We start from the raw sequence: 113,130 nt of genomic DNA, 5'->3' as shown, positions 1-113,130 counted from the left end.
TCCCCTTACCCACGCCGAGGGTCTCGTTGAGCGCCGAGCCCGAGGACTCGTGGCACATGTTGGAGCAGTCGGGCAGGTTGTTCGTGCCGATCCCGCGCACCATCAGCTGGTACAGGAAGGCCGCCTCGTTGGAGGTGCGCCCGGAGGTGTAGAAGATCGCCTCGTCCGGGCTGTCCAGGGCCGCCAGTTCGTCGACGACGACCTGGTACGCCTCGTCCCAGGACACGGGCCGGTAATGCGTCCCGCCCTCGTCGAGCAGCATCGGGTGGGTCAGCCGGCCCTGCTGGCCGAGCCAGTAGTCGTCACGGTCCAGGAGGTCCCGGACGGCGTGTTCGGCGAAGAACGACGGCGGCACGGTCCTCCGCGTGGCCTCCTCGGCGACCGCCTTCGCCCCGTTCTCGCAGAACTCGGCGGTGTGGCGCTTGTCCCCTTCGGGCCATGCGCAGCCCATGCAGTCGAAACCCTTCACCTGGTTGACGGCGAGCAGTGTCTGCGCGCTCCGGACGGGTCCCATCTGGTCGATCGAGATCTTGAGCGAGTTGATGACGGCCGGGAGTCCCACGGCCGTCGTCTTCCGGGCGCCCACCGTCAGCCGGGTCTCGTCGATATTGTCCTTCGGTGCCTTCGTTGCCACGCTGTCCACATCCTCGTGTCGGAGTCGACGGGCCAGGGGATGTCCGGAGTCAACTAACCTCATCCTAGGGCCGAGGTAAGGAGTGCCGGATGAACCGGGTTATACAGCGACGTCGCATCACCAAATTTCGCATCGGGGCGCAGACGGGACGCCGTGAGGACGTCCTGGCGGGCGAGGAACCCCTGGAGATCCGGCTCGGGGGGAGCGCCTTCACTGTCACCATGCGGACACCGGGCGACGACTTCGACCTCGTGGCCGGGTTCCTCGTGTCGGAGGGTGTCGTCTGGGAACCGGGCCAGCTGCCCAGCCTCCGGTACTGCGCGGGCGTCGACGAGGACGGCCGGCAGACCTTCAACGTGGTCGAGGCGCAGCTGCGGCCCGGCGTCGAGCTCCCGGACACCGCGATGGAGCGCCACGTGTACACGTCGAGCTCGTGCGGCATCTGCGGCACGGCCTCGATCGACGCCGTCCGCAAGTCCTCACGGTTCGACCTCCGGGAGGACGCGGCGCGGATCGACCTCGGGGTCCTGGCCTCCCTGCCCGACCGGCTGCGGGAGAGCCAGAAGCTCTTCGACCGCACCGGAGGCGTCCACGCCGCCGGCCTGTTCACCGCGGAGGGGGAGCTCCTGTGCCTCCGGGAGGACGTGGGGCGGCACAATGCCGTGGACAAGGTGGTGGGCTGGGCACTGCGCGAGGGGATGCTGCCCCTGCGGGGGACCGTCCTCCAGGTCTCGGGGCGGGCGTCCTTCGAACTGGTACAGAAGGCGCAGCTCGCCGGGATCCCCGTACTCGCCGCCGTCAGCGCGCCGTCGTCGCTGGCCGCCGACCTGGCGGACGATGCCGGGCTCACGCTGGTGGGGTTCAGCCGCGGGACCTCACTGAACTGCTACTCGCACCCGGACCGCATCGCGGCCTGAGCCCGCCCTCTGAGGTGGACGGGTGCGGCGTCGTGCACGCGGTTCAGCGCAGGAGGGCGTGTCGACGCGCGACACGCCGATGTTCCGGCGACGCCGCCCCGAAAGCCGTGCACGACGCCGCAGGGTCAGAAGGGGTTGAGCAGGCGCTGGACGAAGCGGCGGGTCCGCTCCTCGCGGGGATTGCGCAGCACCTGGTCCGGATGGCCGTGCTCGACGACGACGCCGCCGTCCATGAAGACCACCTCGTCGGCGACCTCCCGGGCGAACGCGAGCTCGTGCGTCACGATCACCATGGTCCACTTCTCCTCGGCCAGCTCCTTGATCACCGTGAGGACCTCGCCCACCAGCTCCGGATCCAGCGCCGAGGTCGGCTCGTCGAACAGGAGGAGGTCGGGCTGGAGTGCCAGGGCACGGACGATACCGACCCGCTGCTGCTGCCCGCCCGAGAGGTTGAACGGGTAGTCGTCCCGCTTCGCGGCCAGGCCCACGCGTTCGAGCAGCCGTTCGGCATCCGCAACGGCATCCTTCCGGAGCCGCTTCTGAACCTGGACAGGACCCTCGATGATGTTCTCGAGCACCGTCCTGTGCGGGAACAGGTTGTAGTTCTGGAAGACCATGGCGCTGCGGTCGCGGAGGGCCAGCGCCTCCTTCTTCGTCACCCTCGCGCCGAAGTCCACCGACGGGCCGCCGCGGAAGGCGACCGTCCCGCCGTCGGGCGTCTCCAGGCCGTTGAGGCAGCGCAGCACCGTGGTCTTGCCGGACCCGGACGGGCCCACGAGCGCGACGACCTGGCCGCTGTCGATGTGGAGGTCGATCGAGGAGAGCACCCGGTTGGTCCCGAAGGACTTCTGCAGGGCCGTGACCTCCAGCAGGGGGCCCTCCGAAGTGTGCGGTCGCAGGGGATCAGTGGGCGACATAGCGGTCCAACCTCTTTTCGAGCGCGGACTGGCCGCTGGACAGGACCAGGCAGATCACCCAGTAGATCGCGGCGGCCTCGACGTAGACCAGCATGAATTCCTGCGAGAAGGCAGCGATCTGCTGGGCCTCCCGGAACAGCTCCGTGACGAGGATGACCGACGCGAGGGACGTGTCCTTGACGAGGCTGATGAAGGTGTTCGACAGCGGTGGCACGGATACGCGTGCCGCCTGCGGCAGGATGACCCGGCGCAGGGCGACCGCGCGGGACATGCCGATGGTGTGGCACGCCTCCCACTGGCCCTTCGGGACGGACAGGATCGCGGCCCGCAGGATCTCCGCCGCGTACCCACCGACGTTGAGGGAGAACGCGATGATCGCGCTCGGCCACGGGTCGATGGTGAGCCCGATCGAGGGCAGCCCGTAGAAGATCACGAACAGCTGCACCAGCAGGGGAGTGCCCCGGATGACGGAGACGTAGAAGCGGGCGATCCCCGCGAGGACGGGCTGTCCGCTGATGCGCAGCAGTGCGACGACGAGCGCCAGTGCGAGGCCGATGGCGAAGGACGCGAGCGAGAGCGGGATGGTTCCCACCACGCTGCCGGAGACCATGGGCCAGAACGAGGTGCGCGCCAGCTCCCAGTCCATCAGTCAGCTCCTCCGGGCCGGGCGCCGGGCGTGCACGGGCGCGGTCCGCCCCCTGCTGCCGGCATCACTCGCTGACGTCGGAGCCGAAGTACTTCTCCGAGATCTCCGCGAGGGTGCCGTCCGCGCGCAGTTCCCCGAGCGCCGTGTTGATGGCGTCCACGAGGTCGGTGCTGCCCTTGCGCACCGCGACGGCGCTCTCCGAGGTCTCGTCGGTGGTGACCGCGATCTTGATGCCTGCGTTGTTGCTGGTCTTCTGGTAGTCGAGGTAGGTCAGCTCGTCGTTGATGGTCGCGTCGACGCGGCCCTGCTCGAGGAGCGTGACGGACTGTGCCCAGCCCTCGACGGGCTCGACGTCGGCACCGGCCTCCTGCGCCAGCTCGTACCAGTTGCTGGTCAGCGACTGCGCGGTGGTCTTGCCGGAGAGGTCCTCGAAGGAGGTGATGTCGGTGTTGTCCGCCGTCGTGACGATCACGCCCGAGCTCACGGTGTACGGGTCGGAGAAGTCGTAGGTCTCCTTGCGCTCGTCCGTGATCGAGACCTGGTTCGCGATGACGTCGAAGCGGCCCGCCTCGAGACCCGCGAAGATCGCGTCCCACTGCGTCTCCTCGAACTCGGCCTCCACGCCCAGCTTCTCGGCGACCGCGGTGATGACCTCGACGTCGTACCCGGTCAGGTCGCCGCTGCCACCCTCGTGGTAGCTGAAGGGCTTGTACGTGCCCTCGGTCCCGACGGTGAGCACGCCCGCGTCCTGGATCTCCTGGAGCGACGTCGGGGCCGCGGACTCGGAGGCTCCACCGTTCCCTGCGGGCGTCGAGGATGAACCGCAGCCGGCGAGCGCCAGGGTGAGGGCTGCGGCGGCACCGAGGAGGGACAGGCGGTGGGTCATGGGACTTCCTTTGGTCTCGAGTGGACGGGCTCGGCGGGCGGGGAAATAGAAGGAGCCATGGTTGGCTTGAACCCTACGTACCTCCGCCCCTACCGGGACCGGAGTAGAACACTACTGAGGTGAACACCGGAGCATCCACTTATTGTTCCGAAGTATTGCGGCGGGGGTCCAGAAACCCGGGACCCGAGCCGGGACTGGCATCCGTGGAAGGAATCGCTATGAGCATGGAAGGCGCGGCCTGGAGCTCGCTGTACAAGATCTCGACGGCGAAGAACGGTGCGCACGGCTTCTCCCGGGAGTCGGTGCGCCGAATCCTCACGTTCGCCGTGCCGTACCGGTCGAAGCTGCTGCTGTTCATCCTGCTGTCCGTGGCCGGGGCGTTCCTCGCGGTCGCGACGCCGGTCCTGGCCGGGCAGGTCGTCGACGTGATCGTCGCCCGCGGCGAGGTGCGCACCGTCGTGTGGCTCGCCGTCGTCATCGCGCTCGTGGCCGTCGCGGATGCGGCGGTGTCCCTCGTGACGCGGTGGTACTCGGCGCGCATCGGTGAGGGCGTCATCCTCGACCTGCGGACCGCCGTGTTCAACCACGTGCAGAAGATGCCCATCGCCTTCTTCACGCGCACCCGCACCGGCGCGCTGGTGAGCCGCCTGAACAACGACGTGATCGGCGCCCAGCAGGCCTTCAGCGGCACGCTCTCCGGAGTGGTCACCAACCTCGTGGCGCTGGTCCTCACCCTCGCGGTCATGCTCAGCACCTCGTGGCTGGTCACGGTGCTCGCCGTCGTCATGCTGCCCGTCTTCCTGGTCCCGGCGCGCCGCATGGGGAGCCGCCTCGCGGCCCTCCGCCGCGAGGCGGCCGACCACAACTCGGCCATGAGCACCCAGATGACCGAGCGGTTCTCGGCACCCGGTGCCACCCTGGTGAAGCTCTTCGGGCGGCCCGACGAGGAGGCCGAGGAATTCCGTGTCCGCGCGGCGCGCGTGCGGGACATCGGGGTGCGGACGGCGATGCTGCAGTTCGTGTTCTTCACGGCGCTGATGCTCGTCTCGGCGCTGGCACTGGCCCTGGTGTACGGGCTCGGCGGTTTCCTCGCGCTCGCGGGACAGCTGGACACCGGCGAGGTGGTGACGCTCGCACTCCTGCTCACGCGCCTCTACGCACCCCTGACGAGCCTGGCGAACGCGAGGGTCGAGATCATGAGCGCGATCGTCAGCTTCGAGCGCGTGTTCGAGGTGCTCGACCTCGAGCCGCTCATCCAGGAGAAGCCCGACGCCGGGAGCGTGCCGGCGGGCCCGGTGGCCGTGGAGTTCGACGACGTCCGCTTCGCCTACCCGTCCGCGGACAAGGTCTCGCTCGCCTCGCTCGAGGAGGTCTCGACGCTGGACACCCGGGGCGGCGAGGAGGTGCTGCACGGGGTGTCCTTCCGGATCGAGCCCGGGCAGACGGTCGCACTGGTGGGCACCTCGGGTGCCGGGAAGTCGACCATCGCACAGCTCCTCGCGCGCCTGTACGACGTCGACAGCGGTGCGGTGCGGCTGTCCGGTGCGGACGTCCGCGACGTGACCTTCGCGTCGATGCGGCAGACACTGGGCATGGTGACGCAGGACGGCCACCTGTTCCACGAGACGATCCTCTCCAACCTGCGGCTCGCGCGGCCGGAGGCAACGGAGGACGAGGTGTGGGACGCCGTCCGGCGGGCGCGGCTCGAGCCGCTCGTGCGGTCGCTGCCGGACCAGCTGGACACGATGGTCGGTGAACGCGGCTACCGGCTGTCGGGTGGCGAACGCCAGCGCATGACGATCGCGCGCCTGCTGCTCGCGCATCCGCGGGTGGTCATTCTGGACGAGGCGACGGCGGCGCTCGACTCGACGTCGGAGGCGGCCGTGCAGGCCGCGCTGAGCGAGGCGCTCGAGGGCCGGACGGCGATGGTCATCGCGCACCGCCTGTCCACCATCCGCAGCGCCGACCTGATCCTCGTCGTCGAGGACGGGTCGATCGTGGAGCGGGGGACGCACGACGAACTGCTGGCGGTGGGGGGCCGCTATGAGGAGCTGCATCGCACGCAGTTCGCGGTGCAGAAGAACGTCGCGGTGGACGAGGAGCCCGAGGCGCTCACCGGCGTCTGACGTTCAGCCGCGCAGCGACAGCAGGGCGGGGATCACGTAGCCGGTCAGCAGCGGGGCGAGATCCGCGCGGTGCTGCGGCCCGTCGAGGGGGAGCCAGTCGATCTCCTCGATCTCGGCCGCAGGACGGGGCTCGGCGGTCAGCGGGCACAGGAAGACGGTGGCGACCAGGTGGGTGTCCGCCTCGTTCGCCGCCGGCCCCTCCCAGGTGCCCAGCAGGGTCAGGTCCTGCGGTGCGACGGTGAGGCCCAGCTCCTCGGACACCTCCCGGGCGCCGGCCTGCGCCGGCGACTCGCCCGGCTCCGGCTTGCCGCCGGGCTGCATGAACAGCGTCGTCCCGCGCTTGCGTACCAGCAGCAGGCGGCCGCGGTCGTCGATCAGGCACAGGGCGGTGACGGTGATGGTCGCCCGGTCGGTCATTCGGCTCGTCCGTTCCGGCATGGCGTCCAACCTACCGCCGGACGACGAAGGAGGATGGGCGCGGCTGCCCATCCTCCTTCGATGCCGTGTGCCCCTGGCCGGAATCGAACCGACGACCTTCCCTTTAGGAGAGGGACGCTCTATCCTACTGAGCTACAGAGGCTCGGATCCGTGGTGCTCCCGATCCGGCGGTCCTAGCTTACCCGTTCTTCGTCCCGGGGTCCGCGCTCCCGCGCAGGTCCGCGCAGGCGCCGCGGCAGGAACACGGCCACCGCTCCTGCGAGGAGGCTGACGGCGAGCAGCACCCAGCGCAGGACCGTCAGCGCCGAGGCGAGTGCCACCGTGCCGGGATCGGCGCCCGCGAGCGCCGTGTCGATCGCGATGTTCTCCCACAGGTCGGCGACGACGAAGAGGATCACCGGCGACCACAGCAGCCGGCGCAGCCAGCGGCGTCCGGCGTTGAGCTGGACCAGCAGGAGCCAGGCGAACGCGAAGATCAGCGGGAACAGAGTGCCGGCGGTCCGGTGCACGTAGCTCAACTGGCCGCGGGCGTCGTCGTCCATCGTCTCGCGCAGGCGCTGGACGTACCCGGCGTCGTATCCGCCGATCATCAGGTCCGGCATGGTCAGTCCTCCGGACAGCTGCGTCATCTGCCCCAGTGTCAGCAGGTGGAAGTACCAGAAGAGGAACAGGGCGGCGACGGCGGCCGCGATCAGGACGAGGTTGCCGTTGCCCTTCCGGCTCCCCGCCGAGGGCGGCGTGGAGGGTGCGGAGGGTGTCGCCGCCGGTACGCCGGCTGAATGCTTGCGTGCTATCTGCGCCCTCGTCTTCGCCACCCCTCCAGTATGGGCGACGCGGCGGCGGTCCCGGCATCGCCCCGACGGCGGCGCGCGGCGGGTGAGTGTCGGGGGTACCGCCTAGAATTGGAGCACCATGGACATGCTCTTCGATCCCTACGTCTCCCCGCCCACGCCCGCCGAGAAGAAGCGCGCGCGCGAGGCGGCGATGGCGGCGGAGCACTCCGATCCCGCCGCCGGACACGTGCCGTCGCGCGTCGGCGTGGACGAGCACAGGGCGCAGGAACTGCTGGTGGGACTGAACCCCCAGCAGGAGGAAGCCGTGAAGCACGGGGGGTCGCCCCTGCTGATCGTCGCCGGCGCGGGATCCGGCAAGACCCGTGTGCTCAGTCACCGCATCGCGTACCTGCTGGCCACCGGCCGTTCGCACCCCGGGCAGATCCTGGCCATCACGTTCACCAACAAGGCCGCCGCCGAGATGCGCGAGCGCATCGAGGGCCTCATCGGCGACGTCGCCAAGCGCATGTGGATCTCCACCTTCCACTCGTCCTGCGTGCGGATCCTCCGCCGCGAGGCGGCCTCCGTCGGGCTCAACTCGAACTTCTCCATCTACGACTCCGCCGACACGCTGCGCCTCATCACGCTCGTCGCCAAGGGCCTGGACCTCGATCCGAAGAAGTTCGCGCCCAAGGCGATCCAGCACAAGATCTCCGCGCTCAAGAACGAACTGATCGACGAGGAGACCTTCGCCTCCGAGGCAGGCCTCTCCGATCCCTTCGAGCAGGCCGTCGCCGAGGTGTACACGGGGTACGCCCAGCGCATGCGCCAGGCCAACGCCATGGACTTCGACGACCTGATCGCGCAGACCGTGTTCATGTTCCGGGCCTTCCCCGGCGTGGCCGACTACTACCGGCGCCGGTTCCGCCACGTCCTCGTCGACGAGTACCAGGACACCAACCACGCGCAGTACGCCCTCGTCCGGGAAATCGTCGGCGTCCCGGGGGAGTCCTCCGAGGACCCGGCGGAGCTGACCGTCGTCGGCGACTCCGACCAGTCCATCTACGCGTTCCGCGGCGCCGACGTCCGCAACATCGTCGAGTTCGAGAACGACTACCCGAGCGCGCGGACCATCCTGCTCGAACAGAACTACCGCTCCACCCAGAACATCCTCAGTGCCGCGAACGCCGTGATCTCCCGCAACCCGAACCGGCCGGAGAAGCGGCTGTGGACCGCCGAGGGCAGTGGCGAGAAGATCGTCGGCTATGTGGGCGAGAACGAGCACGAGGAGGCCCGTTTCATCGCCGAGGAGATCGACCGGCTCCAGGACGACGAGAACCTCCGCCCGGGTGATGTCGCCGTCTTCTACCGCACCAACGCCCAGTCACGGTCCATCGAGGAGATCCTGCTGCGCGTGGGCCTGCCCTACAAGGTGGTCGGCGGCACCAGGTTCTACGAGCGCAAGGAGATCAAGGACGCGCTCGCGTACCTGCGCGTCCTGGTGAACTCCGACGACGTCGTCAACCTGCGCCGTGTCCTCAACGAACCCAAGCGCGGCATCGGCGACCGTGCCGAGTACGCGATCGCGGCGCTCAGCGAGCGTGAGCGGATCAGCTTCATGCAGGCCCTCCGGCGGGCGGACCAGGCACCCGGGATGGCCACGCGCTCGGTCAACGCCGTGGCCGGATTCGTGAAGCTGATCGACGATCTCGCGGAGGTCGCCAGCGGGTCCGGCGCGTCCGCCGCCCTCGAGGCCGTGCTGGAGCAGACCGGCTACCTCGAGCAGCTGCGGACCAGCAACGATCCCCAGGACGAATCCCGCGTGGAGAACCTGGCCGAGCTCGTCGCCGTCGTCCGCGAATTCGAGCGCGACAACCCGGAGGGCACGCTCGGGGACTTCCTCGAGCAGGTGTCCCTCGTCGCGGACGCCGACTCCATCCCCGACGCCCCCGACGGCTCGGCGGCGGACGTGCAGCGCGCCGTCGAGGAGGCACGCCGCCAGGGCGTCGTGACCCTCATGACCCTGCACACCGCCAAGGGCCTCGAGTTCCCCGTGGTGTTCCTGACCGGCATGGAGCAGGGGATCTTCCCGCACCAGCGTTCGGCCACCGACCCGAAGGAGCTCGCCGAGGAACGGCGCCTGGCCTACGTGGGCCTGACCCGTGCCCGCCGGCGCCTCTACATCACCCGGTCCGAGGTCCGCAGCATGTGGGGCCAGAGCCAGTACAACCCCGCCAGCCAGTTCGTCAGCGAGATCCCCGAGGAGCTGATCTCCTGGAAGCGCGAGGGTGCGGCGAAGCCGGCGTGGACGTCCGGCGGGAGCATCAGCGGGCCGCGGTTCAGCGGGTCCTACTGGGGTGCGAGCGGTGGCGGCTTCACCGGCAGCGCCGCGGCTCCCTCGAAGAGCGTGGGACGCGTGCAGCCGCAGAAGGAAGTGGTGTCCGTCGCGGTCGGGGACCACGTCAACCACGCGAGCTTCGGCAACGGCACCGTCCTGTCCGTCGAGGGCGCCGGCGACAAGACCGTGGCCAAGGTGCGGTTCGACGTCGGCGAGAAGCGGCTGCTGCTGCGCTACGCACCCCTGACGAAGGTGGCCTGACGCCGTTCGCGGCATCATACCGGGAGGAAAAAACGTCAACGATCCCGGGCCGGATTTCTACACCGGATAGAACTGTGGCCTTACTCACTAAACCGATAGTCTGGGAAAGGCCTCCGGCCCGAGGGGCTAAAGTCCCTTGTGTAAACCTACTTCGACGTAGAAGGACTCTAGCCCGTGGACCTGTTTGAATATCAGGCGCGCGATCTCTTTGAGGCACACGGAGTTCCCGTGCTCGCCGGCATCGTGGCGCACACCCCAGAAGAAGCAAAGGCAGCAGCCGAGAAGATCGGCGGCGTCGTCGTCGTCAAGGCCCAGGTCAAGGTGGGCGGTCGTGGCAAGGCCGGCGGCGTGAAGGTCGCCAAGACCCCCGACGAGGCCTTCTCCTATGCTTCGGACATCCTCGGGATGGACATCAAGGGGCACACGGTCCACACGGTGATGATCGCGCAGGGCGCCGACATCGCCGAGGAGTACTACTTCTCCGTCCTGCTCGACCGGTCCAACCGCAACTACCTGGCCATGTGCTCGGTGGAGGGCGGCATGGAGATCGAGCAGCTCGCCGTCGAACGCCCCGAGGCGCTGGCACGCATCTCGGTGGACGCCGGCACCGGCATCGACCAGGCCAAGGCCGAGGAGATCGTCGACGCCGCGGGGTTCGCCCCCGAACTGCGCCAGGGTGTCGTCGCCACCATCCTCAAGCTGTGGGACGTCTTCGTGAAGGAGGACGCCACGCTCGTGGAGGTCAACCCCCTCGTGAAGACCGGTGCCGGTGACATCGTCGCCCTCGACGGCAAGGTCACCATCGACGAGAACGCCGGGTTTCGCCACGCGGACCACGCCGCCCTCGAGGACAAGGACGCGGCCGATCCGCTCGAGGCCAAGGCCAAGGAGAACGACCTCAACTACGTCAAGCTCGACGGCGAGGTCGGGATCATCGGCAACGGCGCCGGACTGGTCATGTCGACCCTCGACGTCGTCGCCTACGCCGGCGAGGCGCACGGCAACGTGAAGCCCGCCAACTTCCTCGACATCGGCGGTGGAGCGTCCGCCGAGGTCATGGCCGCAGGCCTCGACGTCATCCTCAACGACGCCCAGGTCAAGAGTGTCTTCGTGAACGTCTTCGGTGGCATCACCGCGTGCGACGCCGTGGCCAACGGCATCGTGAGCGCCCTCGAGATCCTCGGCGACGAGGCCAACAAGCCCCTCGTGGTGCGCCTGGACGGCAACAACGTCGAAGAGGGCCGCCGTATCCTCGCCGAGGCCAACCACCCGCTGGTGACCATCGCCGACACCATGGACGAAGGCGCCGACAAGGCCGCCGCGCTGGCCTACGGAAAGTAAAGGGTTCCCCACATGTCTATCTACCTCAACAAGGACTCGAAGGTCATCGTCCAGGGCATCACGGGCGGCGAGGGCACCAAGCACACCGCCCTCATGCTGAAGGCCGGGACCCAGGTCGTCGGCGGCGTCAACGCCCGCAAGGCCGGCACCACCGTGACTCACGGCGACGTCACGCTCCCCGTGTACGGCACCGTCCAGGAAGCCATGACGGAGACCGGCGCCGACGTGTCGATCGTCTTCGTCCCGCCGGCCTTCACCAAGGACGCCGTCGTGGAGGCGATCGAGGCCGGGATCGGCCTCGTCGTCGTCATCACCGAGGGTGTCCCCGTCCAGGACTCGGCCGGATTCTGGGCCCTCGCCCAGTCGAAGGTCGACGCCGACGGCAAGCAGGTCACCCGGATCATCGGCCCGAACTGCCCCGGCATCATCACGCCCGGCGAGTCGCTCGTGGGCATCACCCCCGCGAACATCACCGGCAAGGGCGGCGTGGGCCTCGTCTCGAAGTCCGGCACGCTGACCTACCAGATGATGTTCGAACTGCGCGACCTCGGCTTCTCCACGGCCATCGGCATCGGCGGCGACCCCGTCATCGGCACCACGCACATCGACGCCCTCGCGGCCTTCGAGGCGGACCCCGAGACCAAGGCCATCGTGATGATCGGCGAGATCGGCGGCGACGCGGAAGAGCGCGCTGCGGAGTTCATCAAGGCGAACGTCACCAAGCCGGTCGTCGGCTACGTGGCAGGCTTCACGGCGCCCGAGGGCAAGACCATGGGCCATGCCGGCGCCATCGTCTCCGGCTCGGCGGGAACCGCGCAGGCCAAGAAGGAGGCCCTCGAGGCCGCCGGGGTCAAGGTCGGCAAGACGCCCTCCGAGACCGCCAAGCTCCTCCGCGAGGTCTACGCGACCCTCTAGGCCGCGACGCACTCCACCGGACAGCCTCCTCCGCACGCTGCGGGGGAGGCTGTCCGCGTCGGTGGGCCCGGTGCACCGACGGCCCGTGTCCACCGGGGTCGGGGTGGGATCGCGCGCGGGACGCGGGCCCGGGACCGTAGCGTGGCAGGGACGGCCCGGACGGGAAGGAACGGACGAGCGGGAACGGACGGGGAATGAGCAGCGGAACGGGGAACAGCACGACCGGCCGGAGGGGCGACGCCGGCGACCGGCGGCAGCGCAGGTACCTGCGCCGGGCGACGTGGGTGGCGACCCTCGGCGGCCTGCTGTTCGGCTTCGACACCGGCGTCATCAACGGCGCCCTGCCGTTCATGGTGGAGGACCTGCGTCTCACCGCCGTCACCGAGGGACTCGTCGCGAGCTCACTGGTCTTCGGGGCGGCCTTCGGCGCCCTCACCGGGGGCAGGCTCGCCGACGCCCACGGCCGGAAGAGGATGATCCTCGTGCTCGCGGTCGTCTTCCTGGCCGGGACCCTGGGGACGTCCCTGGCCCCCGATGTGACCGTGATGGTCGTCTCGCGACTCGTCCTGGGACTGGCCGTGGGCGGCGCGTCCGTGATGGTGCCGATCTTCCTCGCCGAGCTGTCGCCGGCCGCCCGGCGCGGCCAGGTGGTGACACGCAATGAACTGATGATCGTGACAGGGCAGCTGATCGCCTTCAGCACCAGCGCCTTCCTGGGCACCGTGTTCGGGGACAGCTCCGGGATCTGGCGGTGGATGCTCGTCCTGGCGACCCTCCCGGCCATCGGCCTGTGGATCGGGATGCACTTCGTGCCGGAGAGCCCCCGCTGGCTCGCGGCTCACGGCGCCTTCGGCGTCGCGCTGCGCGTCCTGCAGCGGCTGCGGCCGGAGGAGGTCGCGCGCCAGGAGTACGAGGAGGTCAGGTCGACGGCCATCGAGGACCGCGGGCGCGAGACCGCGGGCCTCCGTGACCTGCGGACGCCCTGGCTCCGCAGGGTCTTCTTCGTGGGCCTCGGGCTGGCCGTCATCCAGCAGATCACCGGCGTCAACTCGATCATGTACTACGGGACGCAGATCCTCGTCGTCGCGGGGTTCGGCACGCAGGCAGCCCTGACCGCGAACATCGCGAACGGCATCATCTCGGTCGCGGCCACGTTCGTGGGGATCTGGCTGCTGGGCAGGGTGGGCCGCCGGCCCATGCTGCTGGTGGGCCAGATCGGGACGACGTCGGCCCTGCTCGCCATCGGGCTCGTCTCGCTGCTCGTGCCGGAGGGCACCGCACGCGGGTTCCTCGTCCTCGCCCTGACCGTCACGTTCCTGGCCTTCCAGCAGGGTGCCATCTCGCCGGTGACCTGGCTGATGCTCTCCGAGATCTTCCCCATGCGCCTGCGCGGACTCGGGATGGGGGCGGCCGTCTTCGTCCTCTGGATGGTCAACTTCGCCGTGAGCCTCAGCTTCCCGATCCTGATGGCCGCGATCACGATCTCCACCACGTTCTTCGTGTTCGTGGTCCTCGGCGTCGCAGCGATCCTCTTCGCGCGCCGCTACGTCCCGGAGACGAGGGGGAGGAGTCTCGAGGAACTCGAGCACGAGTTCAAGTCGGCCGCCGGCGGTCCTGTCCGGTAGGGCGACGGGCGCCTGCGCTTGTAGGGTGGCGAAGGGGACCATCGATCGCGTCCCGCGAGATTCTAGGAGATTCCATGCGCGCCACCATCATCCACGGACCAGGCGATATCCGCGTCGAGGACCGGGACTATCCGAGCATCGTCCGTCCCACGGACGCCGTCGTGCGGGTCACCGCCTCGTGCGTCTGCGGGTCGGACCTGTGGCCGTACCGCGGTGTCCGCCCGACCAAGGAGCCCAAGGCGATCGGCCACGAGTTCGTGGGCGTCGTCGAGTCCGTCGGCGACGACGTCCGGGACCTCGCGGTCGGCGATTTCGTGATCGCCCCCTTCGTGGACAGCTGCGGGACCTGCCCGCCGTGCCGGGACGGTGTCACGGTCGCCTGCGAGCATCTTGCGGGCTGGGGCAGCACGGACGAGCACGGGGACTTCGTGCAGGGCGGGCAGGGCGAGGCCGTGCGCGTCCCCCAGGCCGACGGGACGCTCCGCAAGGTCGAGGGCGTGTCGGAGCCCGATGCCGCCCTGACGGCGAGCCTCCTGACGCTCTCCGACGTCATGTCGACAGGCCACCACGCGGCCGTGTCCGCGAACGTCGGCCCGGGCAGCACCGTCGTCGTCGTGGGCGACGGCGCCGTGGGCCTCTGCGGTGTCCTCGCCGCCCGTCGCCTGGGTGCGGAGCGCATCATCGCGATGTCCCGCCACGAGGACCGCCAGGCGCTCGCACGCGAATTCGGCGCGACCGACATCGTCGCGGAGCGCGGCGACGCGGGCGTCGAGAAGGTGCGGGAGCTGCTCGGGGGAGTCCTCGCGGACTCGGTCCTCGAGTGCGTCGGCACCAAGGAGTCCATGGACCAGGCGCTGCGCAGCACCCGGCCGGGCGGACACCTCGGATTCGTCGGGGTCCCCGCGGGCGGACCCGAGCTGCCGATCAGCTACCTGTTCGCGAAGAACATCACGGTGGGCGGAGGCATGGCCCCCGCGCACACCTACATCCCCGAACTCCTGAAGGACGTCCTCGACGGGACGATCGACCCGGGCCGGGTGTTCGACGTCGAGATGCCGCTGGAGGACGTCGCCGAGGCGTACAAGGCGATGGACGAGCGCCGCGCCATCAAGGTGCTGCTCAAGCCCTGACCGCTCCACCACGACGCAGGGCCCCTCACACCGGAGGGGCCCTGCGTCGTCGTGCCACCGATGCGGCCGCCGGCGGGCAGAATGGAGGGCATGACGACCCCCGGCACGGACTCCGCCTACCTCATCACCCGCGAGCGGCTCATCGCGGCTCCCGCCGAGACCATCTTCGAGGTCCTCGCACGGCCCTCCCTCCACAGCGTGATCGACGGGTCCGGGACCGTGCGGGGCGAGCAGCCCCACGGTCCCGCGCGCCTGTCACCGGGAGCGCGGTTCGGCATGGAGATGAGGATCGGGGCCCCCTACAAGATCCTCAACCGCGTGGTGGAGTTCGAGGAGGGCCGCCGGATCGCCTGGCGCCACTTCTCGGCCCACGTCTGGCGCTACACGCTCGAACCCCGCGGGGAGTCCACGCTCGTACGCGAGCAGTGGGACGGCCGGGCCGTGCCGTGGCGGATCGTCTTCCGGCTCGCCGGGTTCACCCGCCGCCACCCGGCCAGCATCGAGGCGACGCTGGCCAAGCTCGAGGACTACGTGCTGCGGGTCCGCGGAGCCTAGGCCACCGAGGTGCCGAAGAGCAGCCCCAGGAGGTAGGTCGCGGCCGCAGCGCCGAGTCCGATCGCCAGTTGCCGCAGCGCCAGCCGCAGGGGGGATGCGCCGGACAGGAGGCCGACGACGGCGCCGGTCGCCAGCAGGGCGAGTCCCACCAGGACACAGGCGACGACGACGGCGGTGACGCCGTCGAGGCCTACCAGGTACGGGAGCACCGGGATGATCGCGCCGGAGGCGAAGAAGCAGAAGCTCGAGGCGGCGGCGCCCAGCCCGGTCCCGACGGTCTCGTGCTCGTCGACGGCGTCGTCCTCGTCGGGCTGGAGGGAGAAGCTCGGATCGCAGTCGCAGCTGTACAGGCCCAGCCGCTCGCCCGCGCGGTGTTCCGCGGCCGCCGGCGTCATGCCCCTCGCCCGGTAGACCAGCACCAGCTCGTTCGCGGCGATGTCCAGTTCCTTCGCCGCGGTCAGGGTGATCTGCGTGGGGCGCGTCGCGGACAGCAGCTCCCGCTGCGACCGCACGGAGACGTACTCGCCCGCGCCCATCGACAGGGCGCCGGCCAGCAGCCCGGCCAGTCCGCTGAACAGGATGAAGGACGTGGAGACGCCAGTGGCACCGATACCCATGATCAGTGCGAGGTTGCTGACCAGGCCGTCGTTCGCCCCGAACACCGCCGCCCGGAAGTTCCCGGACAACCGGTTGCGGCCGCGGGTTGCCAGGCCGCGCACCACCTCCTCGTGGATCTGCTCGTCGGCCACCATGGCGCTCGTCGCGGAGGGATCCGAGGCGTAGGGGGAGCGGCCTTCGGCACGCTGCGCGAGCGCGAGGACGAAGACGGATCCGAAGCGGCGCGCGAGCACCCCGAGGATCCTGTTGCGCACGGACGGGCGGAGGGGCCGTCCGACGTCGTTGCCGAGCAGGGCGAGCCAGTGCGCCTCATGGCGGCCCTCGGCCTCAGCGAGGCCGAGGAGGATCTCGCGCTCCTCGCCGGTCCGTCGGCGCGCCAGGTCGCGGTAGGTCGCGGCCTCGCCGCGCTCGTCGGCGAGATACTGGCGCCAGCGCTTGATGTCGTTCCGGGAAGGGGTCTGTTCAGGGGATGTCACGGGATGCTCCGGTTGGTCAGGTGCACGCGCTCTCCAGCCGAAGCGGGGGCTCCGGCCGGGGGTCGCGAATGCGTCGATTCGGCCGAAGGTCTCGCTCGCCGGTCGGACCGGTGGATTGCCGGGCACCATCGGTGCCAGTATGTCGACAGGCCGCACGTCCACGGACGCGGAGCTACTCCCCTTCGACCCACCATGCTACCGGACCCGCACCTGCACCCCGGGGCGGTGCGCCGGGAGCGGAGCCGGGTGCCGGAACCCTCCGGCCCGCGATACAGTCGAACGGATAACAGGAAGCAGGCTTATGGATCTGGCAGCCCGACCGTGGGTCGCGAGCTACGCGCCCGACGTGCCCCGCTCCTTCGACGTGCCCGACGGCACGCTCACCGACCTGCTCGACACCGCGGTGCGCGCCTACCGCAGGGCGCCGGCCCTGGAGTTCTTCGGGGCCGCGACGACGTACGGCGGGCTGGGTGATGCCGTGGCGCGCGCGGCGGAAGGACTGCGCTCGCTCGGTGTCGCCGCGGGTGACCGCGTGGCGCTCGTCCTGCCGAACTGCCCCCAGCACATCATCGCGTTCTACGCCGTCCTGCGTCTCGGCGCGATCGTCGTCGAACACAACCCGCTCTACACCGACCGCGAACTGCGGCACCAGTTCGAGGACCACGGGGCGACGGTGGCCATCGTGTGGGACCGCGTGGTGCCGCGCGTCCAGCGGCTGCCCGCGGACATCCCGGTCGCCGCGATCGTGTCGGTGGACCTCGTCGCCGCGATGCCGGCATCGCGGCGGCTGGCCCTGAAGCTCCCCGTGCGACGTGCCCGGGAGGCGAAAGGGGCGCTCACGACGACGGAGAAGCTCACGGGTCCGCGGAAGCTCGTGCCGTGGCAGGCCCTGCTCCGCCACCGTCCCCTGCCCGCGATGCATCCGCGCCCCGCCGCGGAGGACACGGCCGTCCTCCAGTACACCAGCGGGACCACCGGGGTGCCCAAGGGCGCCATCCTCTCGCACCGCAACCTGCTGGCCAATGCCGCGCAGGGCCGGGCCTGGGTGCCGGGCCTGCAGGCGGGACGGGAGACCGTCTATGCCGTCCTGCCCATGTTCCATGCCTACGGGCTGACCCTGTGCCTGACCTTCGCCATGAGCATCGGCGCGAGGCTCGTGCTCTTCCCCCGGTTCGACGTCGGCCTGGTGCTCGACGCCGCGCGGAGGAGCCCGCCCACCTTCCTGCCTGCCGTGCCGCCCATCTACGAGCGGCTGGCGGCCGGCGCGGCGGAGCGCGGGGCGGACCTCCGCAGCATCCGGTTCGCGATCTCCGGCGCCATGAATCTCCCGCAGTCCACGGTGGAGACCTGGGAAGCGGCGACGGGCGGCTACCTCATCGAGGGCTACGGGCTGACGGAGACGTCCCCGGTGGCGGCGGGCAACCCGATCGGTCCCACCCGGCGTCCCGGGACCGTCGGTGTGCCGTTCCCCGGTACCGACGTGCGGATCGTGGATCCGGAGGCCCCCGGCCGGGACCGCGCGCAGGGTGACGCCGGGGAGCTGCTCATCCGTGGACCGCAGGTGTTCCAGGGCTACTGGCGCAGGCCCGACGAGACCGGGGCGGTGCTGCTCGACGGCGGATGGTTCCGGACCGGGGACATCGTGCGGATGGACGACGACGGCTTCCTGACGATCGTCGACCGGATCAAGGAACTCATCATCACCGGCGGCTTCAACGTGGCGCCCTCCGAGGTGGAGGACGCCCTCCGTGCGCATCCGGGCGTAGCCGACGCGGCCGTCGTCGGGCTGCCCCGGGCGGGAGGCGGCGAGGACGTCGCGGCCGTCGTCGTCCTGGCCCCCGGCGCACGCCTCGACGTCGAGGCCCTCCGATCGCACTGCCGCGGCGCGCTCGCCGCCTACAAGGTCCCCCGCATCATCGTGCAGGCGGAGGACCTGCCCCGATCCCTGATCGGCAAGGTCCTCCGGCGCGAGGTGCGCACCCAACTGCTCAACGATGGCCTCCGTGCCGAAGGAAAAGGTGACAGCCGATGACATCCTCCCCATCAGCGCGGGCGGGAACACCCGCCCCGAACGGCCCCTGGCGTGACAGCCTCGGGAACGCCAGCATCCGTGCGGCGCAGGTGCTCCTGCTCCTGGTGCTGGCCGTGGTGGCCGTCTACGCACTGGTCCAGGTCCGCCTCGTGGTGATCCCGATGCTGCTGGCACTCATCCTGGCAGCCGCGATCGGTCCCTTCGTGAACTGGCTGCGGCGGAAGGGCTGGGGACCGACGGTCGCCACCACGGTCTCCTTCCTCCTGCTCCTGCTCGTCTTCGGCGGACTCATCACGGGCATCGTGTTCGCCGTGGTGGGACAGGCGGGCGAGCTCGCCTCCAGTGCCACCGAGGGATTCGACAAGCTCTACGAATTCGCGCAGAACGGTCCCATCCCGATCGACGACGGGCAGATTCAGCAGGCACGGGACTGGGCGGTCGACTTCGCGACGAGCAGCACCGTGGGCGCGGGCGCCATCTCCGGCCTCAGTGCGGCGGGCAACTTCACCGCCGGGGCGCTGCTCATGGTGGTCATCCTGTTCTTCTTCCTCAAGGACGGCGAGAAGATCTGGGCGTTCCTGCTGCGCGCGTTCAAGGGCAAGCGCCTCGTGAAGGCCCGCCGCGTCGGCTACAGCAGCATGGCCGTCCTGGGTGGCTACGTCCGCGGGACCGCGATCGTGGCCCTGGTCGACTCGGTCTTCATCGGTCTCGCCCTGTTCATCCTCGGCGTCCCGCTCGCCCTGCCGCTGGCGGCGATCGTCTTCATCGGCGCGTTCATCCCGTTGGTCGGGGCGACGCTCGCCGGTGTCCTCGCCGCCCTGATCGCCCTCGTGGCCAACGGCCCGTTCGTGGCACTGATGGTCATCATCGTCGTGATCGTGGTGAACCAGCTCGAGGGGAACTTCCTGCAGCCCGTGGTCATGGGCCGCACCCTGCAGGTCCACGCCCTCGTCATCCTGATCGCGCTGACGGCCGGCACCATCCTCGCCGGCATCATCGGCGCCATCCTGTCCGTTCCCGTGGCCGCCGTGGGGTGGGCGGCGATCAAGGCCTGGAACCAGGAGAAGGACGACGAGATCACGGAGGCCGAGGTCGACGCGGCCGAGAAGCAGACGGCCCTCGACGAGACGGGCCACGGCCTGAGCAGCACGCCCAAGGAGGAGCAGGGGGCCAAGGTGGCTGCCGCGGGCGTCGCCGCGGAGGAGGCCGAGGACCGGCCGGGCACGCAGGAGCGCAAGATCGACCCGTCCGCGGGCGGTTCGGCCGGTGGCTCCGACGGGGGCCGGGGCGGGTCCTCGACGGCGGGTCGCTGACCGCCCGTCCCCGTATCCCCCGGGGACGGCTGCGGCGCAGTCGTCCCCGGCACCCGCGCCTCCACGGAGGACGGCCGCACGACGCAGGAGGGCTCCCGGCAGATGCCGGGAGCCCTCCTGCGTTCCGGTCGCGGGGTGTCGCCCGCGTCACCGCGTCTGTGTGTCGCCCGGTCAGTGGGCGACGCCGACGGGGGCGTCGTCGGGCACCTGTCCGGCGACCCGGCGGTCCCAGGCCTCCATCACCTCGGGTGCGGTGGGGCGGGTGAGGAACGAGACGACGACGTACACCAGCGCCGACGCGGCCAGGCCGAAGTAGATCGGCTCGTTGGCGTAGATGCCGTCGTACTGGTTCTCGGCCGTGATCTCGAGGTAGGCCATGACGCCGAGGGTCACGAGGGTCCCCGCCGCCATGGAGGCGCCGGCCCCTATCCCGTTGCCCCGGCGCCAGACGAGGCCGCCCAGGATCGCGACGAGGAGTCCGCCGACGAGGATGTCGTACGCGATCGTCAGCGCTGCCACCACGTCCTGCACGATCACGGCCAGCGCGATCGTGACGATGCCGAGGCCGAGGACCCACCAGCGGCTCGAGCGGACATCGTGGTCCGACGTCGCACGCTCCTGGGTGTCCCTGCCGAACCACCCGGCGACGAACGGCACGACGTCGGTCCGGGCGACGGTGGCGGCCGCGATCAGCGCACCGGACGCCGTCGACATCATGGCGGCGACGGCAGCGGCGAGGACGAGTCCGCCGATGCCGACGGGCAGGACGTTCAGGGCGATGTCCGCGTAGACGTCGTCACGCGACTCGATCGCCGGCAGGATGACACTGGCACTCATGCCGATGACGGCTCCTGCGACGCCGTAGAGGATGCAGTAGATCCCTGCGGCGGAGCCGCCCCAGCGGGCGATCTCCGGCGTCCGCGACGTGAAGACGCGCTGCCAGATGTCCTGGCCGATCAGCAGTCCGAGGGTGTAGACCACGAAGTACGTGATGATGCTCTGGGCGCCGATGCCGGTGATGCTGAAGAACTCGTCCCCGGCGCGCTCGGCGATCCCGGAGAACCCGCCGGCAGCGGCCAGCGAGAACGGCAGCATCAGGGCGAAGACGCCGATCGTCTTGATGATGAACTGCGCCATGTCGGCCAGGGTGATCGACCACATGCCGCCGATCGTCGAGTAGATCAGTACGATCACGCCGCCGACGGCGATGGAGAGCGCCCGGTCCCACCCGAAGAGCACCACGAAGATGGTGGCGTAGGCGCCGGTCGACGTGGCACAGAGCATGAGGGTGTAGGCGAGCATCACGATGCCCGAGACCCGCGTGGCGCGGTGCCCGTAGCGCAGCGTGAGCATCTGCGAGACCGTGTAGATCTTCAGCTTCTGGATGGTGGGGGCGAACAGCAGGCTGAGCAGCAGGACCCCGGTGCCGATGGCCACCACGAGCCACATCCCGGAGATGCCGTACTGGTAGCCGAGGCCCACGCCTCCGACGGTGGATGCCCCGCCGAGCACCACGGCGGCCATGGTCCCGGTGTAGAGGAACGGTCCGAGGCGGCGTCCGGCCACGAGGTAGTCGCTCGCGTCGCGGGTGCGGGACTTCCCCCACCAGCCGAAGCCGAGCATCGCGACGAGGTAGGCCACCACGATGCCGATATTGAGTGCCTGCATGGGAAGTCCTTCGGTTGAGGTCCTGAGCGATGCCCTCTGGGCAACTATTGTTGACCTGTAAGCTACTCGTGACGGGTGTCACGGGTCAATCATGGCAAGCTCGTGGAACGTCCGGATTTCCGTACTGGATCGGACGGGTTTCCCTGATCGTCGGAGGAGAGGACGAGCATGAAGGCACTGCCTGTTGAGCCGACCAATGCGCCGGTCGCCATCGGCTCCCGCATCCGTGCAGCCCGCCAGGCGCAGCGCATGACGATCGAGCAGGTGGCGGCGTCCACCGGCCTGACCAAGGGATTCCTCAGCAGGGTCGAGCGGGACCTCACGTCGCCGTCCGTCGCATCGCTGGTCACCCTGTGCCAGGTGCTGTCCATCTCGATCGGCGACCTGTTCCTGGTCCCCGAGACGCACCTGACGCGGCTGGAGGAAGCGCCGCGGATCAGCCTCGGCGGGCAGGGCATCAACGAGCGCCTGCTGACGGCCCGCTCCGAGCGGAGGCTGCAGATGATCCGTGCCGTCGTCGAACCGCACGGCCGGGGCGAGGACGAGCTCTACTCCGTGGACTGCGAGGTCGAGACGCTGCACGTGGTGGAGGGCCGCTTCGTCCTGATCTTCCCGAACGACCGGTACGACCTGGAGGCGGGGGACACCGTCACCTTCCCCGGCCGCGAGCCGCACACCTGGCTCAATCCCGACGGCCGCGAGGCCGTGGTGCTGTGGACGCTCGTGCCCGCGGCGTCGGGGAAGTAGCCGGCCTCAGCCGACATGCACCCACGGGCGCCTCGTCACGTCCGGCTCCGCTGCACGCAGCACCTCGCGCGTCACGGGTGCGATCTCGCCCTCGCCCGTGACGAGGAACTTGAAGAGGTTCGCCACGGGATCGCCCTCCGTCCAGCGGAAGTACACGTGCGGCATGAGTCCCGTGATGTCGCGGATGTGCAGCATGACGGCGGCGATGGTGTTCGGCACGTTCGAGCTGTGCACCTCGAGGATGCGGTACCCGTGGCGGACCACGCCGCGCACGCGCAGTTCCGTCTCGAAGTCCGACGAGTCGTCGACCGTCACCTCGATGAAGAGGGGCTTCGCGGTGCTCGGGAAGTGGGAGACGGCGCACGCATGCTGGAGCTTGTGCCGGTAGGCGGAGCTGCTGAGCCGCTTGGGTTCGTGGGCGATCAGCAGGATGTCGCCGTCGTCCTGCGAGCCGACGAAGGACACCGCGGCCTCGTCCATCCGGATGCTCGTGGCCCGGAGCTCGAATGCGCGGCGTGACCGCGAGACGAACGAGATGACGATGATCCCGAGGATGAAGAACAGGGCGATCTTCAGGCCGTCGGGCCGCTCGATCATGTTGACGGCGGTCGTCAGCACGAAGACTCCCGTCGCGAGGCCGAAGCCGAGGGTCCGTCCGCGCTGGTGTCTGCGATGGGCCGACAGGGTGACCGCCACCGATGCGGAGGTGATGAGCGCCAGGACGCCCGTGGCGTAGGCGCCGCCCTGCGCCTCGACGTCGGCGCGGAAGAAGAACGTGACGACGATCGCGATGAGCGTGATCACCAGCACGAGCGGGCGGACGGCCTTGGCCCAGGCCGGTGCCATGCCGTAGCGCGGCAGGTAGCGCGGCACGAGGTTCAGCAGGCCCGTCATGGCGGAGGCGCCGGCGAACCAGAGGATGCTGATCGTCGAGATGTCGTAGACGGTGCCGAAGCCGTCGCCGAGGTAGAGGTGCGCGAGGTAGGCCAGGGCGCGACCGTTGGCCGGACCGCCCTCCTCGAAGGCCGCAGCCGGGATGAGCAGGGTCGTCACGAAGCTCGAGGCGATGAGGAATCCGCTCATGATGAGCGCCGCCGAGGTGAGGAGCTTGTGTGCACCGGCGATGCGGCCGGCCGGGTTCTCCTCCGTGTCGCCGGGCCTGCCGTCGATCTGCGGCATGACGACGACGCCGGTCTCGAAGCCCGAGAGGCCGAGGGCCAGGCGCGGGAAGATGAGGACGGCGAGGCCGACCATGATCAGCGGGTTGCCGTGCTGCGTGGTGAGCGCCGTCCACCAGTCGGTCACGATGCCGTCCTGCGCCATGATCTGCCCGACGGCGACGACGACGACCACCAGGTTGAGGACGAGGAAGACCGCCACGATGGCGACGGCGATCCCGATGGCCTCGCGGAAGCCGCGGAGGAACACCACGGAGAGGAGCGCGAGGAAGATGACGGTGATGAGGATCTCCTGGCCGTGCAGCCACGTGGGGGCGAACGGGTTCTCGACCAGGTGGGCGCTGGCATCGGCCGCGGAGAGCGTCATGGTGATCAGGAAGCTGGTCGCCGCGAAGCCCAGCAGCACGAGCACGAAGATCTTGCCCCGCCACTTGGGCAGCAGCTTCTCGAGCATCGCGATGGAGCCCTCGCCGCGGGGACTCTCCGAGGCGACGCGCTTGTAGACGGGCAGTGCGCCGAACAGGGTCACGGCCACGAGGATGAGGGTGGCGAGGGGGGAGAGGACGCCTGCCGCGGCCGCGGCGATGGCGGGCTGGTAGCCCAGGGTCGAGAAGTAGTCGACGCCGGTCAGGCACATCACCTTCCACCAGGGCTGGGTCCGTTCCGTCTCCGGCTGGTGTGCGGTGGGCCGGCTCGACTCGTCGAGGAGCCAGCGCTCGAGGCGCTTCCTGCTCTCGGGAAGGATCGGTGCCGACCGTCGGGTGCTCACAGTACTCACTGCTTCACCGTAGGACCGCAGGAGCAGGCATTCCCCGGTCTTAACGCTTCCTTAACGGGCCATCGGGACATCCGGGTCACCGCCGCTCTTGCCCTGGCGCACGGGGGGGAGGGGGAGGTGTGCGCCGGGTCCGCTGATGTCCTTGACCGGCGGAAAGAGCGCGAATAGCCTTATGCAAAACCTTTGATGCATATTGGGCAACTCCGCACGGTGGGGGCCCGGATCGGACGGAAGCTGTGGAAGAACTGCGCATCACCGGAGGCGGGCACCTCGGCCCCATCGACTCCTCCCGCATCCCCCGCTATGCAGGGGCGGCGACCTTCGCGCGCCTGCCCCGCCTCGACCAGGTGGAACGCGCCGACATCGCCGTCGTCGGCGTCCCCTTCGACTCCGGGGTGTCCTACCGTCCCGGCGCCCGTTTCGGCGGGAACCATGTCCGCGAGGCGTCGCGCCTCCTGCGGCCGTACAACCCGGCGCTCGACGTCTCACCGTTCGAGCGCGTGCAGGTGGCCGACGCGGGGGACATGGCCGTCAACCCGTTCAACATCCACGAAGCCATCGAGACCGTGCAGCAGGAGGCCCTCGACCTGACGGCCGGCGGGACCCGGCTGGTCACGCTCGGTGGCGACCACACCATCGCGCTGCCCCTGCTGCGCGCGGCCGCGGAGCGTGCCGGATCGCCGGTGGCCATGCTGCACTTCGACGCCCACCTGGACACCTGGGACACCTACTTCGGGGCCGAGTACACGCACGGCACCCCGTTCCGCAGGGCGGTGGAGGAGGGGATCCTCGACACCGAGGCCATCTCCCACGTGGGGACCCGCGGGCCGCTGTACGGGGTACGGGACCTCGAGGACGACCGCCGCTTCGGCTTCGGGATCGTCACGTCCTCCGACGTCTACCGCCAGGGCGTCGACGAGGTGGTCGACAAGCTGAGGGCGCGCATCGGCAACCGCCCGCTGTATGTCTCGGTGGACATCGACGTGCTCGACCCCGCGCATGCGCCCGGGACCGGGACGCCCGAGGCGGGCGGCATCACGAGCCGTGAACTGCTCGAGATCCTCCGCGGGCTCCGCGGCCTGAACCTCGTCGGTGCAGACGTCGTCGAGGTCGCCCCCGCCTACGACCACGCCGAGCTCACCGGGGTCGCGGCATCGCACGTGGCCTACGACCTCGTGACGCTGATGGCCGACACCCTCACGCCGTCCGACGCGCCGATCCGCGGGGACAAGTAGATGGACATCACCGCCGGCGCCGCCTCGGCGCCCCCCACCCCCGTCAGCGGCCAGCGCAACGGCGGCGACCTCGTCGTCGAGACGCTGTCCGCCCTCGGTGCGACGACGGTGTTCGGCATCCCCGGCCAGCACGCACTCGGGCTCTTCGACGCCCTGTCCCGCTCCAACCTCCGGTTCGTCTCCTCCCGGGTCGAGAACAACTCCGCCTTCGCCGCCGACGGCTTCTCCCGCGCGACCGGCGACGTCGGCGTCCTCTTCCTCTCCACCGGACCCGGAGCGCTGACCTCGCTCGCCGGCCTGCAGGAGGCCTATGCCACGGGCGTGCCCATGGTCGTCGTCGCCAGCCAGATCCCCCTCGAGGGACTCGGTGCCCGCCGCAAGGGCATGCTCCACCAGCTCGACGACCAGAAGGCGTCGGCTGCGAACGTCACGAAGAGCCAGCGCCTGATCCAGCACGCCTCCGGCATCCCCTCCGCCATCCAGGACGCCTGGACCGAGGCGGTCTCCTCGCCCCAGGGGCCCGTGTGGGTCGAGGTGCCGCAGAACGTGCTGCTGGACCCCGTGATGGTGCCCGAGGTCGAGGACGCGCTCGCGGAGCCCTTCGACAATCCGCCGCGGATCGAGCTGGTGCGCGAGGCCGTGGCATGGCTCAGGGACTCGAAGCGGCCGGCGATCGTCGCGGGCGGCGGCGCACGGCGCGGCCGGGCCGAGGCGTGGCTCCTGTCGATCGCCGAGAAGCTCGGCGCCCCCGTGGTCTGCTCGCCCGGCGGCAACGGCGCCTTCCCGTGGACGCACGAGCTGTCCCTGCAGTCGTGGGTGGAGGACCGGCACGTCACCGAGGTGCTCGAGGACGCCGATGTCCTCCTCGTCGTCGGGTCCTCGCTCGGCGAGGTCACCTCCAACTACTTCACGATGGAGCCCCGGGGCCGGATCATCCAGATCGACGCCGAGCCGCGTGTCCTGGAGTCCAACCGGCCGGCGCTCGGGATCCGGGCCGACGCGGGACAGGCCCTCGCGGCCCTCGACGAGGCGCTCCAGCCGCTCGACCGGGATCGCCAGCCCGGCTACGACGCCGCAGCCCTCGTGGCCGAGACGCTCGCCCGGGTGGGCGCGCGTCTCGACGCGCAGGATCTCGGCAAGGAGCGGGCATTTCTGCAGGACATCCGGGAGGCCGTCCCCGCCGGCATGCAGACCTTCTGGGACATGACCATCTCGGCCTACTGGGCCTGGAGCTGCTGGGATGCCCGCGAAGGCCAGTTCCACTCGGCGCAGGGCGCCGGAGGCCTCGGGTTCGGTTTCCCCGGCGCCATCGGAGGCGCCGTGGGCCTCGAGTCGCGCGGGCTGCCGGCCCGGGTCCTCGCGGTGTCGGGGGACGGTTCGGCGATGTACTCCATCGCGGAGCTGGCGACCGCTCGGCAGCACGACATCCCCGTCACCTGGCTGATCGTCGATGACGGCGGCTACGGCATCCTCCGCGAGTACATGGAGGGTGCCTTCGGGAAGGCGACGGCGACCGAACTGTCCCGCCCCGACTTCGTGGCCCTCGCCGAGTCCTTCGGGGTGCCGGCCCGCCGCGTGGCACCCGAGGACATCGGTCCCGCGCTCGGCGCGAGCCTCGCAGCCGAGGGTCCCAACGTCATCGTCGTGGAGACACTCCTGCGCCTCTTCGCCCCCACCCACCTCGATCAGTAGGCTTTCCTTTTCCCTCCCCGGGTGAGAGTGTCGGAAGCACTATCGCCTCGAGGAAGGAACACCATGGCATTCAGCAAGGGGGACGAGGTCACCTGGAACACCTCCCAGGGGACGACCGAGGGCAAGATCGTGGACAAGCACGAGAAGGAGTTCACCTTCGACGACCAGAAGTTCAACGCGTCCAAGGACGAGCCGTACTACACCGTGGAGAGCTCGAAGTCCGGGAAGAAGGCAGCGCACAAGGAAAGCGCGCTGTCCAAGAAGTAGCCGGCGCACGGAGAAGGGCGCCCCGCACCGTCGGGGCGCCCTTCCTTGCTCTCCGGGCGATCCGGGCGAACCGGGCGAACCGGGCCAACCGGGCGGAGCCCTATTTCAGGGGATCGTGGCCCCAGTTCATGAGCGAGTAGCGCCACTTCGAGGACTCCATGTCCTCCTTGGTGGGGCGCTGGGCCAGATGGCGGTGGACGTAGCCCACCACCTTGTGCATGTGCTCGACGTCGTCGTCCCCGAGGTCGTCCCGCTTCGTGGTCAGGATCTCGATGATGCGCCGGCCGGATCGATGGCCCACGGACTCGCCGCCGTCCTGCTCCTTCTGGCCGACCGACTGCGATTCCTCCGTGTCAAGCCATTTCTCGAGCTGGGACGCGCTCATGTTGACCGCGTCCTTCCACTGGGGCCAGACCTCGTCGAGATCGTTCGTTTCGTCCGCCATGTGCCTCGGGCCTTTCGTAGCAGTTCCGCGCGAAGGACTCCGCGCGTTTCCAAACTCGAGCTTGCGATAGCTTAATCCTAAGTAGGCTGATAAATGTAGAGGGTAGGTCGAACCAACGTCTAAGGAGCTCTACATCATGGCAGGAAACCTTTTGGCACGATCAGCCCACGACCTCGGCGCCGCAGCATGGTTCGGCGGCACCCTGATGGGCGCTGTCGGACTCAACGGTGCAACCGGCAAGGCGAAGGACCCCAAGGAGCGCACCCGGCTGTCCGCGCTCGGCTGGGCGAAGTGGACGCCGGTCCAGGTCGCCGCATTCGCCGTCCACGCGGTCGGCGGCATCGGCCTGATCCTCGGCAACAAGGGCCGCCTCGCGTCCCAGGACTCCGTGGGTTCGAACACCGTCTGGAAGTCCGTCGTCACGCTGGCGGGCATGGCGCTCTCGCTGTACTCGGGGATCCTCGGCAAGAAGGTCGGCGAGCTCGCGGAGCAGGGTGGAGAGGGCGCAACCGAACCGCGTCCCGGTGCCACCGACGAACTGGCCAAGGCGCAGTCGCAGCTGAAGACCACCCAGTGGCTCCTCCCGCTGATCAGCGGCATCGTCGTGGTGATGGGTGCGAAGCAGGGCGAGATGCAGCGTCCCACCAACGTCAAGAAGGGCCTGCTGAAGAAGTAGTCCTCCCGGCCCCCGGGTCAGCAGACCCCCGTACTGCCCTCCCGCAGGCGCCGATCCGGTGCCTGCGGCCGGGGGGTTACGGGGGTCCGGCTGTTAGGGGGCCGGTCTACTGCATGGTGAAGGCCCGGGCGACGCCGGCGTGGACGGTGTCATTGCGGATCAGCGCCCCGAGGATCCCGTTGCGGAGGCGCATCAGGGGCGTCGGCAGTGGCCGGCCCAGTGCCATGTTGATGTGCGCCTTCCGGCGCGCCAGGGCCGCCTGCGCCCTGCGCTCCTTCTCGTACGCCGCGAGCCTCGCGCCCACGTCCTGGCCGTCCCTCAGCGACGCCGTGATGATCGGCACCAGCCGGACGGCGTCGAGCCAGCCGAGGTTCATACCCTGTCCGCCGATCGGTGACACCTCGTGCGCGGCGTCGCCCACCAGCACCGTGCGTCCGGCGACGAAGCGCTCGGCGAGCCGGGACTGGACCTCGAAGGCGCTCAGCATCGAATTGGTGCCCGGGTCGACGTCGACGCCCGTCCGTTTCCGGATCAGCTGGGTGAGTGCGTCCGCCGTCGGGCGTTCCACGGGGCAGCCGACGCGGACCACCCACCGCCGGATCCCGGCGGGGAGGGGGAAGGACTCGACGATCCCGCCGTCCTCGAGGTACAGCACGGCATCGTCGCCGTCGCCCGTGGTGTCCTCGAAATCGCCCATGACGTAGCAGTCGGGGTACTTCCGTGCCGGTGCGCGGATGCCGGCGTCGCCCCGGAGCGAACTGCGTGCGCCGTCCGCCGCGATGACCAACCGCGTCTCCAGGACGGCGTCCTCGCCCCGGACGCGCGTGACGGTCCGGACGCGATCCCCGGAGTCGTGGGCGGCGACGACGGCGACCCCGCGTCGCAGGGTGCCGGGGAAGTCCTCCTCCAGCCGCCGCTCCAGGATCTCCTCGGTGACGGCCTGCGGTACGGCGAGGACGTACTGCTCTGCACCGGGCAGGGCGGCGAAGGACACCGTGCCCACGTGCCGTCCGCCGCTGCGGGCGATGCCGTCGCGGATCCGTACGCCGCGGCTCCGCAGCTCGTCGGCGATACCGCCGGCCTCGAGCGCCCGCAGCGCCGGCGGGTGGATGCCGATCGCGCGCGAATGGCTGCTGCGTTCCGTGCGGCGTTCGAGCACGACGGCGTCGAGGCCCGCCTGGCGCAGGAGCAGGGCCGTGTAGAGCCCGACGGGACCAGCGCCGACGACGACGACGTCACGCATCGCCGGCAGCCCCGCCCGACATCCGATCGAGCACGAGCAGATTGATGAAGGGGACGGCGGTGCGGACCCGCCACTGGTCCCTCCCGGCCACGGCCTCGCGCAGTTCGGTGGTCGTATAGCTGCGGCGGATGGAGGTGAGCCCGTCCTGTCGGATGTACGACCCGGGCAGCGGCAGCGTGCCCGCCGAGAACAGGGCGTACGCGAGGGGGTGGCGGGCGATATCGCTGTGCACTGCGACCCGACGGGCCAGCTGCTCCGTATCGTCGAGGAGACCGGCGAACTCGCCGGGGTCGAGGTGATGGAGCACATGGTTGGAGGTGACGGCGTCGAATCCGGCGCCCTCCCTGACGAGTTCGGTGCTGAGGGCCCGGCGGAAGGACAGCCCGGGCACGGCAGGCCGTGACGTCGCATAGGCATGGGCGCGCTCATCGGGGTCGATGGCGGTCACCTCGAGCCGGAAGCCGTCACGCCGCGCCCAGCGGGCGATGGCCCGCGGCACGTCCCCGCCGCCCGAACCGATGTCGAGGAGGGTGTTGGTGCGGTCCTGCGAGAAGGCCGGCCGGAGCAGCGAGGCGTACGTGCGGTGCCAGCCCGACACGACGGCATTGACCACGCCGAACTGCGCGTACGTGCGGTCGAGCTTCCGAGGGTCGCAGTCGGGCCGATCCATCTCCTCGACGGCGTCCGGGTCCCGCTGCGCGAGGAACCCTGCTCCGCTCATGCGCCGGCTTGGCTGAGGATGGGCTCGAGGTCCTCGGGCACGGCGGCGTCGGCGTCGTCGGACACGCCGGCGGCCCGGGCCTCGGGAACCGCGGCGGACGCTCCGATCCTGGTGAGGAGCGCGGTCTCGACCGTGAGTCCCGGACCGAAGGCCATGGAACAGATGCGGTTGTTCCCCTCGCTCGCGGGCTGGTCCAGGATGGCCTTCAGGACGAAGAGGACCGTAGCGCTGCTCATGTTCCCGTAGTTGCGCAGGGTCTCGCGCGCCGGCACCAGCTGCTCGGGGCTCAGTCCTAGTTTGGCCTCCACCTTGTCGAGGATGCTGCGCCCGCCCGGGTGGATGGCCCAGTGCTCGATCTCCGAGTAGTCCAGGCCCTTCAGCGACGCGTCGCGGGCGAGCAGGGGTTCGAGGGCCCCGACGATGTGCTCGTCGATGATGTGCGGGACGTACGTGCCGAGGACCATCTCGAAGCCCTCGTCCCCGATGTTCCAGGCCATCGCCTCCTCACCCACGGGCGTGAGCACCGTCTCGAAGTGGTCGAGGCTCAGCGCCGGACCGTCCAGCGGGATGTCCCGCGCGGAGACGATCGCTGCCGCAGCGCCGTCGGCGAACAGGGAGGACCCGACGATGGTGTCGGGGTTGTTCGAGGAGCGGACATGCAGCGAGCACAGCTCGGCGGCGATCACGAGCACGACGGCGTCCGGGTCCGCATCGCAGAAGGCCTTCGCCGACCGGAGTGCGGGGAAGGCCGCGTAGCACCCCATGAAGCCGAGGTGGTAGCGCTGGACCGACGGATCGAGGTCCAGGGCTCGCACCACCTTGTAGTCCGGCCCGGGGGCGAAGAATCCGGTGCAGGACGCCGTGACGACGTGCGTGATGTCCGCGGCCTCGATGCCCGGAGCCGCGTCCAGTGCCTTGCGGGCTGCCTCGATGAAGAGTTTGGTGCCCTCCTCGGCGTAGACCGCGTTGCGGGTCTTGGTGCTCGGCGTCAGGATCCGCAGTTCCTTCTGGTCGAAGAACACCGGATCGTCGGACGTCGCCTCGAGCGTGAGCTCCTTGACGGCGGTGTACCGGGTCTCGATCCCCGAGGAGTCGAAGGCCGCCCCGACGAGGCGCTGTGCCAGCCGCGTGAGGCCCGGCTGCGCAGCGAAGACGTCGCGCACCTGGGGCTGCACCATGATCGTGTCGGGTACAGCTGTTTCGAGGGATCTCAGGATCACTGTCATACGTCCATTACTAGAGGACTAACGCGACAAACACAATGACAGTAGGCTTAGTGTTCACCCCCGCAACCATCCCAGGAGCGCAATGGCCAACGAACCGTCAGGCACCCTCGACCAGGAGGACCCGCGCGGTCCCGCCGTCGACGCGTCCCCTGAACTGCAGGAGTATCCGGGCTTCACCGAGCGCATGGACCCGCGCCCCGACCACGGCGAGGACAGCTACACCGGACACGGTCGGCTGGCGGGGCGGCGGGCCTTCATCACGGGAGGAGACTCCGGCATCGGCCGGGCCGTGGCCCTCGCCTTCGCACGGGAGGGCGCGGACGTCGCCATCGGCTACCTCCCGGAGGAGGAGGAGGACGGCGCGAGCTGCCTCGAGCTGATCCGCGCCGAGGGCCGGACCGCACTGGCCGTGCCGGGCGATCTCCGGGACGAGTCGTATGCCGCCGCAGCCGTCCGGCAGGTCGTGGAGGGGCTCGGGGGCCTCGACATCCTCGTGAACAACGCGGGCTTCCACATCGCCCAGCCGAACGGCCTCCCCGACATCGATGCCGACCAGCTGCGCCGTACCTTCGAGACGAACGTGTTCGGCACGGTCTGGCTGACGCAGGCGGCGCTGCCCCACCTGGGGGAGGGGTCCTCGATCATCAACACCACCTCCGTGCAGGGCTACCACCCGTCGACGAGCCTCATGGACTACGCCGCGACCAAGGCGGCCCTGAACAACCTGACCTTCAGCCTCGCGGGACTGCTGGGCGAGCGTGGCATCCGGGTGAACGCCGTCGCCCCCGGACCCATCTGGACGCCGCTGCAGCCCGCCACGACGACATCCGAGAAGCTGGAGTCGTTCGGCGAGGGAACGCCCCTCGGACGGATGGGCCAGCCGGCCGAGCTCGCCGGAGCCTACGTCTTCCTCGCCTCGAACGATGCGCGCTACGTGTCCGGGGAGATCCTCGGGGTCACCGGCGGCAAACCCCTGGCCTGACGAGGTTCGGGTGCCGGCACGGTGGGGTGCTGAGCACCGGACCAAGCCGAACCGCGCTGTGGAACGAAGTGCAGGTATCAGCGCCGGCCTTCTCCTGTCCGGCCGACCGGAGGGCTGCTCGTGAAACTCCTGACCGCACTGCCGTCCCGGCGCCGCTCCGCGCTGGCTGCCGTAGTACTGACCGCCTCGCTGGCGCTCGCCGCCTGCGGCAGCGCCGAGGAGAACCCGCTCGGAGTCAATGCGGCCGGACGGGCCGGGACGGCCGAGGACGCCGCCCCCGCGAACGGCGGGCGGGCTGTGCCCGTCGGCGCCGATCTCGGCGAGGACCCGCTGAACGTGGGGGTCGACGGCGCGGAGCTCTGCGGTGTCCAGCCCGACGACAGCCGGCTGCGCTACACGGTGATGCTGCACAATCCGACGCTGGAGACCTTCACCCTGGGGAGGATGAGCCTGGGAGATCCGCAGGGCCTGGAAATCATCTCGTCGATGGTCCAGACGGCGAACCGCGAGGGGCACCACCACCCGGGAGCGGAGACAGACGCCCATGCGCAGCACTCGGCAGCACCGACGCCGTCGGCGTCACCGGAGCCCATCGGCCCTCCGGTCCCGGCCGAGGGCTACGAGTTCGAGCCCGACGCCCACGTGAACATCATCGTGACCGTCGAGCTCGCGCAGGGTGCCACGCACGGCAGCGCGGACAACATCCTCGTGGCATTCTCCTCGCCGGAGCGCGACTACGCGGTGGCGCACAACCTCAAGATCGACGTGGACGCGACGTCCTGCAGCTAGCGGCCGCAACCTCCGGAACGAACGAAACCCCCGCCTCGAGAGGCGGGGGTTTCGTTCGTTCCGGACACAGCAACCCGCGAACGCGGCAACCGGCCGGATGAGGCCTGTGGACTAGGCCGGGAGCTGCAGGACGGCACCCGTGAAGATGAGGTCCGCGTGGATCACGGTGTCGGCATTGGCGGCGAAGAGTGCCTGCCAGCCACCGTTGACGCCGAGCTTGCCGGCGATCGAGCTGAGGGTGTCACCCGACTGGATGGTGTAGGTCTCGCCGCTCAGTGCGACGGGAGCAACGGGGGCCTGGGCGACGGGAGCCTGGGCGACGACGGGTGCCTGGACCTGGACCGGTGCCTGGACCTGGACCGGAGCCTGGACCTGGACGGGTGCCTGGACCTGGACGGGGGCCTGGGCGACGGGAGCGACCGGTGCCGGAGCCTGCTGGAACTGCACGTCACCCGGGGCAGCGGTGCTGCTCAGCCCGAGCTGTGCCGAGCAGGAAGGCCATGCGCCCCAGCCCTGGCCGGCGAGGACGTTCTCGGCGACGGCGATCTGCTGCTCGCGGCTGGCGTTCTGGGGAGCGCCCTGGCCACCGAAGGCGGCCCAGGTGGAGGGGGTGAACTGCAGGCCACCGGAGAAGCCGTTCCCGGTGTTGATGCCCCAGTTTCCGCCGCTCTCGCACTGTGCCAGTGCATCCCAGTCGCTGGCGGGGGCGGCGTTGGCCGCTCCGGCCGCTGCGCCGAGGCCGAGGCCGGTGAGTGCTACTGCTGCGAGTCCGCGACGGGCGCTGGTGCTGAAGGAGTGTGTATTCATGGGGTTACGATGCTCCGAAAGGCCACCCGCACTAGGTCCGTCCCCGGACTTCTTCGCGCCGCTGCTCACCTTGACTTGAATAGAGGTCATGGTTCGGCAGCCGCCTGTTGAGCAACGAGCGGTGGAGGGCGGTGCCGGGCATTCATCGCTGCTCGTATGACGGCAGCTTTTTCGCTTCCCCGGACGGGGAACTACCTCCACCGTAAAGTAATTTCGTTTCGTTGCCAAACCGGTACGGCGCGGCGCTTGACATCGGGTCGAATCGAGGGAAGAAAATGTGGCCAAACTGAGGATCCTCTGCGACACTTGCGCACTGCGGGCCCCGGCAGGGAGCGCGGGAGCCCCATCGGCGCCGGAAAGGGCCCGGGCATAGCAGCCCGGACCCCTTCCCGTCCGTCCGGACGCGCCGGTCAGGCCGCTACGTACCCGTGCGGATCGAGCACGTACTTGGTCGCGGCTCCGGCGTCGAACTCCTCGTAGCCACGCGGTGCCTCCTCGAGTCCGATCGACTTGGCGTTGACGGCCTTCGCGATGGAGACGCGGTCGTGCAGGATGGCCATCATGAGGCTCCGGTTGTATTTCATGACCGGACACTGGCCCGTGGTGAAGGACAGTGACTTCGCCCACCCCGTGCCGAGGCTGAGGGACAGGGAGCCCACCTTCGCGGCGTCGTCGCCCGCTCCCGGGTCGCTGGTGACATACAGCCCCGGGATGCCCAGAGCGCCGCCGGCGGCCGTGATGTCCATGAGCGAGTTCAGGACCGTCGCCGGCGCCTCGGTCGCGGAACCGGAGCCGTGGCCCCGCGCCTCGAATCCGACGGCGTCCACGCCGCAGTCCACCTCGGGAACGCCGAGCAACTGCTCGACCTGGTCGCGGGGATCGCCCTTGGACACGTCCACCGTCTCGCAGCCGAAGCTCCGTGCCTGCGCCAGCCGCCCCTCGTTGAGGTCGCCCACGATGACGACGGCGGCGCCCAGGAGCTGCGCCGAGACGGCGGCGGCGAGGCCGACCGGACCGGCACCTGCGATGTAGACCGTGGAGCCGACCCCCACCCCGGCCGACACGGCGCCGTGGTAGCCCGTGGGGAAGATGTCCGAGAGCATCGTCAGATCCAGGATCTTCTCCAGGGCCTGGTCGCGGTCCGGGAACTTCAGCAGGTTCCAGTCGGCGTAGGGGACCAGGACGTACTCGGCCTGCCCGCCCACCCAGCCGCCCATGTCCACGTAGCCGTAGGCGCTGCCGGGCCGGTCCGGGTTGACGTTGAGGCAGATGCCGGTCTTGCGCTCCTTGCAGTTGCGGCACCGGCCGCACGCGATGTTGAAGGGGACGGAACAGATGTCCCCCTTCTTGATGAATTCGACGTCGCGTCCCACTTCCACGACCTCGCCGGTGATCTCGTGGCCGAGGACGAGGTCCGCCGGAGCCGAGGTGCGGCCCCGGACCATGTGCTGGTCCGATCCGCAGATATTGGTGGTGACGGTCTTGAGGATCACACCGTGGTGGACGGCCCGGCCCACATTGGCCGGGTTCACCCCCGGTCCGTCCTTGAGTTCGAAGGTGGGGTAGTCGATGTCGATGACCTCGACCTTCCCTGGTCCCTTGTACGCAACAGCTCTGTTACCGCTCATGGAACTTCCTCTCCTGCCTGCACTGGTGCGTCCGGTGTGCCCGGGCGCCGTCGCCGGCGCGCCCCGACGAAGGCGACGCGCTGGTAGCGCCGAACCTACAGTGCGGGGGGTCGCATCGACGTTGCATCTCCGCCTCCCCGCATGTTGCGGCCCGGGGCGCGGCGGGAGAGGGTGGCTGTATGACTGGGACCGTGCTCGTGACCGGCGCCACCTCCGGTATCGGAGCTGAATTCGCGCGACAGTTCGCGGCGCGCGGCTGCGACCTGGTGCTGGTCGCCCGGGCCGCCGGTCCGCTCGAGGAGACGGCGGCCGCGCTGCGGACCCGCTGGGGCGTGCAGGTCGAGACCCTCGCAGCAGACCTCCTCGACGAGGACGGCCTGGCCCGGGTGCTCGCCCGCCTCGACGGCGGGCACGACGCGGGCGATACCGGGTCCCCGGCAGCGGATCGGTCGCAGCCCGGCGTCCGGCCCGTGACCGTGCTGGTCAACAACGCCGGGTACGGGCTGGTCCGGCCGTTCGCGGACAATACGCTCGACGACGAGGTCCGGCACCTGCGCATCCACGTGGAGGTGCCGCTCACCCTCGCCCACGCCGCCCTGCAGTCCATGCGCCCCCGCCGCGAGGGGACGATCATCAACGTGGCGAGCGTCGCCGGCTTCACCCCGAGAGCGACCTACGGAGCGGCGAAGGCGGCGATGATCAGCTTCAGCCGCTGGGCGAACCTCACCTACGGGCCCGAGGGCATCCGGGTGACGGCGGTCTGCCCCGGCTTCGTGCACACCGAGTTCCACCAGCGCATGGGGGTCGACACATCGAGCGTGCCGGAGGTCCTGTGGCTCGACGCCGGCCTCGTCGTCCGTGAGGGGCTGAGGGACACGGCCGCGGGCCGGGCCGTGTCGATCCCGAGCCTGCGCTACAAGGCGCTCACGGCGCTGGCGCGTGTGGCGCCGTCGTCGATCGTGGCACGCTTCGCGACGCGCGGCCGCTGACCGGCGGCACTTCCGGCCCCTCCCACCGAGCGGCGGCGGACACGGGGCGCCCGAGGGACGCCTGCGCCGTCGTGCCCGTCGGCGGACCTCGTCAGGACGTCGCTCCTCCGCTGTCCCAGCTGTCCGGCTCGGCCGCCGCGTCCTCGGGGTGGCGATCCTCGTGCGGGTCCGCGGGTGTGCCCTCGCCGTTGAACGCCGCCGGCACGGCGCCTGCGGCATGGGTGTCCTGCTGGTCGCGGATCGTGGCGGCGGGCTGCCCGGCCGATCCCGCGGAAGGGTCCAGGACGTCGTTCCGGCGATCCCCGTCGGGATGGCCGTCGCCGTGCTGACCGCCGGTCGCGTCCGACGCCGGGTCGGCCGTCGCGGGGGCGCCCTCATTCCCGGAGCCCTGCTCGCTGCGCCGCGCTTCCTTTTCGGCAGGCGGGACCGGCACCGCGGGGCCGAGGGGATGATCGGCGGGAAGGGCTGCGCCGCCGGGGTTCCCTGCGCTGCTGCTTGACTCGGTCATCGTGCTCCTTCTGGTCGGTGCGTCGGGGCGGGCGTCGGCCGGCCCGAGCGGGGAGTGGCATCGCGAACACTACGTGAGGACCGTGGCCCCCTGCCGCCTGCCCGGCCGCTTGTCCAGACCCTGTCCTCTCCCGATGCCGGGACGGCGGGGAGAAGGTCGGTAAGTATGCTTATGATAAGGGACCAGAGGTGACGAAGGATGCCCCTTACAAGGAGGTAGGACGATGGCAGGTTACTTCAAACTGGTGGACGCTCACGATGACGGTTTCCGCGTGAAACTGACCGCTCCGGACGGAACGCTCGTGGCAGTATCCACCTTCTACGCTTCGAAGGAAGAGGCGATCGCCGGGATCGAACTCATCCGGGAGATCGCCGGGACCGGGCCCGTGGTGGACCACAGCCGGGCCGAATCGGTGGACCAGGACGAGCTCCTCCTGGGACTGCAGGAGACGCCCGAACGACATGCGAGGGTGCGGCACGACGCCTAGGGGTCCGCCCTCCTCGACGTACTGCAGGAGGGCCACCCGCGCGGTGTACGACTGTATACAATGACGCCGGACGTGGAATAGGATGGGGCTATTCCACAATCTCTCTGAAGGGAGCCAACGTCATGTCGACCGCGGACTCATTCGGCGCGAAGGGCGTACTCGACGTCGCCGGCGCCCACTACGAAATTTTCAGGCTGAGCGCCGTCGAGGGCGCCGAGAACCTCCCGTTCAGCCTCAAGGTGCTGCTGGAGAATCTGCTCCGCACCGAGGACGGCGCGAACATCACGGCCGACCACGTCCGCGCGCTCGCGCAGTGGGACGCGGCGGCCGAGCCCGACACGGAGATCCAGTTCACGCCCGCGCGCGTCATCATGCAGGACTTCACCGGCGTCCCGTGCGTCGTCGACCTCGCAACGATGCGTGAGGCCGTCGTCGACCTCGGTGGCGACCCCAAGCGTGTGAACCCGCTCGCCCCGGCAGAGATGGTCATCGACCACTCCGTGCAGATCGACGCCTTCGGCAATGCCGGGGCCCTCGAGCGCAACATGGAGATCGAGTACCAGCGCAACGGGGAGCGGTACCAGTTCCTCCGCTGGGGACAGACCGCGTTCGACGACTTCAAGGTCGTCCCGCCGGGCATGGGCATCGTCCACCAGGTCAACCTCGAGTACCTGGCCCGCACCGTCATGACCCGTGAGGTCGACGGCGTGGTGCGTGCCTACCCCGACACGTGCGTCGGCACCGACTCCCACACCACGATGGTCAACGGCCTGGGCGTGCTCGGCTGGGGCGTCGGCGGCATCGAGGCCGAGGCTGCGATGCTCGGCCAGCCCGTCTCGATGCTCATCCCACGCGTCGTCGGCTTCAAGCTCACCGGTGACATCCCCGCCGGCGCCACTGCGACCGACGTCGTCCTCACCATCACCCAGATGCTGCGCAAGCACGGCGTCGTCGGCAAGTTCGTCGAGTTCTACGGCGAAGGCGTCGCCTCCGTGCCGCTCGCCAACCGCGCCACCATCGGCAACATGAGCCCCGAATTCGGTTCCACCGCCGCCATGTTCCCGATCGACGACGTCACGCTCGACTACCTGCGCCTCACCGGCCGCCCGGCCGAGAACGTGGCACTCGTGGAGTCGTACGCCAAGGAGCAGGGCCTCTGGCACGACCCGTCCCGCGAGATCCGTTTCTCCGAGTACCTCGAACTGGACCTCTCGACCGTCGTCCCGTCGATCGCCGGACCGAAGCGCCCGCAGGACCGCGTGGAGCTCAGCAAGTCCAAGGACCAGTTCCGCGAGGACCTGCGCAACTACTCGAACGACCCCGACCTGACGTTCGCTCCGGGCGGCACCGTGGACGAGTCCTCGCAGGAGAGCTTCCCGGCATCGGACTCGCCGAGCTTCACGCCCGGGACGACGTCGTCGGTCACGGACGAGAACTCCGAGCCCCGCGAGACCGTCGGAGCGGGTGCCGGCTCCACTCGGCCGTCGAAGAAGGTCGCGGTCACCATGAAGGACGGCCGCGAGTTCGAGCTGGACCACGGCGCCGTGAGCATCGCGTCGATCACGTCCTGCACGAACACGTCCAACCCGTCGGTCATGCTCGCCGCCGCCGTGCTGGCGCGCAACGCCGTCGAGAAGGGCCTCGTGTCCAAGCCGTGGGTCAAGACCTCCGTGGCCCCGGGCTCGAAGGTCGTCACCGACTACTACGAGAAGTCGGGTCTGATCCCGTACCTCGAGAAGCTCGGGTTCTTCACGGTCGGCTACGGCTGCGCCACGTGCATCGGCAACTCCGGTCCGCTGGAGGACGAGATCTCGCAGGCGATCCAGGACAACGACCTCGCCGTGACGGCCGTCCTGTCCGGCAACCGCAACTTCGAGGGCCGGATCAACCCGGACGTCAAGATGAACTACCTGGCGTCGCCGCCGCTGGTGGTCGCCTACGCCCTGGCAGGCACCATGGACTTCGACTTCGACACCGAGCCCCTCGGCCAGGACGAAGCCGGCAACGACGTCTTCCTGAAGGACATCTGGCCGAACCCGGTCGAGGTCCAGCAGGTCATCGACTCCTCGATCGACGAGGACATGTTCACGTCGAGCTACGCGACGATCTTCGAGGGCGACGAGCGGTGGCAGTCCCTGCCCACGCCCGACGGCGCGACCTTCGCCTGGGATCCCGAGTCCACCTACGTGCGGAAGCCACCGTACTTCGAGGGCATGCAGCGCGAGGCGAGCCCGGTCGAGGACATCGACGGCGCACGCGTGCTCCTGAAGCTCGGCGACTCGGTCACCACCGACCACATCTCGCCCGCGGGATCCTTCAAGTCGGACACCCCGGCCGGCCGCTACCTGACCGAGAAGGGCGTGCAGCGCAAGGACTTCAACTCCTACGGTTCGCGCCGTGGCAACCACGAGGTCATGATCCGCGGCACCTTCGCGAACATCCGCATCAAGAACCAGCTCCTGGACGGTGTCGAGGGCGGGTTCACGAAGGACTTCTCGCAGCCGGACGCGCCGCAGGCCGCCGTCTACGACGCCGCCGAGAACTACCGCGCGGCCGGCACGCCGCTGGTGGTCCTCGCCGGCAAGGAGTACGGCTCCGGCTCGTCGCGTGACTGGGCGGCCAAGGGCACCGCGCTGCTGGGCGTCAAGGCCGTCGTCGCCGAGAGCTACGAGCGTATCCACCGGTCGAACCTGATCGGCATGGGCGTCCTGCCGCTGCAGTACCCCGAAGGCCAGAACGCCGAGTCCCTGGGCCTCACCGGCACGGAGACCTTCGCGGTCAGCGGGGTCACCGAGCTCAACGAGGGTCGCACCCCCCGCACGGTGAAGGTCACGGCTACCCCGGCCGACGGCGGCTCCGCCGTCGAGTTCGATGCCGTGCTGCGCATCGACACGCCGGGCGAGGCGGACTACTACCGCAACGGCGGCATCCTGCAGTACGTGCTGCGCCAGCTCGCGAGCTAGCGTCCACGAGGTTCCGGGCCGGGGTACCACCTCCCGGCCCGGACCGTCTGCAGGGCACCTGCCCTGCCCACCCGAACCACGACGAACCGAGGGGCGCCATGGCAGAGTCCACCGATCTATCGGCGCGCGTGGACGGCGACGCCATCTTCCGCGTCCTCCGCAGCGAGATCCTCGCCGGCGTCCACCCGCCGGGGACGGCGCTGCGTGAAGTGGTCATCTCCGAGCGGTTCGGCGTCTCGCGGACGCCCGTCCGGGAGGCCCTCAGCAGGCTGCAGCACGAGCGCCTGCTCGAACGGGCGGCGCGGGGACTCCAGGTGCCGCAGATCGACCCCCAGGAAGTCATCCAGATCTACGACCTGAGGGTCATGCTGGAGGAGGAGGCCGCCGGGCAGGCGGCCCTCAACCGGGGTACCGCGGACATCATGCGGCTCGAGGCGCTGCTGGAACGGGACCGCGGCGTCGTCGACCCGGACGACACCACCAAGGTCACGAACAACCTCGAGTTCCACACCTCGCTCTGGTCCGCGGCCCGGAACCCCATCCTGATGGACCTCCTGCAGCGGCTCTCCACCCACCTCATCCACACGCCCCGTTCCACGCTGTCCGTCGGGCACCGCTGGCAGGAAGTGCTCGTCGAGCACGAGGCGCTGATCAGTGCGATCACCGATCGGCGCAGCGACGACGCCCGTGCCATCGCCCGCACGCACCTCGAGAAGGCCCGTACGCTCCGCCTGCACCTGCTCCGCACCACCGCGGCGGACTGAGCGTGGCGGACCACCGGACGCGGCTCCTGCTCGACGTCGACACGGGTATCGACGACGCCGTCGCCCTGCTGTACCTGCTCGCCACACCGGGGACGAGCATCGAGGCCATCACCTGCACGGCCGGCAACGTCGGGGCGCGGCAGGTGGCGATCAACAACCTGGCCCTGCTCGAGCTGTGCGGCCGTGCCGGCATCGAGGTGGCCCTCGGCAGCGAGGTCCCGCTCGAGATCCCCCTCGTCACGACCGAGGAGACCCACGGCGACCAGGGGATCGGCTACGCGGTTCTTCCATCCCCCCGCGGGCATATCTCCTCCCGGCACGCGGTGGACGTGTGGCTCGACGCGGTGCGCTGCCACCCCGGGCAGATCACCGGACTGGTCACGGGACCGCTCACCAACCTGGCGCTGGCCCTGCGCGCGGAGCCGGATCTCCCGATGCTCCTGAAGGGACTCGTGATCATGGGCGGGGCGTTCCACCATCCGGGGAACACGACACCGGTGGCGGAGTGGAACACCCATGTGGACCCGCACGCGGCCAAGGAGGTCTTCGCCGCCTACGAGGGCCTGCCCCTGGAGAAGCTGCCCGTGGTGTGCGCGCTCGAGACCACGGAGCGCATCGAGTGCACCCCCGCCCACGTCGACGCCGTCGCGCGGGCGGCGGGTGCGGCGCCGGAGGTCCTGGACCCGGACGACCCCGACGGCACCCGCAGTGGCAGCGACAACACCGTCGTCGCCTGCATCTCCGACGCCCTCCGCTTCTACATGGAGTTCCACCGGCTGTACGACCAGGGCTACATCGCCCACCTGCACGACCTCTTCGCGGCGATGGTGGCGACCGGCGAGGCGGGATTCGAGGAGCGGCTCGCGACGGTCGACGTCGAGACGGAGTCCCCGCTGACGTTCGGGCAGACGGTCGCGGACGTCGCCGGGATGTGGAAGCGGGCGCCGAACGCGCGGATCGTCACGCGCAACGATCCGGCGGCGGTGTTCGATGTGATGGTCCGCCGCCTGTCGGACCTGGCGAGGATGCACGGCTGAGGGTGTCCGCCCGTGCCTTCGGCAGGGCATGGCTTCCAGCTGCGGGCCACCGCCGTCCGGAGGCACGGCCGGTCGCCGGGACCGACGCTCGCGGCGGGGCCCCGGTACACTGGTAGCTGCCCGCACCGCCGCGCGGCCGGCGCCGAGGTGACATGAGGTGCGTCCTCCCCGTCCATTGCGCCCAAGGAATATCGTGAGTTCATCCCTGACCCTCGCAGCCGGCACCGCCGTGCAGCGGCCGCGACGCCTGCTCCTCGCCCTCGGCGGAGCACTCATCGTCGCCACCTACCTGTTCCTCGTGATCGTCCAGCCCGCGGAGATCGCCGGCGGCATGGGCAGCACGGCGTCGCTCGTCTCCCTCTTCGGATTCCTCGGCGGCGGTGCGCTCCTGGTCGGCGGCATCCTGCCGATGCTGAGCACCAGCTCGCTCGTGGTCATGCCCCTCGGTATCGCGCTGAACATCGCCATCGGGCAGGTGGCCGGGACGCTGGGCCTGCAGATCTACCTCGATGCGATCGGGACCGTCCTCGTCGCCGTCCTCGCAGGTCCCGCTGCCGGAGCGGCCACCGGAGCGATCAGCAACGCCATCTGGGGGCTCTTCAACCCGTTCGCACTGCCCTTCGCGGCCGGCGCCGCACTCATCGGGCTGCTCGCCGGCATGGCGGCGAAGTACGGTGCGTTCCGCAGGGTGTACCTGGCGCCGGTCGCGGGCCTCGTCGTCGGGGCGATCGGCGGACTCGTGGCCGCACCGGTGGCCGTCTTCATGTTCGGCGCGGCAGGGACCTTCGGGACCAATGCGATCATCGCGGTGTTCCGCTCGATGGGGGACAAGCTGCTGGTCGCAGCGACCAAGCAGGGGCTGCTGTCGGATTCGCTGGACAAGGTCGTGGTCTTCGTCCTCGTGGCGCTCGTCGTCTATGCGCTCCCGCCGCGTGCGGTGCGCCAGTTCCCGTTCGCACGCGCCCACCGCGTTCTCGGCGCCAGGACAGGCACGCCCGCGCGATCGGCGAACGGGAACGACGCCGGCGCCGCCTGACCCATGCCGCGCCGCAGGATCTACAACCCGCTGACCGAGCTGCTCGCCGCAGTCCTGCTGGTGGTCCTCGTCCTCGTGGTGAACCGCTGGGAGTTCTCCCTCGCGGTCCTCGTGCTCGTGGTGGTGCCCGCCGTCCTGGTGTCCGGCAGGCCCCGGCAGATCGGCCTGGCGGTCCTCCTGGTGGCGGGACCGCTCGTCCTCTCGTCCCTGCTGCTGCACGGCCTGTTCTATCCCGAGGGCCGCACTGTCCTGCTCGACCTCGGGATCGCCCGGGTCACGACGGAGGGCCTGTCCTTCGCCGCCGCCATGGGGCTGCGCATGGGCGTGTTCGCCGGGGTGCTGCTTCCGGCCGCGATGACGCTCGACATCCCCGAGCTCCTGGCCACCATGACGCACCGCGGGTGGAATCGGAAGCTGGTGTTCGTCGTGGGTTCCGCAGTGGGGCTCATCCCGCACGTCGCGATGCGTGCACGGCAGATCACGCGCTCGCAGCAGGCGCGCGGACTCGTCGTCGGACGCGGCCCGGTGTCCCGCGTCCGCGCACTGCTGGCCGTCCTGACACCGCTGGTCATCGGCCTCCTCGTGGATGCCTCCGAGCGCAACTCCATGCTCGAGGCCCGCAGCTTCTCGTCCGGTGTGACACGTACGAGCTACCTGCCGGACACGGACACCGTCCGCCAGCGGGGTGTGCGGCGTGCCATGGTCGTCGCGGTCGGGGTGTTCTCCGTGGTCTGGCTCGTCGGCCCGGGCGCCGCATGATCAGCCTCGAGGGCGAATCCTTCGCCTACGACGAGGGCGTGCCCGTCCTCGCCGACGTCGCCCTCACCGTGGGCCCGGGGGAGTACCTGGTCGTCGCGGGAGCCTCCGGCTCGGGCAAGACGACGCTGGCCCGGTTGCTCGCCGGGCAGACCGGTGCGGCCGCGGGCTCGGTCTTCCGCGGATCGATCACGCTCGACGGCGAGACGATCCGTTGTGCCGGTGCGCCCACCGACCCGCGCGTCGACCCCGCGGCCTGGAGCACGCACGTCGCCTATGTGGCGCAGGGCGCGTGGGGACAGCTGTCCATGATGTGCGCCACCGTCGGTGAGGAGATCGCCTTCGGCCCCTCCAATCGCGGCATCCCCACCGCTCAGCTGCGGGACGGGGTGCACGAGATCGCCGCTGCCCTGGCCTTGACCCCGCTCCTGGACCGCGACCCGCGCCGGCTGTCCGGCGGCCAGCTCCAGCGCACCCTCATCGCCGCGGCGATGGTCCAGCGCCCGCGCGTACTGGTCCTCGACGAGCCCTTCCAGGGTCTCGACGCCGACGCGGTACGGGACATCGCGGCAGCCCTGGCCGCCCTGCGGCGGGACGGGACCGCGGTCGTGGTCTGCGAACCGATGCTGCCCCGGACCGCGCCGCAGGACGCCCGCGTCCTGGCGCTCGCGGACGGCCGCCCGGTGTTCGCGGGTCCCCTGGCGGAGGCCCGCCGGGCAGGACTGCGCCGCTACGGCATCGGGACGGCGGGCGATCCGCCGCGCCCCGCCGCAGGCCCCGCAGCGGGTCCCGACCAGCCCCGGACGGTGCCGGCCGCCCCCGCGCTGGTCGCGCTCGAGGGAGTCACCTTCCGTCATCGCGAGGCCGGACCGGCGGCCGCACCCGCCGTGCTGCGGGGGGTCGACCTCACCGTCCTGCCGGGGGAGATCATCGCGGTGAGGGGTGCCAACGGCTCGGGGAAATCGACGCTGCTGCAGCACCTCAACGGCCTGCACCGGGCGGACGGCGGCTCCGTGACGGTGGACGGGGTGCCGATCGTCCGTCAGCCGACGGGTACCCTCGCCGCCACGGTCGGGTACCTGTTCCAGGACACGGACCAGCAGCTCTTCGAGCGGACGGCGCTGCGCGAGGTGACCTTCGGGCCGCTGGCCACGGGCGTCCGCAGGGGTGCGGCCGTCCGGCGGGCGTCGGCCGCGCTCGACGGTGTGGGACTCGGAGCGCTGGCGGACGCCCACCCCTACGAACTGGGCTTCGTCCAGCGGCGCCTGGTGGCCCTCGCCTCCATCATCGCGACAGGGCCGGCCGTGTGGGCGCTCGACGAACCGACCGCGGGCCTCGACGAGGCCGCGCGCACACTGCTGGCAGGCCTGCTGGCCCGGCACGCGCAAGGGGGAGGGGCCGTCGTCCTGGCGACCCACGATGCCGCGTTCGCCGATGCCGTCGCACATCGGACCATCTGGCTCGAGGACGGCAGGATCGTGGCCGGGCGTCCCGGGCCCGACGCCTGATCGCCCTCCCGCAGGGCACGACCAGCCCCTAGGGTGGGACCCATGGACCTCCTGCGCGAGCGGCACCGCACCATCCCTACGCGGGGCGCCGACCTCGCCGTCTTCGAGTACGGGGCGGACCCCCGGGCCGATGCACCGTCCATCGTCTTCGTGCACGGGTACCCCGACGACCATCGGGTGTTCTCCCCCGTCCTGCGCGAGCTCGCGCCCACGCACCACCTCGTGGCCTTCGACACCCGGAACGCCGGACGGTCGCGCACGCTGGGCGGCGCCGGCTTCACCCTGGCGGAACTGGTCGACGACGTGTTCGCCGTGCTCGAGGCCGTCGGGGCCCCGGGCGGGGTTCGGCTCGTCGGCCACGACTGGGGATCCATCCAGGGCTGGGCCGTGCTCCAGGACGAGCGCTCGCACGGGCTGGTGATCGACTACACCAGCATCTCCGGACCCGATCTCCGCCACTTCTCCCGCTGGCTGCGCGGGCGCTTCCGCCAGCCGCGGCTGGTGCCGCAGGGGCTCGGACAGGTGCTGCGCAGCTGGTACGTCGGGGCCTTCCGGCTGCCGGTCCTCCCGGAGCTGGTGTGGAAGTACGTCCTGACCCGGCGTTACGAGCTGACTGCGCGGCGGAACGTGGGAGCCGATCCCGTCCGTGGTCTCGCCCTGTACCGGACCACCCTGTCCTCGGCGGCCAGGCCGCCCCGGCCCACCCGGGTCCGGGTTCCCGTGCACGTCATCGTGCCGCTGAAGGATCCCTTCCTCTCGCCGCACCTCGTCGACGGCCTGGACGAGTGGATCGAGGACCTGACCGTCACCACCGTCCCCGGGGGCCACTGGTGGATCGCCTCGCGGGGCCGTGCGTTCGCCGAGCTGCTCGATCCCTCGCTGCGCGACCGTGCCTGACCGGCACTATGCCTCGAGCAGCCCCCGGATGTCCTCGGCGGTGAGGGCGGAACTGAAGACGGCGTCGTCGTCCATGACCGAGGTGAAGAGCTTGGCCTTCTGCTCCTTGAGCTTCATGACCTTCTCCTCGATCGTCCCCTTGGACACCATGCGGTAGACCATGACGTTCTTCGTCTGGCCGATCCGGTGCGTGCGGTCCACGGCCTGGGCCTCCGACGCGGGGTTCCACCAGGGATCCAGCAGGAAGCAGTAGTCCGCCTCGGTCAGGTTCAGGCCGAATCCGCCGGCCTTGAGGCTGATGAGGAACACCGGGGCCTTGCCGTCCTTGAAGGAGTCGATGACCTCGCCGCGGCTCCGCGTCGACCCGTCGAGGTAGGCGTACTCGATGCCGCGGGCGTCGAGCTGTTCGGCCGCCTTCTTCAGGTAGGACGTGAACTGGCTGAAGACCAGCGCGCGGTGTCCTTCGGCGAGGATGCCGTCGAGGTTCTCGAACAGCACCTCGAGCTTCGCGGACGGTACGCCCTCGTGCTCCGGATCGACGAGGGAGGCGTCGAGGCTGAGCATGCGCAGCAGGGTCAGCGAACGGAAGACGATCATGCGGTTCCGGTTCATGTCCTCGATCAGGCCGAGGAGCTTCTGCCGCTCCCGCTGCAGGTACGTCTCGTAGATGTGCCGGTGCTCGGGGTGGAGCTCCACCTCGAGGACCTGCTCCTGCTTCGGGGGCAGGTCGGAGGCGACCGCCTCCTTGGTGCGGCGCATCATCAGCGGGCGGATGCGCTTGCGCAGCCGGACCAGTGGCCGGTTGTCGCCGATCTTCTCGATCGGCGTCCGGTAGTCCTCCGTGAACTTCCGGGCCGAGGGGAAGAGGCCCGGCGCCACGATGTTGAACAGCGACCACAGCTCCATGAGGTTGTTCTCCATGGGCGTTCCGGTGATCGCCAGCTTGAAGGGCGCGTCGAAGTCCTTGGCCGCCTGGTGCACCTTGGACGCGCGGTTCTTCACGAACTGCGCCTCGTCGAGCACGAGCCCCGACCAGGGGAGGTCCTGGTAGGCGGGGAAGTCGAGCCGGAAGAGCGTGTACGAGGTGATGACGATGTCGGCGTCGCCGACCTGCTCGCGGATGGGGACCCCGGAGGCGCCCTGGGTGTCGTTGATCGCGACGACCCTGAGCCCCGGTGCGAAGCGGTGGGCCTCGTTGGACCAGTTCGGCACCACGGAGGTGGGTGCGACGACGAGGAACGGGGCGTCCAGCCCCCGGCTCTCCTTGGCGTAGGTCATGAGGGCCAGTGCCTGCAGGGTCTTGCCGAGCCCCATGTCGTCGGCGAGGACGCCCCCGAGCTGATGCCGCCACAGGAAGGCGAGCCAGCTGAAGCCCTCGGCCTGGTAGGGGCGCATCTCCGCGACCAGGCCGGCGGGGGCGGCCGTGGCCTCGACGTCCTTGAGCTCGAGCAGCCCGCTCACGGCCTCGCGCCACGACTGCGCCTGCTCGGTCTCCTCGGCGAGGTCCTCGAAGTCCGCCCAGAGTCCCGCCTGGTAACGGCTGATCTGCAGGCCGGTCTCCGGGTCCCACTCGCTCAGCGCGCGGGCCTCCTCGATCAGCTCCCGGAGCTGGTCGAACACGGGCTGCTCGAGGGACAGGTAGCTGTTGTCGACGAGCTTCAGCTTCTTCCGGCCCTGCGCCAGGGCCCGGAAGACGGAGTCGAAGGGGATGGTGCGGCCGCTGACCGTCACCATCACGCCGAGGTCGAACCAGTCACGGTTGTCCGTCTCGACGGTGCTGATGCGCAGTGTCGGCGTCTCCGTCAGTTCCGTGTAGTCGGGCTTCTCGCCGACGACCTCCACCGTCACGCCCTCGAGCTCCATCAGCTGGGGCAGCACGTCCTCCGCGAACTCCACGGCCTGCATGTCCTTCAGCTGCAGGGACTTGAGCGGCAGGGAGGCGAGCACGCTCCGCGCAGCAGCGGCGAGGCCGTCCTCGGCGTCGGCGTCGCGGTAGCCGTCATCACTGCCCGGACCGCCCCGGCGGAAGGGCCTGCGCTGGACCGCATCACCCAGCGGGTAGTCGAAGTGCCAGTCGAGGGTCACCGAGCCGTCCGCACCGTAGGCCGTGGTGAGGACGAGGACCGGTGGCTGGATCTCGGGGAGCTCCACGCTGCCGTCGCTGCTGTCCACCTCGATGGACTGTCGCAGCCTGGGGTAGTACTCCTGGAGGAAGAGGGACTTCTCCTCCTCGGGGACGACGACGGCGCGGCCGCGCTGCAGGAGCTCGATGTCCTTCGGCGTCAGCCTCCTGGAGGTCGGCGCCAGGGTGATGGTGTCGTCGGGGGCGACCGTGTAGATGCCGTGCGTGCTGATCACGTGCGCGGTGTCCGAGGGGTGGGGCTGCCCGTCGACGTCGAGCGCCGGGCAGAGCTGGAGGGCCCCGTCCTCGGTCTCCGTCGCGTCGAGCTTCAGGGTGGCGCGGCCCGCGAGTTCGATGCTCACGGACTTCTTGGATCCCACGAAGGCGATGCCGAGGCGCTGCGCCTCGTCCAGCAGCTGCCACAGGAGCGGATTGCTGAAGTCGTCGAGGTACAGCCAGGAGTCGTTGTTGCCGAAGTAGTTGACGCCCGTGCCGCGGTGCAGTGCCGGGAACTGCGAGAACCAGCGGTGCTGGTCCGGGTCGAGCTTCAACCCGTACGTCTGGTAGCTGATGCTGCCCCAGGACAGGTTGTTCTTGATCCACTTGCCCTTGCCGTTCTGGCTGACCGGCCGCACGCCGAGGCGGGTGTTGAGCGTCCGCTGCCCCTGGCGCTCGGCGGCCGACCCCCACCGCTGCACGGCCACTTCCGGCGTCCGCAGCTCGAACTGGAGGCCGAGGGGTGTCAGCGGGGCCGGTGGATCGGTCGAGGGGGCATCGGCCTCGAGCAGGTCCGTCAGGGAGGCCTGCCAGCCCTCCGGTGCGGACGGACGCGGCGCGGGGCGAGCACCGAGGTCGCGCTCGTGCTGGGCCAGCAGGTTCTCGGTGTTGCTCTGCAGGGCGGTGGCGGCGACGTGCTTGCAGTCCGCCCCGACGGGGCAGCTGCAGAAGTTCTCGAGGGGACGGAACCGTCCGTCGCCCTTCAGCCCGAGGCGGAGCTTGGTGCGGTAGTCGCTGGGCGCACTCCCGCGGACCTTCCCGGTCAGCAGCTTCGACTCGGCGTCCCAGGCGAGTGAGCTGACGGCGCCGTCCTTGGCGTAGGTCTGTCCGCGCTGGAAGGCGGCTCCGCCCACGACGCGGATGATGTCGGTGACATCGACCATGGGGTGGGTGGAAGTGGGCATAATTCCATGCTCTCACGCGGTGGTGACGCTCCCCGGCCACGGGGCATCCCTTTCGCTGCGGGTGACAGGCACCGGGTCGAGCGGCTCGATCATGGCGGGCTCTGCCCTACTGTTGGGAAGGGGCTCAAACCGGGCATTACTGGCGGAACGGAAGAGGTCGCGTGTTCGAAGCAGCAAGCATCATCTACGCGGCGGCGGGTCTCGCCGTGTTCGCGGCAGCACTCCTGCCGCGCCTGCTCATGCGCGCGCCGGTCTCGATGCCCATGGTGTTCCTCGCCGCCGGCATCCTGGTGTTCAGCTTCGCGAAGGACCTCCCCGATCCCGATCCGGTGGCCTACAGCGATGTGACGATCCACCTGAGTGAGGTCTGCGTCATCATCTCGCTGATGGGGGCCGGGCTGGCGCTCGACCGCAAGCTCGGCTGGCGCCGCTGGTCCACCACCTGGCGCCTCCTCGGCATCGCGATGCCCCTGTGCATCCTGATCCTCACGCTGATGGGGATGTGGCTGCTGGGCCTCGGGCTCGCCTCCGCCCTGCTCGTGGCCGCGGCCCTCGCGCCCACCGATCCCGTCCTCGCCTCCGAGGTTCAGGTGGGGGAGCCCTCGGAGTCGGAGGAGGACCTCGAGGCGGAGGACGAGGTGCGCTTCGGCCTGACCTCCGAGGCCGGGCTCAACGACGGCCTCGCCTTCCCCTTCGTGTACCTCGCCATCCTGATGAGCACGGTGGGTCTGTCCCCGTCCGCCTGGGGTGTGGAGTGGATCCTGCTCGACGTCCTGTGGCGCATGATCATCGGCTGTGCGTTCGGGTTCGGCATGGGCAAGCTGCTGGCCCGGGTCTTCTTCCGGACGCCGATCAAGAGCGTCCGCCTCGCCAACTACTCCGAGGGGTTCGTCGCCCTCGCGGCGACGTTCCTGACGTACGGGCTCACCGAGGCGATCGAGGGCTACGGTTTCATCGCGGTCTTCGTGTGCGCCCTGACCATCCGCGCCGGGGAACAGACCCACGGCTACCACGGTGTGCTGCACAGCTACATCGAGCAGCTCGAGCGGCTCCTCACCGTCGTCGTGCTCGTCCTGCTGGGCGGGGCCGTGGCGCGGGGCCTGTTCGAGGGCCTCCGGCCGCTGGAGGTGGTGGTCGCCGTCGCCTTCGTCCTGCTGGTGCGGCCCGTCACGGCCTGGTTCAGCCTGGCGCGGGGCAAGACGGGCCCGTGGGAGCGCCGCACGCTCGCCTTCTTCGGAGTGCGCGGCATCGGTTCCGTCTACTACCTGAGCTACGCCCTCTCGAAGGGCGAGTTCGCCGCTGACGAGAGCACGCTGTGGCGCGTCGGGGGCCTCGTGATCGTCATCTCGATCGTCATCCACGGCATCACCGCCGCTCCCGCCATCAATGCCCTCGACCGCGCGCGGCAGCGCAAGGCACGTGAGCAGGGCGACGAGGCGCAGGCTCCCAACACCCCGGTCTAGTGGCGGCCGCGCGGCCGCGGGCGGATCGTCCGTTCCAGGGTCGCGCGTACCACGAGCCCTCCCACGAGGGCCCAGAACGCCCCTCCGATGCCCAGGACGGACAGGCCCGATGCCGCCAGGAGGAACGTCACGGCGCCACTCATCCGGCCCGTCGCGTCTCCGAACGCGGCGGTGACCGCCGTCGCCATGGTGCTGATGAGCGCGAGGCCGGCGACCGCCTCCACGAGTCCGGCCGGTGCGGCACCCACGACGACGACGAGCGCGCCCGAGACGGCGGCGAGCACCAGGTAGGAGAATCCCGCGGTGAGGGCGGCGATCCAGCGGCGGTCCCGGTCCTCGCCCGCCCCCTCACCCGCGGACAGTGCGGCGGACAGGGCCGCGAGGTTGACGGCGTGCCCGCCGAACGGGGCGACGAGCGCCGTGCCGGCCCCGGTCACGGCCAGGGCGGGACGCCAGGGCGTCCGATAGCCGAAGGATTTCAGGACGGCCACGCCGGGGAGGTTCTGCGACGCCATGGTCACCACGTAGAGGGGCAGGGCTATCCCCACGACGGCGGCCGGGTCGAGGACGGGCACGGTGAACACCGGCGTCGGCACCAGGTCGGCCGGATCGATCCCGGTCCCGTCGCGGGCGAGCTGGAGGCCGATGACCACCAGGGCCGCGACGAGGGCGAGCGGCACGGCCCACTTCGGGATGACGGCGGAGGCGGCCAGCCAGACGGCGATCACGGGCAGCACCAGCAGCGGGATGGTGCCCAGGGACTGGAACGGCGCCAGGCAGAGGGGCAGCAGCACGCCCGCGAGCATGGCCTGCGCCAGATGCTGGGGGATGCGTGCCACGACCCGCCCCAGCCAGGGGACCGCGCCGGTCAGCGCGAACAGGAGGCCCGTGACCAGGAACGCACCCACGGCCGCCGGCCACCCTCCCGCCGGGATACTCGCCCCGGCCAGCAGCGCGGCCCCCGGGGTGGACCAGGAGAGCGTGACGGGGAGCCTGAAGCGCAGCGCCAGGAGGACGGTCCCGAGGCCGACGACGGCGGTCAGCGCCAGGAGCCCCGACGCCGCCTGCTCCGGCGAGGCACCCGTGGCACGCAGTCCGGCGAGCACGACGGCGAAGGACGACGTGAAACCGACGAGGGCCGTGACGACGCCCGCGAGGACGGGCTCGTGCAGGCCGGGCCGGACGGTGGAGCTGGTGTGCACCGCGCATCTCCTGTTCGGAGCGCTGCAGCCCCAGAAGCGTTCTGTATACGGAACGGCAAGCGTAGGATGCAGGGATGCCCGAGGACAAGCCCACCCGCGATGTGTCGCCGCGGGCCGCCGTCGCCCGACGCATCACGGAACTGCGACGAGCACGGGGGTTCACGCTGAGCGGTCTCGCGTCCCGCGCAGGCATCGGGAAGGGGACGCTGTCCGAACTCGAGGCCGGCACCCGCAATCCGACGCTCGAGACGCTCTACGCGCTCGCCGGTCCACTCGGGGTGCCGCTCACGGGACTCGTGGGCGACGGAACCGGGCACAGCGTCCCGGACGGGGTCGTCGACGCCCGCCTGCTGACCGTCCGGACGCACGACGACGGCGGCACCACCGAGGTCTTCTGGCTCACCATCGCCGCGCGGGGCACGCGGGTCTCGCCGCCACACCGCCACGGCACTGTGGAGCATCTCCGGGTGGTACGGGGGACGGCCTGCGTGGGACCGTCGGGCGCCGAGGTGCTCGTCCGGGCAGGGGAGTCCTCCTCGTGGCCCGCCGACACCGGGCACACCTACGCGGCGAGGGACGGCAGCGCGCAGGGCGTCCTCACCATCGAGACGCCGCCCGGCGGACCCTGATCAGGTGGTGCGGGCCTGTTCCAGGCGCCGCTGCACGGCCTCCAGCTCATCGCTCAGGGACTGCAGGCGTTCGGTGTTCTGCTCGACGGCGAGTGCCCGGACGAGGTGGTCCTGGCGCTCCCGGAGCGCGGCTTCGGAGGTCTGCGGTTCGCTGTTCGGCATGGCCCCAGTCTGTCAGGGCGCCCTCCAGTGCGCGACCGCGCCGTCCTCGGGCGGGCGCAGGAAATAGATGCACCCGGGCAACCGTTCCCTCAAGAGGTCCGCGGCCCCCGCCGCGGTCCCGGAAATCGAGAGGTGCATCCCATGTCTGTCCCCCTGTCCATCCTGGATCTGGCGCAGGTCGCCGAGGGCTCGACGCCCGCCGAGACGTTCGCCTCCAGTGTGTCGCTCGCGCAGCACGCGGAATCGTGGGGCTATCGCCGTATCTGGTACGCCGAGCACCACAACATGGGCAGCATCGCGTCGTCGGCCACGAGCGTGCTGATCGCGCACGTCGCCGCCCACACGTCGACCATCCGCCTCGGAGCCGGCGGGGTCATGCTGCCCAACCACTCGCCGCTGACGATCGCGGAGCAGTTCGGCACCCTCGAGAGCCTGCATCCGGGGCGGATCGACCTCGGCCTCGGTCGGGCGCCCGGCAGCGACCAGGTCACCGCCCGTGCACTGCGTCGTGATCCGATGTCGGCCGACAGCTTCCCCTCCGACGTCCTCGAACTGCAGGGGTACCTGACCGGTGAGACGCGGGTCCCGGGCGTGCAGGCCACTCCCGGTAAGGGCACCAACGTCCCGCTGTACATCCTCGGCTCCTCCCTCTTCGGCGCCCGGCTCGCCGCCGCCCTCGGCCTGCCCTTCGCCTTCGCCTCCCACTTCGCGCCGCAGGCCCTGCTGGACGCCTCAGCCATCTACCGCCGGGAGTTCACGCCGTCGGCGCAAGCGGAGAAGCCACACTTCATCGCCGGGGTCAACGTCATCGCGGCCGACAGCGCCACCGACGCCCACCACGAGTTCCACGAGGCGATGCTGCGTCGCGTGACACTCCTCCTCGGGCGCGGGCAGACCTTCACCCGTGAGGAGTCCGAGGCCATCCTCGCGTCGCCGGGCGGCCAGCAGATGGCCGACATGGCGCGCTACAGCGCCGTGGGGACCCCCGACGTCGTCCGGGACTACCTGGAGCGCTTCAGCGACCGGATCGGGGCCGACGAACTCATCGTCGCGACCCAGGCCGGCACCACCGACGCCTGGCTGCGCTCCTTCGAATTGCTCGCCGGAACCATGCTCCCCGTCGCCGCCTGAGGGTCACGGATCAAAAAACCTTCGGACTCTGCTTGCCTTTACCCTCCAACGTTTGGTTAAGTGGATCCCGGTTGTAGTGTTGCGCATTTGTATTTCGCGCGGTTTAGCCCTCGCGGGATAGGCCGCGTCTCTGAAAAAGCGGACAAGCACGCCGCGACTGGGGCGTTCCGAAAGTCGGATCGCGTCTGAATTTCAGAAGGATAAACAAAAATGGCAACAGGTACCGTGAAGTGGTTCAACGCTGAAAAGGGCTTTGGATTCATTGCTCCCGACGACGGAAGCGCAGACGTGTTCGCACACTTCTCCGCCATCAACGCGAGCGGCTACCGCTCGCTCGATGAGAACCAGAAGGTCAGCTTCGACACCGAGCAGGGCCCCAAGGGTCCTCAGGCGTCGAACATCCAGCCCCTCTAAGGCTCGGATCTTCAACTAGATCTTTTCGTGGGAAGCAGGTCGGACTCCGGTCCGGCCTGCTTCTTCGTTAAGGGTCGGACCGCACGCGGCGTGGTCTGCTCCCGTCAGACGGCACCGCCCGGAGCGCGCCGTCCGCGCCGTCGATCCGCGCCGTCAGCCCGTGCCGTCGCAGAGGCCGATGAAGGCGCCGAGCTCCTCGAGCGCTGCCGGGGTCGCGGGCAGGTGATGGGTCAGCCGGGGGGAGCGGACGATGACCGCCCGCCACTGGCCGCGTGAGACGGCGACGTTGATCCGGTTGCGGTTCAGCAGGAAACCGATGCCCCGCGGTGCCTCGGCAGCGGACGACGCCGCCATGCTGACGATCACGACGGCGGCCTGCTGGCCCTGGAACCTGTCCACGGTCCCGACCCTGACGTTCCGGTATCCCGCCGTGGACAGGGTCTCCCGGACGAGCTGTACCTGCGCGTTGTAGGCGGCCACCACGAGGAGGTCGGCCTGCCCCAGCGGTCGGGGCGGAGCCCCTGCGTCGGGCGTCCACGGCACGCCGAGGTGCCGCCGGACCTGGGCGAGGACCTCGGCAGCCTCCTCGACGGACGACGTGGCATTGCCGTCGTGGTCCACCGAGACGCACTCGATGCCGGGAGCCTGCCCGGCCAGGAGCCGCTCCCGCGCCGCAGGGGCTGTGGTGAGGCGGCCGTCGTAGGCGAAGCGGGAGACGGCGCGGCAGAGGTCCGGGTGCATGCGCCACGTGTCCGCGAGGAAGTAGCCGACGTCCGGCGGCAGGGTGGCGGCACCCGCCGAGAGCCAGCCCAGCGCCGAATCGTCGACCGGCTCGGGGTGGATCCCCTGGGTGACCTGCGGCAGCTGCTGCGGGTCACCGAGCAGGAGGAGCCTGCGGGCGGCCCGCGCGACGGCCATGGTGTTCGCCAGCGAGAACTGACCGGCCTCGTCGATGACCAGCAGGTCGAGCGACGCGGCGGGGACGGCACGGCCTGTCATCGTCCACGCCGTGCCGCCCACCAGGCAGCCGCCCTCCGCCCCGACGAGGCGGGCGACATCGTCGTCCGAGCGCCGGCTCCACGGGGTCGCCGCGTCCGCCTCCTTCGGCTTCTTCGCCACGAGCTCCTCGGGGACGCCTGCCTCCATCGCCCGGCAGAGCAGGTTCTCGACGACGGCGTGGGACTGCGCCACGACGCCGACCTTCCAGCCGAGGCGCACCAGCCGTGCGACGACCTCCGCGCCGACGTGCGTCTTGCCCGTCCCGGGAGGCCCCTGAACGGCGAGGTAGGAGCCCCGGAGCAGCCGCAGCGCGGTGGTGATCGCCTCCGCGTAGCCTCCGGTGCCGGGCGGGACGGCGGGCAGGGAGGCACCGGCCGGCAGGCGCGGGGGGATCCGCCGGAGGAGGTCGAGCGCAGGTCCCGGGGGCAGGTCGGGCAGTGCCCGGCCCACGCGGTCCGCCAGATCGACGAGCGCATCCTGCAGGGACCTCGTCAGCAGGGGCTGGTCGGGGGAGAGTGCCACGGGAAGCTCGGGCCGCGGTTCCGCACCGCGCCGGAGCTTCTCCCGGAGGACGGCCGTGGTGGTGCCGTCGCCGTCCTCCGTCAGGTCGAGCACCTCGATCCCGAACCAGCCGCCCCTCCCGCTGCCGCCGCTGTCCACGGTGTCGGCTCCGACCGGCACCGGGGCGTCGTAGATCGCGAAGTAGGAGGAGCCCTCACGGATGTCCGCGCCCGGCTGCAGGCGGGCCGTGCCCTTCAGGATCCGTACCGGGTTCGCACGGGATGTCGGTTTCGCCCAGTCCTCGACGACCTCGAGACTGCGGAACACCAGGACGTCCCGCGCCTGGTCCCACTCGTGGGCGGGGGAGGAGAGGCGGTCGAAGTGGGACCACCAGAACTGCTTGCGCTCCCGGCGGTGGTAGCCCACCGCGGCGGCGACGAGTGCCACGGCCTGCTGGTCGGGGTGCCGTGCCTCCTCCGGGGAGAGCCCATCGAGGTGATCCAGTAGCCTGGCCTCTTCGGGCGCGGGCCCGTAGGCGGGCAGGACGTCCTCCGTGATGGCGGGCGGAACCGGCGGGCGCCGGCGGTCGGCGTGCCGCTCCTCCAGATCGAGCAGCCAGTCGCGGAGCCGGAGCGTGGAGAGGCAGTCGTAGGTGTTGTAGTCGCTGATGCCGGCGAGGATCTCCGCCGCCGCTGCCTCGTCGCCGGCGTCCCGCGCCGTACAGTAGGCCGCATAGGCCACCACCGAGCCTCCGGCGTCCGTCACGTCCCCGGAGCGGAGCGTGCTGCCCATGTAGAGGGGCTCGAGCTTCTTGAGGCTGTAGGAACGGTCGGAGATGCGGAGGCTGGAGCGCACCGTGTCGTAGAGGTCCACGAGCACGCCGTCGCGCAGCAGCGTGTCCACGGCGTCCTCCCCGACCACGTGGACCAGCGACAGCCGGCGCAGGGCGGTCTTCTCGTAGGCGGCGTAGTGGTAGACGTGCAGGTCGGGGTACTGCTGCCGACGCTGCGCCACGTAGTCGAGGAAGCGGGTGAAGGCGCCGCGCTCCTGCGCGCGGCTGTGGGCCCAGAACGGGCGGAACGGAGGTTCGCCGCCGTCGTCGTCAGGCTGCTCCAGCACGCCGAACAGGTACTCGATGCCCCAGCTCCCGTCCGCCGGATCCTGCCACAGCGGATCGCCCTCGAAGTCGAAGAAGATGTCACCCCTGCTCGGTGCGGGCAGGGTGGACAGCGTGTGCTGCGGGAGGACGCGGTAGGAGAGCGCCCGGTCATCGCCGGCGGCGTCGCGGTAGGTGACGCCGCCGTCGACCTCGGCGAGGCCCACCTGCAGCCGCGCCTGCTCCTGCAGGCGGGTCAGGGACGGGTCCTCGGGATGCGGTGCCATGCCCGCGAGCTGGTCGATGGTGGTGACGCCCTCGCCGTGGAGCCGCGCCCGGCGCTCGCCCGTCATGGCGGCGACGAGCAGCAGGTCGCGCGTCGCCGCGACCTCCTCGGTGCAGTAGTCGCAGCGCCCGCAGGCGGTGTGGGTGGCGGCGCCCCACGCCACCGGGTCCGCCTGGTCCCGGTGGCCGTGGACGAGATCGAGGAAGCGGGACCGCCGCTCGCGGAACACGGGCAGCAGGTCGGGCAGGCTGTGGACACTGGTGGTGCGGTCGCCCAGCACCAGGGTCACCTCGGGCGACGTCGGGATGCCGGCCGCCTGCAGCTGGTCGCCGTAGGCGGCGAGCTGCAGCAGTGCGCCGACCTTCGCGTGGCGCGCGAGCTTGGTGTCCCAGACCGCGTAGGACCCGTCCTCCTGGCGGACGAGGAAGTCGGAGCGACCGTGGAACGTGCCGTCGAAGAAGGCGGCCTGGAAGACGACGGACGCCCCCGAGCGGAGCGCGCGGAGCGACTCCTCGTGCTTCTCCGCCAGCGTGGCGCGGTCCATGGACGCGGCCGGTTCGACGTCGTACACGCCCCGCGGGTTGCCCGGCGACCAGAGTCCGTGCTCGCCCACCAGCTCGTCGAGGACCCGGCGCTCGTGCACGTCGCCGAGGACGGCTGCCCGCTGCAGCATCGGGTCCGCCGGGAACTCCGCGCGCGGTGCCCGTCCCAGCTTCTCGTCGAGAACGCGCAGCAGCCGGTACCCGCACTCTGACGCCGTCACGAGGTCCGTCGCCGAGAAGACCAGATCGGGACGGCCGGTGCCGGAACCGCCGTCGGCGTCGAGCAGGAACATGGGCTGCGGAACCTCTCGTCGTGCCGGCAGGGGCGGCCAGTCCATCACACCCCTCCGACGTCGACGCGACGGGCTCACGGTGGGGCCACTGCGGGTCCGCGCGGATCCACGAGGACCCCTCGGCGCGCGACGCATCCCGGGGGAGGGCCAGTCAAGGATACGGGGATGGAAGAATTGGCACCATCCGACCACCGATCAGGAGCACGCCATGAATCCCCGCACGCTATTCCGCACCGTCGCAGTCGCGGAGGCGGTGACCTGGGCCTTCCTCCTGCTGGGCATGTTCTTCAAGTACGTCGCCCGCACCACCGAGGCGCTCGTGCCGCCGGCGGGAGCCGTGCACGGCTTCGTGTTCCTCTGCTTCGTGGTCACGACGGTCTTCATCTGGATCAACCAGCGCTGGTCGGTCCTGACGGGCCTGCTGGGACTCGCCTCGGCCATCGTCCCGTTCGCCACCGTCCCCTTCGAGCGGTGGATCGAGCGCCGCGGGCAGCTAACCGGCGCCTGGCGGCTCGCACCGGGGGCGGAGGCACCCCGGAACCCGCTGGAGCAGGTCCAGGCGTGGGTGCTGCGGAGCCCGTTCGTCGCCCTGCTGGTCGCGGTGGTCGGCATCTCGGTGGTCTTCTCGGTGCTCCTGCTCGTCGGGCCTCCCGGGTCCTCGAGCTGACGGGCGGACCATGAAGGATCTGAGCGGCACGAGCGACGACGAACGGTTCTTCCTCTCCGGCGGACGCCGCTGGCGCAGGACCGATCCCTCGCTGCCCGAGGACGTGAAGGCGCGGCTCATGTCCCACCTCGGGCGCGGGCGCTCCGGGGTCCGTAACAGTGCGAAGGGCGACGACGGCGCGGCGCTGCCGCGGGCCCGACGCACCGTGCAGCTGGCGAAGGAAGGACTCGGTGAGCGGGGGACGCCGTGGTGGGAGCAGTCGGAGCCGGAGAGGAGGGCACGGTGGACCGCAGCGCTGAAGGAACTCGATGCGCTGCACCCGCCTCGACCCGACGGTCCGGCGCGGAAGCGATCCGGCGATGGGTGAACGTGCTGCCGACGAGGTGTTGCGGGCGGAGATCCTGCGCATCGCGGAGCAGCGCGGCAGCGACAAGACGCTGTGCCCGTCGGATGCCGCCCGGAGCATCGGCGGCGGACAGTGGCGGGACCTCATGCCTGCCGCACGCCGCATCGCGTTCGAGCTGGCTGCCGAGGGGCGGGTCGACGTGACCCAGAAGGGCGAGGTGGTGGAGCCCGACGCCCGCGGACCCATCCGTATCCGCTGGGTGGCCGGTCCCGCGTAGGACGCACGGGACGTTCTTCGGGATGAGGACCGTCAGGGGGCCGCCGGCCGCAGGAGGATGATGCCCGGGTGTCGCCGATGAGCGCGCAGCGCGTTCATCCGCCGGACGAGGGGGCGATCAGGATCTGGCCGGGCACCCTGATCGAGGCGCCCGTGACGGCGGCACCCGCGCGGGTGCCGCCGTCGTGTGCTGCTGAGTGCGGCTACCTCGGGAGGAGCTCCGGGTGATGGAGCTCGGTGACGTCCGGGTGTGCGCGCAGGCGGCCCTTGAGCACGTTCGAGCCGTAGGACGAGAGCATGGGGTTCTCGGGGTCGTCCGAGATGCCGCGTGCGGCAGCCCTCAGCTCGTCCGTGAGGGGCACGGGCTCGATCACGGCGTCCAGGCGAGGCGACCAGAAGAACGGGATGGCGTAGCGGTCCACGCCGGGCGCAGGGGAGGTCACACGGTGGATGGTGGCCGCGAGGTAGCCCTCGGTGGCCACCTCGAGCATCTCGCCCAGGTTGACCACGAGGGCCCCGGGGATCGGCGTGACGGGCACCCACTCGTCCGTGCTGTGGGGGAGGACCTCGAGGCCGCCCACCTCGTCCTGCAGCAGGAGCGTCACGAAGCCGTAGTCGGCGTGGGCTCCGACGCCCTGCGACCCGGCGCCCTCGACGACGCCGCCGACGTAGTGCACGAGCTTGGCCATCCAGGCGGGAGTGCGCTCGAAGGGCTCCGCGAAGTAGTCCTCGGGCAGGTGGAGGGCGACGGCGATGGCCGAGAGCAGCTCGGCGCCCACGGTGGACATCAGCCCGGCCCAGGCCATGGCCTGTTCCTCGAGTTCGGGCAGCGCCTCGCGCGGCCACAGGTTGGGGCCCTGGAGCAGCCAGTACGGCTCGTCGGCAGGGTAGTCGCCGAGCGCCTCGCGCTCGGGGGAGAAGTCGATCTGCTCGCGGGCGTCGGGCCGGCCGCGCGTGATCTCGGTGCCGAGGCCGGCGTACCCGCGGAAGTGCGGCGACGACTGGTTGTGGATCTTCAGCCGCTCCTCGAGCGGTAGGTCGAAGAACCGGCGCGTGACGGAGAACAGGTCGTCCACCTGGGTGGGCGCTGCACCGTAGTTGATGACGTGGAAGAAGCCGACGGTGTGGGCGGCTTCGCGCAGTTCCTCGATGAAGCCGGGGTTGAAGGAACCATCGGCGGAACGTGCGGTACTGAGGTCAAGAGTGGGGATCGATCCCGGAGAGTGCTGCATGCGGAGGAGATTACGCCCGTTCAAAAGCCGGTCCTTCCTTTAAGTTACGCCGTATTGCGGCCGGGCCCGCCCGCGTCGGGATCCCTGAGGCCCGCCAGCCTGCGGACCAGGCGGAGGCCGCCGTCGGAGCCCGGCCAGTGCCGCTGCAGCGCGTCCGGGCCCGCGCCGCGCACCACGGCGCGCAGGACGACGGCGACGAGGACGACGTCGTCCGCGTATCCGATGACGGGCAGGATGTCGGGGACGAGGTCGATCGGCAGGACCAGGTACACCACGAGGCCCACGAGCAGGATCCGCACCCGCCGGGGGACGGCAGGGTCCGCAGCGAGGCGCCGCACGAGCCGCAGGAGGTCGGGCCCGAGGCGCACCACGTCGGCCGGCGACAGGACCTCCGGGTGCCGCCGCGCGTACACGGCCAGGAAGAGGAGGAAGGCCGCATAAGTGGCGAGGACGGCGACGGCGATGCGCAGCAGTAGGTCCCAGTCCATGCCCGTCCTTCCCGTGCGGCTTCCGAGGGCGGCCCGCGTGCCGGGGTGTCGCGTCCGGCGGCGCCGGTACCTCCGTCGGCGCCCGGGACCACGGTACCCCCACCGGCTCCGTGGGCAGCGGCGGTGGATGCTAGGCCGCGAGGGCCGCGTGCAGGACGGCCGCGATGCTGTCGGTGATCTGCTCCTCGGTGACGGCTTCGGGGTCCGCGGCGCACTCCACGGCCATGCCGTTCACGGTGGCCAGCAGGATGGTCGCGAACACGGTGTAGTGCTCGGGGTCCGACGGCGCGCCGAAGGCGGCCGCCCGCTCGGCCAGCGTCGTGGCGAGCAGCAGGCGGCGGTTGCGGCGGTGCTCGCGGAAGACGGCGCCCACCTCCGGGTCGCGGCCGGCCTGCAGCGCGAACTCGACGACGAGGGCGTGCCAGCGCTGCTCCCGCAGGACCCCGCGGGCGAGGTAGCGGGCGGTGTGCAGGACGGTCTCGTCCAGCGATGTCACGTCATCGAGCTGACTGAGGACGTCCGCGGCGGTGTCGGCCAGCCGTTCGCCGAGCAGGGTGGCGAACAGTTCCTGCTTGGAGCCGAAATTGGAGTAGACGGCGCCCTTCGTGTACCCGGCGCGTTCGGCGATGGTGTCGAGCCGGGCTGCCACGTAGCCGATCTCCTCGAAGACCTCCAGGGCCGCGGCGAGCAGGCCCGCGCGGACGTCCTCGCGGCGCGGGCGACGCCGCGGCCTGCCCGCCGTCGTGCTCGATGCTGCCGTACCCGATGCTGTCATGTGTCCTCCTCCGCTTACGATACCATTGGTATTGAATACTCTCGGTATTGAAATGAAGGACCGCGATGACCCTCTCCCTGCTCCCTCCGAACGATGCCTCCCGGGCGCATCCCGCTCCGGCCCTCGAGGCCGAGGACCTGGTGCTGCGCGCCGGGCAGCGGACCATCTTCGAGGGCGTTTCCCTCCACGTCGCCGCCGGATCGCTCGCGGTCCTGGCCGGCGCCTCCGGGACCGGCAAGAGCGCCCTCGCACTGGCGCTCGCGGGACGGCTGCCCGTCACCTCGGGGCGGATGACGGTCCTCGGCCTCGCACTGCCGCGCTCCGCAGGAGCCGTGCGGCGGAGGGTCGGCTTCACGGGCAACGCCACCGTGGTGCCGCTCGACGAGACGCTCACGGTGAAGCACCATGTGGCCGAGGCACTCACGCTCGCCGGGCCGTGGTGGAAACACTCGGCATCACGCCACCGGGTGGACCGCACCATCACCGCAGCCAATGACCTGCTCACAGCGCTCGGGGACACGCTCGGCGACGACCCGGCGGTGAAGCCGCTCACCCAGGCACGCCTGCACCGCACCGAACTCGTCCGCGATGCGTCGCCCGTGGCGCGATTCACGCTGAGCCTCGTCCTCGCCCTCGTCTCCGGCCCCGACCTCCTCGTCGTCGACGATGTCGACCAGCTCCGCACCGCGGACGAACGCCGTGCGGCGTGGGCCGCCCTCCTGACCCTGGAACGCACCCGGGACCGGAACGGCATGCCGCTGACCATCGTCGCCACCTGCCAGGACCGGCAGGAACTGGACGACGTCCTCGACGCCGGGCACCCCCTCGGTGCGCTTCCCCTGCGCCCCGTCCACGTCCACGTCCTCGGCGCCTCCTCGCCCTCCGCAGCACCCACGACCCCCGAAATCAGGTAACCCGTGTTCTCCCTGCTCCGCACGGAACTCTCCCGTTTCCGCATCACCCTGAAGTCCAGGGCCGCGCTGCTGGTCATCGCGATCATTCCTGCGCTGTACGGCGGGCTCTACCTCGCCGCCAACTGGGACCCCACGGGCCAGCTCGGGAACCTCACGGCCGCCGTGGTCGACGAGGACCAGCCGGCCGTCTCGACCGGCCCGGACGGCGCGGAGACCACCGTCTCGGCGGGGGCGGATCTCGCCGAACGACTGACCTCCTCCGACGACGCCGGCTTCACCTGGGTCGCCGTCAGCGCCGACGACGCCCGGGAGGGCCTCGACGACGGCACCTACGCGGCGACCCTCGGGATTCCCGCCGACTTCTCGTCGCGGCTCGCCTCGATCGGCGGAGATGCCCCGGCCCAGGCGATGCTCGACATCACCACCAACGACGCCGACAGCTACATCGTCGGCCAGGTCGGCAACACCGTCGCCGCGAACCTGCAGCGCCAGGCGCGGTCCGGCGCCACCGAGGACTACCTCGACAGCATCTACCTCGGCTTCTCCTCGCTCCACGGCAGCCTCACGGAGGCCGGCGAAGGCGCCGGCAGGATCGCCGACGGCGCACAGGGCGCGGACGAGGGATCGGCCGCGCTCGTCGTCGGACTGGGCAGCCTCGTCGACGGCAGCGCCGAGCTGTCCTCCGGGAGCGCCCAGGTCGCCGGCGGTGCAGCCGACCTCTCGACCGGTGCAGCCGACCTCGCCGGCGGCCTGCAGCAACTCGACACGGCGACGGCGGACCTCGTGCCGCAGTCGCAGCAGCTGGCCGAGGGTGCGGACACCGCGGCCGCCGGAGGGGCAGCCCTCGAGTCCGGAGCCGCCCAGGTCGCCGCCGGCACGCGAGCGGTGGCCGACGGCGCCGCCCGGTCGGCCACGTCCGCGGCCGGCCTGGCCGACGGTCTCGGCGATGTCGCTGCCGGCGTCACGCAGGTCGGGAACGGGGCCGATGCCCTCTCCGCAGGCGCCACCCAGCTCGGGGCGGGGGCGGGTCAGGCTGCCACGGGCTCCCGTGCCGTCGCCGACAGGCTCGTCCAGCTCGCCGCGGCCTACGGCTCCCTCCCCGAACCCGAGCGGCTCGCAGCCCTCCAGCGCCTCGCCTCCGTCGCCGACGCCGCCGCGACCGGCAGCGAGCAGGTCGCGGCCAGCACGGGAGACCTCGCCACCTCGGCCGCCGACCTCGTCGCCGGCGCCGCGACCGCCGCCGGCGGGGCGTCCGCAGCCGCTGACGGGGCCGCCCTCCTCGCCACAGGAACGCAGACGCTCGCGGTGGGGGCGGAGGACACCGCGACCGGTGCCGGCGACGTCTCGCAGGGTGCGTCCGATCTCGCGGACGGGACAGCGCGGCTGCAGGCAGCAACCGCCACGCTCTCCGGCAGCACGCCGGCACTCCGGAGCGGCATCGTGTCGGCGTCGGACGGCGCCGACCGCCTCGCCACGGGAGCCGCCACGCTCAGCAGCGGGGCAGCAGAGGTCGCCGGGGGAGCCTCGACGCTGGCGGACGGGTCCGGGCAGGCGTACGACGGCGCGACCGCGCTCGAGGACGGGCTCGGGACGCTGGCCGGCGGCTCACAGGACCTCGCCCGGCAGCTCGAGCAGGGTGCCGGGGAGGTGCCGGACCACGACGACGCGGAGCGCTCGGTGCTGAGCGGCGTCGGCGCATCACCGGTGTCGATCGGGCGCACCCACACGAACGCGGTCGACGCCTATGGAGAGGGTATGGCCCCCTACTTCATCCCGCTGGCCCTGTGGGTCGGCGGCATCGTGACCTACACGGTGCTCCGGGCCGTGTCGCCGCGTGCACTCGCCTCCACGGCTGCGTCCTGGCGCGTGTCCGCCGCGGGGTATCTGCAGGGCGCGCTCTTCGCGGTGCTGCAGGCCCTCGTGCTGCTCGGGATCCTGGTGGCCGGCGTCGGCCTGACCTCTCCCCATCCGGTGGCGCTGGTGGCCTTCACGATCCTCACGGCGCTCGTCTTCACCGCCATCCACCAGGCGCTCGTCGCGCTCCTCGGGGGCGTCGGCCGGCTCGTAGCGCTCGTGCTGCTGATGCTGCAGCTCACGTCGGCGGGCGGCACCTATCCCGTGGCGACCGCGCCGGGCTTCTTCCAGTTCCTCAGCCCGCTGCTGCCGATGACGCATGCCGTCGAGGGGCTGCGCCACCTCATCGCCGGTGGCGACCTCGGCGTCGTGTGGATCGCGGCGGCGCAGCTGCTCGTCTTCTTCGTGCTCGCGGCCGCCCTGTCTGTGCACGCGACCCACCGCAACCGGTCCTGGTCGCTGGAGAAGCTGCACCCCAGCCTCGCCATCTGACGACCCGTCCTCCCCCCGGAGGCCGAATGCGCCCTCCGGCGAGACCTTATAGGTTGGAGGAGTACCTGAGCGCATCTCCTTGAGGAAGGCACCATCCATGATCTTCATCGTCGTCAAGTTCACCGTGAAGCCAGAGTGGAGCGACCGCTGGATCGACCTGACCCGCGACTTCACGGAGGCGACGCGGCAGGAACCCGGCAACCTGTGGTTCGACTGGTCGCGCAGCATCGAGGACCCGAACCGGTTCGTGCTGGTCGAGGCCTTCCAGGACGACGCAGCGGAGGCCCACGTGAACAGCGACCACTTCTCGCAGGCGATGCAGGACATGCCGCAGGCGCTCGTGGAGACGCCGGAGATCATCAGCGAGCGTATCGGAGCCGAGGGCTGGGGCCGCATGGGCGAGCTGACCGTCGGCTAGGCGGAGCCGGGCGGCCGGTCAGGCGGCGGTCCGCGTCCGCGCGGGCAACGCCTGCTCGAGGATGAAATCGTCCTCGAAGCGATCGCCGAGACGGAAGCGCTTGGTCCCCACCCTGCGGAAACCGTTCTTCGTGTAGAACCGGAGGGCACGGGAGTTCTCCTGGTTCACGCCGAGCCAGACCCCCGGCAGACCGGATGCGGCGGCGAGCTCCAGGGTGGCGGCCATCAGCGCCGCCGCCGATCCGCGGCCGTGATGGTCGGGATGCACGTAGAACTTGCTGAGCTCCACGACGGGTGAGATCGACAGCGCGGACAGCACGTCGGCGTCCGTCGGCTGGTTCAGCACGATCATGCTGTATCCGGCGATCTCCTCGCCGTCGCGGAGGCACAGGATCGTGTGCCCGGGTGCGTCGATGTTCGCCTCGAACCGCTCGACCGAGAGCTGGGTCTCGATGTGGCGCCGGATGTCCTCCGGCGGCGAATCGGGTGGGCAGGCCAGTGGGAACGTGATGGCTGCGCAGGCCGCCAGGGCCGCTGCGTCGTCGGCCGTCGCCGTCGAGATCTCGATGCTCATGCCTCCAATCTAGGGCGAAAGAACAGCAGGACGCGGACCCGGCGGGTCCGCGTCCTGCTGTTGCCTGTGCCGTTCCTGCGGGAACGGTCCTGCCTAGTCGAAGACCGGCTCGCCGTTCCGGGTGAGCTTCCAGTTCTCCTCGTAGAAGGAGGCAGGGTCGATCGTGCCCTGCGCGATCAGGTAGTCGATGAGCAGCTGGCGGATCTCCGTGGTCTGGTTGACCAGGACCGGTGCCGTGGCGATGTGCGGGAAATTGCCGCCGCCGGACTGCCGGTAGTTGTTCGTGGCCACGGCGAAGCGCTGTGCGGGATCGATCGGTGCCCCGTTGTAGCTGAGGTCGGTGATGCGCTCGCCCACCGGCTTGCTGATGTCGATGTCGTAGGACACCCCGGACATCATGTCGTAGTTGTAGTCGGGGGTGCCCGCCGCATTCGTGAGCGTCGCGGGGTCCACCGGGGCGCCCGGAGCGGTCTGGGCGAAGTACTTCGCCGAGTACTCGAGGTAGTCCTTGACCTGGGCGCCGGTCATCTCGACGCCGAACAGTGTGTTCGGGAAGACGTACAGACCGGCCATGTCACGGATGGTGACGGGCCCCTCGGGGATCACGGCGGCGCGGTTGAACGGTGCCACGATGGACAGGACCGGCAGGTCGGCGTTCGGGGTCCCCTCCAGGGCCCTGTCGACCGCCTGGGCCTGGACCCCGTTGACGAAGTCCATGACGGCGGTGTCGCGGAAGCGCGAATCGGCGGCGGACATCGTCTCGGTCGCGGTGCCGATCGCGGTGTTCACGTAGTCGATGACGCGCTGGTGCTGTTCTGCGGCGATGGCCGAGATCTTCGGGTCCGCTTCCACGGTATTGGTGTTGAGCAGCTCCGAGTTCGCCGAGGTGACGTCCCACTGGCCGCGCACCTTCGTCAGCTCGAAGTCCAGGACGGACAGGCGCATGCCCCAGTTCTTCGGCTCGGTGAGCAGCACCTGCTCACCGGTCTGCCGGTTGGTGACGAACCGCTCGGGGATCTCCTGGTGCTCGTGGCCCGCGAGGATCGCGTCGATACCGGGCACCTGTTCGGCGATCAGCGTCGAGGCGTTCTCGACCGGCAGCCCGCCCCCGTAGGAGGACGTGCCCGACGGGCCGGAGTGGGAGCTGACGACGACGACGTCCGCTCCCGCGGACTTCATCTCGGGAACGTACTTCCGGGCCTGCTCCACCATGTCGAGGAACTCGAGGTCCCCCTCGACGTTGTTCCTGTCCCAGATGGCGCTGCCGGGCGTGGTCAGCCCGAGGATGCCGACCCGGATGGGCTTCTGGCCCGCGAGCTTGATCGTCTTGATGACGTACGGCGTGAAGGCGTCCTCACCCGTGGTCGCGTCCTTGACGTTGGCGCCGAGCAGCGGGAAATCGAGCTGGTCCTCGTAGGTCCGCAGGAGGGGCAGTCCGTAGTTGAACTCGTGGTTGCCGAGCGTGGTGGAGTCGTAGCCCATGGCGTTCATCGCGGCGGCCATGGGGTGCAGCTCGCCGGTCTCGTCCACGGGGTCGGTGTTGGCGTAGTAGTCCGTGAGCGACGTGCCCTGGATGGTGTCGCCGTTGTCGATCAGCAGCGTCGACTCCTCGCCGCGGTCGGCGCGGACCTGGTTCACGAGGGTGGAGATCTTCGCGAGTCCGACGTCGTTCCCGGCGGCGTCGTCGTACTCCGCGTTCTTGAAGTAGTCCCAGTTCTCGATGTAGCCGTGGAGGTCGCTGGTACCCAGGACGGTGATCGAGACCGGCTTGTCCTGCGGGCCCTTGCTCCCGCCGGGTGCGGCGGTCGCTGCGGGTGCGAGGGTGAGGGCGGCGGCGCAGCCGACGGCGATGGCCGTGAGTGCGCGACGGTGCCCCCGGGTGAGGCTGTATGACACGGTGAATCAGCTCCTGTTGGTGTGCGGTGGCGACAGCATATCGGTGACCGATGACACACTGGGAACGGGGATCGGACGGCGGATGAACGTCGCGGATCGCCCCGGGGCCGGCCAGGAAAGGTCCCGTTCACCCGGAGAAGGCAGGGAGGACCGCCAGTGACGACGACACAGCACCAGGACGAGTACCGCGAGGACGTCCTGGGGCCCGGCTACGAGGTGCGGACGCTGCCGCTGCGGCCCGACGACGAGGGGGAGGTCGTCGCGACGCTCGTCCGCAGCCGTGTGCCCGGCGGATCCCGGCGGGCCGTCCTCTATGTCCACGGCTTCGTGGACTACTTCTTCCAGACGGACCTCGCCGACGCCTGGCGGGACGCCGGGTTCGACTTCTACGCGCTGGACCTGCGGAAGTATGGACGGTCCCTCCGCGCGCACCAGACCCCGAACTACATTCCAGCCCTCGAGGACTACGACGAGGAGCTCGACGAGGCGGCGCGCATCATCCGGGAGGACGAGGGCCACGACGTCCTCGTGGTCATGGCGCACTCGACCGGTGGGCTGGTCACGTCCCTGTGGGCCCACCGGCGGCGCGGTCGAGGGATCGTCGACGCGCTCGCCCTCAACAGCCCGTGGTTCGACCTCAACGCGAGCCTCTTCCAGCGCACCTTCGGAACCGCGGCGGTCCACCGGATCGGTACGCTGCGGCCGCGCGTCGTGGTCGGGAAGGTCGGCTCCGCGTACGGCCGGTACCTGCACCGGGAGACCGGCGGGGCCTGGGAGTACGACCTGGCGTGGAAGCCGCACGGCGGCTTCCCCGTCGTCGCGGGGTGGCTGCGTGCCGTCCGTCGCGGCCATGCAGAGCTCAACCGCGGGCTCGCCATCGACTGCCCCGTCCTCGTCGCCTGTTCCGACGCCACCTCGAACCCCACGACGGAGCCCGACCGCATCTCGTCGACCGACGTGGTGCTCGATGTCGCCCACATCGCGGGGCGTGCCCCCAAGCTCGGTCGGCTCGTCACCCTGGTGCGAATCGCGGGTGGTATCCATGACCTCGCGCTCTCGCCCGAGCCGGCCCGTGCCGCGTTCTTCGCCGAACTCGGCCGGTGGCACAGGGCCTACGTCCCGTCGGTGGCCGCCGACCGCTGATCGGGGCGTGCCGCGCCGATCCTGCCCGTCCAGCGGGGCATGCCGCGCCGGTCCTGCCCACTGATCGGGCTCGATCAGTGGGCAGGAAACGGTATGCCCACTCATCGGCTCCGACCGGTGGGAGGAACCGTACCGGCGGTGTCGCGTACGAGTGGGCGTCCTGGACGGGGTTCCCCGCCCTACTGCGGTCCGGGGCCGACGTCGTAGGTCAGGAACGCGAACTGCCCCTGCTGCTCGACCGACCGCAGCGTGAGGCGGTCCGATTCCACGCGCAGGGGCAGCACCGGTGCGCCTCCCGGCAGCGCGACGGGTGCCACCGCCACCTGGATCTCGTCGAGCAGTCCGGCGGTGAGGAACTGGCCGGCGAGGTCGCCGCCGCCGACGATCCAGATGTCCTTCCCACCAGCGGCCTCCCTCACCCGGTCGACGACGGCGCGGACGTCACCGGCGACGAGCCGCACGTCCGCGCCCGCCGGGATCGGCAGGTCCCTGGTGCTGAAGACGAAGGTGGGACGCTCGCCGTACAGTGTGCCCCACCTGCCGGGATCGTCGAGGAGCCCCTCGAAGGCGAGGACCCACTCGTACGTCGTCGAGCCCTGCACCAGCACCCCGACGGTGCCGAGGAATCGCTCGTAGGAGCCCGGAGGGGGCGGTTCGACGGCGAAGAGCCAGTCCAGGGAGTTGTGCTCGTCGGCGATGAAGCCGGTGATGGTCGAGGCCGTGTAGTAGATCACGCGCGTCATGGTCCATCTCATCACGGACCCTGCGCGGAGGTAAGGGGAGGGGGAGCGGCTGGACTAGTCCTCCACGCCTCGGATGAACCGCCGCACGAGGGCGTCGAATTCCTCCTCCCGCTCGATCTGCGGCATGTGCCCGCACTTCTCGAAGAGGTGGAACTCCGCGTGGGGGAACACCGTGCGCGCGTGCTCCAGGTGCGACGCCGGCAGGACGCGGTCCTCGTCGCCCCAGACCACGAGCGTCGGTTTCCGCTGCGCCGCGACGGTGCGGAGCAGCCTGGTCCGCCAGCGCCGGCGTACTCCGCTGAGGGTGCCGAGGTGGCGGGCGACGGCGAGCAGGACGTCGTCGTGGCCGGGGTTCGCGCCGACGGCCTGCGCGTGGTCGAGGCGTTCCTCGGTCACGAACCTCCTGTCGTAGAACAGGGCGCGTTCGGTGCGGTACGCGGCCTTGCGGGACTTGTCCTTCATGAGCCTGCGGCCCACCGGTGTGATGGCGAGGATGCGCAGTGCGAGCGTGACCTCCCTGCCGAAGCCGGCGCTGTTCACGAGCACGAGGCTCCGGACGCGCTGCGGCGCCAGTGCGCTGATCTTCATGGCGACCGCCCCGCCGAGGGAGTTGCCGACCAGGTGCAGGGGCCGGTGCTCACCCAGGGTGTCGAGCGCGGCGAGCACGAACCGCGCCATCGATTCCATCGAGTACCGCCCCCGGGTGCGCTCGGACAGCCCGAAGCCCGGCAGGTCCACGCTGATCACACGGTGGTCCGGCGCGAGCCGGCCGTACAGCCCCTCCCAGTCCTCGAGGCTGCGGCCGATGCCGTGCAGCAGGAGGACCGGAGGCTTCTCCCGGGCGCCTTCGTCCCGGAAGCGGACGCGGATCCCGTCCACCCGCAGGTAGCCGCCGTCGTGCCGGGATTCCGCCGGTCCGGACGCGTGACCGGCCCGTGCCCCGCTCACCGGCGGACCGTCCGGGCGAGGCGGACGAGCTGCGAGGCGCGCCGCTCGAGCATGCCGAAGGACATCGGCGCCACCCGGGCGACGACGTCGGGCACCTTGGCGCTCAACCCGATCAGCAGGCGGGGCCTGCGGGTCTTCACGGCCTCGAGCATGAGCTCGGCGGCCCGTTCCGCGGGGAAGGTGAGGAGCTTGTCGAAGTCGTTCCGGGCAGCCTTCACCTCGGCCTCGTCGAGGTTCCCGCCGATCCGGGCGTTGCGTGCGATGTCCGTCCGGATGCCGCCGGGGTGCACGGTCGTGGTGCCGATGCCGCGCGGCAGGAGCTCGTTGCGCAGGGCCTCCGTGAAGCCGCGCAGCGCGAACTTGCTGGACGAGTAGGCGGTCTGTCCCTTCGGTCCCACGAGGCCGAACAGGCTCGAGACGTTGACGATGTGGCCGCCCGGGCTGATCCTCGGCAGCAGGTGGTGCGTAAGCAGGACCGGTGCGGTGAAGTTGACGGCCATGACCCATTCGAAGTCCGCGATGCTGATCTGGTCGAAGCGCCCGGCGAGTGCCACCCCCGCGTTGTTGACCAGCAGGTCCACGGCGTCGGTCGCGGCGAGGAGGTCGGCCGCGAGGCCCTCGACGGCGGCGCGGTCGGAGAGGTCCGCGACGAAGGGCGTCACCCGGATGCCCGGGTAGGTGGCGCGGAGGGACGAGACGACGGCGTCGAGCCGTGCCGCATCGCGATCGACGAGGAGCAGGGTGCTCCCGCGCTCGGCGAGACCGCGGGCAAGGTGCTCGCCCATCCCGCCGGCGGCCCCGGTGACGACGGCGGTGGCACCGGCGAACCGGAACGGGCGAAGGCTCATGCGTGGATCTCCTGTAGCTCGGGTGCGGGGGCGGCGGGCGGTGCGGGAGCATCGAAGACCATGTTCTTCGCGAGATTGCCGTGCAGTGCGGTCGGCGCGTCGAGCAGGTAGTTCTGGCGCATGGTCCACGGCTGCCGGTCGCCCTGCTTGGGGAAGGCCGAGACCGCGCGCTGCACGTATCCGGAGGTGAGGTCGAGGATCGGCCGTGCCGTCATCGCGCCGTCGGTGACGGGCGCACCGTACCGGTGGCCGCGGCGGTCCAGATATTTGATGAGGCGGCAGACATAGCGCGAGCTGAGGTCCGCGCGGAGCGTCCACGAAGCATTGGTGTACCCCACGCAGAGGGCGAGGTTCGGGACCCCGCTCACCATGAGCCCCCGGTACACCCAGGAGTCGCCGAGGTCCACGGGGTGCCCGTCGACGGTGAAGGTGGCCCCGCCGAGGGGCAGCATCGACAGCCCGGTGGCGGTCACGACGACGTCGGCCTCGAGTTCCTGCCCGGACGCGAGCCGGATGCCGCGGTGTGTGAAGGTGTCGATCGTGTCCGTGACCACGGAGGCCTTCCCGGACTTCAGGGATCGGAAGAAATCCGCACTCGGCGCGACGCAGAGGCGCTGGTCCCACGGGTTGTAAGCCGGGGTGAAGTTCTCCTGCACGGTCCTCTCGTCGCCGAGGATGCGCGCCGTCTGGGTGCGGATGAGTTTCTTGGCGAGTTCCGGGCGGCGGCGGCACAGCTGGTAGAAGGCCTGCGTGAACAGGACGTTCTTGGCGCGGGCCACGTGGTGGGCGAGCCCCGCGGGCAGATGGCGGCGCGCTGCGTCGGAGAACCTGTCACGGCTCGGCACGGCCGTGATGTAGGTGGGGGAGCGCTGGAGCATCGTCACGTGCGCGGCGTCGTCCGCCATCGACGGGACGAGGGTGACGGCGGTGGCGCCGCTGCCGATCACGACGACGCGCTTGCCCGCGTAGTCCAGGTCCTCGGGCCAGAACTGGGGGCGGACCACCTCGCCCTCGAACGATTCCAGGCCGGGGAAGGCCGGCTCGTGCCCGTGCTCGTAGTTGTAGTAGCCGCTGCACAGGTAGAGGAACCCGCACGTGAGCTGCCTGCGCTCCGTGCCGCCGTCGTCGTCCGTGACCTCGAGTTCGAGGGTCCACCGGGCGTCCTGGGAGGACCACGCCGCACCGACGAGTCTGGTGCGGAAACGGATACGCTCGCGGATCCGCGGGTCCTCCGCGGTGTCGCGGATGTACCGGAGGATCGACGAGCCGTCGGCGATGGCCTTGGCCTCGGTCCACGGGCGGAAGGGGTAGCCGAGGGTGAACATGTCGCTGTCGGAGCGGACGCCGGGATACCGGAACAGGTCCCAGGTGCCGCCGATGGCACTGCGGGCCTCCAGCACGGCGAAGGTCTTGCCCGGCAGCTCGGTGGAGATGCGGTAGGCGGCGCCGACACCCGAGAGTCCGGCGCCCACGACGACGACGTCGAGGTGTTCGAGGGGGGTTTCCATAGGTCCATTATTTCCGGGGTCGACGCGCGATCGCTTGACTTCACACGACACCTCTTTACCCTTGGACGACATGGGCTCCGTCATCCGATCCGCCGGCATGCGCGGCTTCCGCGCGGTCGTGGAGCAGTCCGGGGGCGACGCCGAGGCGCTCGCGGGCAGGTACCGCGTGCCGCTCGCGGCGCTCGACAGCGACGACGTCCTCGTGCCCGACGTCGCGATGGCGAAGCTCCTCGAGGGTGCGGCGCGTGAGCTGCCCTGCCCGGACCTCGGACTGCGCATCTCCGAGTACCAGGACATCAACATCCTCGGACCGCTCGCCGTCGCCGTCCAGAATTCCCCGACCGTCGGGGCTGCGCTGGAGTGCGCATCCCAGTTCCTCTTCCTGCACAGTCCCGTGCTGCGCTTCACGATCGTGCCCGACCCGGAGGGGCGCCCCGGTGATGTGGGCCTCTGCTACGGGTCCTCGGAAGGGACACTGCCCCGGCAAGCCACCGACGCCATCCTCGCCTTCGCCCACCGCATGATCCGCTTCCTGCTGGACGGCCCGTACGGGCTCCACTCCGTGCACCTCTCGCACCTGCCGAAGGCGTCCGCGGCGCGCTATGCCGAGTTCTTCGGCGCCGAGGTGCGATTCGGGCAGCCCGCGTCGCTGTTGCGTGTCCCGCGGAGCCTGCTCGACCGGCCGCTCGCAGGCGTCGACGGGACACTCCGCGAGATCGCCCTGGACTACCTCCGCACCCACTTCCCCGAGCCGGGGCGCGTCGTGGCACCGCAGGTCCGCAACGCCATCGACCGCATGCTGGGCACCTCGCCGGCCGGGATCGATGCCGCGGCCAGGCTCCTGGGGATGCATGCACGGACACTCCAGCGCAGGCTGGCCGCCGAAGGCACCTCGTTCGGGGCGCTGCTCGACGACGCCCGGCGGGACACCGCGCTGCGCCTCCTGACGCGCACGGACCTGCCGCTGCAGCAGGTCGCCGGGCTGGTCGGGCTGTCCGAGCAGTCGGCCCTCACACGGTGTGTCCGCCGGTGGTACGGCAAAACGCCGAGCGCGGTGCGCTCCGGTGGGGCAGCCGGCGTCGGGCCCGTCCCCCGACGGAGCCCGACCGCCCGCACCTACACTGACAGGCAGGACACGCAGGTGATGAGGGGGAGTGGTGGCAGGGATCACGAGCGCTGACGTCGCCCGCGAGAGCGGGGTGTCGCGCACCACCGTCAGCTACGTCCTGACCGGGCGGGACGGCGTCAACATCTCGGCCGAGACCCGCCGCCGCGTACGGGAGACCGCGATCCGCCTCGGGTACGCCCCGTCGGCGGCAGCCCGGGCGCTGCGCACCGGTCGCAGCGACCTGGTGCTGTGCCTCCTGCCGGACTGGCCCGTCGGTCCGGTGATCGAGACCTTGCTCGACGAACTCGCCGACGGACTCTCGGGCCGCGGGCTGTCGGTCCTCGTGCACCACGGCCGGGGATCCCGCCCCCTCACCGATCTCTGGCGGGCGGTGACGCCGCGTGCGGTGATCGGCTTCGCACCGTTCGCCGAGGACGACCTCCTCGCCATGCGCCAGGCCGGCATCCAGGTGCTCGGGACCCTCGGCGAGGAGCACCAGCCCCAACCGGACCTGCCGTCCCGGAGCCAGCTGGAGATCGGTGCGCTGCAGGTGCGGCGGCTCGCGGAACGACAGGGCGCGCGGATCGGCTACGCCTGGCCTCCGGATCCCCGGCTCGAGGTCTTCGCCCGCGACCGCCTCCTCGGTGTGCAGCGCGCCTGCTCGGAACTGGGACTCCCGGACCCGCACGTGCTGCCGGTCGCCCTCGACGTGCCCGCTGCCGTCACCGCCGTCCGGGCCTGGCGGGAGCAGGGTGTCACGGCGGTCGCGGCCTACAACGACGACGTCGCGCTCGCGGTCCTCGCGGGTCTGCGGGCAGAGGGACTGGCCTGTCCCGGCGACTGTGCGGTGGTGGGTGTCGACGACGTCCCGGCTGCACGCCTCGCGGCGCCTCCGCTCACGACGGTCTCGCAGTCCATCGAGGTCCAGGCGCGATACTTGGCGGCCCTCGTGCTGGCCGATCTCGACGGCTCGGAGGAGAAGCCCGGGCATCCCGGTCACGGACTGCACCTCGTGGAGCGGGAGTCCGCCTGACACTGCCGTCGGAGGCACCGGTGCCACGCAGGTCGGCAACGCGGCCCGGGTGCACCGCCACGGCAGCGCGGTCCGGAGCCCAGGCACAGGCGTACGGACACAGCACGCAGGAAGGGCCGGAGCAATGCTCCGGCCCTTCCTGTACACCGTGCGGTCGCGCTACCCGCAGGAATGCCTCCTTACGGGTAGCGCTCCACGTAGCTCGGCGTCCCCGTGTTCGCGTTGCTCACGGGTGCGCCGGTGTCGTTCACCACGTGGTCGATCGTGCCTGCACCGAGGTTGACGGTCAGGACGTGGTCGAGCACCACTCCGGGGGTGTCCGGCACCTCGAAGCCACGCGTCGCGTGGATGGTCGGATCCACGTTGGTGAAGATGTACGAACCACCGCCCGCCAGGGAGTGGTGCTTCACGTCGTCGGCCACCTTGTAGCCGGCCCAGCCGAGGACGCCGTCGTGCTGCCAGGCGGCCTGGTTGGGCGGATCGTAGGGGAGTTCGTTCTGGAAGAAGACCGTGCGGCCGTTCTCGCCGTTCCAGATGACGTTGTACTCCTGGTAGTGCTCCACGAACAGGCCCGTGGCCGTGACGTCGTCGCCGTTCACGATCACGCCGTTGCGCCCCGTGCTGACGTCCCAGCCGAAGGACCCCACGTTGCCGTGGTCGGCGCGCCACACCCAGGTGTGGTCGATCAGCACGTCGTCGCTGTTGATCTCGAGGCTCACATCCGCCTTGCCGACGTGCGGGCCACCGATGCGGAAGTACACATCGCTCAGCGTCGTCGGGTTGGCGGGGTCGCTGTGCTTCGCGCCGTTGTTGCCGTTCTTCGTCCCGACCTGCAGCAGGACGGGGGAGTTGACGGTGCCGCCGTCGATCGTGACACCGGCGATGACGACGCCGGGCACGTCCGCGACCCGCAGAGGCGTCGCGCCGCCCACGGCGGTCAGGGTCGCGTGGCCGAGCCCGAGGACCACGGTGTCCGCCCGCTTCACCGCGATGGTCTGCGCGATGTCGTAGACGCCGGGAGTGAGGAGGAGATGCTTGCCGCGAGCCAGGGCGTTGTTGATCGCCTGCACGGAGTCGCCCGGACGGGCCACGAAGAAGTCGGACAACGCGATGGTGCGTCCCGGCGTCAGGCCGTCCTCCCACGAGATGCCGCGGGAGTCCAGCTGGGCGGCGGGTACGCGGACGCTGTACGAGCCGGAGCCGTCCGCGAACAGGTACGGCTTCTCGCGACTGACCGGCGTCCGGTCGACGGTGGTGTACGGGGGAGTGGGGAAGCCCTCGTCGGAGGGGGCGCCCTCGGTGCCGGCGAAGACCTGGTTCCAGACGCCGTTGGACCAGCTGCCGATCTCGCTGTTGCGCGTCAACCACTGCTGCTGGGAGCCGTTGACGATGTCGCCGGCCTTCGAATCGGCGAGGTAGCCGCCGCTCGCGAACTGGGGACCGGCGGTGCAGTAGTCCATCAGCGAGAGGGTGCCGCCGGTGACGTCGACGCGGCGGAGGGAGACCGCCTGGGAAACGGCCCAGAAGTTGGCCGTGGCCCGGCAGCCGTCCTGGCCGGCGCCATTGACCTCGAGGGTCAGGTTGGAGAGCGTCCGCCAGAAGTTGTTGAGCGCTATGCAGTTGGTGGTGCCGTTGTCCTCGAGGCAGCGGTTGTAGACCTCGATCTTGCCGTTGATGGTCACATCGGAGGGCGATGCCCCGAGGCCGGCCACCTCGGTGTAGTAGCCGACCTTGAACTGCAGCGGTTCGGTGTCGGTGCCGTACGTGCCGGGCAGGAACAGGAGCGCCTCGCGTTCGGTGCCCATCTCGTTGTCGATCTGCCGGGCGTTGACGGCGTCGACCGCCGCCTGGATCTCGCTGACCGGCATGCTCGGATCGAAGATCGTCACGTTGGGCCCGAAGTCCGGAGTGGAGGTCGGAGGGGCTTTCTTCGTGGCGACCGGCGTCGTTCCGGCGGGATCGAGCGGGGGAGCTGCGATGGCCGTTGCTCCTGCGCCGGTGGCCAGGAGCATCGTGGCTCCGAGCACTGCTGCCAGGCGGGTTCGCCCGGTCCTGGCGGTGGGGGGTGTCATGCTGAACGGTTCCTCTCCGTCGAGGTGGTCCTGCCGGGAATCGGCGATGCGCTTGGTGAATCGTGTCACCGAACGATGAGGGAATTACATCCCCGGAGACGGGCGAAGTCAAGGCACACCGCAACGAGCCGTGCCTTGATGGACTGCCGTGCCGGTGCTAAAGCTTGGAGGAGCACTGTCGGCGGAGGCCGGCAGTCAGGCACCGCCCCCGACGCGAGGAGACACCATGGCAACGCCCGACGACGAAGAGCGCACCCTCAGCGAGTGGAGCCGGACCCTGACCCAGGCCCTGCAGATCCTCGATCTCGAGGTGGACCATCCGCGGATCGTCGAGCTGGCCGAGCGGTCCTCGCAGCACGTGTCGCCCTCCGCCGGGGCCATCAGCGCCTTCCTCGTGGGCTATGCCGCCGGCACCGTGACCACGCGCAACCGGGACGAGGCGAGCGCCGCGGTGGAGAAGGCGGCGAACACCGTGACGACCGTTCTCCGGAAGGACGAGGAGACCCGCGAGGAGCAGGGCTGGACGGGCAGCGCCCAGTAGCCTCGAGCGGTCAGGCCGGGACCGTGGTCCGGTCCCGGCCTGCCGCGCGCGTGAGGGTCCACCCCAGCACGACGACGACCGGGACGGCGGCTGCCAGGCCGAGGCCCGCGTAGCCCAGCAGGACGAGCGCCGGCCCGGCAAGGGCGCCGCCCAGGGCGCCGGCGAAATTCATGACGAGGTCCGAGGAGCCCTGCACCGGCGCGCGCTCGGTGATGTCGACGGCACCTGCGAGGAGTGCCGACGCAGAGACGACACAGGCGGACCAGCCGAGGCCGAGCAGCACCAGGCTCGCGGTCACCCACGCCTCGGAGCCGGAGCCCTGCCACGCGGTCAGCAGCGCTGCGAGCAGCAGGACCTGGCCGCAGAGGATGCCGCGGGTGTGCCCGGCCCGGTCGGCGATCCAGCCGAAGACCGGCGAGAGGGCGTACATCCCGGCCACGTGGAGGCTGATGGTCAGTCCCACGACCGTCAGCCCGGCGCCGTGGTCGTGCAGGTGCACCGGCGTCATGGACATGAGGGAGACCATGGCTGCGTGGCTCACGGCGATGCTGATAACCGCATACCGCGCGGCGGGGTTCCGGGCGAGGACACCGAGCCCCCGCCGTCGCCCCGGGGGTGCGCTCCCCGCCGGGCGGTCGGCGGCCTGGCGGCGCAGCGCGGTCAGGAGCGGATCCGGGCGCAGCCCCAGCGAGTAGACGGCGGCCGCCGCGGCCTGCGCCGCGGCGGAGAAGACGAAGCCCCCACTGAGCGGGGGTATGCCCAGGACGCCCGCCACGGCCTCCCCGGGTTCGAAGAGGTTCGGCCCGAGGACGGCTCCGATGGTCGTGGACCACACCACGACGGCGAGGCTGCGGCCGCGCGTCGCGTCGGTCGCGAGGTCGGTGGCGGCGAAGCGGGCCTGCAGTCCCGTGGCGGACCCGGAACCGAGAAGCACGAGTGCCACGAGCAGCAGCGGGAACAGGGAGAGCGACGCCGCCGTGATGGCGAGCAGCGCACCGGCACCGGCGACGACGGCGCCCGTCGAGAGGGACACGCGGCGCCCCCTGCGCTGGGCGAGGGATGCGAGGGGCACGGCTGCGGCCGCGGCACCGAGCGTTGCCATGGTGGACGCCATCCCGGACCAGGCGCTGGACCCCGAGGTCTCCGCGGCGAGCAGCGCCCCGAGGGACAGCGTCGCCCCGGCGCCCACGCCGCCCAGGACCTGCGCGACGACGAGGACGCGGATGACGCGACGCTGCTCGTCGTGCTGCTGCTCCCGTTCCTGATCCATCCGGCCCGTCCCTCCTGGTCGCTGACCGGAGCAGTCTACTGGCGGGGAGCCGTCCCGTCGGGCTCTAGGCGTTCGCGGCCTCCGCCTCCTTCACGGGCACTCCCGTTCCGGCGACCGGGAAACCGTCGGGTTCGGCGTCGGGCACCTGGGCCGTCGCCTCGGCGTCGTGTTTCGACGGCGCCGTGTGCGTGCTCGGCTCGAACCGGACGATGATCTGCTTCGACGTGGGGGTATTGCTGCCCTGTGCCACCTCCTCGAGGGGCACCAGCACGTTCGCCTCGGGATAGTACGACGCCGCGCAACCGCGGGCGGTCGGGTACGAGACGACGCGGTAGGCGCGGAGCACGCGCTGCACGCCGTCGTCGTACACGCCGTGGATGTCCACGTTCTGGCCGTCCTTGAGGCCGAGTTCGGCGATGTCCTCGGGATTGATGAACACCACGTGCCGGCCCTTCTTGATGCCGCGGTAGCGGTCGTTGTTGCCGTAGATGGTGGTGTTCCACTGGTCGTGAGCGCGCAGGGACTGCAGGATCAGCGTCCCCTCGGGTCGCTCGAGGTACTCGAGGTCGTTGACGGTGAGGACGGCCTTGCCCGTGGGGGTGTTGAACGTGCGCGAGTCGCGCGGACCGTTCGCCAGGATGAAGCCGCCGTCCTGCCGGATCTTCCGGTTGTAGTCCTCGCAGCCCTCGACCACGTGCGCGATGTGCTCGCGGATGAGGTCGTAGTCCTTCTCGAAGCCCTCCCAGTCGGCGTCGATCTTCCCGTCGATCGTCGCGCGGGCGAGACGACTGATGATGGCGGGCTCGGAGAGCAGGTTCTCCGAGACGGGCTCCACGCTGCCCCAGGAGGGGTGCACCGCGCACACGGTGTCCTCGACCGAGACGAACTGGACGCCCGTGGCCTGGCGGTCGATCTCGGTGCGGCCCCTGCACGGCAGGATCAGCGCCTCCTTGCCCGTGACGAGGTGCGAGCGGTTGAGCTTGATCGAGATCTGCACGGTCATGTCGGTGTTCTCGAACGCCTTCTCGGCCACCTGCGTGTCCGAGATGGCCGCGACGAGGTTCCCGCCGAGCGCCACGAGCACCTTGACCTTGCCGTCGCGCATGCGCCGGATCGACTCCACGGCGTCGGCGCCGTGTTCCCGGGGCGGCTCGAAGCCGAACTCCTTGCCGAGCGCGTCCATGAACACCGGCGGCATCTGCTCCCAGATGCCCATGGTGCGGTCGCCCTGCACGTTGCTGTGGCCGCGGATGGGGGAGGCGCCCGCACCCGGCTTGCCCATGTTGCCGCGCAGCAGCAGGAGGTTGATCATCTCCTTGATGGTGGCGACACCCTTCTTCTGCTGGGTGATGCCCATGGCCCAGGTGATGATCACCTTGTCGGCGGCGATGTACCGGGCGGCGAGCTCGTCGATCTCCTCGGTGCGCAGGCCCGTGGCTTCGAGGACGGTGGCCTCGTCGAGGGTCAGCAGGTAGTCGCGCAGCTCGTCCAGGCCCTCGCAGTGCTCCTCGAGGAAGGCGTGGTCCAGAACCGTGCCGGGGTTCTTCGCCTCGGCCTCGAAGACGCGCTTGGACACGGCCTGCAGGAGTGCCATGTCGCCGCCGAGGCGGATCTGGAGGAACTGGTCCGCGATCTCGGTGCCCTTGCCGATGACGCCCCGGACCAGCTGCGGGTTCTTGTAGCGCTTGAGCGATGCCTCGGGAAGGGGGTTGACAGCGACGATCTGCCCGCCGCTGCGCTTGCAGGCCTCCAGTTCGGTCAGCATGCGCGGGTGGTTGGTGCCCGGGTTCTGCCCCATGACGATGATGAGGTCCGCGTCCGCGTAGTCGTCGAACGTGACGGTCGCCTTGCCGATACCGATGGTCTGGCCCATGGCCCAGCCGGAGGACTCGTGGCACATGTTGGAGCAGTCGGGGAGGTTGTTGGTGCCGTAGGCGCGGGCGAACAGCTGGTACAGGAACGCCGCCTCGTTCGAGGTGCGGCCACTGGTGTAGAAGGCCGCCTCGTCGGGGGAGTCGAGGCTCTTCAGCTTGTTCCCGACGATCTCGAAGGCCTCGTCCCAGCTGACCGGGCGGTAGTGGTCCTCGCCGGCCGGCTTGTAGACGGGCTCGACGAGGCGTCCCTGCATACCCAGCCAGTAGTCGGAATGCGAACGCAGGTCGCTGAGGGAGTGCTCGGACCAGAAGTCGGAGGAGATGACGACGGGCGTCGCTTCCCAGGTGACGGCCTTGGCGCCGTTCTCACAGAATTCGAAGGTCTTGCGCTTGTGCGGATCCGGCCAGGCGCAGCTCGGGCAGTCGAACCCGTCCTTATGGTTCATCTTGAGGACGGTCTTCAGGGTGCGCTCCACGCCCATGTGCTCCAGAGCGGGCTTCATGGAGTGGTAGACGCCGGGAATACCGGCCGCCCACTCCTTCGGCCGCTTCTCGACCCGCAGCTCGCTCTCGTCGACTTCTTCTACACGGGGTTCCTTGCGCGTCATGGCGAACGTCCTCTTCCGTGGCCCGGGGGCGGGCACTCCTCGACAGGTGGTCCGGCCTGCCCTTGTGTATCAGGCCTAACAGGGCGCGAGCCGGGACCGCAAGTATCCGGCGCAGTCGGCCGGCCTCCTTGACGCGGCGTCGTCCGCAGATCCGGGCGGCTGCGGGACGGGCAGACCCGCCGCTGCACAGTATGCGACGACGGTGGACGCGCGGTCCACCGGTTCCTGGGACGGGAAGGAGGTTGAAGGCGACGGGCCAGGAGGTGTTTATTTAGTTGACCTAACGAAACGGCAGGCGTACAGTTACTTAGAGCAACGAAGTATATGAGGCCAGGAGTTCCACATGTCGGTAGCGCAGCACACGGCCGCAGAGCTGGTGCACAACATCTTCGACCTGCAGCGCGCCCTGCGGGGAGTGACGGCTGCCGCCATGAAGTACTCCGAGCTGGGACCGGCCCACACCGGCGTCCTGTTCTTCATCGGGGAGGGCGGCCCGATGCGCGCCTCGGCGCTCGCGGGCAGGCTCGGTATCGGACCATCCGCGCTGAGCAGGCAGCTCGCGGACCTCGAGCAGTTCGGCTTCGTGGTCCGCACCCCGGACCCGCTGGACGGGCGGGCCTGCCTGCTCTCGCTGTCGGGAGAGGGCCGGACGTACCTCGCCGAGACCTATGAGCGCAGGGCCGAGGCACTGCGGGAGATCCTCTCCGACTGGACCGAGAGCGAAGCCGAGGCGGCGTCGTCGTCCGTACGTCACCTCACGGCCGCCCTCCGCTCCGCAGCCTCGCACCCTGGCGGGCCGGCACACCCCGTCCCTCAGGATCCACTCCGCACCACCGCACACCGCACGGGCAACGACGGCCGTCACCACCTGGACCCCGCGTCCGAGACTCCGAAGGAAGAACTCTGATGGCCACCCATCCCACCGAGGCGAAGGTCGCCGAAGCCGCTGCACGGCAGCCGGCCGACGCCGCCCACCACCGCAGCAGCGAGCCCATGAGCCACAAGCAGATCCTGCAGGCCCTCACGGGCCTGCTCGCCGGCCTGTTCACGGCGATCCTGAGCAGCACCATCGTGGCGAACGCGCTGCCCACGATCATGAGCGACCTCAACGGCTCCCAGACGGACTTCGCCTGGGTCATCACCGCCGCGCTGCTCGCCAACGCAGCGACCACCCCGATCTGGGGCAAGTTCTCGGACCTGTTCGACAAGAAGGTCCTGGTGCAGGTCAGCATCGTCATCTTCGTCGCAGGCTCGGTGCTCGCGGGATTCGCCCACACCATCCCGCTGCTCCTCACCGCCCGCGTCATCCAGGGCATCGCCATGGGTGGCCTCACCGCCCTCGCGCAGGCCATCATCGGCACCATCATCGCGCCGCGTGAGCGCGGCCGGTACTCCGGCTACATGGGCGGCGTCATGGCCGTCGCGACCGCCGGCGGACCGCTGCTCGGCGGCTTCATCGTGGACTCGCCGCTTGGCTGGCGCTGGACGTTCTTCGTCTGCGTCCCGCTCGCGATCATCGCCCTGGTGCTGCTGCAGGTCACCCTGAAGCTCCCCGACACGCGCCGCAAGGCACGGATCGACTGGCTCGGTTCCATCCTGCTGACCGCCGGTGTGAGCCTGCTCCTCATCTGGGTCTCCTTCGCCGGCAAGGAGGGCTACTACGAGTGGTTCTCCCGCGAGAGCGCCCTGATGGTGGGTGGCAGCGTGATCCTGCTGGCCCTCCTGCTCGTCGTCGAGGCGAAGGTGGCCGAGCCCATCATCCCGCTCACGATCATCTCCGAGCGCACCACGGCCCTGGCGATCATCGCCTCGATCGCGGTCGGCATCGCCCTGTTCGCCAGCTCGAGCTACCTGGGCCAGTACTACCAGGTGGCCCGCGGCGCCACGCCCACCGAGGCGGGCCTGCTCACGCTCCCGATGATCGCCGGAAACCTGATCGGTTCCATCGGTGCGGGACAGCTCGTCACCAAGTACGGCAAGTGGAAGAGGTACCTCATCGCGGGCGCCCTGTTCCTCATCGCGGGCCTGGGCCTCGCCGGCACCATCGACCACCTGACGGAACTGTGGCTCGTCGGCATCTACACCTTCGTGTTCGGCCTCGGCCTGGGGCTCATGCTGCAGAACCTCGTCCTCGCGGTCCAGAACACCGTGGCGGTCAAGGACATCGGCTCCGCGAGCGCCTCCGTGGCCTTCTTCCGCTCGATGGGCGGAGCAGCGGGCGTCGCGGTGCTGGGCGCGATCCTCGGCACCCAGGTGGAGACCAAGACCACCGAGGGCCTCGCCGCGGCCGGCATCCCCGTCACCGGCGGAGCCGCAGGCGGATCACTCGACCTCGTCGACCTCCCTGCCCCTATCGCCGACATCGTGCGGGCCGCCTACGGGGACAGCACGGCCATGATCTTCCTGATCACGGCGGTCATCGCGGTCCTCGGGCTCGTCTGCGTACTCTTCATCAGGGAGACGCCGCTGCGCCGCACGGTCGACTTCGCCCAGGCCGCTCCCGCCGGTCCTGCCGCGTCGATGTCACCTGCGGCAACAGGCACCACGCCCGCCGTCGCCGGTGCGCCGGCAGAAGGAGTCGCGGCCGGAGCGCAGGCCGGAGCGCAGGCCGGAGCCGGCTCCGGGGTCGCTTCCCGTCGGGGCGGGGACACCGTACGGCAGGGCGCGGCTGGGGAGTCCGAGGTCGTCGCGGTGCAGCCGTCCCACGGGCGGCACAGTGCCGGGCCGGTCGAGATCCTCAAGGTCGACCTCGACCGCGTGGCCCGGGAGCTGTCCGAACTGGACATCGAACTGCCGGACGCCGCCGGAGCGCGCCGCTGATCCGGCACACACCCGACAGCATCGACGGAACAGGCCATCGGGATTCCCCGGTGGCCTGTTCCCGTTTCGCGCCGGACACTTTTGTTCCCTTCTTCGACAAACCCCTTGTGGGGAGCAGGAATGTGACGTAGCGTACTGGCAACCGGTCGTCGAAACGTTTAGACGACCGGCAGCCGGAGGATCTCCTCCGGCCCCCGCACCAGCAGACATCGGAGTCGGCATGGCCAATATCCACGACGTCGCCCGCGTCGCCGGTGTGTCCATCAGTACCGTCTCCTACGCGCTGAGCGGCAAGCGGCCCATCGGCGAGAAGACCCGCCGGCGCATCGACGAGGCGGTGCGGGAACTCGACTACATGCCCAACGCCGCCGGTCGGATGCTGGCCGGGACGAGGACGCGCATCTTCGCCCTCACGGCACCCCTGAGGAGCGACACCTACGCGCCGGCGCACATGGCGTTCGTGCTGGCAGTGGCGACGGCGGCGAGGAAGTACGACTACGACGTCCTCCTCCTGACCGAGGACGAAGCGACCGACGGCCTCCACCGGGTCTCCTCGAGCAGGCTCGTGGACGGGATCATCGTCCTGGACGTCTCCCTCCATGACGAGCGTGCGGACCTCGTGCGTTCGCTCGGTGTCCCCGCAGCGCTCATCGGCGTGCCGGCGGACACGGAGGGGCTGGTCTGCGTGGACCTCGACTTCGAGGCCGCCGCAGCACTGGCGGTGGACCGGCTGGTCGACGCCGGGCACCGGTCGCTGGCCCTTCTCGGCCATCCCCCGATGGTCTACGAACGCGGATCCAACTTCCCGATGCGGTTCCGCGACGGCTTCCTGCGCAGGGCGGCGGACCGGGGCGTCCGCGCATCCTTCTCGATGGTCGAGAAGGATGCGCCCCACGTCCGGACCGCGCTGGCCGGCGTCCTGGACGCTGATCCGGCACCCACCGGCGTCGTCGTGCACGCCGACGAGGGCGTCCACAAGGCGGTCCTCGAGGCCATCGCGGCGCGCGGGCTGTCCGTCCCGGACGATCTCTCGGTCATAGCGGGGGTGCCCACCTTCGATACGTCCGGCTTCACGCCACCGCTGGACGCCATCCCGCTGATCCCGGCGGATTCCTGTACCCGTGCGGTCGAGCTGGCGGTCCAGCAGCTCGACGGCACCGTCGAACCGCGCGTCGAACTCGTCGCGCCGAAATACCGCGACCACGGTTCGGTCGCGGCACCCCGCCCGGGCAGCTAGCGCCGGCGTCATCCACCTATCGGTTCCACCCGACGCGGCACCCCACGGCCGTTCGTCGAAACGTTTCGACAGAAGCGCCCGTCCCCGTGACGGACGACCACTACAAGGGAGTAGGCATGAACAAGAGCAGATTGATCCTGGGGGCCGCCTTCACGGCCGCCGCACTCACCCTGTCGGGATGCTCCGGCTCCGGCTCGGACACCGGATCCGGCGGTGAGGGCGACACCCTCAAGCTGTGGCATTTCGAGAGCGAGACCAGCGCCATGGGAATCGCCTGGACCGAGGCCATCAAGATCTTCGAGGAGGAGACCGGCGCGACGGTCGAGTTCGAGGAGCGCAGCTTCGAGCAGATCCGTTCGACGGCGAGCCAGGTGCTCAACTCGGACGAGGCCCCGGACCTCCTCGAGTACAACAAGGGCAACGCCACAGCAGGCCTGCTGTCCAGCCAGGGCCTGCTGAGCAACCTCGACGACGCCGTGGAGGAGTACGGCTGGGACGACAAGCTCGCCCCGTCCCTGCAGACCACGGCGAAGTACGACGAGCAGGGCATCATGGGCTCCGGTAGCTGGTTCGGCGTCCCGAACTACGGCGAGTTCGTCGAGGTCTACTACAACAAGGACATGTTCGCCGAGGCCGGCCTGGAGGTCCCCACCACGCTCGACGGGTTCGAGGACGTGATGCAGGCGTTCACCGACCAGGGCGTCACGCCCATGGCGGAGTCGGCGGCCGAGTACCCGCTCGGCCAGCTCTGGTACCAGCTCGCCCTCACGCAGGCCGACCGCGGCTGGGTCGAGGACTACCAGCTCTACACGAACCCGGTGGACTGGCAGGGCGAAGAGGTGTCCTTCGCCACGGAGACGGTCAAGGACTGGACGGACAAGGGCTACATCTCCACCAACGCCACGGGTTCGACGGCGGAGGACGCCGGAACGGCGTTCATCAACGGCACGAACCCGATCTTCTTCTCGGGCAGCTGGTGGCACAACCGGTTCACCACCGAGGCCACGGGCTTCGAGTGGGGCACGTTCCTCTTCCCCGAGGCGGAGCTCGCCCCGGGATCCGCGGGCAACATGTGGGCCGTGCCGGAGAACGCCGCGAACAAGGAGCTCGCCTACGAGTTCATCGACATCACCATGCGACCCAAGATCCAGAACCTCATCGGCAACAACGGCGGGGTCCCCGTCGCCGCCGACCCGGCCGACATCACGGACGAGAAGAGCTCGGAACTCATCGCGAACTTCAACCAGCTCACCGAGAAGGACGGCATCGCCTTCTATCCCGACTGGCCCACGTCCACCTTCTACGACGAGCTGAACGCAGGCCTCCAGGAGCTCCTGAACGGCACGATCTCGCCGGAGGAGTTCCAGGAGCAGGTCGGCGGGCAGTACCAGAGCGGCGTCGACGACATCGTCGGCTAGTTCCCCGCATCCGTCCGTGCCGCCGGTCCCCGTTCCCGGACCGGCGGCGCGGACGGCACCCCGCCTGTCCCCGCCCTCGGAAGGTGCAAGCCCATGGCGATCGCAACCCGGTCGAAGGAGCGCGCCCAGCGCTCCACCGCCACCCCCAGCCTCATCCCCGGCTCCCGCAGCAGTTCCTTCTGGTTCTACCTGCTGCCCGGCCTCGCCCTGCTCACGCTCATCATCGTGGTCCCGCTGCTGTGGAACGTCTACCTGACCTTCACCTCGTACCGCGGTATCCGCCCGCCGGAGTTCATCGGCCTCGAGAACTGGGTGGAGCTCTTCGGCGACACCACGTTCTGGACCTCGTTCCGCAACTCCGTCGCCATGATCGTCGCGATGGTGGTGGTGCCCACGCTGCTGGGCCTCGTCCTCGCCGCGATGCTGTTCGACCTGATCGGCCGGAAGTTCGGTGGTCGCGTGGCGAGCTTCCTCCGCGCCACCTATTACCTGCCGCAGATCCTGCCCGGTGTCATCGCGGCCATCGTGATCGGCTGGATCCTCCGGCCCGAGAACGGCGCCCTCAACCAGGTGCTCGCCGCCGTCGGGCTGGGCGGCCTGCAGAGCAACTGGCTGGGCAGCCCCGAGACGGCACTCCCCAGCATCATGGTGATCATGGTCTGGGTGCAGCTGGGCTACCCGGTGGTGATCTTCATGGCGGCGCTGCAGCGCGTGGACCCGGAACTGTACGAGGCCGCGGAGCTCGACGGCGCGAACTGGTTCCAGCGCTTCCGGGCCATCACCGTCAGCATCATCCGGCCCGAGATCTTCGTGGTCACCCTCACGTGCGCCATCGCCGCACTCAAGGTGTTCGGTCCCATCTACGCGCTGACCGGCGGAGGACCCGGCAGCTCGACGATCGTCCCCGCCTACTACGCCTACAGCGAGTTCTTCCAGTCCCAGCAGGTGGGCTACGGCGCCACGATCGCCACCGCGCTGACGGTCGTCATCGCCGTCGTCAGCATTCTCTTCGTCCTCGTGCAGACGAGGCTCGAACGCAGCGAGGAGGCACGCTGATGGCCATCACCGAGACCACAGCAGGGAAGACCGCACGTGAAGCGGTCCAGGAACCGCCGCGGCAGCGACGACGCAGCGGGCGGGCACGCAAGACCGCCGGCGACTGGGTGATCCTCGCGGTGGCCGTGCTGATCGGGCTGCTCATCGCCGTCCCGTTCCTGCTCATCCTCGCCAATTCGTTCAAGTCACCCACGGACTACGCCTCCGGCGGGCCGCTCTCGCTCCCGTCGTCGCTCTACTTCGACGGCATCACCGCGTTCTGGGAGCGCGTCGACTTCCCGCGCAAGCTCTGGAACAGCTTCTTCATCAGTTCCGTGGTGGCGGTGCTCGCCGTCGGGATCTCCATGTTCAACGCCTTCGCCCTGGGCATCGGACGCGTGCGGGGCCGGACCTGGCTGGTGCTGCTGATCCTGCTCGCCAACATGCTGCCGCAGGAGGTGCTGCTGTACCCGCTGTACTTTATGTTCCGGCAGGTGGGCCTCTACGACAGCCAGTGGGCCGTGATCATCATCTTCACCGTCATCCAGAGCGCGTTCGGCACCTATCTCCTGGCCTCGGTGTACGGCACCTTCCCGAAGGAGCTGCTGGAGGCGGCGTCACTCGACGGCGCGAGCCGCTGGCAGATCCTGTGGCGTGTGATCTTCCCGATCTCGCGGCCGACCCTGAGCGTGCTGCTGATCTTCTTCTTCATCTGGACCTGGAACGAGTTCCTGATCCCGCTGACGTTCCTCGTGGGCAACGACAACCAGACCGTCCCCGTGGCGATCACGGTCCTGCAGGGGGACCGTCTCATGGACGTCACCACCACCAGCGCCTCCGCCCTCCTCGGGCTCCTTCCCACTCTGATCTTCTTCCTCATCTTCCAGCGCACCCTCACCCGGGGCATCACGGCAGGAGCAGTCAAGTAACCATGAAATTCACCGACGGATTCTGGCATGTCCGCCCCGGCGTCGATGCACAGTACGCGCAGGAGGCCTACGACATCGAGGTGGCGGACGGCCGGCGCCTCGTGGTCTCGGCCCCCACCAAGGTCATCGAGCGGCGCGGCGACACGCTCAACCGGGCGCTGCTGACGGTCACGCTCAGCAGCCCGCTCGACGGGATCATCGGCGTGCGCATCGAGAACCACCGCGGCGACAGCCCGCACCGCGGCTTCGATCTCGTCGGTGCGCACGGGGGGACCACCACGGCCACGGCCGCGACGGACGACGGCGGTGGCACCCTGGTGGCGGGTCCGCTGACGGCACGGATCCCCCACGGAGCCCCGTGGGACCTGTCCTTCGAGGCCGACGGCCGGACGCTCACCTCGAGCGGGCACAAGTCCGTGGGACGCATGGGCCTCGCACCCGACGCACCCGTCACCACCGAACCGGTGGGCGTCGCGGGCGTCGCGCCCACGGGACGCGCGCCCTCGCCGTCGTACCTGCACGCGCAGCTCTCCCTCGGTGTGGGCGAGCTGGTCTATGGGCTGGGGGAGCGCTTCGGTCCCCTCGTGAAGAACGGGCAGACGGTGGACATCTGGAACGCCGACGGCGGCACCTCCAGCGAGCAGTCCTACAAGAACGTGCCGTTCTACCTGACCAACCGCGGCTACGGCGTCCTCGTGAACCACCCCGAGCACGTCTCCTTCGAGGTGGGCTCCGAGTCCGTCGAGCGCGTGCAGTTCTCGGTCCCGGGGGAGGTGCTCGAGTACTTCGTGATCTACGGGCCGACGCCGGCGGACATCCTCGAGCGCTACACGCGCCTGACCGGTCGCCCCGCACTGGTGCCCGCCTGGTCCTACGGCCTGTGGCTGTCCACGAGCTTCACCACCGACTACGACGAGGCGACGGTGACGAGCTTCGTCGACGGCATGGCGGAGCGCGACCTCCCGCTGAGCGTCTTCCACTTCGACTGCTTCTGGATGCGGGAGTTCAACTGGACCGACTTCGAGTGGGATCCGCGGGTCTTCCCCGACCCGGTGGGCATGCTGAAGCGGCTGCACGACAAGGAGCTGCGGGTCAGCGCCTGGCTCAACCCGTACATCTCCCAGCGGTCGAAGCTGTTCGACGAGGCGGCCCAGGAGGGCTACCTCGTGCGGCGCGAGGACGGCACGGTGTGGCAGTGGGACATGTGGCAGGCGGGCATGGGCCTCGTGGACTTCACGAATCCCGGTGCGACGGCGTGGTTCCAGGACAAGGTGCGCACCCTGCTCGGCCAGGGCGTCGATGCGATCAAGACCGACTTCGGCGAGCGGATCCCGCTGGGGGTGCAGTGGCATGACGGCACCCCCGCGGAGACCATGCACAACCTCTATCCCCAGCTCTACAACCGCGCCGTCTTCGACGTTCTCGAGGAGGTCCGCGGGCAGGGCGAGGCGGTCCTGTTCGCCCGCTCCGCCACCGCCGGCGGGCAGCAGATGCCCGTGCACTGGGGAGGCGACAACTCGTCGTCGTTCGAGTCCATGGCGGAGACGCTGCGCGGCGGGCTCTCCCTCGCGCTCAGCGGCTTCGGGTACTGGAGCCACGACATCGGCGGGTTCGAGGGCTCACCCGATCCCGCGGTGTTCAAGCGGTGGGTCGCCTTCGGCCTGCTCTCGAGCCATTCACGCCTGCACGGCTCCACGAGCTACCGCGTCCCGTGGGCCTTCGACACCGGCGACGAGCCAGAGGGCCAGAGCGCCGTCGAGGTCACACGGGCCTTCGCGCGGCTGAAGCTGTCCCTCATGCCCTACCTCTACGCCGTCGGCGCCCAGGCCCATGCGACGGGCACGCCGTTCATGCGACCCATGCAGCTCGCCTTCCCGGAGGACCCCGCCGTCGCGCACCTGGACCGGCAGTACATGCTCGGCCCCGACCTGCTCGTGGCTCCCGTGTTCTCGGCGGACGGCGCGGTCGAGTACTACCTCCCCGCGGGGACCTGGACGCACCTGCTCACGGGCGAGGTGGTCGCGGGAGGAGGCTGGCGGCGTGAGACCCACGCATTCGACAGCCTGCCGCTCTGGGTGCGGGAGGGGGCGGTCCTCGTCACCGGCAGCACCGACCACCGGCCCGACTACGACTACCTCGACGACCCGCTCGTCACCGTGTACCCCGGTGCCGCCGACGGCAGCACGGCGCGCGTGGTCACGCCCGCGGGGGTCGAGGGCGGGTTCCGTGTGTCCCGCTCCGCGTCCGGCTACCGCGTCACGGGCCCTGACGGTGTCCCCTTCCGGGCACGCCTGGCCGGAGGAGCACAAGCACGGTCCGACGGCGGAACCGTGGAGCTCGGGGCCAGTAGCATCGGAGGGTGAAACCGTTTCTCCTGCTGGCCACGCGTGCCGAGAACTACGCGGCCGACGCCGAATACGCGAGCTTCCTGCGCTACGGCGGCCTCGCCGGGAAGGACCTGAGGCGCATCCGCCTCGAAGCCGGGCCCCTGCCCGAGCTGGACCTCGCCGACTACTCCGGCATCTTCCTCGGGGGCAGTCCCTTCAACTCGTCGGATCCCGAGGAGTCGAAGAGTGCCGTGCAGCGGCGGGTGGAACGCGAGCTCGGGGGGCTGCTCGACCGCGTGGTCGCGGCGGACTTCCCCTTCTTCGGTGCGTGCTACGGCGTCGGCACCCTCGGCAGGCACCAGGGAGCCGTCATCGACTCCACCTACGCGGAGCCGATCGGTGCCATCGAGGTCACGCTGACCGCGGACGGCGCGGCCGACCCCCTGCTGGCAGGTCTGCCGACGTCGTTCGCCGCCTACGTGGGACACAAGGAGGCGTGCAGGACGCTGCCGGAATCGGCGGTGCTGCTGGCGTCGTCGGACACGTGCCCCGTGCAGATGTTCCGCGTGCGGGAGAACGTCTTCGCGACCCAGTTCCATCCGGAACTGGACGTCGAGGCGCTCGTGGGCCGCATCAGCACCTACCGCCACGCCGGATACTTCCCCCCGGACCAGGCGGACGAGTACATGGAGCGGGCGCGCGCCTCGGTGGTGGACCAGCCGGAGGCCATCCTCCGTGCCTTCGTGACGCGGTACGCGCGGGACTGAACCGCGGCGGGGAGTGCCCGTGCGTCGTCGGCCGCCGCCTCACGATGCCGGACGGCTCCGAGGGGCGGCCCGGCCACGACCGGGCAGCTCGATGGGAGCCGGCTGTGCGGCGATCCTGCCCCAATACTGAGGGTCGTCGCCCACCCTGCCGACCTACGATCGGAGGGTGGGGGATCAACGATGATGAAGGCGGCGGGTCGCGCGTGGGATGCGCAGGACGCGCGGCAGGACCGGGCGCAGCCGGCGGCGGAATCCGCCGAGCTGTTGCGCCAGGAGCTGAGGCGGGCGCGGATCGACCTCGAGCTCTTCGAGCGCAACCGGTCCCGGAGCGAGGCGGCATCTCCTCCTCCGGTGAGTGTGCCGGTGCGCGGGCGGTTCCCCGGTGCCCCCGGTCCGACGCGTGGCGTCGGCGTCGGTCTCTGGCTCATCACGTTCTACCTGCTGCTCGTCGCGCTCGCCCACGGCAGCCCGGACGCGGCCCCCGGCCCCGACTCCTCGAGGGCATCCACCTCGGTGGTGCGCGCCTGGCAGCTGGACGGCTGACCCCGGACCGGTGCTCCCTGTCGTGCGTCGGTGCCGCGGAGTACTGTCGGAGGACATGCCGCGCACGGCGAACAGAAGAGGTAGCTGCCATCGGTTCCAGCACGAGCACCCGACCGGCACGATCCACGGTCCCGGTCGTCCCTGCTCCCGGCGAGAAACGCCACCACCAGGTGCTCATCATCGGTGGAGGCAACGCCGGCGTGTCCCTGGCCGGGCGCCTGAACCGCTACCGGGTGAAGGACATCGCGGTGATCGAGCCGAGGAGCCACCACCTCTACCAGCCGCTCTTCTCGCACATCGCCGGCGGCACGGCGGATGCCTTCGACGCCGTGCGGCTGCAGTCCGCTGTGATGCCCAGGGGCGTCACCTGGATCCAGGACAAAGCCACCGACGTCAGCACGGGAACGAAGACCGTCCTGCTGGAATCCGGTTCGGCCGTCACCTACGACCACCTCGTCGTCTGCCCCGGGATCCAGAACGACTGGGCGGCCATCCCCGGGCTGAAGGACGCGATGGAGGGCCCGTACGGGGGATCGAACTACGAGTACGAGCTCGCTCCGAAGGCCTGGAAGCTCTTCCGGGAACTGACGAGCGGCACCGTGGTCTTCACCCAGCCGCCGGGACCCGCCTCCTGCGACGGTGCCGCCCAGAAGCCCATGTACCTCGCGTGCGACTACTGGCGGCGCACGGGCGTCCTGCAGGACATCCGGGTGGTCCTCGTGGTGTCCACGCCGACGATCTTCGGCATGGACATCATCGACGAGGAACTCACCCGGAAGATCGACGAGTACAGGATCGAGGTCCGGTACAGCACCGAGCTCGCGTCCGTGGACCCGGAGGCCCGGACGGTGGTCCTCCGGCCTTCTCCCGACGGCTCGACCGGCGCTCCCGGCTCCACGGGCGGTTCCACGGGCGGTTCCATCGAGACGATCCGCTACGACGTCCTCCATGCCGTGCCGCCGCAGTCCGCGCCGGAGTGGCTCAAGACCACGGACCTGCCGGCGCCCGGCAGCCGCGGAGGCTTCGTCGAGGTGGACCCGGTGATCCTGCGGCATCCGCGCTTCCCCGACATCTGGTCCCTCGGGGACGCGGCGTCGACGCTCAACTCGAAGTCCGGAGCGGCTCTGCGGATGCAGACGAAGGTCCTCGCCAAGAACCTCAAGGCCGTGCTCAGGGGCCGCAAGCCCACCATGCAGTACAACCACTACTCGGCGTGCCCCTTCGTGGTCAGCCGCAACACCGTGGTGTTCTCCGAGTTCGACGACAAGTACTCGCCGATGCCCACGGTGCCCGGCTGGGACAACCTCGCCCGCGAGCGGCGGCTGACCTACATCCTCGAGCGGGTCGTGCTGCCGCAGGTCTACTGGAAGCTCATCCTGAAGGGGCGTGCCTGAGCCGAGGCCGGACGGCGCCGTTGGAGGGCGCCGGTGGACGGCACCGCCGGTGGACGGCGCCGCCGGTGGACGGCACCGGTGGACGGCACCGCCGCTGGACGGCGCCGCCGGTCCCGGCCGGGCAGGACGTTCCACCGTGCTCTGGACAGGGGTGCCCGCGCCGATGAGGATCGGTGCATGGACCTCACACCCCAGGAGACCGTGCGGCGGTTCGTCCGCGCATTCCAGGAGCAGGACCGGGCCGCAGCGGAGTCGCTGATGGCGGACGGCTTCGACTTCACCAGCCCGCAGGACGACCACCTCGACAAGGACGCCTGGCTGGAGCGGTGCTTCCCGTCGGCGGATCATTTCGATAGGCCGGCGGTGACCCTCCAGCTCACCGAGGTCGGCGGCGTCGTCCTGCACCGGTACGAGTACGACGTCGACGGCCGCACCTACCGCAACGTCGAGGCGAGCCGTGTGCGCGACGGCCTGGTGCACGAGGTGGAGGTGTACTTCGGGGGAGCCGTCCGGCGCTTTGGCACCACCCCGGGCTGAGTCCGCGCTTCGGCGATCGGGACCTCTCCGGCTGAGTCCGCACTTCGGCGATCGGGACCTCTCCGGGGCGGTTGTCACAAAGCAGCGGTGAGCGGTGTCTTGTCGGTGTCAGCAATTCCTGAGGAAGCGAGGCATCATGTCCGGGACGGTACGTGCAGTGGTGGTCGGCGGCGGCTATGCCGGGGTGATGGCGGCGAACCGGCTGGCGGGGAGCAGACGGGCACACACCCCCCTCGAGGTGACCCTGGTCGACCCCGCACCCGGGTTCACGGAGCGGATCCGGCTGCACCAGCTCGGTGCCGGCCGGCGTGCATCGGCGGACGTGCCCTGGACGGACGTGCTGAACCCCCGGGTACGCCACCTGCCGGCCCGGGCGCTCCGCATCGACGCCGACCGACGCAGCATCGGGCTGGCGGGCCGGGAGCCCCTGAGTTTCGACTGGCTGGTGTACGCGGTGGGCAGCGGCGAGACATCGACGTCCCTGTTGTCGGTGACCAATCCCGAGGCGGCACGCGCCACCCGCACGGCGATCGGCGAGCTCCGCCCGGGATCAGCCGTCACGGTGGCCGGGGCCGGTCCGACCGGCGTCGAGGTGGCCTGCGCGGTCGCACTGGCGAGGCCCGACCTGCACATCACCATCGTGTCGCCGTCGGGCCCGGTGCATCCGCTCACGGGACATCCCGCCGTGGGCCGCCGCCTCCGGCGCCTGGGCATCGCCGTCGAGAGCGGGTCGGTCGACCGGATGACGGGAGCGATCACCACGGGGGAGGGAAGCCGCCCGGCGGCCCCCGCCACGATCTGGACGGCCGGGTTCGCCGTACCGTCCCTCGCCGCCGACAGCCGGCTGCCCGTGGCCGGCGACGGACGACTGCTGGTGGACGGGACCCTCACGGTGCCCGGACACGAGCGCATCCTGGGAGCCGGTGACGCCGTCTCCGTGGCAGGACCGGCCGCTGCGCATCTGCGGGCCTCGTGCGCGACTGCCCTCCCGCTCGGCGCCCATGCCGCGGACTCCGTGCTCGCCCGCCTCGGCGGCCGCGAACCATCGGCGATCGACCTGGGGTACGTCCTCCAATGCCTCGACCTCGGGTCGGCGCAGGGGCACGTGCGCTTCGTGCGTCCTGATGACTCGCCCCGCCCCTGGGCGCTGGCGGGACGGGCCGGCGGGTGGACCAAGGAGCAGATCTGCAGGATGACCGTGGCCTGGCTTGCGGGGGAGGCTTCGACACCGGGTTCCTACCGGTGGCCGGCGGGCCCGCGCCTGCCCGTAGGCTGAGGGACGTGGCCCCTTCGACGGAGCAGGACGAGCTGTTCACGACGCACCGGTCGATGGTCTTCGCCATCGCCTACGAGATCCTCGGCACGCGTGCCGATGCCGACGACGTCGTCCAGGAGACCTACCTGCGCTGGGCGGGGGTGGACCTGGACGGGATCCGGTCACCGAAGGCGTACCTCGCGACGATCGCCGGGAGGACCGCCCTCAATGCGCTGCGGACGGTGGCCCGGCGCCGGGAGGATTACCCCGGGCCGTGGCTGCCCGAGCCCCTGGTGACCGACGGCGAGGGCCCGGAGCAGCGACTCCTGATGAAGGAGCAGCTGACCTATGCGCTGTCCGTACTGCTCCAGCAGGCCACACCGGAGCAGCGGGCGGTCTTCCTGCTCCGGGACGTCTTCGGGCTGCCCTATCCTGCCATCGCCGAGGCGGTCGGCAAGACCCAGGCGGCGGTCCGGCAGATCGCCCTCCGGGCCCGGACGCGGCTCACGGCCGCCGACCGAACGCCGACCGTCGCCGAGGACACCGCCCTGGCGCTCACCGCCTTCCTCGACGCCGTCGCGACGGGCGACCTCCAGGCGTTGATGGACGTCCTGGCTCCGGACGCCGTGCTGTTGTCCGACGGCGGCGGGAAGGTCGTCGCGGCCCGCAAGCCGATCGTGGGAGCAGGGGCCATCGCGGCATTCCTGCTGAGGATCGCGCTCACGCCGACGCCGGACCTGACCGTGGTCATCGGTCCGCTCAACGGTGGCCCGGGGATCCTCATCCGTTCCGGTACCCGCCTGGAGCTGACCGTCGGCGTGGCGGTGGACGGCCGGGGCAGGATCACGGGTGTCTACCTCGTGCGCAATCCCGACAAGCTGCGCGAGCCGGCGATGCCCGAGCCGGTGGGACGTCCATCACCTCTCCCGCGCTAGTCTCGAGGTGGGCGGCGGCTGTCCGGCCGCGGCTCGTGCAGACGGTCGACGCCGGGCGGCGAGCGCCGGCGGCCGTCGGGACCGGAACCCGTGGCCGTCCGGCCGAAGGAATCCTCGGGGAAGGAACACGACCATGGCGGGACCGCTTCTCGACGCCAAGCTGCGCGTCCCCCTCCGACGTCGCGGCGTGACGGAGCGTCCGAAGGTGGACGGGCTCCTGGAGCGTGGCACGGAGTGCACGCTCACGCTCGTGTCGGCTCCGGCAGGGTTCGGCAAGACGACGCTGCTGGCCGGCTGGCTCGAGTCCCTCGCCGCCGCCGGCTGGTCGACGGCGTGGCTCTCGCTCGACCAGGGCGACAACGATCCCGCACGGTTCTGGACCTACCTCGTCACTGCGCTGGAGACGGCATCCAGCGGCGTCGGCGCCGTCGCGCTCTCGCTGCTCGGATCGGCGCAGCCACCCACCGACGTCGTGCTGGGCACCCTCCTCAACGACCTCCGCGCCGTCTCCGGTGACGTCGTCCTGGTCCTCGACGACTACCACGTCATCGAGGCCCGGGAGATCCAGGAGGGCATCGCCTTCCTGGTGGCCCACCTGCCTCCGCACGTGCACCTCGTCCTCGGCGGGCGGGCCGATCCGGTGCTGCCCCTGGCGAGGCTGCGGGCACGGGGCGAGCTGCTCGAGCTCCGCGCCGCCGACCTCCGCTTCACCGGGAGCGAGGCCGCGTCGTACCTCAACGGGTCCATGGGCCTCGGGTTGGGCATCGAGGACGTGGCAGCCCTGGGAGCCCGTACCGAGGGGTGGATCGCGGCACTCCAGCTCGCCGCACTGTCGATGCAGGGCCGGGAGGACCCCACCGCGTTCATTGCCGATTTCGCCGGGGACGACCGCTACATCGTCGATTTCCTGACCGAGGAGGTCCTGCAGAACCAACCCGACGACGTCCGGGACTTCCTGCTCCGGACCTCCGTCCTGGAACGGCTGAACGGACCCCTGTGCGACGCCGTCACGGGGCAGGACGACGGCAGGCTCCGCCTGGCCGCGCTGGAACGGGCGAACCTGTTCCTGGTGCCGCTGGACAACCACCGTCAGTCCTACCGCTATCACCAGCTCTTCGCGGATGTCCTGCAGGCGCGCCTTATCGAGGAGCGCGGTGAGGAGCTCCCGGGCCTGCATCGGCGGGCGAGTACCTGGTACGAGCAGAACGGGGCGGCGGCCGACGCGATCCGCCATGCCCTGGCAGCCGGAGATGTCGAACGGGCCGCGGACCTGATCGAACGGGCGGTCCCCGCGATCCGGCAGGACCGGCAGGAGGCCCTGCTGCGCGCCTGGTCGACGGTGCTTCCCGACGACGTGGTCCGCTGCAGGCCGGTGCTCGGCGTGGGCCTGGCCGGTGCGCTGCTCGTCGGTGGTGAGATCGGGGGAGTCGAGGCCCGGCTGCAGGACGTCGAGCGCCGGCTGGATCCTTCGGCCACTGCCGCGGACGACGGCGGGCCCGCGATGGTCGTCGTCGATCCCGAGCAGTTCCGCCGCCTCCCGGAGACGATCGCGGTGTACCGTGCGGCGCTGGCACTCGGTGTAGGCGACATCGCCGGGACGATCGGGCATGCCCGGCATGCGCTCGACCTCGCGCCGACGGACGACCACCTGAGCCGTGCCGCCGCACGCGGATTGCTGGGACTCGCCTACTGGGGGACCGGGCAGCTCGAGGCGGCCCACGGCGTGTACGCGGACAGCATGGCCGGCCTGTACCGCGCCGGCCATGTCGCGGACACCTTCGGATGCGCGATCGCGCTGGCGGACATCCGGCTCGCCCAGGGCCGCCTCGACGACGCGATGCGCACCTACGAACAGGCCCTGGCGAACGCTGCCACCGGGCGTGACCCGGTGCTCCGCGGAACCGCCGACATGCACGTGGGCCTGAGCGGGATCTGCCGGGAGCGCGGCGACCTGCAGGGAGCGGCCCGGCACCTGGCGCGCAGCCAGGAGCTGGGCGCCGGCAGCGAGCTGCCGCAGAACCTGTACCGCCGCCGCGTCGCGATGGCACGGATCCGGGAAGCGGAAGGAGACCTCGCCGGCGCGTTCGACCTGCTCGACACGGCGGAGCGGCTCTACGTCGGCGACTACTTCCCCGACGTGCGGCCGGTCGCGGCGCTCAAGGCGCGGATCCGGGTAGCGCAGGGACGGGTGGGCGATGCGCTCGGGTGGGTGCGGGACCGCGGTCTGTCGCCGGACGACGAGCCCAGCTACATCCGCGAGTTCGAGCACATCACCCTCGCCCGGGTACTGCTGGCCCGATCCACGGCGGAAGGCTCGGTACACCCCCTCGACGAGGCCACCCGACTGCTGGGGCGGCTCCTCGACGCGGCGGAGGATGGTGGGCGGACCGGCAGCATCATCGAGATCCTCGTGCTGCAGGCATCTGCAGGGCACCTGCGGGGTGACCTTGCTGCCGCGCTCGCACCACTGCAGCGGGCCCTGACGCTGGCCGGGCCGGAGGGTTACGTCCGGGTCTTCCTCGACGAGGGCGCCCCGATGGCCTCCCTGCTCAGGGCTGCTGCGAAGCAGCAGCCGTCGTCGGTCCAGCTCCGCCGCCTGCTCACGAGCGGGGACGACGTCGACCAGGCCGCCCCCGGGAACCCGGGGTTGATCGAACCCCTGAGCGACCGGGAACTGGAGGTCCTCCGGCTGCTCGCAACGGACCTCGACGGTCCGGACATCGCCCGGGAACTCATGGTGTCCCTGAATACCCTGCGGACCCACACACGGCACATCTACACCAAGTTGGGCGTGACCAATCGCCGTGCAGCGGTCCGCCGGGCGAGAGAACTGGACCTGATCGTGCACTCCACCGGCCGCTAGCCGGCCCAGACCACGCGGGCGCGTCCCATGCGCCTCCGGCCCACGAGCTTCCGGCCCACGTTGGCGCTGCCCATGCGCCTCCGGCCCACGAGCTTCCGGCCCACGTTGGCGCGGCCCATGCGCCTCCGGCCCACGCGCTTCCGGCCCACGTTGGCGCGGCCCATGCGCCTCCGGCCCACGCGGCGACGAGGAAATCACCACGGCTCTCACCACATGTGGTGACGCGCGCTCATCAGGTCTCCCCCTACCGTTCGAGAAGGACGACGGAACATGCCGAGGCCGGTCCGGTCACACGATGCGGAGGGAATGCCATGAGCGAGGAATCCACGGGACGGCACGACGGCTCCGGATGTTTCGAGATCCGGCTCGCCGGCCATCTGGCCCCCCGCTGGATCGCCTGGTTCGACGTCGTCGCGCTGACCAATGAGGACGACGGCACCGCCGTCCTCCGCAGTCCGCCGACCGACCAGGCCGGCCTGCACGGCCTGCTCCGGAAAGTACGCGACACCGGGTTGCCGCTGGTGTCCGTCGTCCGGATCCGGTCCGCGGGGCCGGCTTCCCAGGCCGACGACTCCATCCCACCCGGACAACCGACCCAGGAGAACACGCCATGACCACCCATCAGCCCGGAACAACTGCGCGACGAGCGCCCCTGAGCTCCCTGCGCAAGACCTCGCTCACCGCGGGAGCGCTCTATCTGATCACGTTCGTCTCGATCCCGACGCTCGCCCTCTACGGCCCGGTGCGATCGGACCCCGGCTACATCGCCGGCCCCGGCCCGGACACCTCCGTGATCGTCGGCGGCGTCCTCGAGATCATCGTCGCCCTCGCCTGCATCGGCACAGGCGTCGCCCTGTACCCGGTGGTCAGGCGGCAGAACGAAGGGGTCGCGCTCGGGTTCGTCGCCGTGCGGGTGCTGGAGGCCGCGACGATCTTCGCCGGCGTCGTCGCGCTCCTCGCCATCGTCAGCCTCCGGCAGGCCGGGGCGGGAGACGACGCGCTGGTCACAGGCCGGGCCTTGCTCGCCCTCCACACTTGGACCACAGCCCTCGGACAGGGTTTCCTGCCGGCCGTGAACGCCCTGCTGCTGGGGTCGCTGATGTACCGTTCGAGGCTCGTGCCCCGCATCCTCCCGGTACTCGGATTCCTCGGAGCACCGCTGCTGGTGGCGTCCGTGGCAGGGCTGCTGTTCGGGCTCTGGGGGCCGGTGTCCCTGCTGTCCGGGCTCGGTGCACTCCTGCTCGCGCTCTGGGAGTTCTCCCTGGGCGTGTGGCTGATCACCAGGGGCCTCCGCTCCACGCCGATCACGCAGGACCTGGCGCTCGCCGTTCCGGCGCCGGTCCGCAGGGGTGCCGCGACTGTCCCGCCGGCTCTGTAGGAGCTGCACCGGGCAGGACGTCCGGCGGGTGATGACGACGGCATCCTCCGGCAGCAGAAGCCTTGTGGATGGCAGGGCCCGGTCCTACACTGATGTAATCAACCAAATGGTTGATCAACGAGGAGGTGGATCATGGAGGACGACACCCTCGATGCCGCCTTCTCGGCGCTCGCGGATCCGGCCCGAAGGGCCATCATCGCGCGACTGTCGCGCAGTTCCGCCACCGTCAACGAACTGGCGGAGCCGTTCGCGATCACCAAGCAGGCCGTCTCGAAGCACATCCAGGTGCTCGAGCAGGCCGGCCTCATCACCCGCACGCGGGACGGGCAACGCCGTCCCTGCCACCTCGATCCGGCCGCACTCGAAGCGCTGACGGGCTGGATCGACACCTATCGCCTGGAGGCCGAGCGGCAGTACCGACGGCTCGACGGCGTCCTCTCGACCCTGAAGGACCAGCACAGCAAGGAACGATCATGAGCAATCCAACCTCCATCGCCGCGCAACCGGACCAGCCGTTCGTCGACATCGTCCGCGAGTTCGACGCCCCGCGGGACCTCGTCTTCCGGGCGTTCACCGAGCCGGACCTCGTGCGGCAGTGGCTCGGCCCGCACCGCATCACCACGGAGATCGTGGACTTCGACGCCGTGACAGGCGGCATCTATGCCTACACACATCGCGACGGCGAAGGCAACGCCTACGGCTTCCGCGGCATCTTCCACACCGTGATCGCGCCGGAACGGATCATCCAGACGTTCGAGTTCGACGGCGCGCCGCACCATGTCAGCCTCGAGAGCATGACGTTCGAGGACCTCGGCGACGGGCGGACGAGATGCTCCGGGCGTTCCGTGTTCCTCGCTGTGGAGTCGCGTGACGCGATGATCAGCAGCGGCATGGAGACCGGCGTCAACGAAGGCTACGAGCGCCTCGACGACCTGCTCTCCTCCCTCTCCGTCGCGAGGTGACCCGGCCGGCCGCGGGGTGGTCCCGGCTCTTGTCCGGGCAGGGGCCGCCCCGTAGCATCCGGTCATGGAGATCATCGAGTACCACCCTCGGCGGGACCAGCTCGTGTACACCTTCGGTGGCAGCGCACCCGTGCTGACTGTCCGGCCCGGCACCGCACTCCGGCTCTGGTCCGAGGACGCCTTCAACAATGCGCTGACCTCTGTCGACGACGTGTCCGGCGAGAAGGTGGACCTCAACTTCATCAATCCGCAGACCGGCCCGTTCCACGTGGAGGGCGCCGAACCCGGTGACACCCTCGCGCTGCACATCGTGGACCTCACGCCGGCCCGCTCGTACGGTGCCTCGGCCACCATCCCGTTCTTCGGAGGGCTGACCAGTACCGACCGCACCGCCACCCTGCAGGAGCCGTTGCCGGACATCACATGGATCTACCAGGTCGACACCGAGCGCCGGACGGTCGGCTTCCAGTCGCGGCTCGGGGACTTCGAGGTGGCGCTCCCGCTCGAGCCGATGCTCGGCACCGTCGGCGTCGCGCCGCCCGGGGGTGAGGTGCGCTCCTCGCTCGTACCGGAGCGGTTCGGCGGCAACATGGACGCGCCGGACGTCAAGCCCGGCACCACGGTCTACCTCGGTGTGAACGTCGAGGGTGCGCTGTTCTCCATCGGCGACGGACACTATCGCCAGGGCGAGGGGGAGGCCTGCGGCACCGCCGTCGAGGGCGCCATGCACTCGACGATCATCGTGGAACTCATCAAGGGCGGTGCGCCGTCCTGGCCGCGGCTCGAGACCGACTACCACTGGATGGCCGTCGGGTCCTCCCGCCCCATGGAGGATTCGTGGCGTATCGGCCAACTCGAGATGGTGCGGTGGTTCGGCGACCTCTTCGGGCTGCACCACCTCGACGCCTACCAGCTCCTGACGCAGACCGCGCTCGCCCCGATCGCCAACGCGGTCGACGCCAACTACAGCGTCGTCGTGAAGGCACCCAAGGCGCTCTTCCCCGCCGTCGACGCCTATGGCGGACTCCATGCCCACCTCCGGCGGCAGGCCGCCGAGCTCCGCTGACCCCGATTCGCCCGATCGACGGGCATCGCGGGGAACCGTTCCCCAATCGGCGTCCGGAGACACTGCGGGCGCCCGTCAGAGGACCGGCGCCCGCAGTGCGGTGGGGTTACTTGGCGAGGAAGCGGAGCAGGACCTCGTTGATCTCGGCGCCGTGGGTCCAGAGCATGCCGTGCGGTGCATCCTCGATCTCGACGTACTCGGCGGAGGGGAGGCGCTTGGTGAACTCGCGCCCCGTCGCATCGATCGGCAGGATACGGTCATCGGTGCCGTGCACGATCAGCGCAGGCACGGTGACCTTCTCGACGTCGGAACGGAAGTCGGTGAGCCAGGAGTCGACGACGGCGAACGACGCGTACCAGGACGACCCCGAGGCGACGTTCCACGCGTTGCGCAGTGCTTCCTCGCTGAGGCGGTTGCCGAGGAAGTTGTCGGTGTTGAAGAAGTCGTCGTAGAAGTTGGTGAACCAGGCGTAGCGGTCCTCGATGGCCGCGCTGCGGATGCCGTCGAAGACGGTCGAGGGGACGCCGGTCGGGTTGTCGTCGGTCTGGAGGAGGAACGGTTCGAGCGAGGCGAGGAAGACCGCCTTCGCGACCCTCGACTCCCCATAGGTGCCGATGTAGCGACCGACCTCCCCGGTCCCCATCGAGAAGCCGACGAGGACGGCGTCGTGCAGATCGAGCGTCTCGAGCACGGTGTTGAGATCGGCTGCGAACGTGTCGTAGTCGTAGCCGGTGGTGGGCTTGCTCGACTTCCCGAAGCCGCGGCGGTCGTACGTGATGACGCGGTAACCGGCGGTCAGGAGGGCGGCGGTCTGCTTCTCCCACGAGCCGCCGTCGAGGGGATAGCCGTGGATCAGGACGACGGGCTGGCCCGTGCCGTGGTCCTCGTAGTAGAGCTCGATGTCCGTGGTGTTCTCGGTGCCGACCTTGATGAAGCCCATGTTACTGGTCCTTGTCTCGAGCGGAGAGAACGTTCGTTCTCTCTCGGTGATCACATCGTATAGAACGATCGTTCTCCATTCAAGTAGAATGGCTTCATGAATATTTCCGAGGCCCGCACACGGATCGTGGCGAGCGCCGACGAGCTCTACAACGCGCGGGGGATCCAGGCCGTCGGCATGGACGAACTGCGCGCAGCGGCGGGTGTCTCGCTCAAGAAGCTCTACCAGGAGTTCCCGTCCAAGGGGAGCATCGTCATGGCCGTCCTTGAGCGCCGGCACCGGTCCTGGGCCGAAGGGCTGGACGCGACGGTGCGGCAGGCTCCGACGCCGCGCGCCCGCCTGCTCGCGATTTTCGACTACCTCGCGCAGTGGTTCGGCGAGGACTCCTTCCGTGGCTGCGGCTTCGTGAACAGCTTCGCCGAACTCGGCGCCGTGAGTCCTGACGTCGCCGATTACGCACGGCAGCACAAGGAGTCGTTCCAGGAGTACGTGGGGAAGCTGGCCGAGGACGCGGGCGCACCGCCCTACCTCGGACCACAACTGTCGATCCTCGCCGAAGGCGCACAGACGACGGCGGCGATCGCCGGCACCGTCGACGCGGCGGTCCAGGCGCGGCAGGCGGCCGAGGTGCTGATCGATGTGGCGCTGGGCCATGAGGTCCGAGGTGCGGCCTAGTCCGGGAGAACCCGCCTGCGCACGCCGGGACGGACAGAAGCTCCGGGGGGTCAGCCGACGAGGTCCTGGTACTCGGGATGGTCGGCGATGAAGGCCGCGACGAACTCGCACCTCGGCACCACCGTGAGGTGCTGGGTGCGGGCGTCGTCGAGCGCGTACCGGACCAGGGTGCTGCCCACTCCGTGGCCCTCGACGTCCTCGTCCACGACGGTGTGCGTGAAGACGATGGTGTCGCCGGAGCGTTCGTAGACGGCGACGCCCGCCGGTTCCCCGTCGAGGCTCGCCGTGTAGCGGCTCTCGTCCTCGTTGTTGCTGACCTGGATCTCGTTGTTTCCGGTACTCATGTTTGTCACTGTGGCACCCGGCCTGCAGGGCGGTCAACGCCCAGGGGTGCGTTGTGCCGCCCGGCGCAGCACGCGCGCGACACCGCTGTCCATGGCTGCCGTTCCGCGATGTGGGAAGGATGTCCTGCGACGGATCCGGACGCCGTCGTGCCGTGGCGCTGCGCGCCCGTCGTGCCGTGGCGCTGCGCGCCCGTCGTGTCCTAGTCGCGTGGGGCCGGCGTGAGACCCTGCCGGACGGAGCTTCCGTTGAGCAGCCAGGCGACGGCGTCCGCCTCGGAGGTGAAGAAGCGCGTGTCGGTGGGGGAGCGGTGGGAGAAGCCGGACATCACCTCGTCGACGGCGTCCTCACCCACGAGTGCCACTCGCGAGAAGCCGCGGTAGGCGGCCATGCCGACGCGTGCCTCGGGGGTGATGCCGGTGATGCCGTGCATGTGCACCAGCAGCGGCAGTGTTGCCGGGCCGTGGAACTCGGCCAGGGCGCGAGCGGCGGCAACAGCGTGAGGATGGGTGATCTCGACACCGCGCCTCCACCGCAGCCACAGGATCCCCTTGTCGAGGTGGGCGCTGAATGGGTCCATCGTGGTCCTTACCGGAGGAACAGGGGCAATGGTGTGTCAGCGTAGCAAGGTGCACCCCCGAAGTCGGCTGCGCGTCCACGGTATGGTTCTCGTTCCGGGCCTCTGGGTAGCAGGTAGCGTCTCGTTCATGACACTGAGCATTCTGGTGACGGGAGCAAGTCGCGGTATCGGTGCGGCGATCGCCCACGAGCTCGCCGGCCGGGGACATCGCATCTGCGTGCACGCCGGTCGCGATCTGCAGGCCGCCGAGGCCGTCCGGGAGGCGTTGCCGGGTACGGGACACGCCGTCGGGATCGGGGACGTCGCCGATCCCGAGGCGTGCAGGCAGCTCGTCGATGCTGCCACCCGGGACCTCGGCGGGATCGATGTGCTCGTGAACAATGCGGGCATCTTCGAGGCGCATCCTGTCGACACGGTGTCCTTCGAGGACTGGCAGCGAGCATGGCGCCGGACGCTCGACGTCAATCTGGTGGGGCCGGCGAACCTGGCCTGGCTGGTGGCGCGCCGGCTGCTCGACCGGCCGTCGGGGCCGAACGGCGGACGGCTCATCAGTGTCGGATCTCGAGGCGCCTACCGTGGTGAGCCCGCCACGCCGGCCTACGGTGCGAGCAAGGCGGCCCTGCACTCGATGACGCAGTCCCTCGCCGTCGCGCTCGCACCGCACGGCATCCTCGCTGCAGCGGTGGCGCCCGGCTTCGTCGAGACGGACATGGGACGGACCGTGCTCGACGGCCCCGGGGGAGATGCCGTGCGTGCCCAGAGTCCGTTCGATCGCGTGGCGACCCCGGAGGAGGTGGCGCAGGCCGTGGCCTGGCTCGCCACCGATGCGCCGCTGTGGGTCAGCGGCACCGTCGTGGATGCCAACGGGGCGTCCTACCTGCGCTGACATCGCGCTGCGTGGAATCGCGGGTTTCGAGCGTCGAGCCAGGGACCGCGATCCGGGACCGGGGACAGCTGTGCGAGGCCCACCCTGACGAAACGACGGCGCACGGTTCCGACGCCGGGTTCCACCGTGCGCCAGGAAAGGCATGCTGATCGTGACGCTCTGTGACAGGTGCGTCTGGACGGTGATGCAGGCGGGCCTCTACGCTCGTCAGCAGAATCAAGAGTTCCAACGCAAAACCCTGGTTTGTTGGACGGCAACCCTCTCGCTGTAGTGGGGTGCCCCAGGTGAGGATTCGGCCCGGGCTGCACCAGCCGGGCAAGTATGGCGCTTCCCCACGGCAGTGCCCCGACGTGAGGACCTCCCATGCCCGCATCACCGCGCCGTATCCGCTTCAACGCCTTCGACATGAACTGCGTGGGCCACCAGTCACCCGGTCTCTGGCGCCATCCGGAGGACCAGTCGTGGCGCTACAAGGACCTGCGCTACTGGGCCGATCTGGCGAAGACGCTGGAGAAGGGCCTGTTCGACGGCATCTTCATCGCCGACGTCCTCGGCACCTACGACGTCTACGGCGGATCCAACGAAGCGACCCTGCGGCAGGGTACGCAGACCCCGGTCAACGATCCGTTCCTGCTCGTGTCCGCCATGGCACTCGTCACCGAACACCTCGGGTTCGGCGTCACCGCCGGCACCGCCTACGAGCACCCGTATCCGTTCGCGCGCAGGCTCTCCACGCTGGACCACCTCACCAACGGCAGGGTCGGCTGGAACGTGGTGACCGGTTATCTGCCCTCCGCCGCGCGCAACATGGGCAACGAGGACCAGCTCGAGCACGACGAGCGCTACAACCACGCGGATGAATACCTCGAGGTCCTCTACAAGCTGCTCGAGGGATCCTGGGAGGACGACGCCGTCGTGCGTGACCGCGAAACCGGTGTGTTCACGGACCCGGCCAAGGTGCACGACATCAACCACGACGGCACCTACTTCACCGTCCCGGGCATCCACCTCAGCGAGCCCTCGCCGCAGCGCACCCCCGTCATCTTCCAAGCCGGAGCGTCCTCGCGAGGGATCGCCTTCGCGGCAGGCAACGCCGAGGCGGTCTTCGTGGGTGCACCGACCAAGGAGATCCTGAAGGACGTGGTGAAGAAGATCCGCGACGCCGTCGAGGCCGAGGGTCGCGACCGCTACTCGGTGCGGATCTACACGCTGCTCACCGTGATCACGGACGAGACGGAGGAGAAGGCCCAGGCGAAGCACGCCGAATACCAGAAGTACGTCAGCTACGAGGGAGCGCTCGTGCTCGTCTCCGGCTGGTTCGGTGTGGACCTGTCCGTCTACGGCCCCGACGAACCGCTCGGCGCCGTGAAGTCGAACGCCATCCACTCCGCTGTGGCCACCTTCCAGAAGGTGAACGACGACGGCGCGCCGTGGACCGTGCGGGACATCGCCGAGTGGGCGGGAATCGGTGGACTGGGTCCGAGGATCGTGGGGTCGGGCAAGCAGGTCGCGGACGAGCTCCAGGCGTGGGTGGAGGAGACCGACGTGGACGGATTCAACCTCGCATACGCGATCACACCCGGATCCTTCGAGGACGTCATCACGTATGTGGTCCCGGAGCTGCAGAAGCGCGGAGCGTATCCGACGGAATATGCCGAGGGGACGCTGCGCCAGAAGCTGTTCGGCAAGGGCGACCGGTTGCCTGAGGAGCACCGCGGCGCGAGCTTCCGCCTTCAGCCCGTCCGTCCCTGACGCATCGCGTACTGGCCTTCCGGGTTCGTTCTTCGACTGAGTAGAAGCTGGCCCGGCATCTGCCCGGCATGTCGGGCGGCAGCGGGGAATAGGCGTGCGCTGGGGGCTGAACACCTTCGAATGGGTGGCCAGCCCCCACGACCGGGGACTAGCGTCGGAACCAAGACATCCGACGACCAGAAGGAGTTCCCATGTCACGCGTAGCCATCATCGGTGGGCACGGAAAAGTAGCGCTGCACCTCACGAAGATCCTCACGGGCCAGGGTCATCAGGTCAGTTCGATCTTCCGCACCCAGGACCATGCTTCCGACGTCGAGCAGGCGGGCGGCACGCCCGTGGTGGCCGACGTGTCCGAGCTGTCGGTGGCGCAGATGGCCGACGTCTTCCGCGGGCACGACGCCGTCGTGTGGTCTGCCGGTGCCGGTGGCAGCAGCCCCGAGGCCACGTACGCCGTGGACCGGGATGCAGCGATCCGCTCGATGGATGCAGCACAGGAAGCCTCGGTCGGACGGTACGTCATGGTGTCCTACCTCGGCGCGAGCAAGAATCACGGTGTGCCCGAGGACAACGGGTTCTTCCACTATGCGGAGGCGAAGGCTGCTGCGGACGAGCACCTGCGCAACTCTGAACTCGCCTGGACGATCCTCGGCCCCGGTGCCCTCACCACTGATCCTGGTACAGGGAAGATCGAGGTCTCGGACAAGCCACAACAGGACTCAGTGCCGCGTGAGGACGTTGCGCATGTTGCCGCAGTCGTCCTCGGCAACCTCGGCACGGTGGACAAGACCATCCAATTCAACAGCGGCGAGACGCCGATAGCGGACGCCATCGAGGCTGCTCTCTAGGACTGTGCCGGCACTATGCGGACGGCCCGCGGGGTAAGCGCGCCGTCCGCATAGTAGCCCCTGTGCTGTTCAATAACGCTGTTCAGTAACGCTGTTCCATAACGCGGTTCAATACCGCTGCCCAGTACTGCTGGGTCAGTGCCGCCGTGTTGGGCCGGTGATTCAGCGCCGCGGGTCCGGGTCGGTGTGGGTGTAGCTGATCGTCTGTTCCGGTCGCTTGTCGTGCACAATTCTTCCGGCTTGCCGGTAGGTGTTCTGTCGGGGCGTGCCCGCCCGGCCGGGGTTGCCAGGGGCGTGGAACCAGGGGATGCCGTTGCGCGGTTCGACGGTCCAGAGGCCCTGGTGGATGACGTGGTGGTGCCGGGTGCACAGCAGGACGCCGTTGTTGATGTTGGTCCCTCCGCCACGGGACCACGGCGTGATGTGGTGTGCTTCGCACCAGCTGGCGGGAATGGTGCAGTCCGGGAAGGCGCAACCCTTGTCCCGGGCGACCAGTGCCCGTCGAAGGTGGGGTGGAAAGAGCCGTTGGGCTCGTCCGATGTCGAGGACTTGGCCACTGCTCCCCAGGACGAGAGGGATGAGGTCGGCATCGCACGCCAATGTCCTGATGGTCCTGGCGCTGACTTGTTCGCTGAACACTCCATAACCGGCATGACCCGTGTGCCCGCCCTGACTGATCTGACCGGCATGACCCGTGTGCCCGCCCTGACTGATCTGACCGGCATGACCCGTGTGCCCGCCCTGACTGATCTGACCCGCATGACCTGCGTGCCCGCCCTGACTGATCTGACCCGCATGACCTGCGTGCCCGCCCTGACTGATCTCACCCGCATGACCTGCGTGACCGGCCTGGCTTGAATCAGCGGCATAGCCTGGATCACCGGCATGGCCTAGATCACCGGCATGGCCGGGGCGCTTCACGTGCTGGAGGTCGCCGATCAGGTCTTTGTAGTCGATGGTGACCATGACCTGGGGGCGGTGTCCGCCGGTCGCGGGGAGTCCCGTGGTGGTGAGGGCAATCCTGCAAGCCGTGACGAGCCCATCGAGAAGTGCCTGGGCCCTCGTCGGTCCGTCGTGACGACCGTGCAAACCGGAGCCAAGATCCGAGCCGTGATCCGAGCCGGAACCCGAGCCGGAATCGGCACCAGGATCGGAGTCTGGACTGGCGTTCGGGCCAGGTCTGCCTCCGGCACATGTGCCGTCCGCTGCACCGGTAGATCCGGTGACTCCTGCGTCATCGCTCTGGCCCTGGAGCACCCGCGGGTTGGTGGCAGTGTTCATGACGGTGGCGAGGTGTTCGTATTGTTCTTCCGTGGCGCCGATCTCGAGCACGTGCAGTCCGTGGCGTCGGCCTTTGAGGAAGACGCCCTGGCGTGCGTGCAGTACCTTGTCCGAGGGTTCGGATCCGTCCTGGTCGAGCGTGTCCTCCCAGCGGCGTGCCAGGACCCGGAGGATGTCTTCGTCGGATTCGATGGCCTGCTGGGTGAGGTGGTGTTCCATCGCGTCGAGCTGGTGGGGTGCTGCGAACGATTCCACCCGCTGCAGCGCCTGGCACACGATCGTGGCGGCCCGGGCGCTGACCAGGCACGCACCTGTGGCGGCGCCCACGATCTCCCGACGGGGTGGCAGTGGCGCTCCGGTCGGCGAGATCCCGGGAAGCAGTACCTCGGCCAGCCAGAGCCGGCGTCGGGCTTCGGCGCGGCTGATCCCGAGGGTCGCGCGCAGGAAGTCCGCGCAATTGCGGAACCCACCGTCCATGATCGCAGCCCACCCGGCACCCCTCGAGCCGACCGGCGCTGCACCGGAAAGCGACGCTGCACCGGAGGACGCGGTGGTGGGCAAAGCTTCACGGACGGAAGCGGCCACGGACGAAGCGTCACCCGGCGACGTCGTGTCGAAGGAGCGGGAATCCGAGGTGGCCGTATCGGCCCACCGGGGAGAGTCGGCGTCCATCCGGACGGCCTGTTCCGCCCGGGCCAGCAGGGACGCTGTCCCGGACGAGGGCTGGGAGGAGGGGTGGGATTCCAACTCCACGGCTGCGGCGTAGTGTTCACCTGCCAGGCGGGCGGCAAGGATCTGCAGATGGTCCACGACCCGTGAGGCGTGCTCGACGTCGATGATGACCTGCAGCGCTTCCGGCCCGGACAAGACCCGGTCGTGTAGGTCCAGGTCACGGGCCCAGTCGGTGAGCGCTGCGCAGGCCGAGTCCGCCGGACGGGGGGTCCGCGCAAAGTGCTCGATCGGGGCGATGGCCATACCCCAATTTTATCGAACGTGCGTACTATTCATGGTGGCTGGGAGCGATTGTGGAGGAATAGTCGACCCGCGTTATCCACATAGATCTTGGTGCTCCGTCTCCCATGAGGAGATGCGGCACCCGACGAATCCGGCGGAGCCCGAGCCCCGCCCGAACCCCGCCCGAGGCTCGGGCGAGCCCCGCCCGAGCCTCGCCCGAGCCCCGCCCGGCGAATCTAACGGAGCCCGGGCGCCGCCGCTGCGTCCGGGAGGCCTAGCCGATGGGCTCGGGCATCGGCACGACGTCGTAGTCCACGCCGATGGTGAGGCCGGTGACCGGATCGGCCATCTCGACGCGCCAGGCCGCGGCGAACTGGTCGACCCCGTGGATCATGGGGACGGTGCCCGAGATGAGGACCGTCCCTGAGTCGCGCAAGCCCATGTCCGCCAGGACCTCGAGCCAGTAGTCGGGTGACAGCAGCGCACCGAGCGAGCTGTCCTGGATGAGCTCCTCGCCGGACTCGGTGCGTACCCAGGCACGCAGGGTGATGTCGTCGAGGTGGTCGCGGACGTCGTCGAGCCGCCACGCGGTGCGTCCCAGCACGTCCGGGCTCGCGTTCTTGCTCCAGGCCACGCCGTGGACTTCGAGGGCTCGGTCGGTGTGGTCGCATGCGACGGTGAGGAGGACGCCGTCGTCGGTGATGACGAGGGCCCACTCCGCTTCACCGGAGGTCTTGCCGTGCTGCACGCTCACCTCCCGCGTCTGCTGCGCCAGGTAGGGGGAGACGGGGTA

At 70.1% G+C, this 113,130-nt stretch carries 101 protein-coding genes, 1 tRNA gene and 1 riboswitch (2 of these 103 running past the window's edge); of the genes, 63 read left to right on the top strand and 39 right to left on the bottom strand.

Annotated features, from left to right (window positions below; genetic code table 11):
* Positions 1–634, bottom strand: the 5' portion of a protein-coding gene (locus AC0Z9V_RS12060; RefSeq protein ID WP_485141652.1) for an FdhF/YdeP family oxidoreductase. It extends 1,691 nt beyond the left edge of the window; the window shows 634 of its 2,325 coding nt (coding positions 1–634); it begins with the start codon at positions 632–634; its stop codon lies beyond the left edge, outside the window.
* Positions 635–723: 89 nt separating this feature from the next.
* Here AC0Z9V_RS12060 and fdhD point away from each other — a divergent pair, with 89 nt between their 5' ends.
* Positions 724–1,551 (top strand): formate dehydrogenase accessory sulfurtransferase FdhD, encoded by an 828-nt coding sequence (gene fdhD, locus AC0Z9V_RS12055; protein WP_485141651.1) that lies wholly within the window; start codon positions 724–726, stop codon positions 1,549–1,551.
* A 125-nt stretch (positions 1,552–1,676) separates the two neighbouring features.
* Here the strand turns inward: fdhD and AC0Z9V_RS12050 are convergent, their stop codons facing one another.
* The 3 genes from AC0Z9V_RS12050 to AC0Z9V_RS12040 form a co-directional block, all read right to left on the bottom strand.
* Positions 1,677–2,468, bottom strand: a complete 792-nt coding sequence (locus AC0Z9V_RS12050) for an amino acid ABC transporter ATP-binding protein (protein WP_485141650.1) — start codon at positions 2,466–2,468, stop codon at positions 1,677–1,679.
* Positions 2,455–3,114, bottom strand: coding sequence for an amino acid ABC transporter permease (locus tag AC0Z9V_RS12045; protein WP_133083175.1), 660 nt, complete (start codon positions 3,112–3,114; stop codon positions 2,455–2,457). The genes AC0Z9V_RS12050 and AC0Z9V_RS12045 overlap by 14 nt, the downstream gene beginning before the upstream one ends.
* Positions 3,115–3,178: 64 nt before the next feature.
* Positions 3,179–4,000, bottom strand: a complete 822-nt coding sequence (locus AC0Z9V_RS12040; RefSeq protein WP_133083176.1) for an amino acid ABC transporter substrate-binding protein — start codon at positions 3,998–4,000, stop codon at positions 3,179–3,181.
* Between the two features lie 218 nt (positions 4,001–4,218).
* On the opposite strand from AC0Z9V_RS12040, the gene AC0Z9V_RS12035 reads away from it, so the two are divergent.
* Positions 4,219–6,126: an ABC transporter ATP-binding protein gene (locus AC0Z9V_RS12035; protein WP_208740573.1), complete on the top strand. Its 1,908-nt coding sequence runs from the start codon at positions 4,219–4,221 to the stop codon at positions 6,124–6,126.
* A gap of 3 nt (positions 6,127–6,129) precedes the next feature.
* Here the strand turns inward: AC0Z9V_RS12035 and AC0Z9V_RS12030 are convergent, their stop codons facing one another.
* From AC0Z9V_RS12030 to AC0Z9V_RS12020, 3 genes are all read right to left on the bottom strand, one after another.
* On the bottom strand, positions 6,130–6,543 hold the full coding sequence (locus tag AC0Z9V_RS12030) for an NUDIX hydrolase (protein WP_485141649.1): 414 nt from the start codon (positions 6,541–6,543) through the stop codon (positions 6,130–6,132).
* A gap of 89 nt (positions 6,544–6,632) precedes the next feature.
* A tRNA-Arg gene (locus tag AC0Z9V_RS12025) sits at positions 6,633–6,706 on the bottom strand.
* 31 nt (positions 6,707–6,737) lie between these two features.
* On the bottom strand, positions 6,738–7,379 hold the full coding sequence (locus AC0Z9V_RS12020) for a hypothetical protein (RefSeq protein ID WP_485141648.1): 642 nt from the start codon (positions 7,377–7,379) through the stop codon (positions 6,738–6,740).
* Positions 7,380–7,476: 97 nt separating this feature from the next.
* Here AC0Z9V_RS12020 and pcrA point away from each other — a divergent pair, with 97 nt between their 5' ends.
* The 6 genes from pcrA to AC0Z9V_RS11990 all read left to right on the top strand — a co-directional run bounded on the left by pcrA (position 7,477) and on the right by AC0Z9V_RS11990 (position 15,502).
* The gene (gene pcrA / locus AC0Z9V_RS12015; protein ID WP_459291160.1) at positions 7,477–9,936 is read left to right on the top strand and encodes a DNA helicase PcrA; all 2,460 of its coding nucleotides are present in this window, start codon (positions 7,477–7,479) and stop codon (positions 9,934–9,936) included.
* Positions 9,937–10,110: 174 nt separating this feature from the next.
* A complete protein-coding gene (gene sucC / locus AC0Z9V_RS12010) occupies positions 10,111–11,277 on the top strand; it encodes an ADP-forming succinate--CoA ligase subunit beta (RefSeq protein ID WP_459267369.1) in 1,167 nt (388 codons plus the stop codon).
* 12 nt (positions 11,278–11,289) lie between these two features.
* A complete protein-coding gene (gene sucD / locus AC0Z9V_RS12005; RefSeq protein WP_485141647.1) occupies positions 11,290–12,192 on the top strand; it encodes a succinate--CoA ligase subunit alpha in 903 nt (300 codons plus the stop codon).
* A 194-nt stretch (positions 12,193–12,386) separates the two neighbouring features.
* The gene (locus tag AC0Z9V_RS12000) at positions 12,387–13,817 is read left to right on the top strand and encodes a sugar porter family MFS transporter (RefSeq protein WP_485141646.1); all 1,431 of its coding nucleotides are present in this window, start codon (positions 12,387–12,389) and stop codon (positions 13,815–13,817) included.
* 74 nt (positions 13,818–13,891) lie between these two features.
* Complete coding sequence (locus AC0Z9V_RS11995) at positions 13,892–14,947, top strand: zinc-dependent alcohol dehydrogenase family protein (protein WP_208740580.1); 1,056 nt, start codon at positions 13,892–13,894, stop codon at positions 14,945–14,947.
* A 90-nt stretch (positions 14,948–15,037) separates the two neighbouring features.
* Positions 15,038–15,502: an SRPBCC family protein gene (locus AC0Z9V_RS11990; RefSeq protein ID WP_133083185.1), complete on the top strand. Its 465-nt coding sequence runs from the start codon at positions 15,038–15,040 to the stop codon at positions 15,500–15,502.
* Here AC0Z9V_RS11990 and AC0Z9V_RS11985 read toward each other — a convergent pair.
* On the bottom strand, positions 15,499–16,596 hold the full coding sequence (locus tag AC0Z9V_RS11985) for a VIT1/CCC1 transporter family protein (protein WP_244186159.1): 1,098 nt from the start codon (positions 16,594–16,596) through the stop codon (positions 15,499–15,501). The two genes, AC0Z9V_RS11990 and AC0Z9V_RS11985, sit on opposite strands and share 4 nt — an antisense overlap.
* 301 nt (positions 16,597–16,897) lie before the next feature.
* Between AC0Z9V_RS11985 and AC0Z9V_RS11980 the strand changes: the two genes are divergently transcribed.
* Both AC0Z9V_RS11980 and AC0Z9V_RS11975 read left to right on the top strand, forming a co-directional pair.
* Positions 16,898–18,628, top strand: coding sequence for a long-chain-fatty-acid--CoA ligase (locus AC0Z9V_RS11980; protein WP_485141645.1), 1,731 nt, complete (start codon positions 16,898–16,900; stop codon positions 18,626–18,628).
* Positions 18,625–19,941 (top strand): AI-2E family transporter, encoded by a 1,317-nt coding sequence (locus tag AC0Z9V_RS11975; RefSeq protein ID WP_133083188.1) that lies wholly within the window; start codon positions 18,625–18,627, stop codon positions 19,939–19,941. The genes AC0Z9V_RS11980 and AC0Z9V_RS11975 overlap by 4 nt, the downstream gene beginning before the upstream one ends.
* Positions 19,942–20,112: 171 nt before the next feature.
* On the opposite strand, the gene AC0Z9V_RS11970 is transcribed toward AC0Z9V_RS11975, so the two are convergent.
* Positions 20,113–21,609: a sodium:solute symporter family protein gene (locus tag AC0Z9V_RS11970; RefSeq protein ID WP_485141644.1), complete on the bottom strand. Its 1,497-nt coding sequence runs from the start codon at positions 21,607–21,609 to the stop codon at positions 20,113–20,115.
* 168 nt (positions 21,610–21,777) lie between these two features.
* Between AC0Z9V_RS11970 and AC0Z9V_RS11965 the strand changes: the two genes are divergently transcribed.
* Positions 21,778–22,356: a helix-turn-helix domain-containing protein gene (locus AC0Z9V_RS11965; RefSeq protein WP_133083190.1), complete on the top strand. Its 579-nt coding sequence runs from the start codon at positions 21,778–21,780 to the stop codon at positions 22,354–22,356.
* A 6-nt stretch (positions 22,357–22,362) separates the two neighbouring features.
* On the opposite strand, the gene AC0Z9V_RS11960 is transcribed toward AC0Z9V_RS11965, so the two are convergent.
* Positions 22,363–24,171 (bottom strand): APC family permease, encoded by a 1,809-nt coding sequence (locus tag AC0Z9V_RS11960; RefSeq protein ID WP_485141687.1) that lies wholly within the window; start codon positions 24,169–24,171, stop codon positions 22,363–22,365.
* A 377-nt stretch (positions 24,172–24,548) separates the two neighbouring features.
* Here AC0Z9V_RS11960 and speB point away from each other — a divergent pair, with 377 nt between their 5' ends.
* The 3 genes from speB (at position 24,549) to AC0Z9V_RS11945 (ending at position 27,506) form a co-directional block, all read left to right on the top strand.
* Entirely contained in the window at positions 24,549–25,547 is a 999-nt protein-coding gene (speB, locus tag AC0Z9V_RS11955; RefSeq protein ID WP_485141643.1) for an agmatinase, read from the top strand.
* Positions 25,548–27,239, top strand: a complete 1,692-nt coding sequence (locus tag AC0Z9V_RS11950; protein ID WP_485141642.1) for a thiamine pyrophosphate-binding protein — start codon at positions 25,548–25,550, stop codon at positions 27,237–27,239.
* 63 nt (positions 27,240–27,302) lie between these two features.
* A complete protein-coding gene (locus AC0Z9V_RS11945; protein WP_133083193.1) occupies positions 27,303–27,506 on the top strand; it encodes a hypervirulence associated TUDOR domain-containing protein in 204 nt (67 codons plus the stop codon).
* A 100-nt stretch (positions 27,507–27,606) separates the two neighbouring features.
* Here the strand turns inward: AC0Z9V_RS11945 and AC0Z9V_RS11940 are convergent, their stop codons facing one another.
* A complete protein-coding gene (locus AC0Z9V_RS11940; RefSeq protein WP_485141641.1) occupies positions 27,607–27,951 on the bottom strand; it encodes a DUF3140 domain-containing protein in 345 nt (114 codons plus the stop codon).
* Positions 27,952–28,087: 136 nt separating this feature from the next.
* Between AC0Z9V_RS11940 and AC0Z9V_RS11935 the strand changes: the two genes are divergently transcribed.
* A complete protein-coding gene (locus tag AC0Z9V_RS11935; protein WP_133083195.1) occupies positions 28,088–28,627 on the top strand; it encodes a hypothetical protein in 540 nt (179 codons plus the stop codon).
* A 106-nt stretch (positions 28,628–28,733) separates the two neighbouring features.
* Here the strand turns inward: AC0Z9V_RS11935 and AC0Z9V_RS11930 are convergent, their stop codons facing one another.
* The 3 genes from AC0Z9V_RS11930 to AC0Z9V_RS11920 are packed head-to-tail and all read right to left on the bottom strand — an operon-like array spanning position 28,734 to position 31,817.
* The gene (locus AC0Z9V_RS11930) at positions 28,734–29,870 is read right to left on the bottom strand and encodes an FAD-dependent oxidoreductase (RefSeq protein ID WP_485141640.1); all 1,137 of its coding nucleotides are present in this window, start codon (positions 29,868–29,870) and stop codon (positions 28,734–28,736) included.
* Entirely contained in the window at positions 29,863–30,591 is a 729-nt protein-coding gene (locus tag AC0Z9V_RS11925; RefSeq protein WP_485141639.1) for a class I SAM-dependent methyltransferase, read from the bottom strand. Before AC0Z9V_RS11925 ends, AC0Z9V_RS11930 begins: the two co-directional genes overlap by 8 nt.
* Positions 30,588–31,817, bottom strand: coding sequence for a type III polyketide synthase (locus AC0Z9V_RS11920; RefSeq protein ID WP_485141638.1), 1,230 nt, complete (start codon positions 31,815–31,817; stop codon positions 30,588–30,590). The genes AC0Z9V_RS11925 and AC0Z9V_RS11920 overlap by 4 nt, the downstream gene beginning before the upstream one ends.
* A gap of 82 nt (positions 31,818–31,899) precedes the next feature.
* Between AC0Z9V_RS11920 and AC0Z9V_RS11915 the strand changes: the two genes are divergently transcribed.
* Entirely contained in the window at positions 31,900–32,799 is a 900-nt protein-coding gene (locus AC0Z9V_RS11915; protein ID WP_485141637.1) for an SDR family oxidoreductase, read from the top strand.
* 120 nt (positions 32,800–32,919) lie between these two features.
* Positions 32,920–33,588, top strand: a complete 669-nt coding sequence (locus tag AC0Z9V_RS11910; RefSeq protein ID WP_485141636.1) for a hypothetical protein — start codon at positions 32,920–32,922, stop codon at positions 33,586–33,588.
* A 111-nt stretch (positions 33,589–33,699) separates the two neighbouring features.
* Here AC0Z9V_RS11910 and AC0Z9V_RS11905 read toward each other — a convergent pair whose 3' ends face one another.
* Together AC0Z9V_RS11905 and fdhA are read right to left on the bottom strand one after the other, a co-directional pair.
* Entirely contained in the window at positions 33,700–34,395 is a 696-nt protein-coding gene (locus tag AC0Z9V_RS11905; protein WP_208739344.1) for a LysM peptidoglycan-binding domain-containing protein, read from the bottom strand.
* Positions 34,396–34,805: 410 nt separating this feature from the next.
* Positions 34,806–36,023, bottom strand: a complete 1,218-nt coding sequence (gene fdhA, locus AC0Z9V_RS11900) for a formaldehyde dehydrogenase, glutathione-independent (RefSeq protein WP_133082908.1) — start codon at positions 36,021–36,023, stop codon at positions 34,806–34,808.
* Between the two features lie 179 nt (positions 36,024–36,202).
* On the opposite strand from fdhA, the gene AC0Z9V_RS11895 reads away from it, so the two are divergent.
* Positions 36,203–37,012: an SDR family NAD(P)-dependent oxidoreductase gene (locus AC0Z9V_RS11895; RefSeq protein WP_133082907.1), complete on the top strand. Its 810-nt coding sequence runs from the start codon at positions 36,203–36,205 to the stop codon at positions 37,010–37,012.
* Between the two features lie 91 nt (positions 37,013–37,103).
* Here AC0Z9V_RS11895 and AC0Z9V_RS11890 read toward each other — a convergent pair whose 3' ends face one another.
* Positions 37,104–37,520: a hypothetical protein gene (locus tag AC0Z9V_RS11890; RefSeq protein ID WP_485141635.1), complete on the bottom strand. Its 417-nt coding sequence runs from the start codon at positions 37,518–37,520 to the stop codon at positions 37,104–37,106.
* A 223-nt stretch (positions 37,521–37,743) separates the two neighbouring features.
* On the opposite strand from AC0Z9V_RS11890, the gene AC0Z9V_RS11885 reads away from it, so the two are divergent.
* The 8 genes from AC0Z9V_RS11885 to AC0Z9V_RS11850 all read left to right on the top strand — a co-directional run bounded on the left by AC0Z9V_RS11885 (position 37,744) and on the right by AC0Z9V_RS11850 (position 46,968).
* Complete coding sequence (locus tag AC0Z9V_RS11885; RefSeq protein ID WP_133082905.1) at positions 37,744–38,007, top strand: YegP family protein; 264 nt, start codon at positions 37,744–37,746, stop codon at positions 38,005–38,007.
* Positions 38,008–38,129: 122 nt separating this feature from the next.
* Entirely contained in the window at positions 38,130–40,970 is a 2,841-nt protein-coding gene (acnA, locus tag AC0Z9V_RS11880; protein ID WP_485141634.1) for an aconitate hydratase AcnA, read from the top strand.
* Positions 40,971–41,068: 98 nt separating this feature from the next.
* A complete protein-coding gene (locus AC0Z9V_RS11875) occupies positions 41,069–41,734 on the top strand; it encodes a GntR family transcriptional regulator (protein ID WP_133082903.1) in 666 nt (221 codons plus the stop codon).
* A 2-nt stretch (positions 41,735–41,736) separates the two neighbouring features.
* Complete coding sequence (locus AC0Z9V_RS11870) at positions 41,737–42,771, top strand: nucleoside hydrolase (RefSeq protein ID WP_133082902.1); 1,035 nt, start codon at positions 41,737–41,739, stop codon at positions 42,769–42,771.
* Between the two features lie 193 nt (positions 42,772–42,964).
* Entirely contained in the window at positions 42,965–43,807 is an 843-nt protein-coding gene (locus tag AC0Z9V_RS11865; RefSeq protein ID WP_347876225.1) for an ECF transporter S component, read from the top strand.
* 3 nt (positions 43,808–43,810) lie between these two features.
* Positions 43,811–44,566: an energy-coupling factor transporter transmembrane component T gene (locus tag AC0Z9V_RS11860; protein ID WP_459288762.1), complete on the top strand. Its 756-nt coding sequence runs from the start codon at positions 43,811–43,813 to the stop codon at positions 44,564–44,566.
* The gene (locus AC0Z9V_RS11855) at positions 44,563–46,071 is read left to right on the top strand and encodes an ABC transporter ATP-binding protein (protein ID WP_485141633.1); all 1,509 of its coding nucleotides are present in this window, start codon (positions 44,563–44,565) and stop codon (positions 46,069–46,071) included. The genes AC0Z9V_RS11860 and AC0Z9V_RS11855 overlap by 4 nt, the downstream gene beginning before the upstream one ends.
* 42 nt (positions 46,072–46,113) lie before the next feature.
* Positions 46,114–46,968: an alpha/beta fold hydrolase gene (locus AC0Z9V_RS11850; RefSeq protein ID WP_485141632.1), complete on the top strand. Its 855-nt coding sequence runs from the start codon at positions 46,114–46,116 to the stop codon at positions 46,966–46,968.
* 6 nt (positions 46,969–46,974) lie between these two features.
* Here AC0Z9V_RS11850 and AC0Z9V_RS11845 read toward each other — a convergent pair whose 3' ends face one another.
* Positions 46,975–50,271 carry a DEAD/DEAH box helicase gene (locus AC0Z9V_RS11845; protein ID WP_485141631.1) on the bottom strand — a complete coding sequence of 1,099 codons (3,297 nt, stop codon included), beginning with the start codon at positions 50,269–50,271 and terminating at the stop codon, positions 46,975–46,977.
* 161 nt (positions 50,272–50,432) lie between these two features.
* Between AC0Z9V_RS11845 and AC0Z9V_RS11840 the strand changes: the two genes are divergently transcribed.
* Positions 50,433–51,734: a cation:proton antiporter gene (locus tag AC0Z9V_RS11840; RefSeq protein ID WP_133082897.1), complete on the top strand. Its 1,302-nt coding sequence runs from the start codon at positions 50,433–50,435 to the stop codon at positions 51,732–51,734.
* Here the strand turns inward: AC0Z9V_RS11840 and AC0Z9V_RS11835 are convergent.
* Positions 51,731–52,936 carry a benzoate/H(+) symporter BenE family transporter gene (locus AC0Z9V_RS11835; RefSeq protein WP_485141630.1) on the bottom strand — a complete coding sequence of 402 codons (1,206 nt, stop codon included), beginning with the start codon at positions 52,934–52,936 and terminating at the stop codon, positions 51,731–51,733. The genes AC0Z9V_RS11840 and AC0Z9V_RS11835 overlap by 4 nt on opposite strands.
* 74 nt (positions 52,937–53,010) lie before the next feature.
* Here AC0Z9V_RS11835 and AC0Z9V_RS11830 point away from each other — a divergent pair, with 74 nt between their 5' ends.
* Entirely contained in the window at positions 53,011–53,565 is a 555-nt protein-coding gene (locus AC0Z9V_RS11830) for a helix-turn-helix domain-containing protein (RefSeq protein WP_485141629.1), read from the top strand.
* Here AC0Z9V_RS11830 and AC0Z9V_RS11825 read toward each other — a convergent pair whose 3' ends face one another.
* Positions 53,566–53,727: a hypothetical protein gene (locus AC0Z9V_RS11825; RefSeq protein WP_459267392.1), complete on the bottom strand. Its 162-nt coding sequence runs from the start codon at positions 53,725–53,727 to the stop codon at positions 53,566–53,568.
* A gap of 141 nt (positions 53,728–53,868) precedes the next feature.
* On the opposite strand from AC0Z9V_RS11825, the gene AC0Z9V_RS11820 reads away from it, so the two are divergent.
* Both AC0Z9V_RS11820 and AC0Z9V_RS11815 read left to right on the top strand, forming a co-directional pair.
* Positions 53,869–54,858 carry an LLM class flavin-dependent oxidoreductase gene (locus tag AC0Z9V_RS11820; protein ID WP_485141628.1) on the top strand — a complete coding sequence of 330 codons (990 nt, stop codon included), beginning with the start codon at positions 53,869–53,871 and terminating at the stop codon, positions 54,856–54,858.
* Positions 54,859–55,068: 210 nt separating this feature from the next.
* Positions 55,069–55,272 (top strand): cold-shock protein, encoded by a 204-nt coding sequence (locus AC0Z9V_RS11815; RefSeq protein WP_026533290.1) that lies wholly within the window; start codon positions 55,069–55,071, stop codon positions 55,270–55,272.
* Positions 55,273–55,425: 153 nt separating this feature from the next.
* On the opposite strand, the gene AC0Z9V_RS11810 is transcribed toward AC0Z9V_RS11815, so the two are convergent.
* Positions 55,426–58,989, bottom strand: a complete 3,564-nt coding sequence (locus AC0Z9V_RS11810; RefSeq protein ID WP_485141686.1) for a TM0106 family RecB-like putative nuclease — start codon at positions 58,987–58,989, stop codon at positions 55,426–55,428.
* Between the two features lie 208 nt (positions 58,990–59,197).
* Here AC0Z9V_RS11810 and AC0Z9V_RS11805 point away from each other — a divergent pair, with 208 nt between their 5' ends.
* The 3 genes from AC0Z9V_RS11805 to AC0Z9V_RS11795 are packed head-to-tail and all read left to right on the top strand — an operon-like array spanning position 59,198 to position 60,279.
* Entirely contained in the window at positions 59,198–59,656 is a 459-nt protein-coding gene (locus AC0Z9V_RS11805; RefSeq protein ID WP_485141627.1) for a DUF3817 domain-containing protein, read from the top strand.
* Between the two features lie 10 nt (positions 59,657–59,666).
* The gene (locus AC0Z9V_RS11800; RefSeq protein WP_133082891.1) at positions 59,667–60,023 is read left to right on the top strand and encodes a hypothetical protein; all 357 of its coding nucleotides are present in this window, start codon (positions 59,667–59,669) and stop codon (positions 60,021–60,023) included.
* The gene (locus AC0Z9V_RS11795) at positions 60,016–60,279 is read left to right on the top strand and encodes a DUF3253 domain-containing protein (RefSeq protein WP_133082890.1); all 264 of its coding nucleotides are present in this window, start codon (positions 60,016–60,018) and stop codon (positions 60,277–60,279) included. The genes AC0Z9V_RS11800 and AC0Z9V_RS11795 overlap by 8 nt, the downstream gene beginning before the upstream one ends.
* A 202-nt stretch (positions 60,280–60,481) precedes the next feature.
* Here AC0Z9V_RS11795 and AC0Z9V_RS11790 read toward each other — a convergent pair whose 3' ends face one another.
* The 3 genes from AC0Z9V_RS11790 to AC0Z9V_RS11780 form a co-directional block, all read right to left on the bottom strand.
* A complete protein-coding gene (locus AC0Z9V_RS11790; protein WP_133082889.1) occupies positions 60,482–61,510 on the bottom strand; it encodes a 2-oxoglutarate and iron-dependent oxygenase domain-containing protein in 1,029 nt (342 codons plus the stop codon).
* A gap of 44 nt (positions 61,511–61,554) precedes the next feature.
* Positions 61,555–61,998 (bottom strand): DUF1232 domain-containing protein, encoded by a 444-nt coding sequence (locus AC0Z9V_RS11785; protein ID WP_459288746.1) that lies wholly within the window; start codon positions 61,996–61,998, stop codon positions 61,555–61,557.
* Between the two features lie 130 nt (positions 61,999–62,128).
* On the bottom strand, positions 62,129–62,773 hold the full coding sequence (locus tag AC0Z9V_RS11780; RefSeq protein ID WP_133082887.1) for a TetR/AcrR family transcriptional regulator: 645 nt from the start codon (positions 62,771–62,773) through the stop codon (positions 62,129–62,131).
* Between the two features lie 65 nt (positions 62,774–62,838).
* On the opposite strand from AC0Z9V_RS11780, the gene AC0Z9V_RS11775 reads away from it, so the two are divergent.
* The 3 genes from AC0Z9V_RS11775 (at position 62,839) to AC0Z9V_RS11765 (ending at position 66,451) form a co-directional block, all read left to right on the top strand.
* Entirely contained in the window at positions 62,839–63,687 is an 849-nt protein-coding gene (locus AC0Z9V_RS11775) for an ATP-binding cassette domain-containing protein (protein ID WP_485141626.1), read from the top strand.
* 3 nt (positions 63,688–63,690) lie between these two features.
* The gene (locus AC0Z9V_RS11770) at positions 63,691–66,033 is read left to right on the top strand and encodes a YhgE/Pip family protein (RefSeq protein ID WP_485141625.1); all 2,343 of its coding nucleotides are present in this window, start codon (positions 63,691–63,693) and stop codon (positions 66,031–66,033) included.
* Positions 66,034–66,130: 97 nt separating this feature from the next.
* Positions 66,131–66,451 carry a putative quinol monooxygenase gene (locus tag AC0Z9V_RS11765; RefSeq protein WP_485141624.1) on the top strand — a complete coding sequence of 107 codons (321 nt, stop codon included), beginning with the start codon at positions 66,131–66,133 and terminating at the stop codon, positions 66,449–66,451.
* A gap of 18 nt (positions 66,452–66,469) precedes the next feature.
* On the opposite strand, the gene AC0Z9V_RS11760 is transcribed toward AC0Z9V_RS11765, so the two are convergent.
* Positions 66,470–67,024 (bottom strand): GNAT family N-acetyltransferase, encoded by a 555-nt coding sequence (locus AC0Z9V_RS11760; protein ID WP_208740086.1) that lies wholly within the window; start codon positions 67,022–67,024, stop codon positions 66,470–66,472.
* Positions 67,025–67,117: 93 nt separating this feature from the next.
* Complete coding sequence (locus AC0Z9V_RS11755) at positions 67,118–68,920, bottom strand: bifunctional metallophosphatase/5'-nucleotidase (protein WP_485141623.1); 1,803 nt, start codon at positions 68,918–68,920, stop codon at positions 67,118–67,120.
* A gap of 156 nt (positions 68,921–69,076) precedes the next feature.
* On the opposite strand from AC0Z9V_RS11755, the gene AC0Z9V_RS11750 reads away from it, so the two are divergent.
* Positions 69,077–70,063, top strand: coding sequence for an alpha/beta hydrolase (locus tag AC0Z9V_RS11750; RefSeq protein ID WP_208740139.1), 987 nt, complete (start codon positions 69,077–69,079; stop codon positions 70,061–70,063).
* 179 nt (positions 70,064–70,242) lie between these two features.
* Here the strand turns inward: AC0Z9V_RS11750 and AC0Z9V_RS11745 are convergent, their stop codons facing one another.
* The 4 genes from AC0Z9V_RS11745 to AC0Z9V_RS11730 are packed head-to-tail and all read right to left on the bottom strand — an operon-like array spanning position 70,243 to position 74,110.
* Complete coding sequence (locus tag AC0Z9V_RS11745; RefSeq protein ID WP_485141622.1) at positions 70,243–70,818, bottom strand: dihydrofolate reductase family protein; 576 nt, start codon at positions 70,816–70,818, stop codon at positions 70,243–70,245.
* 42 nt (positions 70,819–70,860) lie between these two features.
* Complete coding sequence (locus tag AC0Z9V_RS11740; protein WP_485141621.1) at positions 70,861–71,754, bottom strand: alpha/beta fold hydrolase; 894 nt, start codon at positions 71,752–71,754, stop codon at positions 70,861–70,863.
* Positions 71,751–72,602, bottom strand: a complete 852-nt coding sequence (locus tag AC0Z9V_RS11735; protein WP_485141620.1) for an SDR family NAD(P)-dependent oxidoreductase — start codon at positions 72,600–72,602, stop codon at positions 71,751–71,753. Before AC0Z9V_RS11735 ends, AC0Z9V_RS11740 begins: the two co-directional genes overlap by 4 nt.
* Positions 72,599–74,110 carry a flavin-containing monooxygenase gene (locus tag AC0Z9V_RS11730; protein ID WP_485141619.1) on the bottom strand — a complete coding sequence of 504 codons (1,512 nt, stop codon included), beginning with the start codon at positions 74,108–74,110 and terminating at the stop codon, positions 72,599–72,601. Before AC0Z9V_RS11730 ends, AC0Z9V_RS11735 begins: the two co-directional genes overlap by 4 nt.
* 70 nt (positions 74,111–74,180) lie before the next feature.
* On the opposite strand from AC0Z9V_RS11730, the gene AC0Z9V_RS11725 reads away from it, so the two are divergent.
* Both AC0Z9V_RS11725 and AC0Z9V_RS11720 read left to right on the top strand, forming a co-directional pair.
* On the top strand, positions 74,181–75,290 hold the full coding sequence (locus tag AC0Z9V_RS11725) for an AraC family transcriptional regulator (RefSeq protein WP_485141618.1): 1,110 nt from the start codon (positions 74,181–74,183) through the stop codon (positions 75,288–75,290).
* Entirely contained in the window at positions 75,268–76,251 is a 984-nt protein-coding gene (locus tag AC0Z9V_RS11720; protein ID WP_485141617.1) for a LacI family DNA-binding transcriptional regulator, read from the top strand. Before AC0Z9V_RS11725 ends, AC0Z9V_RS11720 begins: the two co-directional genes overlap by 23 nt.
* A 179-nt stretch (positions 76,252–76,430) precedes the next feature.
* Here the strand turns inward: AC0Z9V_RS11720 and AC0Z9V_RS11715 are convergent, their stop codons facing one another.
* Positions 76,431–78,263 carry an adenylyl cyclase gene (locus AC0Z9V_RS11715; RefSeq protein ID WP_485141685.1) on the bottom strand — a complete coding sequence of 611 codons (1,833 nt, stop codon included), beginning with the start codon at positions 78,261–78,263 and terminating at the stop codon, positions 76,431–76,433.
* 286 nt (positions 78,264–78,549) lie between these two features.
* On the opposite strand from AC0Z9V_RS11715, the gene AC0Z9V_RS11710 reads away from it, so the two are divergent.
* Positions 78,550–78,864 carry a DUF6457 domain-containing protein gene (locus AC0Z9V_RS11710; protein ID WP_208740394.1) on the top strand — a complete coding sequence of 105 codons (315 nt, stop codon included), beginning with the start codon at positions 78,550–78,552 and terminating at the stop codon, positions 78,862–78,864.
* A 10-nt stretch (positions 78,865–78,874) separates the two neighbouring features.
* Here the strand turns inward: AC0Z9V_RS11710 and AC0Z9V_RS11705 are convergent, their stop codons facing one another.
* Complete coding sequence (locus tag AC0Z9V_RS11705) at positions 78,875–80,134, bottom strand: MFS transporter (protein ID WP_485141616.1); 1,260 nt, start codon at positions 80,132–80,134, stop codon at positions 78,875–78,877.
* A gap of 64 nt (positions 80,135–80,198) precedes the next feature.
* Complete coding sequence (locus AC0Z9V_RS11700) at positions 80,199–82,616, bottom strand: FdhF/YdeP family oxidoreductase (RefSeq protein ID WP_485141615.1); 2,418 nt, start codon at positions 82,614–82,616, stop codon at positions 80,199–80,201.
* Between the two features lie 343 nt (positions 82,617–82,959).
* On the opposite strand from AC0Z9V_RS11700, the gene AC0Z9V_RS11695 reads away from it, so the two are divergent.
* The 14 genes from AC0Z9V_RS11695 to AC0Z9V_RS11630 all read left to right on the top strand — a co-directional run bounded on the left by AC0Z9V_RS11695 (position 82,960) and on the right by AC0Z9V_RS11630 (position 100,676).
* Positions 82,960–83,523: a MarR family winged helix-turn-helix transcriptional regulator gene (locus tag AC0Z9V_RS11695; protein WP_485141614.1), complete on the top strand. Its 564-nt coding sequence runs from the start codon at positions 82,960–82,962 to the stop codon at positions 83,521–83,523.
* Positions 83,524–83,609: 86 nt separating this feature from the next.
* Positions 83,610–85,436, top strand: a complete 1,827-nt coding sequence (locus AC0Z9V_RS11690) for an MFS transporter (RefSeq protein WP_485141684.1) — start codon at positions 83,610–83,612, stop codon at positions 85,434–85,436.
* A 220-nt stretch (positions 85,437–85,656) separates the two neighbouring features.
* Entirely contained in the window at positions 85,657–86,673 is a 1,017-nt protein-coding gene (locus tag AC0Z9V_RS11685; protein ID WP_485141613.1) for a LacI family DNA-binding transcriptional regulator, read from the top strand.
* A gap of 116 nt (positions 86,674–86,789) precedes the next feature.
* A complete protein-coding gene (locus AC0Z9V_RS11680; RefSeq protein ID WP_485141612.1) occupies positions 86,790–88,091 on the top strand; it encodes an ABC transporter substrate-binding protein in 1,302 nt (433 codons plus the stop codon).
* Between the two features lie 93 nt (positions 88,092–88,184).
* Positions 88,185–89,147: a carbohydrate ABC transporter permease gene (locus AC0Z9V_RS11675; protein WP_133082862.1), complete on the top strand. Its 963-nt coding sequence runs from the start codon at positions 88,185–88,187 to the stop codon at positions 89,145–89,147.
* Complete coding sequence (locus AC0Z9V_RS11670; protein WP_485141611.1) at positions 89,147–90,055, top strand: carbohydrate ABC transporter permease; 909 nt, start codon at positions 89,147–89,149, stop codon at positions 90,053–90,055. The genes AC0Z9V_RS11675 and AC0Z9V_RS11670 overlap by 1 nt, the downstream gene beginning before the upstream one ends.
* 2 nt (positions 90,056–90,057) lie before the next feature.
* Positions 90,058–92,418 carry an alpha-xylosidase gene (gene yicI, locus AC0Z9V_RS11665; protein ID WP_485141610.1) on the top strand — a complete coding sequence of 787 codons (2,361 nt, stop codon included), beginning with the start codon at positions 90,058–90,060 and terminating at the stop codon, positions 92,416–92,418.
* The gene (locus AC0Z9V_RS11660) at positions 92,415–93,149 is read left to right on the top strand and encodes a glutamine amidotransferase (RefSeq protein ID WP_485141609.1); all 735 of its coding nucleotides are present in this window, start codon (positions 92,415–92,417) and stop codon (positions 93,147–93,149) included. The genes yicI and AC0Z9V_RS11660 overlap by 4 nt, the downstream gene beginning before the upstream one ends.
* 180 nt (positions 93,150–93,329) lie before the next feature.
* Positions 93,330–93,692 (top strand): hypothetical protein, encoded by a 363-nt coding sequence (locus AC0Z9V_RS11655; protein ID WP_485141608.1) that lies wholly within the window; start codon positions 93,330–93,332, stop codon positions 93,690–93,692.
* Between the two features lie 170 nt (positions 93,693–93,862).
* On the top strand, positions 93,863–95,086 hold the full coding sequence (locus tag AC0Z9V_RS11650; protein ID WP_485141607.1) for an NAD(P)/FAD-dependent oxidoreductase: 1,224 nt from the start codon (positions 93,863–93,865) through the stop codon (positions 95,084–95,086).
* Positions 95,087–95,263: 177 nt separating this feature from the next.
* Positions 95,264–95,623, top strand: a complete 360-nt coding sequence (locus tag AC0Z9V_RS11645) for a nuclear transport factor 2 family protein (RefSeq protein ID WP_485141606.1) — start codon at positions 95,264–95,266, stop codon at positions 95,621–95,623.
* 136 nt (positions 95,624–95,759) lie between these two features.
* Positions 95,760–96,899: an NAD(P)/FAD-dependent oxidoreductase gene (locus AC0Z9V_RS11640; RefSeq protein ID WP_485141605.1), complete on the top strand. Its 1,140-nt coding sequence runs from the start codon at positions 95,760–95,762 to the stop codon at positions 96,897–96,899.
* A gap of 5 nt (positions 96,900–96,904) precedes the next feature.
* On the top strand, positions 96,905–97,813 hold the full coding sequence (gene sigJ / locus AC0Z9V_RS11635) for an RNA polymerase sigma factor SigJ (protein WP_485141604.1): 909 nt from the start codon (positions 96,905–96,907) through the stop codon (positions 97,811–97,813).
* Between the two features lie 133 nt (positions 97,814–97,946).
* Positions 97,947–100,676 carry a winged helix-turn-helix domain-containing protein gene (locus tag AC0Z9V_RS11630; protein WP_485141603.1) on the top strand — a complete coding sequence of 910 codons (2,730 nt, stop codon included), beginning with the start codon at positions 97,947–97,949 and terminating at the stop codon, positions 100,674–100,676.
* Here AC0Z9V_RS11630 and AC0Z9V_RS11625 read toward each other — a convergent pair.
* Positions 100,673–100,840, bottom strand: coding sequence for a hypothetical protein (locus AC0Z9V_RS11625; RefSeq protein WP_485141602.1), 168 nt, complete (start codon positions 100,838–100,840; stop codon positions 100,673–100,675). The genes AC0Z9V_RS11630 and AC0Z9V_RS11625 overlap by 4 nt on opposite strands.
* A 147-nt stretch (positions 100,841–100,987) precedes the next feature.
* Between AC0Z9V_RS11625 and AC0Z9V_RS11620 the strand changes: the two genes are divergently transcribed.
* The 5 genes from AC0Z9V_RS11620 to AC0Z9V_RS11600 all read left to right on the top strand — a co-directional run bounded on the left by AC0Z9V_RS11620 (position 100,988) and on the right by AC0Z9V_RS11600 (position 104,082).
* Positions 100,988–101,290 (top strand): hypothetical protein, encoded by a 303-nt coding sequence (locus AC0Z9V_RS11620; protein ID WP_485141601.1) that lies wholly within the window; start codon positions 100,988–100,990, stop codon positions 101,288–101,290.
* Entirely contained in the window at positions 101,287–102,054 is a 768-nt protein-coding gene (locus AC0Z9V_RS11615; protein ID WP_485141600.1) for a DUF4386 domain-containing protein, read from the top strand. The genes AC0Z9V_RS11620 and AC0Z9V_RS11615 overlap by 4 nt, the downstream gene beginning before the upstream one ends.
* A gap of 132 nt (positions 102,055–102,186) precedes the next feature.
* Positions 102,187–102,531 (top strand): ArsR/SmtB family transcription factor, encoded by a 345-nt coding sequence (locus tag AC0Z9V_RS11610; protein WP_208739661.1) that lies wholly within the window; start codon positions 102,187–102,189, stop codon positions 102,529–102,531.
* Positions 102,528–103,016 carry an SRPBCC family protein gene (locus AC0Z9V_RS11605; RefSeq protein WP_485141599.1) on the top strand — a complete coding sequence of 163 codons (489 nt, stop codon included), beginning with the start codon at positions 102,528–102,530 and terminating at the stop codon, positions 103,014–103,016. The genes AC0Z9V_RS11610 and AC0Z9V_RS11605 overlap by 4 nt, the downstream gene beginning before the upstream one ends.
* 64 nt (positions 103,017–103,080) lie before the next feature.
* A complete protein-coding gene (locus tag AC0Z9V_RS11600) occupies positions 103,081–104,082 on the top strand; it encodes an acetamidase/formamidase family protein (protein WP_133082843.1) in 1,002 nt (333 codons plus the stop codon).
* A gap of 106 nt (positions 104,083–104,188) precedes the next feature.
* On the opposite strand, the gene AC0Z9V_RS11595 is transcribed toward AC0Z9V_RS11600, so the two are convergent.
* Positions 104,189–105,022, bottom strand: a complete 834-nt coding sequence (locus tag AC0Z9V_RS11595) for an alpha/beta fold hydrolase (protein ID WP_459267425.1) — start codon at positions 105,020–105,022, stop codon at positions 104,189–104,191.
* A gap of 96 nt (positions 105,023–105,118) precedes the next feature.
* On the opposite strand from AC0Z9V_RS11595, the gene AC0Z9V_RS11590 reads away from it, so the two are divergent.
* Positions 105,119–105,697 (top strand): TetR/AcrR family transcriptional regulator, encoded by a 579-nt coding sequence (locus tag AC0Z9V_RS11590; protein WP_459288682.1) that lies wholly within the window; start codon positions 105,119–105,121, stop codon positions 105,695–105,697.
* A 50-nt stretch (positions 105,698–105,747) separates the two neighbouring features.
* Here AC0Z9V_RS11590 and AC0Z9V_RS11585 read toward each other — a convergent pair whose 3' ends face one another.
* A complete protein-coding gene (locus tag AC0Z9V_RS11585; protein ID WP_208739221.1) occupies positions 105,748–106,041 on the bottom strand; it encodes a GNAT family N-acetyltransferase in 294 nt (97 codons plus the stop codon).
* Positions 106,042–106,241: 200 nt separating this feature from the next.
* Positions 106,242–106,619 carry a SpoIIAA family protein gene (locus AC0Z9V_RS11580; RefSeq protein WP_459267428.1) on the bottom strand — a complete coding sequence of 126 codons (378 nt, stop codon included), beginning with the start codon at positions 106,617–106,619 and terminating at the stop codon, positions 106,242–106,244.
* 127 nt (positions 106,620–106,746) lie between these two features.
* Here AC0Z9V_RS11580 and AC0Z9V_RS11575 point away from each other — a divergent pair, with 127 nt between their 5' ends.
* The 3 genes from AC0Z9V_RS11575 (at position 106,747) to AC0Z9V_RS11565 (ending at position 110,102) form a co-directional block, all read left to right on the top strand.
* Entirely contained in the window at positions 106,747–107,505 is a 759-nt protein-coding gene (locus AC0Z9V_RS11575; RefSeq protein WP_485141598.1) for an SDR family NAD(P)-dependent oxidoreductase, read from the top strand.
* Between the two features lie 214 nt (positions 107,506–107,719).
* A riboswitch (SAM riboswitch) is annotated at positions 107,720–107,833 on the top strand.
* 35 nt (positions 107,834–107,868) lie between these two features.
* Positions 107,869–109,257 carry an LLM class flavin-dependent oxidoreductase gene (locus AC0Z9V_RS11570; protein WP_485141597.1) on the top strand — a complete coding sequence of 463 codons (1,389 nt, stop codon included), beginning with the start codon at positions 107,869–107,871 and terminating at the stop codon, positions 109,255–109,257.
* A 191-nt stretch (positions 109,258–109,448) separates the two neighbouring features.
* Positions 109,449–110,102 (top strand): SDR family oxidoreductase, encoded by a 654-nt coding sequence (locus AC0Z9V_RS11565; RefSeq protein ID WP_133082833.1) that lies wholly within the window; start codon positions 109,449–109,451, stop codon positions 110,100–110,102.
* 162 nt (positions 110,103–110,264) lie between these two features.
* On the opposite strand, the gene AC0Z9V_RS11560 is transcribed toward AC0Z9V_RS11565, so the two are convergent.
* Both AC0Z9V_RS11560 and AC0Z9V_RS11555 read right to left on the bottom strand, forming a co-directional pair.
* Entirely contained in the window at positions 110,265–112,358 is a 2,094-nt protein-coding gene (locus AC0Z9V_RS11560; protein WP_485141596.1) for a DUF222 domain-containing protein, read from the bottom strand.
* 253 nt (positions 112,359–112,611) lie between these two features.
* A protein-coding gene (locus AC0Z9V_RS11555) for a DUF2848 domain-containing protein (RefSeq protein ID WP_208739225.1) crosses the window boundary here: on the bottom strand, positions 112,612–113,130 show its 3' portion. The gene runs 165 nt beyond the window's last position; only the last 519 of its 684 coding nucleotides appear in the window; its start codon lies beyond the right edge, outside the window; it ends in the stop codon at positions 112,612–112,614.

The organism is Arthrobacter sp. UYP4, assembly GCF_057291175.1.
Note: the sequence above shows the minus strand (reverse complement) of the source record. Positions and strands in the feature narration are given on the sequence as shown.

Coding starts and splice junctions, on each gene's coding strand:
- fdhD (WP_485141651.1), top strand. CDS start 724: ATGAACCGGGTTATACAGCGACGTCGCATCACCAAATTTCGCATCGGG.
- AC0Z9V_RS12050 (WP_485141650.1), bottom strand. CDS start 2,468: ATGTCGCCCACTGATCCCCTGCGACCGCACACTTCGGAGGGCCCCCTG.
- AC0Z9V_RS12045 (WP_133083175.1), bottom strand. CDS start 3,114: ATGGACTGGGAGCTGGCGCGCACCTCGTTCTGGCCCATGGTCTCCGGC.
- AC0Z9V_RS12040 (WP_133083176.1), bottom strand. CDS start 4,000: ATGACCCACCGCCTGTCCCTCCTCGGTGCCGCCGCAGCCCTCACCCTG.
- AC0Z9V_RS12035 (WP_208740573.1), top strand. CDS start 4,219: ATGAGCATGGAAGGCGCGGCCTGGAGCTCGCTGTACAAGATCTCGACG.
- AC0Z9V_RS12030 (WP_485141649.1), bottom strand. CDS start 6,543: ATGACCGACCGGGCGACCATCACCGTCACCGCCCTGTGCCTGATCGAC.
- pcrA (WP_459291160.1), top strand. CDS start 7,477: ATGGACATGCTCTTCGATCCCTACGTCTCCCCGCCCACGCCCGCCGAG.
- sucD (WP_485141647.1), top strand. CDS start 11,290: ATGTCTATCTACCTCAACAAGGACTCGAAGGTCATCGTCCAGGGCATC.
- AC0Z9V_RS12000 (WP_485141646.1), top strand. CDS start 12,387: ATGAGCAGCGGAACGGGGAACAGCACGACCGGCCGGAGGGGCGACGCC.
- AC0Z9V_RS11995 (WP_208740580.1), top strand. CDS start 13,892: ATGCGCGCCACCATCATCCACGGACCAGGCGATATCCGCGTCGAGGAC.
- AC0Z9V_RS11990 (WP_133083185.1), top strand. CDS start 15,038: ATGACGACCCCCGGCACGGACTCCGCCTACCTCATCACCCGCGAGCGG.
- AC0Z9V_RS11980 (WP_485141645.1), top strand. CDS start 16,898: ATGGATCTGGCAGCCCGACCGTGGGTCGCGAGCTACGCGCCCGACGTG.
- AC0Z9V_RS11975 (WP_133083188.1), top strand. CDS start 18,625: ATGACATCCTCCCCATCAGCGCGGGCGGGAACACCCGCCCCGAACGGC.
- AC0Z9V_RS11970 (WP_485141644.1), bottom strand. CDS start 21,609: ATGCAGGCACTCAATATCGGCATCGTGGTGGCCTACCTCGTCGCGATG.
- AC0Z9V_RS11965 (WP_133083190.1), top strand. CDS start 21,778: ATGAAGGCACTGCCTGTTGAGCCGACCAATGCGCCGGTCGCCATCGGC.
- AC0Z9V_RS11960 (WP_485141687.1), bottom strand. CDS start 24,171: ATGTGCCTGACCGGCGTCGACTACTTCTCGACCCTGGGCTACCAGCCC.
- AC0Z9V_RS11950 (WP_485141642.1), top strand. CDS start 25,548: ATGGACATCACCGCCGGCGCCGCCTCGGCGCCCCCCACCCCCGTCAGC.
- AC0Z9V_RS11945 (WP_133083193.1), top strand. CDS start 27,303: ATGGCATTCAGCAAGGGGGACGAGGTCACCTGGAACACCTCCCAGGGG.
- AC0Z9V_RS11940 (WP_485141641.1), bottom strand. CDS start 27,951: ATGGCGGACGAAACGAACGATCTCGACGAGGTCTGGCCCCAGTGGAAG.
- AC0Z9V_RS11935 (WP_133083195.1), top strand. CDS start 28,088: ATGGCAGGAAACCTTTTGGCACGATCAGCCCACGACCTCGGCGCCGCA.
- AC0Z9V_RS11930 (WP_485141640.1), bottom strand. CDS start 29,870: ATGCGTGACGTCGTCGTCGTCGGCGCTGGTCCCGTCGGGCTCTACACG.
- AC0Z9V_RS11925 (WP_485141639.1), bottom strand. CDS start 30,591: ATGAGCGGAGCAGGGTTCCTCGCGCAGCGGGACCCGGACGCCGTCGAG.
- AC0Z9V_RS11920 (WP_485141638.1), bottom strand. CDS start 31,817: ATGACAGTGATCCTGAGATCCCTCGAAACAGCTGTACCCGACACGATC.
- AC0Z9V_RS11915 (WP_485141637.1), top strand. CDS start 31,900: ATGGCCAACGAACCGTCAGGCACCCTCGACCAGGAGGACCCGCGCGGT.
- AC0Z9V_RS11905 (WP_208739344.1), bottom strand. CDS start 34,395: ATGAATACACACTCCTTCAGCACCAGCGCCCGTCGCGGACTCGCAGCA.
- fdhA (WP_133082908.1), bottom strand. CDS start 36,023: ATGAGCGGTAACAGAGCTGTTGCGTACAAGGGACCAGGGAAGGTCGAG.
- AC0Z9V_RS11895 (WP_133082907.1), top strand. CDS start 36,203: ATGACTGGGACCGTGCTCGTGACCGGCGCCACCTCCGGTATCGGAGCT.
- AC0Z9V_RS11890 (WP_485141635.1), bottom strand. CDS start 37,520: ATGACCGAGTCAAGCAGCAGCGCAGGGAACCCCGGCGGCGCAGCCCTT.
- AC0Z9V_RS11885 (WP_133082905.1), top strand. CDS start 37,744: ATGGCAGGTTACTTCAAACTGGTGGACGCTCACGATGACGGTTTCCGC.
- acnA (WP_485141634.1), top strand. CDS start 38,130: ATGTCGACCGCGGACTCATTCGGCGCGAAGGGCGTACTCGACGTCGCC.
- AC0Z9V_RS11875 (WP_133082903.1), top strand. CDS start 41,069: ATGGCAGAGTCCACCGATCTATCGGCGCGCGTGGACGGCGACGCCATC.
- AC0Z9V_RS11860 (WP_459288762.1), top strand. CDS start 43,811: ATGCCGCGCCGCAGGATCTACAACCCGCTGACCGAGCTGCTCGCCGCA.
- AC0Z9V_RS11855 (WP_485141633.1), top strand. CDS start 44,563: ATGATCAGCCTCGAGGGCGAATCCTTCGCCTACGACGAGGGCGTGCCC.
- AC0Z9V_RS11850 (WP_485141632.1), top strand. CDS start 46,114: ATGGACCTCCTGCGCGAGCGGCACCGCACCATCCCTACGCGGGGCGCC.
- AC0Z9V_RS11845 (WP_485141631.1), bottom strand. CDS start 50,271: ATGCCCACTTCCACCCACCCCATGGTCGATGTCACCGACATCATCCGC.
- AC0Z9V_RS11830 (WP_485141629.1), top strand. CDS start 53,011: ATGCCCGAGGACAAGCCCACCCGCGATGTGTCGCCGCGGGCCGCCGTC.
- AC0Z9V_RS11825 (WP_459267392.1), bottom strand. CDS start 53,727: ATGCCGAACAGCGAACCGCAGACCTCCGAAGCCGCGCTCCGGGAGCGC.
- AC0Z9V_RS11820 (WP_485141628.1), top strand. CDS start 53,869: ATGTCTGTCCCCCTGTCCATCCTGGATCTGGCGCAGGTCGCCGAGGGC.
- AC0Z9V_RS11815 (WP_026533290.1), top strand. CDS start 55,069: ATGGCAACAGGTACCGTGAAGTGGTTCAACGCTGAAAAGGGCTTTGGA.
- AC0Z9V_RS11810 (WP_485141686.1), bottom strand. CDS start 58,989: ATGTTCCTGCTCGACGCCGACGGCGGTTCCGGCACCGGCCGTCCCGAT.
- AC0Z9V_RS11805 (WP_485141627.1), top strand. CDS start 59,198: ATGAATCCCCGCACGCTATTCCGCACCGTCGCAGTCGCGGAGGCGGTG.
- AC0Z9V_RS11800 (WP_133082891.1), top strand. CDS start 59,667: ATGAAGGATCTGAGCGGCACGAGCGACGACGAACGGTTCTTCCTCTCC.
- AC0Z9V_RS11795 (WP_133082890.1), top strand. CDS start 60,016: ATGGGTGAACGTGCTGCCGACGAGGTGTTGCGGGCGGAGATCCTGCGC.
- AC0Z9V_RS11790 (WP_133082889.1), bottom strand. CDS start 61,510: ATGCAGCACTCTCCGGGATCGATCCCCACTCTTGACCTCAGTACCGCA.
- AC0Z9V_RS11785 (WP_459288746.1), bottom strand. CDS start 61,998: ATGGACTGGGACCTACTGCTGCGCATCGCCGTCGCCGTCCTCGCCACT.
- AC0Z9V_RS11780 (WP_133082887.1), bottom strand. CDS start 62,773: ATGACAGCATCGGGTACGGCAGCATCGAGCACGACGGCGGGCAGGCCG.
- AC0Z9V_RS11775 (WP_485141626.1), top strand. CDS start 62,839: ATGACCCTCTCCCTGCTCCCTCCGAACGATGCCTCCCGGGCGCATCCC.
- AC0Z9V_RS11765 (WP_485141624.1), top strand. CDS start 66,131: ATGATCTTCATCGTCGTCAAGTTCACCGTGAAGCCAGAGTGGAGCGAC.
- AC0Z9V_RS11760 (WP_208740086.1), bottom strand. CDS start 67,024: ATGAGCATCGAGATCTCGACGGCGACGGCCGACGACGCAGCGGCCCTG.
- AC0Z9V_RS11745 (WP_485141622.1), bottom strand. CDS start 70,818: ATGAGATGGACCATGACGCGCGTGATCTACTACACGGCCTCGACCATC.
- AC0Z9V_RS11735 (WP_485141620.1), bottom strand. CDS start 72,602: ATGAGCCTTCGCCCGTTCCGGTTCGCCGGTGCCACCGCCGTCGTCACC.
- AC0Z9V_RS11730 (WP_485141619.1), bottom strand. CDS start 74,110: ATGGAAACCCCCCTCGAACACCTCGACGTCGTCGTCGTGGGCGCCGGA.
- AC0Z9V_RS11725 (WP_485141618.1), top strand. CDS start 74,181: ATGGGCTCCGTCATCCGATCCGCCGGCATGCGCGGCTTCCGCGCGGTC.
- AC0Z9V_RS11715 (WP_485141685.1), bottom strand. CDS start 78,263: ATGCTCCTGGCCACCGGCGCAGGAGCAACGGCCATCGCAGCTCCCCCG.
- AC0Z9V_RS11710 (WP_208740394.1), top strand. CDS start 78,550: ATGGCAACGCCCGACGACGAAGAGCGCACCCTCAGCGAGTGGAGCCGG.
- AC0Z9V_RS11705 (WP_485141616.1), bottom strand. CDS start 80,134: ATGGATCAGGAACGGGAGCAGCAGCACGACGAGCAGCGTCGCGTCATC.
- AC0Z9V_RS11700 (WP_485141615.1), bottom strand. CDS start 82,616: ATGACGCGCAAGGAACCCCGTGTAGAAGAAGTCGACGAGAGCGAGCTG.
- AC0Z9V_RS11695 (WP_485141614.1), top strand. CDS start 82,960: ATGTCGGTAGCGCAGCACACGGCCGCAGAGCTGGTGCACAACATCTTC.
- AC0Z9V_RS11690 (WP_485141684.1), top strand. CDS start 83,610: ATGAGCCACAAGCAGATCCTGCAGGCCCTCACGGGCCTGCTCGCCGGC.
- AC0Z9V_RS11685 (WP_485141613.1), top strand. CDS start 85,657: ATGGCCAATATCCACGACGTCGCCCGCGTCGCCGGTGTGTCCATCAGT.
- AC0Z9V_RS11680 (WP_485141612.1), top strand. CDS start 86,790: ATGAACAAGAGCAGATTGATCCTGGGGGCCGCCTTCACGGCCGCCGCA.
- AC0Z9V_RS11675 (WP_133082862.1), top strand. CDS start 88,185: ATGGCGATCGCAACCCGGTCGAAGGAGCGCGCCCAGCGCTCCACCGCC.
- AC0Z9V_RS11670 (WP_485141611.1), top strand. CDS start 89,147: ATGGCCATCACCGAGACCACAGCAGGGAAGACCGCACGTGAAGCGGTC.
- yicI (WP_485141610.1), top strand. CDS start 90,058: ATGAAATTCACCGACGGATTCTGGCATGTCCGCCCCGGCGTCGATGCA.
- AC0Z9V_RS11655 (WP_485141608.1), top strand. CDS start 93,330: ATGATGAAGGCGGCGGGTCGCGCGTGGGATGCGCAGGACGCGCGGCAG.
- AC0Z9V_RS11645 (WP_485141606.1), top strand. CDS start 95,264: ATGGACCTCACACCCCAGGAGACCGTGCGGCGGTTCGTCCGCGCATTC.
- AC0Z9V_RS11640 (WP_485141605.1), top strand. CDS start 95,760: ATGTCCGGGACGGTACGTGCAGTGGTGGTCGGCGGCGGCTATGCCGGG.
- AC0Z9V_RS11630 (WP_485141603.1), top strand. CDS start 97,947: ATGGCGGGACCGCTTCTCGACGCCAAGCTGCGCGTCCCCCTCCGACGT.
- AC0Z9V_RS11625 (WP_485141602.1), bottom strand. CDS start 100,840: ATGGGCCGCGCCAACGTGGGCCGGAAGCGCGTGGGCCGGAGGCGCATG.
- AC0Z9V_RS11620 (WP_485141601.1), top strand. CDS start 100,988: ATGAGCGAGGAATCCACGGGACGGCACGACGGCTCCGGATGTTTCGAG.
- AC0Z9V_RS11615 (WP_485141600.1), top strand. CDS start 101,287: ATGACCACCCATCAGCCCGGAACAACTGCGCGACGAGCGCCCCTGAGC.
- AC0Z9V_RS11610 (WP_208739661.1), top strand. CDS start 102,187: ATGGAGGACGACACCCTCGATGCCGCCTTCTCGGCGCTCGCGGATCCG.
- AC0Z9V_RS11605 (WP_485141599.1), top strand. CDS start 102,528: ATGAGCAATCCAACCTCCATCGCCGCGCAACCGGACCAGCCGTTCGTC.
- AC0Z9V_RS11600 (WP_133082843.1), top strand. CDS start 103,081: ATGGAGATCATCGAGTACCACCCTCGGCGGGACCAGCTCGTGTACACC.
- AC0Z9V_RS11595 (WP_459267425.1), bottom strand. CDS start 105,022: ATGGGCTTCATCAAGGTCGGCACCGAGAACACCACGGACATCGAGCTC.
- AC0Z9V_RS11590 (WP_459288682.1), top strand. CDS start 105,119: ATGAATATTTCCGAGGCCCGCACACGGATCGTGGCGAGCGCCGACGAG.
- AC0Z9V_RS11585 (WP_208739221.1), bottom strand. CDS start 106,041: ATGAGTACCGGAAACAACGAGATCCAGGTCAGCAACAACGAGGACGAG.
- AC0Z9V_RS11580 (WP_459267428.1), bottom strand. CDS start 106,619: ATGGACCCATTCAGCGCCCACCTCGACAAGGGGATCCTGTGGCTGCGG.
- AC0Z9V_RS11575 (WP_485141598.1), top strand. CDS start 106,747: ATGACACTGAGCATTCTGGTGACGGGAGCAAGTCGCGGTATCGGTGCG.
- AC0Z9V_RS11570 (WP_485141597.1), top strand. CDS start 107,869: ATGCCCGCATCACCGCGCCGTATCCGCTTCAACGCCTTCGACATGAAC.
- AC0Z9V_RS11565 (WP_133082833.1), top strand. CDS start 109,449: ATGTCACGCGTAGCCATCATCGGTGGGCACGGAAAAGTAGCGCTGCAC.
- AC0Z9V_RS11560 (WP_485141596.1), bottom strand. CDS start 112,358: ATGGCCATCGCCCCGATCGAGCACTTTGCGCGGACCCCCCGTCCGGCG.